General features: G+C 68.3%; 99 protein-coding genes (1 of these 99 cut by a window edge). 41 read left to right on the top strand and 58 right to left on the bottom strand.

What is annotated here, in order from left to right:
* The 3 genes in view from E8A74_RS54125 to E8A74_RS29840 are tightly spaced (at most 3 nt apart) and all read left to right on the top strand, a layout consistent with a single transcriptional unit that may run on beyond the window.
* A protein-coding gene (locus E8A74_RS54125; protein ID WP_211365471.1) for an anti-sigma regulatory factor crosses the window boundary here: on the top strand, nt 1-374 show its 3' portion. 307 nt of this gene lie to the left of the window's left edge; 374 of the gene's 681 nt are visible here — the last part of the coding sequence; its start codon lies beyond the left edge, outside the window; its stop codon occupies nt 372-374.
* Nucleotides 375-377: 3 nt separating this feature from the next.
* Entirely contained in the window at nt 378-947 is a 570-nt protein-coding gene (locus tag E8A74_RS29845) for a SpoIIE family protein phosphatase (RefSeq protein WP_136932501.1), read from the top strand.
* Nucleotides 947-1,456: an ATP-binding protein gene (locus E8A74_RS29840; RefSeq protein WP_170229475.1), complete on the top strand. Its 510-nt coding sequence runs from the start codon at nt 947-949 to the stop codon at nt 1,454-1,456. The genes E8A74_RS29845 and E8A74_RS29840 overlap by 1 nt, the downstream gene beginning before the upstream one ends.
* 5 nt (nt 1,457-1,461) lie before the next feature.
* Here E8A74_RS29840 and E8A74_RS29835 read toward each other — a convergent pair whose 3' ends face one another.
* Nucleotides 1,462-3,159 (bottom strand): SGNH/GDSL hydrolase family protein, encoded by a 1,698-nt coding sequence (locus E8A74_RS29835; RefSeq protein ID WP_136932499.1) that lies wholly within the window; start codon nt 3,157-3,159, stop codon nt 1,462-1,464.
* A gap of 10 nt (nt 3,160-3,169) precedes the next feature.
* Complete coding sequence (locus tag E8A74_RS29830) at nt 3,170-4,681, bottom strand: FHA domain-containing protein (RefSeq protein ID WP_136932498.1); 1,512 nt, start codon at nt 4,679-4,681, stop codon at nt 3,170-3,172.
* 48 nt (nt 4,682-4,729) lie between these two features.
* Between E8A74_RS29830 and E8A74_RS55640 the strand changes: the two genes are divergently transcribed.
* The gene (locus E8A74_RS55640; protein ID WP_269749895.1) at nt 4,730-4,858 is read left to right on the top strand and encodes a hypothetical protein; all 129 of its coding nucleotides are present in this window, start codon (nt 4,730-4,732) and stop codon (nt 4,856-4,858) included.
* Here E8A74_RS55640 and E8A74_RS29825 read toward each other — a convergent pair.
* From E8A74_RS29825 to E8A74_RS29815, 3 genes are read right to left on the bottom strand one after another with little or no spacing between them, the layout of a single operon-like run.
* Complete coding sequence (locus E8A74_RS29825) at nt 4,836-5,528, bottom strand: TIGR00266 family protein (protein WP_136932497.1); 693 nt, start codon at nt 5,526-5,528, stop codon at nt 4,836-4,838. The two genes, E8A74_RS55640 and E8A74_RS29825, sit on opposite strands and share 23 nt — an antisense overlap.
* A gap of 13 nt (nt 5,529-5,541) precedes the next feature.
* On the bottom strand, nt 5,542-6,210 hold the full coding sequence (locus E8A74_RS29820) for a TIGR00266 family protein (RefSeq protein ID WP_136932496.1): 669 nt from the start codon (nt 6,208-6,210) through the stop codon (nt 5,542-5,544).
* A 34-nt stretch (nt 6,211-6,244) separates the two neighbouring features.
* Nucleotides 6,245-6,940 carry a TIGR00266 family protein gene (locus tag E8A74_RS29815; protein WP_136932495.1) on the bottom strand — a complete coding sequence of 232 codons (696 nt, stop codon included), beginning with the start codon at nt 6,938-6,940 and terminating at the stop codon, nt 6,245-6,247.
* A 108-nt stretch (nt 6,941-7,048) separates the two neighbouring features.
* Between E8A74_RS29815 and E8A74_RS29810 the strand changes: the two genes are divergently transcribed.
* Entirely contained in the window at nt 7,049-7,858 is an 810-nt protein-coding gene (locus tag E8A74_RS29810; RefSeq protein WP_136932494.1) for a M48 family metallopeptidase, read from the top strand.
* A gap of 91 nt (nt 7,859-7,949) precedes the next feature.
* Here E8A74_RS29810 and E8A74_RS29805 read toward each other — a convergent pair whose 3' ends face one another.
* From E8A74_RS29805 to E8A74_RS29795, 3 genes are read right to left on the bottom strand one after another with little or no spacing between them, the layout of a single operon-like run.
* Nucleotides 7,950-8,474: a hypothetical protein gene (locus E8A74_RS29805; protein ID WP_136932493.1), complete on the bottom strand. Its 525-nt coding sequence runs from the start codon at nt 8,472-8,474 to the stop codon at nt 7,950-7,952.
* A 56-nt stretch (nt 8,475-8,530) separates the two neighbouring features.
* A complete protein-coding gene (locus tag E8A74_RS29800) occupies nt 8,531-10,297 on the bottom strand; it encodes an ABC1 kinase family protein (protein WP_136932492.1) in 1,767 nt (588 codons plus the stop codon).
* Between the two features lie 9 nt (nt 10,298-10,306).
* Complete coding sequence (locus E8A74_RS29795) at nt 10,307-11,449, bottom strand: serine hydrolase domain-containing protein (RefSeq protein WP_232379802.1); 1,143 nt, start codon at nt 11,447-11,449, stop codon at nt 10,307-10,309.
* Between the two features lie 181 nt (nt 11,450-11,630).
* Between E8A74_RS29795 and E8A74_RS29790 the strand changes: the two genes are divergently transcribed.
* Nucleotides 11,631-12,851, top strand: coding sequence for a type II secretion system F family protein (locus E8A74_RS29790; protein WP_136932491.1), 1,221 nt, complete (start codon nt 11,631-11,633; stop codon nt 12,849-12,851).
* Nucleotides 12,851-14,158: a sensor histidine kinase gene (locus E8A74_RS29785; protein WP_136932490.1), complete on the top strand. Its 1,308-nt coding sequence runs from the start codon at nt 12,851-12,853 to the stop codon at nt 14,156-14,158. Before E8A74_RS29790 ends, E8A74_RS29785 begins: the two co-directional genes overlap by 1 nt.
* 4 nt (nt 14,159-14,162) lie before the next feature.
* Here E8A74_RS29785 and E8A74_RS29780 read toward each other — a convergent pair whose 3' ends face one another.
* Nucleotides 14,163-14,414: a hypothetical protein gene (locus tag E8A74_RS29780; protein WP_136932489.1), complete on the bottom strand. Its 252-nt coding sequence runs from the start codon at nt 14,412-14,414 to the stop codon at nt 14,163-14,165.
* A 198-nt stretch (nt 14,415-14,612) separates the two neighbouring features.
* Between E8A74_RS29780 and E8A74_RS29775 the strand changes: the two genes are divergently transcribed.
* From E8A74_RS29775 to E8A74_RS29765, 3 genes are all read left to right on the top strand, one after another.
* On the top strand, nt 14,613-15,209 hold the full coding sequence (locus E8A74_RS29775) for an MlaC/ttg2D family ABC transporter substrate-binding protein (RefSeq protein ID WP_232379801.1): 597 nt from the start codon (nt 14,613-14,615) through the stop codon (nt 15,207-15,209).
* 133 nt (nt 15,210-15,342) lie between these two features.
* Entirely contained in the window at nt 15,343-17,679 is a 2,337-nt protein-coding gene (locus E8A74_RS29770; protein ID WP_136932487.1) for a tetratricopeptide repeat protein, read from the top strand.
* A gap of 88 nt (nt 17,680-17,767) precedes the next feature.
* Nucleotides 17,768-19,003, top strand: a complete 1,236-nt coding sequence (locus E8A74_RS29765) for an aspartate kinase (protein ID WP_136932486.1) — start codon at nt 17,768-17,770, stop codon at nt 19,001-19,003.
* Nucleotides 19,004-19,012: 9 nt separating this feature from the next.
* Here E8A74_RS29765 and E8A74_RS29760 read toward each other — a convergent pair whose 3' ends face one another.
* The gene (locus tag E8A74_RS29760) at nt 19,013-20,557 is read right to left on the bottom strand and encodes a hypothetical protein (RefSeq protein WP_136932485.1); all 1,545 of its coding nucleotides are present in this window, start codon (nt 20,555-20,557) and stop codon (nt 19,013-19,015) included.
* 290 nt (nt 20,558-20,847) lie between these two features.
* On the opposite strand from E8A74_RS29760, the gene E8A74_RS55030 reads away from it, so the two are divergent.
* Genes E8A74_RS55030 through E8A74_RS29745 form a run of 3 tightly spaced genes read left to right on the top strand, consistent with a single transcriptional unit; the run spans nt 20,848 to nt 22,248 of the window.
* Nucleotides 20,848-21,072: a DUF4911 domain-containing protein gene (locus E8A74_RS55030; protein ID WP_232379800.1), complete on the top strand. Its 225-nt coding sequence runs from the start codon at nt 20,848-20,850 to the stop codon at nt 21,070-21,072.
* Nucleotides 21,069-21,713: a hypothetical protein gene (locus tag E8A74_RS29750; protein WP_136932483.1), complete on the top strand. Its 645-nt coding sequence runs from the start codon at nt 21,069-21,071 to the stop codon at nt 21,711-21,713. Before E8A74_RS55030 ends, E8A74_RS29750 begins: the two co-directional genes overlap by 4 nt.
* Nucleotides 21,700-22,248, top strand: coding sequence for a thioredoxin domain-containing protein (locus E8A74_RS29745; RefSeq protein ID WP_136932482.1), 549 nt, complete (start codon nt 21,700-21,702; stop codon nt 22,246-22,248). Before E8A74_RS29750 ends, E8A74_RS29745 begins: the two co-directional genes overlap by 14 nt.
* On the opposite strand, the gene E8A74_RS29740 is transcribed toward E8A74_RS29745, so the two are convergent.
* From E8A74_RS29740 to E8A74_RS29730, 3 genes are read right to left on the bottom strand one after another with little or no spacing between them, the layout of a single operon-like run.
* Complete coding sequence (locus E8A74_RS29740) at nt 22,245-23,069, bottom strand: phosphate/phosphite/phosphonate ABC transporter substrate-binding protein (RefSeq protein ID WP_136932481.1); 825 nt, start codon at nt 23,067-23,069, stop codon at nt 22,245-22,247. The genes E8A74_RS29745 and E8A74_RS29740 overlap by 4 nt on opposite strands.
* Nucleotides 23,070-23,125: 56 nt before the next feature.
* Nucleotides 23,126-25,048 (bottom strand): 2-hydroxyglutaryl-CoA dehydratase, encoded by a 1,923-nt coding sequence (locus E8A74_RS29735; RefSeq protein ID WP_136932480.1) that lies wholly within the window; start codon nt 25,046-25,048, stop codon nt 23,126-23,128.
* Nucleotides 25,049-25,073: 25 nt separating this feature from the next.
* On the bottom strand, nt 25,074-28,670 hold the full coding sequence (locus E8A74_RS29730) for a BadF/BadG/BcrA/BcrD ATPase family protein (protein ID WP_136932479.1): 3,597 nt from the start codon (nt 28,668-28,670) through the stop codon (nt 25,074-25,076).
* 151 nt (nt 28,671-28,821) lie between these two features.
* Between E8A74_RS29730 and E8A74_RS29725 the strand changes: the two genes are divergently transcribed.
* Nucleotides 28,822-29,463, top strand: a complete 642-nt coding sequence (locus E8A74_RS29725) for a TetR/AcrR family transcriptional regulator (RefSeq protein ID WP_136932478.1) — start codon at nt 28,822-28,824, stop codon at nt 29,461-29,463.
* Nucleotides 29,464-29,577: 114 nt separating this feature from the next.
* Here E8A74_RS29725 and E8A74_RS29720 read toward each other — a convergent pair whose 3' ends face one another.
* On the bottom strand, nt 29,578-30,321 hold the full coding sequence (locus E8A74_RS29720; RefSeq protein WP_136932477.1) for a glutamine amidotransferase: 744 nt from the start codon (nt 30,319-30,321) through the stop codon (nt 29,578-29,580).
* Between the two features lie 68 nt (nt 30,322-30,389).
* Here E8A74_RS29720 and E8A74_RS29715 point away from each other — a divergent pair, with 68 nt between their 5' ends.
* The gene (locus E8A74_RS29715) at nt 30,390-31,076 is read left to right on the top strand and encodes a YkgJ family cysteine cluster protein (protein WP_136932476.1); all 687 of its coding nucleotides are present in this window, start codon (nt 30,390-30,392) and stop codon (nt 31,074-31,076) included.
* Nucleotide 31,077: 1 nt separating this feature from the next.
* On the opposite strand, the gene E8A74_RS29710 is transcribed toward E8A74_RS29715, so the two are convergent.
* The 8 genes from E8A74_RS29710 to E8A74_RS29675 all read right to left on the bottom strand — a co-directional run bounded on the left by E8A74_RS29710 (nt 31,078) and on the right by E8A74_RS29675 (nt 37,491).
* A complete protein-coding gene (locus E8A74_RS29710; RefSeq protein WP_136932475.1) occupies nt 31,078-31,374 on the bottom strand; it encodes a hypothetical protein in 297 nt (98 codons plus the stop codon).
* A gap of 17 nt (nt 31,375-31,391) precedes the next feature.
* Entirely contained in the window at nt 31,392-31,661 is a 270-nt protein-coding gene (locus E8A74_RS29705) for a hypothetical protein (protein ID WP_136932474.1), read from the bottom strand.
* A gap of 15 nt (nt 31,662-31,676) precedes the next feature.
* Entirely contained in the window at nt 31,677-31,967 is a 291-nt protein-coding gene (locus E8A74_RS29700; RefSeq protein WP_136932473.1) for a hypothetical protein, read from the bottom strand.
* Nucleotides 31,968-31,978: 11 nt separating this feature from the next.
* On the bottom strand, nt 31,979-32,200 hold the full coding sequence (locus E8A74_RS29695) for a hypothetical protein (protein WP_136932472.1): 222 nt from the start codon (nt 32,198-32,200) through the stop codon (nt 31,979-31,981).
* Nucleotides 32,201-32,384: 184 nt separating this feature from the next.
* On the bottom strand, nt 32,385-34,775 hold the full coding sequence (locus E8A74_RS29690) for a bifunctional serine/threonine-protein kinase/formylglycine-generating enzyme family protein (RefSeq protein WP_136932471.1): 2,391 nt from the start codon (nt 34,773-34,775) through the stop codon (nt 32,385-32,387).
* Between the two features lie 36 nt (nt 34,776-34,811).
* Nucleotides 34,812-35,480 (bottom strand): TlpA family protein disulfide reductase, encoded by a 669-nt coding sequence (locus E8A74_RS29685; protein ID WP_232379799.1) that lies wholly within the window; start codon nt 35,478-35,480, stop codon nt 34,812-34,814.
* Between the two features lie 53 nt (nt 35,481-35,533).
* Complete coding sequence (locus E8A74_RS29680) at nt 35,534-36,232, bottom strand: OmpA family protein (RefSeq protein WP_136932469.1); 699 nt, start codon at nt 36,230-36,232, stop codon at nt 35,534-35,536.
* The gene (locus E8A74_RS29675; protein WP_136932468.1) at nt 36,229-37,491 is read right to left on the bottom strand and encodes a vitamin K epoxide reductase/DsbA family protein; all 1,263 of its coding nucleotides are present in this window, start codon (nt 37,489-37,491) and stop codon (nt 36,229-36,231) included. Before E8A74_RS29675 ends, E8A74_RS29680 begins: the two co-directional genes overlap by 4 nt.
* Nucleotides 37,492-37,754: 263 nt before the next feature.
* On the opposite strand from E8A74_RS29675, the gene E8A74_RS29670 reads away from it, so the two are divergent.
* The 5 genes from E8A74_RS29670 to E8A74_RS29650 all read left to right on the top strand — a co-directional run bounded on the left by E8A74_RS29670 (nt 37,755) and on the right by E8A74_RS29650 (nt 42,711).
* Nucleotides 37,755-38,177 carry a hypothetical protein gene (locus E8A74_RS29670; RefSeq protein WP_136932467.1) on the top strand — a complete coding sequence of 141 codons (423 nt, stop codon included), beginning with the start codon at nt 37,755-37,757 and terminating at the stop codon, nt 38,175-38,177.
* Between the two features lie 121 nt (nt 38,178-38,298).
* A complete protein-coding gene (locus E8A74_RS29665) occupies nt 38,299-39,090 on the top strand; it encodes an EF-hand domain-containing protein (RefSeq protein ID WP_136932466.1) in 792 nt (263 codons plus the stop codon).
* 31 nt (nt 39,091-39,121) lie between these two features.
* Nucleotides 39,122-39,628, top strand: a complete 507-nt coding sequence (locus tag E8A74_RS29660) for a hypothetical protein (RefSeq protein ID WP_136932465.1) — start codon at nt 39,122-39,124, stop codon at nt 39,626-39,628.
* A gap of 48 nt (nt 39,629-39,676) precedes the next feature.
* Nucleotides 39,677-41,740 (top strand): sensor histidine kinase, encoded by a 2,064-nt coding sequence (locus tag E8A74_RS29655; RefSeq protein ID WP_136932464.1) that lies wholly within the window; start codon nt 39,677-39,679, stop codon nt 41,738-41,740.
* Nucleotides 41,737-42,711, top strand: coding sequence for a Shedu anti-phage system protein SduA domain-containing protein (locus E8A74_RS29650; protein ID WP_170229474.1), 975 nt, complete (start codon nt 41,737-41,739; stop codon nt 42,709-42,711). The genes E8A74_RS29655 and E8A74_RS29650 overlap by 4 nt, the downstream gene beginning before the upstream one ends.
* Nucleotides 42,712-43,301: 590 nt before the next feature.
* On the opposite strand, the gene E8A74_RS29645 is transcribed toward E8A74_RS29650, so the two are convergent.
* The 5 genes from E8A74_RS29645 to E8A74_RS29625 all read right to left on the bottom strand — a co-directional run bounded on the left by E8A74_RS29645 (nt 43,302) and on the right by E8A74_RS29625 (nt 50,106).
* Entirely contained in the window at nt 43,302-43,991 is a 690-nt protein-coding gene (locus E8A74_RS29645; protein ID WP_136932462.1) for an ExbD/TolR family protein, read from the bottom strand.
* Nucleotides 43,992-44,011: 20 nt separating this feature from the next.
* On the bottom strand, nt 44,012-45,535 hold the full coding sequence (locus tag E8A74_RS29640; RefSeq protein WP_136932461.1) for an NHL repeat-containing protein: 1,524 nt from the start codon (nt 45,533-45,535) through the stop codon (nt 44,012-44,014).
* Nucleotides 45,532-46,476 (bottom strand): peptidase associated/transthyretin-like domain-containing protein, encoded by a 945-nt coding sequence (locus E8A74_RS52855; RefSeq protein WP_170229473.1) that lies wholly within the window; start codon nt 46,474-46,476, stop codon nt 45,532-45,534. Before E8A74_RS52855 ends, E8A74_RS29640 begins: the two co-directional genes overlap by 4 nt.
* 160 nt (nt 46,477-46,636) lie before the next feature.
* A complete protein-coding gene (locus tag E8A74_RS52850) occupies nt 46,637-47,974 on the bottom strand; it encodes a serine/threonine protein kinase (protein WP_170229472.1) in 1,338 nt (445 codons plus the stop codon).
* A gap of 143 nt (nt 47,975-48,117) precedes the next feature.
* Nucleotides 48,118-50,106 carry a DUF4215 domain-containing protein gene (locus E8A74_RS29625; RefSeq protein WP_232379798.1) on the bottom strand — a complete coding sequence of 663 codons (1,989 nt, stop codon included), beginning with the start codon at nt 50,104-50,106 and terminating at the stop codon, nt 48,118-48,120.
* Between the two features lie 773 nt (nt 50,107-50,879).
* On the opposite strand from E8A74_RS29625, the gene ygfZ reads away from it, so the two are divergent.
* Nucleotides 50,880-51,803 carry a CAF17-like 4Fe-4S cluster assembly/insertion protein YgfZ gene (gene ygfZ / locus E8A74_RS29620; protein WP_136932460.1) on the top strand — a complete coding sequence of 308 codons (924 nt, stop codon included), beginning with the start codon at nt 50,880-50,882 and terminating at the stop codon, nt 51,801-51,803.
* A gap of 72 nt (nt 51,804-51,875) precedes the next feature.
* Here ygfZ and E8A74_RS29615 read toward each other — a convergent pair whose 3' ends face one another.
* The 3 genes from E8A74_RS29615 to uppS form a co-directional block, all read right to left on the bottom strand.
* Nucleotides 51,876-53,201, bottom strand: coding sequence for a Glu/Leu/Phe/Val family dehydrogenase (locus E8A74_RS29615; protein ID WP_136932459.1), 1,326 nt, complete (start codon nt 53,199-53,201; stop codon nt 51,876-51,878).
* A gap of 183 nt (nt 53,202-53,384) precedes the next feature.
* Entirely contained in the window at nt 53,385-54,215 is an 831-nt protein-coding gene (locus E8A74_RS29610; RefSeq protein ID WP_136932458.1) for a phosphatidate cytidylyltransferase, read from the bottom strand.
* Nucleotides 54,216-54,217: 2 nt separating this feature from the next.
* Complete coding sequence (gene uppS, locus E8A74_RS29605) at nt 54,218-54,994, bottom strand: polyprenyl diphosphate synthase (protein ID WP_136932457.1); 777 nt, start codon at nt 54,992-54,994, stop codon at nt 54,218-54,220.
* A gap of 77 nt (nt 54,995-55,071) precedes the next feature.
* Here uppS and kal/cle point away from each other — a divergent pair, with 77 nt between their 5' ends.
* Entirely contained in the window at nt 55,072-56,409 is a 1,338-nt protein-coding gene (kal/cle, locus tag E8A74_RS29600) for a bifunctional 3-aminobutyryl-CoA ammonia lyase/3-keto-5-aminohexanoate cleavage enzyme (protein ID WP_136932456.1), read from the top strand.
* Between the two features lie 37 nt (nt 56,410-56,446).
* On the top strand, nt 56,447-58,960 hold the full coding sequence (locus E8A74_RS29595) for a hypothetical protein (protein ID WP_136932455.1): 2,514 nt from the start codon (nt 56,447-56,449) through the stop codon (nt 58,958-58,960).
* A gap of 39 nt (nt 58,961-58,999) precedes the next feature.
* Here E8A74_RS29595 and E8A74_RS29590 read toward each other — a convergent pair whose 3' ends face one another.
* Nucleotides 59,000-59,803, bottom strand: coding sequence for a sigma-70 family RNA polymerase sigma factor (locus tag E8A74_RS29590; protein WP_170229471.1), 804 nt, complete (start codon nt 59,801-59,803; stop codon nt 59,000-59,002).
* Nucleotides 59,804-59,997: 194 nt separating this feature from the next.
* On the bottom strand, nt 59,998-61,098 hold the full coding sequence (locus E8A74_RS29585) for a peptidoglycan L,D-endopeptidase MepK (RefSeq protein ID WP_136932453.1): 1,101 nt from the start codon (nt 61,096-61,098) through the stop codon (nt 59,998-60,000).
* Between the two features lie 204 nt (nt 61,099-61,302).
* On the opposite strand from E8A74_RS29585, the gene pilM reads away from it, so the two are divergent.
* The 11 genes from pilM to E8A74_RS29525 all read left to right on the top strand — a co-directional run bounded on the left by pilM (nt 61,303) and on the right by E8A74_RS29525 (nt 74,667).
* Complete coding sequence (pilM, locus tag E8A74_RS29580) at nt 61,303-62,361, top strand: type IV pilus assembly protein PilM (protein WP_136932452.1); 1,059 nt, start codon at nt 61,303-61,305, stop codon at nt 62,359-62,361.
* Nucleotides 62,358-62,996, top strand: coding sequence for a PilN domain-containing protein (locus E8A74_RS29575; protein ID WP_136932451.1), 639 nt, complete (start codon nt 62,358-62,360; stop codon nt 62,994-62,996). The genes pilM and E8A74_RS29575 overlap by 4 nt, the downstream gene beginning before the upstream one ends.
* Complete coding sequence (locus tag E8A74_RS29570) at nt 62,996-63,640, top strand: type IV pilus inner membrane component PilO (protein ID WP_136932450.1); 645 nt, start codon at nt 62,996-62,998, stop codon at nt 63,638-63,640. The genes E8A74_RS29575 and E8A74_RS29570 overlap by 1 nt, the downstream gene beginning before the upstream one ends.
* Nucleotides 63,637-64,266, top strand: coding sequence for a pilus assembly protein PilP (locus E8A74_RS29565; RefSeq protein WP_136932449.1), 630 nt, complete (start codon nt 63,637-63,639; stop codon nt 64,264-64,266). Before E8A74_RS29570 ends, E8A74_RS29565 begins: the two co-directional genes overlap by 4 nt.
* Nucleotides 64,267-64,311: 45 nt before the next feature.
* Complete coding sequence (locus tag E8A74_RS29560) at nt 64,312-66,612, top strand: type IV pilus secretin PilQ (protein WP_136932448.1); 2,301 nt, start codon at nt 64,312-64,314, stop codon at nt 66,610-66,612.
* A gap of 400 nt (nt 66,613-67,012) precedes the next feature.
* Nucleotides 67,013-67,567: a hypothetical protein gene (locus E8A74_RS29555; RefSeq protein ID WP_136932447.1), complete on the top strand. Its 555-nt coding sequence runs from the start codon at nt 67,013-67,015 to the stop codon at nt 67,565-67,567.
* A 476-nt stretch (nt 67,568-68,043) separates the two neighbouring features.
* Nucleotides 68,044-68,964: a tyrosine-protein kinase family protein gene (locus tag E8A74_RS29550; RefSeq protein ID WP_170229470.1), complete on the top strand. Its 921-nt coding sequence runs from the start codon at nt 68,044-68,046 to the stop codon at nt 68,962-68,964.
* An 11-nt stretch (nt 68,965-68,975) separates the two neighbouring features.
* On the top strand, nt 68,976-70,448 hold the full coding sequence (locus tag E8A74_RS29545) for an ATP-binding protein (RefSeq protein WP_170229469.1): 1,473 nt from the start codon (nt 68,976-68,978) through the stop codon (nt 70,446-70,448).
* A 215-nt stretch (nt 70,449-70,663) separates the two neighbouring features.
* Complete coding sequence (locus E8A74_RS52845; RefSeq protein WP_170229468.1) at nt 70,664-71,371, top strand: hypothetical protein; 708 nt, start codon at nt 70,664-70,666, stop codon at nt 71,369-71,371.
* An 18-nt stretch (nt 71,372-71,389) separates the two neighbouring features.
* Nucleotides 71,390-74,230: a hypothetical protein gene (locus E8A74_RS29530; RefSeq protein WP_136932442.1), complete on the top strand. Its 2,841-nt coding sequence runs from the start codon at nt 71,390-71,392 to the stop codon at nt 74,228-74,230.
* Nucleotides 74,227-74,667 carry a hypothetical protein gene (locus tag E8A74_RS29525; RefSeq protein ID WP_136932441.1) on the top strand — a complete coding sequence of 147 codons (441 nt, stop codon included), beginning with the start codon at nt 74,227-74,229 and terminating at the stop codon, nt 74,665-74,667. The genes E8A74_RS29530 and E8A74_RS29525 overlap by 4 nt, the downstream gene beginning before the upstream one ends.
* Before the next feature lie 11 nt (nt 74,668-74,678).
* On the opposite strand, the gene E8A74_RS29520 is transcribed toward E8A74_RS29525, so the two are convergent.
* Nucleotides 74,679-75,665 (bottom strand): RpnC/YadD family protein, encoded by a 987-nt coding sequence (locus E8A74_RS29520; protein WP_136932440.1) that lies wholly within the window; start codon nt 75,663-75,665, stop codon nt 74,679-74,681.
* Nucleotides 75,666-75,859: 194 nt separating this feature from the next.
* On the opposite strand from E8A74_RS29520, the gene E8A74_RS29515 reads away from it, so the two are divergent.
* On the top strand, nt 75,860-77,479 hold the full coding sequence (locus E8A74_RS29515; protein WP_136932439.1) for a peptide chain release factor 3: 1,620 nt from the start codon (nt 75,860-75,862) through the stop codon (nt 77,477-77,479).
* 53 nt (nt 77,480-77,532) lie between these two features.
* A complete protein-coding gene (locus tag E8A74_RS29510; RefSeq protein WP_136932438.1) occupies nt 77,533-78,873 on the top strand; it encodes a polysaccharide deacetylase family protein in 1,341 nt (446 codons plus the stop codon).
* Nucleotide 78,874: 1 nt separating this feature from the next.
* Here E8A74_RS29510 and E8A74_RS29505 read toward each other — a convergent pair whose 3' ends face one another.
* Genes E8A74_RS29505 through E8A74_RS29495 form a run of 3 tightly spaced genes read right to left on the bottom strand, consistent with a single transcriptional unit; the run spans nt 78,875 to nt 83,276 of the window.
* A complete protein-coding gene (locus E8A74_RS29505; RefSeq protein ID WP_170229467.1) occupies nt 78,875-80,257 on the bottom strand; it encodes a S28 family serine protease in 1,383 nt (460 codons plus the stop codon).
* Nucleotides 80,258-80,265: 8 nt separating this feature from the next.
* Nucleotides 80,266-81,993, bottom strand: coding sequence for a prolipoprotein diacylglyceryl transferase (locus E8A74_RS29500; protein WP_136932436.1), 1,728 nt, complete (start codon nt 81,991-81,993; stop codon nt 80,266-80,268).
* Complete coding sequence (locus E8A74_RS29495) at nt 81,990-83,276, bottom strand: SPFH domain-containing protein (protein ID WP_136932435.1); 1,287 nt, start codon at nt 83,274-83,276, stop codon at nt 81,990-81,992. The genes E8A74_RS29500 and E8A74_RS29495 overlap by 4 nt, the downstream gene beginning before the upstream one ends.
* A gap of 297 nt (nt 83,277-83,573) precedes the next feature.
* On the opposite strand from E8A74_RS29495, the gene E8A74_RS29490 reads away from it, so the two are divergent.
* Nucleotides 83,574-87,173, top strand: a complete 3,600-nt coding sequence (locus E8A74_RS29490; protein WP_170229466.1) for a pilus assembly protein — start codon at nt 83,574-83,576, stop codon at nt 87,171-87,173.
* On the opposite strand, the gene E8A74_RS29485 is transcribed toward E8A74_RS29490, so the two are convergent.
* The 6 genes from E8A74_RS29485 to E8A74_RS29455 all read right to left on the bottom strand — a co-directional run bounded on the left by E8A74_RS29485 (nt 87,170) and on the right by E8A74_RS29455 (nt 95,438).
* Nucleotides 87,170-87,853 carry a hypothetical protein gene (locus E8A74_RS29485; RefSeq protein WP_136932433.1) on the bottom strand — a complete coding sequence of 228 codons (684 nt, stop codon included), beginning with the start codon at nt 87,851-87,853 and terminating at the stop codon, nt 87,170-87,172. The genes E8A74_RS29490 and E8A74_RS29485 overlap by 4 nt on opposite strands.
* A gap of 98 nt (nt 87,854-87,951) precedes the next feature.
* On the bottom strand, nt 87,952-89,013 hold the full coding sequence (locus tag E8A74_RS29480; RefSeq protein ID WP_136932432.1) for a hypothetical protein: 1,062 nt from the start codon (nt 89,011-89,013) through the stop codon (nt 87,952-87,954).
* 19 nt (nt 89,014-89,032) lie between these two features.
* Entirely contained in the window at nt 89,033-90,862 is a 1,830-nt protein-coding gene (locus E8A74_RS29475; RefSeq protein WP_170229465.1) for a hypothetical protein, read from the bottom strand.
* Between the two features lie 29 nt (nt 90,863-90,891).
* Nucleotides 90,892-92,337, bottom strand: coding sequence for a hypothetical protein (locus E8A74_RS29465; protein ID WP_136932430.1), 1,446 nt, complete (start codon nt 92,335-92,337; stop codon nt 90,892-90,894).
* Nucleotides 92,334-94,595, bottom strand: coding sequence for a bifunctional metallophosphatase/5'-nucleotidase (locus E8A74_RS29460; protein WP_232379797.1), 2,262 nt, complete (start codon nt 94,593-94,595; stop codon nt 92,334-92,336). The genes E8A74_RS29465 and E8A74_RS29460 overlap by 4 nt, the downstream gene beginning before the upstream one ends.
* A gap of 324 nt (nt 94,596-94,919) precedes the next feature.
* Nucleotides 94,920-95,438, bottom strand: coding sequence for a hypothetical protein (locus E8A74_RS29455; protein ID WP_136932428.1), 519 nt, complete (start codon nt 95,436-95,438; stop codon nt 94,920-94,922).
* 226 nt (nt 95,439-95,664) lie between these two features.
* On the opposite strand from E8A74_RS29455, the gene E8A74_RS29450 reads away from it, so the two are divergent.
* Nucleotides 95,665-96,093, top strand: a complete 429-nt coding sequence (locus E8A74_RS29450; protein ID WP_136932427.1) for a hypothetical protein — start codon at nt 95,665-95,667, stop codon at nt 96,091-96,093.
* Nucleotides 96,094-96,336: 243 nt separating this feature from the next.
* On the opposite strand, the gene E8A74_RS29445 is transcribed toward E8A74_RS29450, so the two are convergent.
* Both E8A74_RS29445 and E8A74_RS29440 read right to left on the bottom strand, forming a co-directional pair.
* Nucleotides 96,337-97,227 carry a GIY-YIG nuclease family protein gene (locus E8A74_RS29445; RefSeq protein WP_136932426.1) on the bottom strand — a complete coding sequence of 297 codons (891 nt, stop codon included), beginning with the start codon at nt 97,225-97,227 and terminating at the stop codon, nt 96,337-96,339.
* 196 nt (nt 97,228-97,423) lie between these two features.
* The gene (locus E8A74_RS29440; protein ID WP_136932425.1) at nt 97,424-98,476 is read right to left on the bottom strand and encodes a PDDEXK-like family protein; all 1,053 of its coding nucleotides are present in this window, start codon (nt 98,474-98,476) and stop codon (nt 97,424-97,426) included.
* Nucleotides 98,477-98,792: 316 nt separating this feature from the next.
* Here E8A74_RS29440 and E8A74_RS29435 point away from each other — a divergent pair, with 316 nt between their 5' ends.
* Nucleotides 98,793-99,065, top strand: coding sequence for a tyrosine-type recombinase/integrase (locus E8A74_RS29435; RefSeq protein ID WP_211365470.1), 273 nt, complete (start codon nt 98,793-98,795; stop codon nt 99,063-99,065).
* Between the two features lie 92 nt (nt 99,066-99,157).
* On the opposite strand, the gene E8A74_RS29430 is transcribed toward E8A74_RS29435, so the two are convergent.
* The 8 genes from E8A74_RS29430 to E8A74_RS29395 all read right to left on the bottom strand — a co-directional run bounded on the left by E8A74_RS29430 (nt 99,158) and on the right by E8A74_RS29395 (nt 104,976).
* On the bottom strand, nt 99,158-99,619 hold the full coding sequence (locus E8A74_RS29430; RefSeq protein WP_136932423.1) for a hypothetical protein: 462 nt from the start codon (nt 99,617-99,619) through the stop codon (nt 99,158-99,160).
* A gap of 200 nt (nt 99,620-99,819) precedes the next feature.
* The gene (locus E8A74_RS29425) at nt 99,820-100,599 is read right to left on the bottom strand and encodes a hypothetical protein (protein ID WP_136932422.1); all 780 of its coding nucleotides are present in this window, start codon (nt 100,597-100,599) and stop codon (nt 99,820-99,822) included.
* 65 nt (nt 100,600-100,664) lie between these two features.
* On the bottom strand, nt 100,665-101,495 hold the full coding sequence (locus E8A74_RS29420) for a hypothetical protein (protein WP_136932421.1): 831 nt from the start codon (nt 101,493-101,495) through the stop codon (nt 100,665-100,667).
* Between the two features lie 610 nt (nt 101,496-102,105).
* A complete protein-coding gene (locus tag E8A74_RS29415) occupies nt 102,106-102,588 on the bottom strand; it encodes a tellurite resistance TerB family protein (RefSeq protein WP_136932420.1) in 483 nt (160 codons plus the stop codon).
* 107 nt (nt 102,589-102,695) lie between these two features.
* Entirely contained in the window at nt 102,696-103,277 is a 582-nt protein-coding gene (locus E8A74_RS29410) for a hypothetical protein (protein ID WP_136932419.1), read from the bottom strand.
* A gap of 21 nt (nt 103,278-103,298) precedes the next feature.
* A complete protein-coding gene (locus tag E8A74_RS29405; RefSeq protein WP_136932418.1) occupies nt 103,299-103,847 on the bottom strand; it encodes a hypothetical protein in 549 nt (182 codons plus the stop codon).
* Between the two features lie 17 nt (nt 103,848-103,864).
* Nucleotides 103,865-104,506 carry a hypothetical protein gene (locus E8A74_RS29400; RefSeq protein ID WP_136932417.1) on the bottom strand — a complete coding sequence of 214 codons (642 nt, stop codon included), beginning with the start codon at nt 104,504-104,506 and terminating at the stop codon, nt 103,865-103,867.
* A 26-nt stretch (nt 104,507-104,532) separates the two neighbouring features.
* Nucleotides 104,533-104,976, bottom strand: a complete 444-nt coding sequence (locus tag E8A74_RS29395; protein ID WP_136932416.1) for a hypothetical protein — start codon at nt 104,974-104,976, stop codon at nt 104,533-104,535.
* Between the two features lie 61 nt (nt 104,977-105,037).
* Here E8A74_RS29395 and E8A74_RS29390 point away from each other — a divergent pair, with 61 nt between their 5' ends.
* On the top strand, nt 105,038-106,435 hold the full coding sequence (locus tag E8A74_RS29390; protein ID WP_136932415.1) for an aminopeptidase P family protein: 1,398 nt from the start codon (nt 105,038-105,040) through the stop codon (nt 106,433-106,435).
* Nucleotides 106,436-106,447: 12 nt separating this feature from the next.
* Here the strand turns inward: E8A74_RS29390 and E8A74_RS29385 are convergent, their stop codons facing one another.
* The 3 genes from E8A74_RS29385 to E8A74_RS29375 all read right to left on the bottom strand — a co-directional run bounded on the left by E8A74_RS29385 (nt 106,448) and on the right by E8A74_RS29375 (nt 109,406).
* Nucleotides 106,448-107,908 carry a vWA domain-containing protein gene (locus E8A74_RS29385; protein ID WP_136932414.1) on the bottom strand — a complete coding sequence of 487 codons (1,461 nt, stop codon included), beginning with the start codon at nt 107,906-107,908 and terminating at the stop codon, nt 106,448-106,450.
* Between the two features lie 108 nt (nt 107,909-108,016).
* Nucleotides 108,017-108,580, bottom strand: a complete 564-nt coding sequence (locus E8A74_RS29380; RefSeq protein ID WP_136932413.1) for a hypothetical protein — start codon at nt 108,578-108,580, stop codon at nt 108,017-108,019.
* A 229-nt stretch (nt 108,581-108,809) separates the two neighbouring features.
* Complete coding sequence (locus tag E8A74_RS29375; protein WP_136932412.1) at nt 108,810-109,406, bottom strand: hypothetical protein; 597 nt, start codon at nt 109,404-109,406, stop codon at nt 108,810-108,812.
* A gap of 356 nt (nt 109,407-109,762) precedes the next feature.
* On the opposite strand from E8A74_RS29375, the gene E8A74_RS29370 reads away from it, so the two are divergent.
* Nucleotides 109,763-110,776, top strand: a complete 1,014-nt coding sequence (locus E8A74_RS29370) for a zinc-dependent alcohol dehydrogenase family protein (protein WP_136932411.1) — start codon at nt 109,763-109,765, stop codon at nt 110,774-110,776.
* A 21-nt stretch (nt 110,777-110,797) separates the two neighbouring features.
* Here E8A74_RS29370 and E8A74_RS29365 read toward each other — a convergent pair whose 3' ends face one another.
* Genes E8A74_RS29365 through E8A74_RS29355 form a run of 3 tightly spaced genes read right to left on the bottom strand, consistent with a single transcriptional unit; the run spans nt 110,798 to nt 113,732 of the window.
* Nucleotides 110,798-111,580, bottom strand: a complete 783-nt coding sequence (locus tag E8A74_RS29365; RefSeq protein WP_136932410.1) for a GNAT family N-acetyltransferase — start codon at nt 111,578-111,580, stop codon at nt 110,798-110,800.
* Between the two features lie 41 nt (nt 111,581-111,621).
* Nucleotides 111,622-112,353 carry a hypothetical protein gene (locus tag E8A74_RS29360; RefSeq protein ID WP_136932409.1) on the bottom strand — a complete coding sequence of 244 codons (732 nt, stop codon included), beginning with the start codon at nt 112,351-112,353 and terminating at the stop codon, nt 111,622-111,624.
* Nucleotides 112,350-113,732: an AAA family ATPase gene (locus E8A74_RS29355; protein ID WP_136932408.1), complete on the bottom strand. Its 1,383-nt coding sequence runs from the start codon at nt 113,730-113,732 to the stop codon at nt 112,350-112,352. Before E8A74_RS29355 ends, E8A74_RS29360 begins: the two co-directional genes overlap by 4 nt.
* Nucleotides 113,733-113,878: the final 146 nt, after the last annotated feature.

Below are 113,878 nucleotides of genomic sequence, written 5' to 3'. Positions count from 1 at the left end.
TCCGCGCCGAGCACGACGTCGTTCGCGCCCGCACGCTCGGCAAGGACATGGCCAAGCAGCTCGGCTTCTCCGAGGTCGTCCAGACGAAGGTCGCGACGGCCGTCTCCGAGCTCGCGCGCAACATCTTCCAGTACGCCGGGACCGGCGAAATTCGGATCCGACGGATTGAAGGAAAACGGCGCGGGATCGAGGTCGTCGCTCGTGATCAAGGCCCGGGCATCTCCGACCCGGCGCTGATCCTGAGCGGCGCTTACCGCTCGAAGTGGGGTATGGGCGCCGGTCTCCGCGGCACCAAGCGGCTCGTCGACGAGTTCGAGCTCGACACGCACCCCGGCCTCGGCACCACGGTTCGCATCCGAAAGTACGCCGAGTAGCCTGTGGACATTGGCACGGCAGAGCGCCCCGCAGATGGGGAAACCGTCTGCGGCGACGCACACCTCATCCTGGAGCGCAAGCCACGCACGCTCATCCTCGTCGCCGACGGCCTCGGCCACGGCCCCCACGCGGCGCTCGCCGCCTCGACGCTCTGCAAGTACGTCGAAGAGCACGTCGAAGAGCCGCTCGAGATGCTCCTGCGCGGCGCCGACAGGGCCGTCGCCAGCACGCGCGGCGCCGCCGTGATGCTCGCGCGCGTCGATGCGCAGACCGCGACGCTCGACGTCGCAGGCGTCGGCAACGTCGCGCTCCGCTCGTGGAGCAAAGAGAAGATCCAGCCGCTGCCCGCGCGCGGCGTGCTCGGCCGCGGCATCCGCCACGTGCGGATCTTCCGCTACGGCCTCGTGCACGGCGACATGTTCGCGCTCTACACGGACGGCATTTCTGGCAGCTTCGACATCGAGCAGGTCAAGCACCAGAGCGCCACGATGATCGCCCGCTCGGTCCTCGAGGGTTATCGAAAGTCGCACGACGACGCGACATGTGTGGTCGTGCGTTACCTGGACCGCTGATGTCGAAGCTGCCCTCGCTCGTGCCCGAGCCGCTCTCGTTCGACATCGGCAACGAGCACGACCGCTTCTGGTGCGCCGCAGAGGGCCGCCGCTACGCCTCCGTGATCGGCTTCGACGCCAAGGCCCAGGGCGAGGTCGCGATCTGCATCGCCGAGCTCGTCTCGAACGTCGCGAAGTTCGCCGGGCGGGGCACGCTCGCGCTCTCGACGGTGACCGAGCCGCGCCTCGGCATGCGCATCGTCGTCGAGGACGCGGGCCCCGGCATCGACAACCCCGCGAGCGTGTTCGAGGACGGTTTTTCCGAGGGGCGAAGGCTCGAGCCGGGCACGCAGCGGCGCAGCGGGCAGGGGCTCGGCGTCGGGCTCGGCGCCGTGGCGCGCATGATGAGCCACGTCGAGATGGAGAACGCGCCGGGCCGCGGCTTGCGCGTCGTCTGCATCAAGTGGCTCGATCCGCCGCGCGGCGGATCCGGCGCGTTCCCGGCGTCCGGACCGAGCAGCGCGCGGTAGCTCGATCAGCGAGGCGCGGCGCGCCCGCCGCCCCGCGCGAGGAAGGCCTCGTAGCCCTCCATCAACGCGAGGTAGATCCAGCCGCCGAGCACCTCGGCGCCGGCGCTCGACGGGTGCGCGAGATCGGCCCCGCCGAGGCCGCGCTGCACCCACACGCCCATCGATCCGAGTCCGCCCATCGCGCTCAGCGTGTCCCAGTACCCGCAGCCGACCTCGGCCGCGACCTTGCGCTGAATCGCCGCGAGCTTCGGCACGACAGGGCGGCTCGTGTAGCCCGTGCCCTTCTTGTCGGCGCGATCCATCGGCCCGATGAGCAAACACGAACCCTGGGGCAGCGCCGCGCGCGCCTGCACGAGCACGGCCTTCATCGTGGACGCGTACTGATCGAGCGGGAAGAGCTCGCCGTCCTCGCTCTCGTTCATGCCGTACTGGAAGACGGTGAGCGCAGGATCTCGCGTCTTGAGCTGCTCGGCGAAATGCGCGTCGTCACTCTTGTCGAGGAAGCGGATGCGGCAGCCCTGGATGCCGATCGCGTCGAGCACGACGCCGGGCACGTCGCGCTCCATGGTCACGCCGAACGCGCGCACGCCCGGGCCCTCGGCGCGCACTTCGAGCTCGTGCGGGCCGTCGGGGACCTCGTAGACGCGCTGCCGTGAGGCCGATGCGTCGGCGCGCGTATCGATGGTCTCCCGCGGGGCGCCGTCGATGCTCACGCTCATCGGAGCTCCGTCGGCATGTTCGAGGTAGCTCACGGCGAAGCGCGAGACGGCGCGGCCGAAGGTGCCGGTCTTCGTGGTCGCGAAGCGCGAGAACGCGCCCTTGCCTTGCGCGCGGAACGAGACGCCGCCAAGGCCGTAGAAGCCGTCCTTCGCGTAGGGGCCGACGACGCGGCTGACCTGCCAGCCCGGCGCCGCGAAGCGCACGACGTCGTTGTGGAAGTAGCCGGGCCAGGCGTTCGCCATGAGCATGAAGCCATGGCCCGCGTCGCCGAAGCGGCGCTGGAGCTTGCGGCGCAGCGTCGCCGTGACGAAGTCGCTCGCCACGATCGAGTCGCCGAAGTAGGTGACGCGCGCGATCGCCTTTGGTTCCTTGCGTTCGACGGCGGCGAGGCGGCCGTAAAACGCGTCGAGCGCGTGACCCGAGGGATCCTCGATCGATCGCGGGGGTTTTCCCGTCTCGGTGGTGCTCGCCGCGGGCACGATCTCGGCTGCGGCGGGCGGGAGCGCGACCTCCTCCGGCTGGCGCAGCTCGGCCTGCTCCGTCGTCTCCATCGCGAGCGCCGTCTCGCCGACGGAGGCCGCGGGCTCGGGCGTGGGCGCTACCGCGACGAGGCCTTCGCCTTCGGGCAGCGGCGTGAGCAGGCGCAGGCGCGCGAGCGACGGGGCGAGGTAGGGCACGGCGACGAGCGCGGCGAGCGTGACGAGCACGATCACGGCTTGCGAGCGCAGTCCGTTCACGCGCGGCGCCTCGGGCTCGTCGGGCGTCGCTGCGGGCCGCGCTGCCGCCTCCGTGGGCGCAGGCGCGACGCGGGGCACGTCCTTGGCCTGCGACGCGTCCTTGGCCTGCGACGCCGTCTGCGGCGCTTCCTGCGGCGCGGGGGCCGCCTTCGGCGCTGCTTCGGGAGCTTGGGCCTTCGTGGGGGATTTTTGGGCTTGTGCGCGCGGGGAGGCGGCCGCCGCGCGGCGCCGACGACGACCGGTCATCGGCGCGCGCTCAGCCGCCCTGCTTTTGCTTGAGCATCGCGACTGCGCGGTCCTTGCAGGCCGTGTCGCGCTGGTGCCTGCAGATCGCGATCAGCATCTTGATGTCTGCCTCGCTCGCCTTGCCGGACCAGACCCTCGGCTCGAGGCCCTTGCGAATCGCGGCCTCGTCGAACTGTCCGGGAGGCGGCGGCGCGGTCGGCGTCGTCGCCGCGGTCGGCTCCGTCGACTTGGCCGGCGTGGCGCCCGTGGCACCGCTCGTGCTCCCGTTGTTGAAGCTCCCGCCGCCCGGGTTTGGCGGGACGTACGTGCCGCCGCCGTTGTTCGGCGTGGGCGCCGTCGGCTCCGGCCCGGCGAGGGCGTGGAGCAGATCGGCGGCCTTCTTGCGCTGGTCTGCGCTCACGCTCGGCGTGGAGGCGATCTGCTGGAAGATGCGCTTCTTCTCGGCCACGTCTTCGAGCTGATCGGCCTTGCTGAACATCCAGTCGGCCCACTTCGACTCGATGTCCTTGAAGGGCTGGCTCTCGCGAACGGGCGAGTTGTCGTTGATGGCCTGGAGCTTCGTGTGCGCGCGATCGAAGTCCTTCGCGTCGACGAGCTCCTGGGCTTCTTTCAAGACCTGCGCCTCGAAGGCGCTCATCTCCGGCGTTTCGACGGTGTTTGTCGTGGTCGTCGTCGGGGTCCGCGTCATCCCGACGATCACGCCGATCACCACGAGGCCCACCACCGCGCCGATGCCGATGAGCTTGCCGAGGCTCGGGCCGCGCGGCGGCGGCGCGGGCGTGCCCACGCTCGTCGCGACGTTGTCGAACGAGCCCATCGGCCGCATGGCCTGGCCGTCGACGCCGAGGCCCATGCCCGCGCGGAAGATCTTGCCTGCGCCGACGAACCGCAGGCGCACGTCACCGAGCTCGAGCGCGTCGCCCGCTTCGAGGATGCCGCGCTTCAGCTCCACGCCGTTGATGCGGATGCCGTTCGCGCTGCCCTTGTCGATGATCTCGTAGCGGCCGTTGCCGAGCGCGATGAGCTCGGCGTGCAGGCGGCTGACGGAGCTGTGGTTGATCGAGATCGTCGCCTCTTCGGCGCGGCCGATCGTGAAGTGCTCACGATCGAGCGGATACTCGGCCCCGGGGTTTGGCCCGACGACCACGACGAGGCGGTTCGGCCTTTGATGGACCGGCACCTGCGCGAGCGCGCCTTGTTGCGCCGTCGCGTCCGGTGCGGGCACCACCTTCGACTCGTCGACCAACTCGATGCGGTAGTCGCCGAGCTGGATGACGTCGCCGCCGTTGATCGCCTGATCCCCGACGACACGGACGCCGTTGACGAAGGTCCCGTTGTAGCTCGACGGATCGGAGATCGACCATCCCTGGCCGTTCCGCTTGAGCTGCGCGTGTTTACGCGAGACGTTGCGGTCGGTCAGGCGAATCGAGTTACCTTCGCCGCGTCCGAGCCCGTACTCGTCGTGGGCGAGAGGGAGTACGGTCTGTTTCCCCTCGTCGTCCTCGATCGTTAGCTTCCACATAGACGGGTTGCCGCGAGGCGTGGCTCGACGGATAGAGGTACTTTACCGATGGATCCCCGCCGAACGCAATGCTCGTTTGTGGACGGGGGTGCGGGGAACTGCTGCGAGGTGCGCGACGAGACCAACGTAACTTCGGGCCTCGTCGCGCTCACGTTCAACCCGAAGATTTGGCTTTGACCGGGCGGAACGGGTGGAGGAAGGACGCGAGCGAACTCGGGTTCCGCGTCTGGAGCCAGAGGCGGCCCTGACCCTGGAAGTTGCACACGAGGCCTTCCCCGCCGAGGAAGAGGCTCTTCAAGCCGCCGACCTTGCTGATGTTGTACTGGAGGCCCTGCGTGAACGCGACCATGTGCGTGTTGTCGCAGATGTAGCCGTGATACTGCTGGCCGATGTCGAGCACGTGCGCGCCGCCGTAGCAGTTGAACCAGAGGTAACCCTGGCCGTACGCGCGGATGAGGAAGAGGCCGCCCGAGAAGAAGCCCTTCGCGCCCTGCCACTTCGTGTCGAGCGTGACGCCCGGCGTGGAAGCGAGGTAGGCGCCGGATTGCAGGAAGAGCTCCATGCCCGGCTGCATCGTGATGCACACGATCGCGCCTTCGGGCGCGGGCGCGAACCACATGCTCTGCCCCGGCGCCGTCGCCGTGAACGTGTTCTGGAAGAGGCTCTCGCCGCCGAGCAGCTTGCGCTTGAGGGCGCCGCCGATGCCGCCCTGCAAGCTCGTCTTCATCTCGATGCCCGTGTCGCGCGCGACCATCGCGCCGCTCTCGGTGATGATCTGCTCGCCGGGTTGGTCGAAGTGGACCTGGACCAGGCCGAAGTCGGGGTTGTGACGGATCTCGTGTCGCACGGTTAAGACCTCTTCACTGCTCGCGCGCTGGCAACAGAGCGCCGATCGTCGAGCCGTACTCGGCGGCGTTGCGGGACTGCAGGTACACGGTGCCCTGCCCCTCGAAGTGGCAAACGAGGCCCTCGCCCGAGAGGAACGAGGCGATCCAGCCGGATCCGCTCTTGCCGACCTTGTACGTGAGCGTCGACTCCCACGCAGCGAGGTGCCCCGTGTCGATCACCATGCTGCCGTCGACCTGCACCTGTTCGAGCGCGCCGAACGTGCCGATGACGACCTGGCCCATCCCCGACGTTTCGAGCAGGAAGAGGCCCGCGCCCGAGAACATGCCCTTGAAGCCGCCGGTCTTCGTCTTCACGTCGACCGAGGGGCTCGAAGCAACGTAGGCGCTGTTCTGGATGCACCACTGCTTGTGGCCGGCTTCGAGCACCGCCATGTCCCCGCAGAGCGGCGTGGCGAAGAGGACCTCGCCCTGGCCGCCTTGCGCGGTGAAGGTGTTGCGGAAGAACGACTCGCCGCCGAAGAGCCGCTTGAGGCCCTTCATGAAGCCGCCGGACTGCGTCTGCATCTGGACGTTGGTCGACATGCCGACCATCGCGCCGCTCTCGGCGACCACGGACTCGCCGTTCTGCAGCCAGCACTGCGCGAGCGACTGCGACGGGCGGTAAAGAAGGTTCACTTGCATCGCTGTTCGTCCTTATCTCCGGAAGCCCCCTGCCTCACGGCGGCAGCATCGGCGTGAGCCAGTCGACGAGCGCGCTCGTGTTGCGCGACTGGATGAGGATTTTGCCCTGGCCCTGGAACTCGCAAACGATGCCCTCGCCCGAGGCCATGAAGCCGAGGAGGCCGCCGCCGCCGCTGCGGATCTTGAAGTTCAACGACGAGTCGAAGCCCACGATGTGGCCGTTGTCGACGATGTAGCTGCCGTTGCAGTCGATCTCGTCGATCGCGCCGTAACTCGTCACGAAGACCTGGCCGTTGCCGGAGGCCTCGATGAAGAACGCGCCCTCCTTCGCGAGCAGCGCGCGCAGGCCGCCCCAGCGCATCTTCAGGTCGATGTCGCCCGCGCTCGCGAGGAACGCGCCCGCGCTGAAGATCATGGAGTTGCCGGCGAGCTGGATCGGCTTGATGCCGCCCGAGAGCGAGGGCGCGAGCCACACCCAGCCGCCTTGCGGGCCGGAGAAGTGGTTCACGAAGAAGGTTTCACCACCAACGATCTTGCGGATGATCGCGATGAAGAACGCCTTCATCTTGCCGAAGAAACCGGCGTTTTTCCCCGCATTGAGCTTGACCTCCATCGTGAGGCTGCTCGAACGGGCGACCATGGACCCAGCCTCCGCGATGATCGTCTCGCCCGGGGCGAGGCTCACCTGGAGCATCGAGAACGTCGGCTCGTACTTGACGATGTGTTGCATCCGAATCCTTCCCCTTCGTTCGGGAGGAGGTCTTTCGGCCGGGACGGCGTGCGTTTCGACGCGCTCCCCCCACGGGCGGCCGAGAGGCGGGCAGGGTATAACGGAGACATGTCGGGAGCGGAAGCGGGAAGTGGGAAAGGTGCGTCCGGTACGGGATTCGGGCACAGCCCCAAGCGCCTGGTCGCCGAGCTCGGGATCCTGCTCCTCGCCATCGTCGGGCTGATCTTCGCCGCGCGTGGGTGCGCCGGATACGCGTCCACGGCCATCGTCGCGGTGATCCCGCCCGACGCCGACGCGGCGATCGGAAAGACGGCCGGCGAAGCGATGCGCGCGCAGCATGGGCTCTCCGGCGCGCCGACCGAGGACCAAAAGGCGCGCGTGGATCGGATCTTCGAGGAGCTGCGATCGAGCCTCACGGACGAGGAAAGACGTGTCCTCGTGGCGCCGCGGATCACGGTGCTGAAGGACGATCAGGTGAACGCATTCGCGCTCCCCGGCGGTGAGGTTTTCGTGCTGACCGGGCTGCTCGATCGGTCGAAGGACGACGACGAGGAGCTGCGCGGCGTGCTCGCGCACGAGATCGGGCACGCGGTGAAGCGACACGGCGTGCGATCGCTCGCGCGAAACGCGCTGTTCGGGCTGACGATCGCGTTCGTCGTGGGCGACCTGAACGACATCACGGCCACGGTGATCGCGGGCGCCTCGCAGCTCGATACGCTGCGCTACAGCCGCTCGATGGAGGAAGAGGCCGACGCGTTCGGGGTGGATCTGCTCGCGCGCAGCAACAAGAGCCCCGAGGGGCTGGCGCGTTTCCTCGAGAGCCTCGAAGCCATGCCCGTGCCGGAGCTGCTCTCGACGCACCCGGACAGCGAGGAACGCGCGAAGGCGATCCGCGAGCGGATGCGCGCCGGCAAGTAAACCAGGAGATCGCAAGGCGATCTCCCTCCAGGGGGTGAATCGTCCGGGCTTTGCCTGGCCGAGAGGGGGACACGAGGCGTTCCCCTCGGGACTAAACGCGGAGGTTGCGCGACGCGCTGCTGACCGCGGGCACGAGCGTGTCGCCCTCGACACGGCCGAAGACGTCGAGCACCGTGCGGCCCTCGGCGTCGCGGCCAGGGCGCTCGCGCGTGTACCGCGAAGGCGCGGCCGCGAGGATGACGCCGAGCTCGGCCGCGACGTCGGCGAGGGATCCCGAGAGCTCGTCGTCGATGGCGCGGCCGCGCGCCTCGTGCGACGTGCCCGGCGGGACGCGGACGGCGACCGAGCCGAAGACCCGCGTCCCCTCCGCGATGATCGCGTGCTCCTTGCCTGTTTTTTCGAACAAACGGAGCGCGGCCTCCGTGTCCTTCAGGGCCTCGCGCGCGTCGACGATCATGGCCCTGCGGCGGCGGAGCTCGGCTCGTCGATCCGGCGAGTCGTCACCGAGGCTCGCGATCTTCTCGGCGAGTTTGTCGTGTTCCGCCTTCAGACGCTCGACCTCGGCCTCCGCTGCCTTCCGGGCGGCCTCGAGCCTGTCTTGCACTTCGCTGCTCATGGGCGAACGTTGACGTTCGTCCCGGGCCACCGTCAACGGGGGAAAGCGCGAGGTCTCTACTTCGTCCGCGTGAGCAGGAGGCTCCCGAGGAGGAGCACGCCCGCGGCCGCGGCACCGTAGAGGCAATACCGGGCGAGGTGCGCCTGGCCGGCGAGGTGGAGCTGCAAGGCGGCGAAGCCCGAGGCGATGCCGATCGCCGCGTAGATGAGCTGGCGGATCCCGGCGTAGACGAGCCGCGCCGCGCTCGGCAGGCCCTTCACGCGAAGCTCGAACTCGCCGCGGTTCGCGCGGTTCAGGTACTTGCGGAGGTCCTCGGGGATCGTGATGGCCTTGAGGGCCATGTCCTTCGCCGCGTCGACTGCGATCTGCGCCCAGTCGCGGTTGCCGAGCACGAAGTCCTGCAGGTAGGGCCGGATGACCTCCATCGGCGAGAGCTCGGGATCGAGCTGCGTGCAGAGCCCCGTGAGCAGGAGGATCGTTCGTTCGAGCAGGACCCAGTCGCGCGGGATGTGGAAGGCGCCCGAGAGCTCCTTCAGGCCGATGTTCATCTTGCGCAGGTCGACGAGGCTCTCGATGCCCTTCTGCGGATCGAGCTTGATGTCCTTGAGGTTGAAGGTGTCGATCTTCACCTCGTCCTGGAAGCGCTGGTGGAAGAACTCGATGACCTTCTCGCTCACATCGGGCGAGTCCGTGCGCGAGAGGAAGCCCATCTTGCGCATGGCCTTGATGAGCTGATCGGTGTCGCGGCGGATCACGCCCTCCAGGAACTCGGGGATGCCCTCGCGCATCTGCGGCGAGAGCTCCGCGACAGCGCCGAAATCGAGCAGGACGAGCGCGCCGTCGTCGCCGACCAGCATGTTCCCGGGGTGCGGATCGGCGTGGTAGATGCCGTCGACGAAGATCTGCTGGCAGAAGACCTGCACGACCTTGCGGGCGAGCGCTTTGCGATCAACGCCGCGCGCGTCGAGCGCGGTAATGTCGCCGATCTTCACGCCGGGCACGAAGTCCGTGGTCATCACACGGCTCGTGCAATAACCGTCGACCGGGCGCGGGAAGCGCACCGTGGGATCACGGAGGAAGTTGTCGGCGATGCGCGTGATGTTCCGCGCCTCGCTCTGGAAATCGAGCTCCTCCAGGATCATCGAGCGGACCTGGTGGTAGTAAGCGTCCAGGCCCTGCACGGGGACGAAGATGCTGACGATCTGCATGATGCGGCGGATCGTGGTGAGATCGAGCCGAACGATCTCGTCGATGTCGCGGTGCTGGACCTTGACCGCGACGTGCACGCCGTTCTTGAGCCACGCCTCGTGCACCTGACCGAGCGAGGCGCTCGCGATCGGCTCCTCGCAGAAGCGATCGAAGATCGCGCCGACGGGCTTGCCGAACTCGCGCTCGATGCGCTCGGCGATCTCACGGTACGGCCGTGGCGGGACCTGATCCTGCAGCGCCTCCAGGCCCGAGCGGAACTGCGCGGGCAGGAAGTTCGCCATGATGCTGAGGAGCTGCCCGACCTTGATGAACAGGCCCTGGAGCTCGACGATCGTGGAGAGCACGCGGCGCGCGTTGCGCCCGTGCACGTCGGCCATGCGCGCATCGAGCCACGCCTGCCCGAACCAGCGCCCGAGGAAGAAGAACCAGAGGTAGCTGCCGAGGACGACGAACGTCGTCGTGTAGGCGCGGATGAAGCGGTAGCTCTGCCGTCCCTTCGGCCGGATGCCGCGCGGCCCAGCGCCTCGCTTGGCCGGTTTCGAAGGCGCCTTCGCCGCGGGCGCGATGAGACGCACGCGCGGCTGTTCCTGGAGGTCCGGGGCGCCTTGCGACACGGGGCGAGCTTATCCCGCGGCTCGTTGCGCCTCCACCATCGCGTCGAACATGGCGTCGTAGGCGGCCGGTCGCGCCTGCCGGATCGCGAGCGCAGTGCGCGTCGGGTGGACCCGGTTCGTGAGCAAAACGCCGACGAAACCAGCGTCCGGATCGATCCAGAGGCTCGTGCCCGTGAAGCCGAGGTGGCCGAAGGTCCGCGGCCCGAGGCGCGCGCCGGAGCTCGGCTCGTTGCCGCTGCGCTGATCGAAGCCCGCGAGCAGCGAGCCGCCCGGGCGAGGTCGGACGAGCGGCGCGAGGTCGTCGGGGTCGAGGAAATCGCGGCGTTCACCCGCGAGCGCTTCGAGCACGGCGATGCCGAGCCGCGCGACCGAGCGCGCGTCCCCGAAGAGGCCCGCGTGCCCCGCGGATGCATGACCCACGAGCGCCCAGGCATTCTCGTCGTGCACGGCGCCCCGCACGAGGCCGTCGCGAAACGGGACGATCTCGGTTGGCGCGACTCGCGCATCAAACGAAGGCTTTTGCGCGCGGAGGGTGCGCGCGGATCCGATGTCGAGATCCAGCGGTCCCGTGACTTCCCGCGTCACGAGCGCGTCGAGCTCGAGCCCGCTCCTCTGCGCGAGCGCCGCGCCGAGGAGGACGTATCCGAGGTCACTGTACACCGGCGGAAACCCTTCCGGCGGCGGATCTCCCGTGCAGCCGTCGCGCCGCGCGTCAGCGGCCATGACGAGCGCGGCCTCGACGTCGACGGCTTCGCCTCGCACGAGCGGCCCGTAAAGGGAGCCATGCGCGTCGAGGCCCGCGCGATGGGCCGCGAGGAGGTCGAGCGAGACGCGCGCCGAGCGTGTCTTCGCGAGCATCGGCACGAGATCGGCGAGCGGCTCCAAGCGGGCGAGCGCCCCTCGGCGAGCGAGCCGGGCCATCACGAGCGCGGTGACGGGCTTCGTGACCGAGGCCAGATCGAAGGGCGTATCGAGGTCCGCGCGTGGCGCGCCTTCCTCGAATGAGAGGACGCCTGCCGCGCCTGCGCCGTGGATCCAGCCTGCGCGCGTTCGCAATGCGGCGGCGACCACGGCGCACGGCGCGGCCTGGTGATCGTCCACGACGACGCGCGCGGCGGCCGTGAGGTCGATGGCGGGGGCGGCGTTCTTCACGGCGGTGAGGATTGAGTCCGAGGGGTTTGGGGGCGTAGCTCAGCTTGTCCGAGCGTAGCCCCAAGAGTTGAGAGCGGGAGGGGGTGTAAACGATCTCCCGATTCGATCAAACGTGCCGCGTCTTTGACCCCGAGCGCGCTCGCCCCTTATCCTGGTAGACCGGGGAGTCGAGCAAGAAACCATGGCCGAGTTTGCATGGGAGGCCCGTGCCAGGACCGGAGAGGTCCGCAAGGGCGTGATGGATGCGGAGAACGAGGCCGCCGTGCAGACCCGCCTGCGCGGCTTGCAGCTCAACCCGACGAAGATCACGCAGAAGCGCAAGGGCCTCGATCTCAAGAACGTCACGATCGGCTCGGGCGTCAGCTCGCAGGACCTCGTCAAGTTCACGCGCCAGTTCGCGACGATGATCGACGCGGGCCTCCCGCTCGTGCAGTGCCTCGACATCCTCTCGAACCAGGAGCCGAACCCGCGCTTCCAGGTCGCGCTGCGCGACATCAAGAACAGCGTCGAGCAGGGCGCGACGTTCAGCGACTCGCTGCGGCGCCACCCGAAGATCTTCGACGAGCTCTTCGTGAACCTCGTCCAGGCCGGCGAGGTCGGCGGCATCCTCGACACGATCATGAACCGCCTCGCGGGCTACATCGAGAAGCGCGCGAAGCTCGCGCGTCAGGTGCGCGGCGCGATGGCGTATCCGACGGCGGTCATCATCATCATGATCGTGGTCATCATCGTGCTGATGACTTTCGTGATCCCGGCCTTCGAAGGCATGTTCGCCGAGTTCGGCGCGAAGGATGCGCTGCCGGGGCTGACGAAAGCGGTCATCGCGACGTCGCGCGCGTTCGTCAGCGCCTTGCCGTTCACGATCGTCGGCAGCATCGGTCTCGTGTACGGCGCGATCAAGTTCTACCAGAACCCGAAGGGCAAACGCATGGCACACAAGCTCATGCTGAAGCTGCCGATCTTCGGGCCGGTGATGCAGAAGATCGCGGTCGCGCGGTTCACGCGGACGCTCGGCACCTTGCTCGGCTCCGGCGTGCCGATCCTCGACGCCCTCGACATCGTGGCGAAGACCGCGGGCAACGTGATCGTCGAGGAGGGCCTCGTCTACGCGCGGGCCAAGATCTCCGAGGGCAAGAACATGGCCGAGCCGCTGGAGGAGATCAAAGTCTTTCCCGGCATGGTCGTGCAGATGGTGGCCGTCGGCGAGCAGACCGGCGCGCTCGACACGATGCTGAACAAGATCGCCGACTTCTACGAGGAGGAGGTCGACGTGGCGGTCTCGGCGTTGACCTCGCTGCTCGAACCTCTGCTCATGGTCGTCGTCGGCGCGGTCGTCGGGGTGGTGCTCATCTCGATGTACCTCCCGATCTTCAGCCTCGCAGGCAACATCAAGGGCGAGTGATGAGGCTCGGCCTCCGCGACGGCGCCGAGAGCTCGTTCGCGGTCCGCTTCGCGTGGCTCACGGGGCTGCGCCTGATCGTCCTCACGATCGTGCTGATCGTCATGACGACGATCTACCTCGGCGGCATCGGCACGCGCGCAGATTCGAGTCGGATCGCGATGCTCACGTTCGCGGTCGCGTTCGCGCTCACGGGCGTCTACGCCGCGGTGCTCCGGCTCGGCAAGGGTCTGCCGCTGCTCGCGTACGGGCAGATGTTCATCGACCAGATCGCGTGGTCGATGATCGTCTACGTCTCCGGCGGCGCGGCGAGCGGCGCGACCTCGCTCTATGGCTTCACGTGTCTCTGCGGCGCGATCTTGCTCGGCCTGCGCGGCGCGCTCATCGGCTTGATCGCAGGGGCCTCGTCGTACGCGTTGCTCTGCACGCTGCTCGTGCAGGGCTTCCTGCTTCCGCCGCCGGATCAGCCGCTCGAAGCGTACGCGACGAGCTGGTCGGAGGCCGCGTTCCCGCTCGTGCTGAACCTGCTGGCGATGAGCGTTGTGGCGCTGCTCGGCAGTTACCTGGCCGAGCGGCTCCGTATCACGGGCGGTCGGCTCGTGGTGGCGACAGCGCGCGCCGAGCAAGCGGAGCGGCTCGCGGCGCTCGGCCGACTCGCGGCGGGGCTCGCGCACGAGATCCGAAACCCGCTCGGATCGATTGTCGCTTCCATCGAGCTCTTGCGGACGGGTGGATCCCTCGGCGCCGAGGATGAAGCGCTCTGCGCGATCATCGAGCGGGAGACGACGCGGCTGAACGAGCTCGTGACCGACATGCTCGACGTCTCGCGCCCACGCGCGCCCTCGAAGGCGCCGATGGATTTCGCTGCGACCGCGCGCGACGTGGTGATGCTCGCCGGGAAATCGGGCCGCGGCCGTGACGTACCCTTGCGCTACGTGGGGCCGGATTCGCTCGAGATCGAGGCCGACACGGCGCAGATGCGGCAGGTCGTGTGGAACCTCCTGCGCAACGCGATTCAGGCGAGCTCCGCGGGCGCGGAGGTGATCGTACGCGTCGAGGCGGACGCGGGCGGCGCGGTCGTGCTCGCGGTGGAGGATCGGGGCGTGGGGATCCCGCCGGAGGCGCGCGAGCGGCTCTTCGACGCGTTTTTCACGACGCGATCGCAGGGCATGGGCATCGGCCTCGCGGTGGTGAAGCGGATCCTCGACGACCACGGGTTCGGGATCGAGGTCGAGAGCGAGCCTGGGAAGGGCACGACGTTCTGCGTGCGGATCCCGCACTCGAAGGAGCTCGCGCTCGCGCCGAGCTGAGGGATCAGGGCTCTTCGAAGGGCGCGACCGGCGGATCGATCCGGAGCGAGGCGTCCGGGAGCAGCACGATGGAGGACGCGTCGAGGAGCAGGATCGGCTCGTGCGGGCCGGCGTCGGGCGTTTCGGAAGCTCCCTGGGCGTGGGGCGCGGGCGGCGCCTCCGGGGGCGAACACCCGCGCGACGCGAGCCAGCCGAGGCCGAAGAAGCCGATCGCGCCGGCGAGCCCCGCTGCGAGGAGGATCGGGCGGCGCTTCATGGCCCGATGGTGCCTTGCGAGCGACAGAGGCGCCACGCGTGTCGTGGCCGCCCGTTCACAGGGCCTGACATCGAGGGCTGGAATCGGCTAGATCCGGCGCGTGGCACGGAAGGTGAATAAACGGGGGGCATGGACGTCTGCCCTCTGTTCCGCGGCGCCCAGGCGGCGAACGGCGGTGGAGGCAGGAGGAGCTGGAACGTGAAACGAACGAACTTTGTCGGCGCGTTGGTCTTGTCGTTCGCCGTGTCGCTCGCGGGCGCCGCGGGCCTCGCACATGCCGGAGCGGCGACGGATGTGGTGAAGGCCAAGCAGACGGCCTTGTTCGATCTCCTCAAGAAGCCCTCGAACGACGCGAAGGTCAGCGCGATGTTCGACGAGCTGCTCGATTACCAGGCGCTCGCGGAGGCCTCGCTCGGCTCGGAGTGGGCGGCCCGCTCCGACGCTGAAAAGGCCGAGTTCAGCGACCTTCTGAAGCAGCTCGTCCGCAAGTCGTACGAGCGAAACCTCAAGAAGACGCTCGATTTCAACATCGAATACACGGCCGAGGAGAAGAAGGGCGACGCGATCGTGGTGAAGACGCGCGCCGTGTCGAAGAAGGACGCGCGGAGCGAGCCTGTCGAGATCGCCTACGTGATGGCCGAGAAAAACGGCGCGTGGCGGGTGAAGGACATCATCACGGACGACGTGAGCCTGGTATCGAGCTACCGCTCCCAGTTCACCAAGATCGTCAAGAAAGACGGCTTCCCGGCGCTCATCAAGAAGATGAAGGACAAGCTCGCGAAGGGCGACGTCTGAAGCGCCTTCCGCCCCCATGACCAGCGGCCCTCGGGCGAACGAGCCCGGGGGCCGTTTGCGTTTCGAACGGTCGTCGTCGCTCTCCGCTCGGGAAATTCGCGGTGGGACGCGCCTCTTTGGTAGGCTACGGCGCGTGGCTTTTGGTGTCGGGCCGGGAGGGCGGGTGCGCCCCTTCGGACGCGCTGAGCCGCTCCGCGTCCCCACGACGACGGGGAGCAGCAGCGCGGAGGCGAAGCCTCGCCCGACGGATCGGCCGATCCTGCTGCTCTCGGTGCAGCGCGGGACACTCTCGATCGAGCTCGATGCGCCGTTCGCCGTAGGGCCGCTCGTCGTCGACGATCTCGCGATCGCGCTGCCGAGCGTGCGTTTTCCGGTGGATCTCACGGGCGGCGTGACGCGGTTCCGGCATCGACGTGGCGTGCTCGGGCGGCTCGCCGTGTCGACGAGGACCGAGGATCTCGCGGCGTTCGTCGCGCCACGCGCGCGGGGCGTGCTCGGGGAAGGGACGCCCGAGATCGGGATCGTCGCGGCGGAGCTGGGGCTGCGCGTCGGGATGCGGCTCGGGCGCGCGGCGCTCGCGTTCGACTTGGTGATCGCGCCGAACGAGCGAGACGTGCGTCTCGTGCCCGAGCGGGCGCGCGGCGTGGGCCTCGGCGCGCCTCCGCATGTGCTCGCTTTGCGCGTGCTCGCCGAGGTTTGTCGGCCCTTCGGGCGCCTCGCAGGCAGCGCGGTGATCCTGCCCGACGCCGTGGCCTCGCTCGTCAGGCACGTGATGCCGGCGGCCGGGGCGCGCGCGCCTTCGGTGCACGGCGCGCGGTGGGAAGCGCCGGCCGTGGAGGAGGGGAGTTTGTCCTTGCGCGCGGATGCCACCGCGTCGCCGCCTGCACTCGCGGCCGCGGCGATCCGCGCGATCGAGCAAGCCGAGCTCACGGCGGACGCGGATGCGATCGCGGCCTCGGGGGACCTCGAAGAGGCGCGGCGGCGGTACCTGCTCGCGCTGGAGCGCGCGCCGCGGCACCCCGAGATTTCCTCGCGGATCGCGTGGATCGACGTCGCTGAAGGAGAGCGGGCCGAGGCCGCGCTCTCGACGCTGGTCGACGCGATCCCGGCGATCGACGCGGGCCTGCTCGGCGGCGCGCTGCTCGCGGCCATCGGCGACGAAGGCGGGGCGGTCGCGGCGTACGCGCGCGCCGCGCACGCCGAGGCGTTCGGGCCGCTCGCGGCGCTCGTGTGGCTCGAGGTCGCGCGGATCTCGTCGGAGCTCGCGACACGGCTCGATGCGCTGGATCAAGCCGTCGTGCGCTCGCCCATGCTGGAGGACGCGCGCTGGGCGCGGATCGAGGCCCGGCTCGACGTGGGAGACGCACAGGGCGCGCGGACCGACGCCGAGCACCTCGAAGCCGCGGCCCGCGGGCCCGAGGCGCGCCATCGCATCTGGAGCCGCGCGGCCGAGGCATTCCTGTCACGCGGATACGTGGCCGAGGCGCGCGTGCTGTTCGAGCGGTCGCTCCGGTACGCGCCCGACAGCCCCGAGGCTGCGCTCGGGCTCGCGCTCTCGCTCCGCGCTGCGGGTGAAGGACGGCGCGCCCTGGATCTGCTCGCGCGTGCGGCCTCGCTCGCGGCGCGCGCGGGGCGCAACTTGCCTTCGGTCGAGATCGAGCTCGCGCGGGCGCTCGTCGAGCACGCGTCCGATCGTCCGGCCGCGATCGCGCGTGTTCGTGCGATCCCACCGGGGCTCGTGCAGACCGCGGAGGCGCGCGCGCTCGAAGGTCGTTGGCGCGCCGAGCTCGGGGATCTCGCGGGCGCTTCGCTCGCGCTCGCTCGCCTGCGTGAGGCGGCGGAGGCGGTTTCTCCGGACGACCCCGATCGTGCCGCGGCCGTGGCCGCGATGCTCGTCGAGGCTGCGGACATCGAAGAGAACGCCCGCGGGGATCTGCGGGCCGCGCAGCGCCACCTCGGCGTCGCGATCCGGCTGCGCCCGCGAGATCGCCAGATCGGAGCCGCCTTCCGTCGCATCTCGACCGAGCTCGGCCGCGTCGCACCTCCGCCCCAGGCCGCGCCTCTGCCCGTCGCCGTCGAAGAGATCGCGCCGTCCGAGCGCGCGCCTTCCTTCACGCCTCCCGCGCCCTCCGTCGAGGCCGCTCGTTCGATGGAGGAAGCGCCCACGAACGAAGAAGACGACGAGGGCGACGAGATCCTCGTCGAGCGCCTCACCGACAAGCTCCGCGCGAACCCGCACGATCACGAGGTCGCGCTCCGCCTCGCCGACGCGCTCGCGCGGCTCGGCCGCGATCTCGAGCTCTTCGCGCTCCTCTCGGCGCGCATCGAGGAGGGCGGCGACGAGGTTCGGCGCGAGCTCTGGCCGCGAAAGCGCGCGGTGCTCGAGCGGCTTGCGGAGACGGCGCGGGCCGAGGGCCGGCCCTCGGAGGCGGAGCTTTACGAAATGATGGCGGCGAGCGAGGAAGACTAGCCTCGCCGCGTGTTTGCCCCTTCCGTTGGACTCGTGCTAGCGGTCGACGAAGGCGCGCTCGCGCGCCCTTTTCTCTCCGAGGTACCGCGTGCAAGGCAGTGAGCCCAACGGAAGGCGGCGTCCGATCATCGTCCAGAAGTACGGCGGCTCCTCGGTGGCCGACGTCGACAAGCTCGGGCGTGTGGCCGATCGGGTCGTCGCCGCGAAGCGCGCGGGAAACGATGTCGTCGTCGTCGTGAGCGCGATGGGCAAGACGACCGACGGCCTGCTCTCGCTCGCGCGGCAGGTCGCGAGCCAGGCCGGAGGCGCCGCCGATCCGCCGCGCCGCGAGCTCGACATGCTCCTCTCCACCGGCGAGCGCGTCTCCATGGCGCTGCTCTCGATCGCGATCCAGGCGCGTGGCGAGGCCGCGATCTCCTTCACCGGCTCGCAGTCCGGCATCCTCACGAACGACCGCCACTTCGACGCGCGTATCATCGAGGTCCGGCCGCACCGCATCGAAGACGAGCTCGCGCGCGGGCAGATCGTGATCATCGCCGGCTACCAGGGCATGAGCTACCGGCGCGAGATCACGACCCTCGGCCGCGGCGGCTCCGACACCACCGCCGTCGCGCTCGCCGCCGCGCTCGAAGCCGAGCGGTGCGAGATCTACAGCGACGTCGACGGCGTCTACTCGGCCGATCCGCGCGTCGTGCCCGACGCGAAGCACCTGCCCGAGCTGGACCACGCCATGCTGCAGGAGATGGCCGAGAGCGGCGCGAAGGTCCTCTGCGCGCAGGCCGTCGAGTGGGCGCGCCGCGCGAACATCGCGATCTATGCGCGCTCGACGTTCGACGCGGAGGACGAGGGGGCGCGGCAAACCGTGGTGCGCAAGTTCGGTCCGCGCGAGGACCTCCGCGCCCGCGCCGTCGTCGGCGAAGGCAACGTCGCGCTCGGAAGCCTGGCCGACGTGGCGCGGCTCGACGATCTCCTGCGTGTCGCCGGCGAAGCGAAGGTGCCTTTGAAGGACCTCGCGGTGAACGAGCGCGGCGCGAGCTTCGTGGTGTCGCTGCTCAACGTGCCCGATTGGCGCGGCGCCAAGCAGCGGCTCACGGGCGCCTTGCCGTCGCTCGCGCTCGTCGAGGACGTGGCCGTGGTCAGCGTCGTGGGGGATGGCCTGGCCGCGACGACCGAGCCCCTCGTGCGTTTCCTCGCCGCGCTCCGCGGTGTCTCCGCGACCCCGAGCGCCCTCACTGCGACGCCGCTCCGGCTCAGCGCCGTCGTCCCTGCGAGCGCCCTCGCCGAGGCGCAGCGCGCGCTGCACCACGCCTTCGTCGAGAGCTGATCCCCGCTGTCAGTGCGGCCGCGCCGGGCCGAGCGCGACGAGCCCGAGGCGGCTCGCGATCCAGACGAGCTCGCGCGCGCCGTCCCAAGCGATCGACGCCTCGCCGAGGCCCGTGCCGTCTTGCCCGCGTAGCTCCGCGACACGCGACACGTCGCCGTCTTCGCCCACGCGCACCACGTATGACGTCGCGGCGCCCCTCGGCGCCACCAGCGCGTAGAGCGGCGCATCCTCCTCGTCGCCCGCGAAGCACGCGCCGAGCACGTCGTGCAGATCGATCGACTCGAACGAATGCCCACCGTCGTTCGACAGGAGCAGCCCGCGCGGCGACACGATCGCCACGCGCTTCCCCGCCGTCGCGACGGCCAGGTCAGGCCTCGGAGCCCGCGCCGCGAGATCGGCCGCCGCGCCTTCGAGCGGCGCCCTTTGCCAGGCCTCGTCATCGCCGCGCAGCCGCTCGATCGCCGCGCCGTCGGGCCGCGTCGCCAACACCACGAGTGTACCGCCCGCGGCCTTGATCGCCCGCACCCCGCCCTCCCGCGCGAGCACCGGCGTCCCTTCGCGACCCGTCATCGACCAGAGCGATCCCTCGTGCAGGGCCCAGATCCGCCCCGGCGTCGCCGCGAGCTCCACGGGGCCCTTCCCCGATCGGAACCCTGCGACCGGCGTCGCCGACGCGCATCCATCGCGGCTCACGAGCAGCCCGCCGCGCGCCGATGCCACCACCGTCACTTCGTCCGTCGCGACGACAGCCGTGCTCGGCGTATCGAGCCCTGTTTGCCGCGCTGCGTGCGCGCCCTCGTCCACCACGAGCACCACGTCCCCTGCGGCGAGCACGCGCCCCCCGCACACCGTCACCGCGGTGCATGGCACGGGCGCGCCGGCGCCTTCGAGCACCACGAACCGGCTCGGCGCCCACGGCGGCAACTTCTCACGCGCCGCTTCTTCGAGCAGCTCGTCGGCGAGCGCGTCGTCGTCGGCCTCGTCGTTCGCGCTCTCGTCGAGCTCCGGCAGCGCCGACTCGTCGATGTCGTTCTCCGCGCTCTCGCCCGTCCCTTCCGCGCCGCCGTCGTCCTGGGTCGCGTCGAACTCCAGATCCGCCGCGTCGTCGTCGCCGTACGCGCCTTCGTCCCGATCATCACCGACCGCGCTCTCCTCGCTGTCGAGCGTCGCCAGGTCCTCGTCGAGCGCGCCGACGTCGACGCCTTCCTCCGCGTCGTCGCCCGCTGCCGCGTCCGCGTCGTCCTCGACGTCGAGCCCCACGTCGAGATCCTGGGCGTTCGCGTCGTCGAGCGGATCTCCCCCGTCGTCGCGTAGATCCGGCAGCGCGTCGTCGAAATCGCCGCCTGTGGCCTCGTCGTCCCCGCCGTCGGGGTCCGTGTCGAGCGGCGGCAGATCCATGTCGTCGTCCTCTTCTTCCTCGGTTTTCCGGGGCACGCGGGCGGGGGCGCCGAACGCGTGCACGCGCCCGGGTTCGTCCTCCCACCCGGGCTTCCCGTCCCGGCTCCGCGGATCGCAAGCGACTTCGGCAACCCGATCGTCTTTCCCGTACGACATGGCGGCACGAATCTAGCGCCTTTGCCTCGACGAGCACGGCGGGAGCGACGCTTCCTCTGCTGGAGAGGCCGCCCCGGCGCATCACGCGCGGTGGGTGGTGCCCGTGCTGGATCCCGGCCTCGGGCGGTGCTTACCTGTTCCGTCCCATGCCCTCGCCCGACACGGCGCCTCCCTCCCATGGCGCCTGCACGCCGCACGCCGACCAAGCGCCTTCCGCAGCGCGAAGCCCTGGCCACGGCGGTCCAGAAAGGCGGCGACGCGCGCTCCCGATTTCCGAGGTCTCGGCGGGCATGCTCGTGCGTCGTGTCGACGTTCGCCCCGCGGATGTCGTTTTTTTGAAGGGCATCCTCGAAGCGAGCGAGGGCCTCGGCACCCTCTTCGCCGAGCGAGGCGGCGAGCTCGTCGTGGCTGTGCCGCCCGATCGCGAAAAGGATCTCGTCGAGCTGCTCGACGATCTCGTGCGGGAGATCGACGCGCGCGTCCATCCCGAGGTCGAAGCGGGGAGGGATCGATGACCGAGCCGCAGGAGCCTGGAAACCCCGAGCCTCGTATCCTCGCAGCTTGGCGCGAGTGGCTCGGCGCCCTCGCCAACGACGCCGACGCGGCCCTCGCCGCGGCTGACGTTTATGCCGGCCTCGCGCCCGAAGCCCGCGATGCTTGGCTCGACGCGCTCGCCGAAGACGCGCCCGGTTTGTCCGTTCCCCTCGTCGCCCTCTATGCCCCGCTCCTCGCCGTCGAGGCCGATCCCGACCGCCGTGCGCGCATGGAGGAGGCCATCGTCCTCGGCGACACCTCCGCGTGGCGCGACAGGCCCATTCGCGCGCTCTCGGGCATGGCGCGCGGTGGCGCGCGTGTCGTCGCGCTCGTCCAGCCTGTCTACCTCCGCTTCGTTCGTGTTCTCTGGTGCCGCTACCTGCCCGACGAAGGCTTTTTCTGGGCCCGGCACGACTGCCTCCTCAGCGAGGGTGACGCGCCTCGCAGCGGCGCCGTCGTCGACGGCATCCTGCTCGAAACCACGCCGCTCACCCCCGTCGTCGAGGAGCTCGCGCACGCGATCCTCGCCCATCGCCGTCGCGGCCGCGAGCTGCCTGCGTCGCTGCGCGAGTTCGCCGACCTCTTCGACGCCGACTTCGAGGCGATCGATGATCCGCGCTAGGTACGCGCTGCTCCTCGCCCTCCTCGCGGCGCCGATCGCGTGCTCGTCCACGCCTTCGCCCGACGCGCCCACGCAGCCTCTCGCGCGCGGCCCGCGCGTCTTCTTCTCCTACGAGACGCTCGACGGCGGCACCTTGTCCACCGACACCGTCGCGGGCCGCTTCTCCGTGATCGCGTTCGTCGCGACCTACGACGACTCGTCCCACGCGCAGGCGCGTTTCCTCTCGACCCTCGTGCGGCGGCACGTCCCGCGCATCAACGCCGGCCTCGTCGTCCTCGAACCGCCGCACCACAAGCTGCTCGTCGAGTCCTTCGCGAAGGTCGTCGATCCGCCGTATCCGGTCGCCATGGCCGACGAGGCCACGATCGAGGGCGCGGGGCCTTTCCAGGGCCTTCATCACGTCCCGAGCCTCGTCATCCTCGATCCCCAGGGCCGCGAGGTCTTCCGCAACTTCGGGCTCGCGTCGGCCGACGCCCTCGACGCGGCCCTGCGTGACCTCGAACGAGGAAAGGCGCCGCAGACGAACGCGCGTTAGCCCTCGGACTCCTGCTTCGCGATGAGCTTCGCGAGCGGATCCAGGTGCTCGCTCAACGCCACGACGAACCCCTCCGCGCCGAACAGCGTTCGCGCGGCCCGACCGAGCTCGTCGTCCCCGCTGCCCACGAGCGCCCGCTGCACCTTGCGCATCGTCGCCACCGGCACGCGCACGCTCGCGGCCATCACGTCCGCCGGGATCGGCCCTGCGCACGTGATCACGTGCACGTCTGCGGCTTCCCATCCAGCGCGCACCACGCGCTCGCCGCGTGGATGGCTCGGATCCGGCTCCACGTGCACGAACGTCGCGCCCACGTCCGCGGAGCCCTGGAGCACCGCGCGCGCCACCTCGCCGTGCGAGCCGAAGAAGAGGTTCTCGCGGAAGGCGCGATCGAGGTCCACCCCGAGCGAGCGAAGGTGCGCCCGGAGCACGATGTACCCGGCGGCGCTCTGCCGATCGACCCACGCCGCGCGGAGCCCCTGGAGATCGCTGATCTCGCGGATCGGCGAGCTCTGCGGCGCGTACAGCGCCGTCCTGTACGACGACGCCCCGTTTCGCACGGGCAGCACGATCGGCATCACGCGCGCGCGGCTCGTCGCGCGCATCGCCACGAGCGGCGGCAACCAGGCGAGATCGACCTCGCCCGTCTCCAGGGCTTCGAGCAGCGTGTTGTAGTTCCAGCCTCCGAGGCCGTTCACCTCGAAGCCCGTCGCGTCCGAGAGCGCTTTGCAGAACGATGCGAGCGACGCGCGTGACCCCTCTGGATCCGACGTGAGCACGACGCCCACGGTCAGGGTCGTCTTCTCTTCTTCCGGAGCCATGCCCCACGGTCGCAGGGGGTCACGCGGTGGTCAAGACAGGAGGAGCGAGGGGTCGATCACTCCGCGGCGATCGGCTCGTAGGTCGTCGTCCGGATCTCGGGGTTGTTCTCGAACACGGCCTTGCCCATGAGCTGCTGCAAGAGTGGACGGAACCGGTCCATCGCCTTGCCACGCACGATGTCCCGGAGGACGAACGCGTCCTCGCGGACCTTCGCGATCGTCTCGGGATCCGTCGCCTTCCGGTAGGCCTCGGCGATCGCCCCGGGCGCGCTCACGGCCGCGTCGCGCAGCGCCTCGGCGGTGTGCTTCGCCTTGTCGATCGCGCGCTCCGCGGCCGACTTCTTGATGAGCGGCGCCACCACGTAGACCAGGTTTGCCGCCGTCCCTGCGACGCGGTGGGGCGGATAGTAGAGCGCGCTCTTGTACTTCGGGTTCGCGTCGAGGAACGCGCGCACCTCGTCGATCGTCACGCCTTGCTCGGCGAGCACGCGCTCGAGCTCCTGCTCGGCCGCGATCCGCGCCTTGAACATGTACATCTGGATGCGCGAGTAGAAGTTCGTCGCGCCGTCGCCGCTCGTCTCGACCGCGCAGAAGATCGTGCCCGGGTACTTGCCGGTGATCAGCGACTGCACGCCGTCGGAGACGCCCGACGACGGCATGCATCCGAACGGCTTCACGCTCACCGTGATGTGCGCCTTTGCGCGCACCGTGTTCACGATCAGCTTGCCGACCTCCATGTGCCCTTCGCCGCCGCGCAGGTCGTTCGAGTAGTAGTCCTCGGCCACCTTCGCGACGAGGTCCATGTCCGGCAGGTGGTAGTCGTGCAGGCCGATCGGCTGCGCGAACGCCTGGAAGCCGAGCTTCAGCGCGCCTTCCGCGAGGCGCATCGTCGCGATCCGCTTCGCCACGTCGAACTCGCCCTGATGATCCTTCAGGCTGTTCGTCCCCTCGTCCACGCCGCGAAGCACCTCGCGATCCTGCGTGTCGTGCCGGACCTCCCACACGTTGTAGAGCAGCCACGCCGTCGTGAGCTGAATGTCGTTCTCGGCGCCTTCGCTCTCCAGAAACTTCTGGAGCTGGTAGTTGCCGTCGCCCTCCGTCGTCATCGCCCAGAACTCGCCGATGATCGACGTCTTCGCGCGCACCCGCAGTCGGTCGACCTCGATCGCCTCGAAGAGCTTGCGGCACTTGTAGAGTGCCACGAACACGTTCGTCTGGTCGTGCAGCGACTTGTAGATGATGCGCTTGGCCTCTTCGAGCGCCTTGTTCGTCGCGCCGGGCACCACCTCGTAGGGCCGGATGCGGTAGCCGAGCGCGTTCAGCACGTCGCCGCACACGATGCCCTTCACGATCCCCACGAAGAACGCGGGGTTCATGTCGATGCCCACGTCGTCGCCCGTCGCCTGCGACAGGCCGCCGGTCTGCTGGAACAGCATCACCCGGAAGCCGTCGAAGCCCGCGTCGCGCAGCGCCTTCCGGTACTCCGTCACGTACATCCCGAAGCGGCAGGGACCACACGCGCCGGCCGTCAGGAACACGTAGTTCTTGATGACCTCCTCGCTGGTCAAACCCTGCTCGTCGCGCAGCTTGATCAGGTAGTTCACCAGGTTGCCCACGGTGAAGTACGTCGGGTTGCACTGCCCGCGGTTGCCGAACTCCTTGCCGACCTGCAGGCCTTCCTGATCCGGACAGCCGATGTTCTTGATCTTGTAGCCGAGGCCGCCGAGCGCGCCTTCCACGAGGAAGTCCTGCGCCGCCGTGAGGCCCGAGATCAGGAGCGTCACGTTCTCGCGCTCATTCCGCTTCACCTGCGGGTTGAGCATCGTGTCGACCCACTGCTTGCGCTCGGCCTTGATGCCGAGGCGCTCGCGCTCCGCCTCCTCGAATGCGCGAAGCTCGGCTTCGAGAGCCTCGTCGACCTTCGACTGCTTGGCGCTGCCCATGATCGGCAGCCGCGTCTTCTGGACCGCAGTTTCCATCGATTCCTCCGTGACTCCTTCGACGTCAAACCGACACGACGCTGCCGTCGGCGCGCTTCTTCTTGAGCTGAACGAGGCCCTTCGGCGGTTCGGGCGGGGCCGGCGGGGGCGCCTCGTACGCCCGCACCTTCGCCGAGAGATCCATGATCTGCTTCTCCAGCTCCGGATCCGACGCCCGTCGCTCCGCGAGCTGCGTTTGTTTGAGCTGCAAGAGCTCCAGCCGCTTCTTGTCGATGTTGTGCGAGAGCTCCGCCTTCTTCTTCGCGAGGTCTTCCAGCGACTCCTGGTAGAGCTTCAGGCTGTGCGCGTACGTCTTCACGCGGATCTTGATCGAGCCGCCGGGCTTGTTCGCGTCGATGTCGTGCAGCGCCGCGTAGGGCGTCGCGCTCGACGACACGATCCCGTCCACGATGCCGTACGTCGGCGCGTCGTGGCCGCACTTGAAGCTCGACAGATCGAGCAAGACGACGTTCGGGTGCCGCGCGGCGAACTTCACGGCCCACACCTTCTGGGCGCTGTTCGCGGAGTAGTTCTCCGGCCACACGTCGTTGATGTCGAGCGGGTGTTGCCCACGCGCGTACTCCTCCCGGAAGTAACGACGCAGGTAGTCGTCGTCCCGCGGGATCGAGCGCACGCTGAGGATCGGGTAGCCGAGCACCTGGAACTCCTCCGGGATCCCGTGGTTCAGCCCCGGATCCGAGTGGTACGGCCGGCCGATCATCAGGATCGCCACGCGGTTCTCCGCCTCGACCGTCTCCAGGATCGCGCGCCCCTTCTCCTGCAGCTCTCGCTCGAAGCCCGCGAGCGCCGCCATCCCCTCGCGATGCGCGTGATCACTCTCGTCCTCCGTGATCCCGAGCCGCGGCCCCCAGCACTCGTACATGCGCCGCGCTGTAAGCATTGGCTCGGCGAACGTGAGCGGCGGATCCAGGTACTCGATCCCGCGCGTCGCGAAGAAGTCGACCTCCTTCGTGAACGCCGCCTTCATCACGTCGGGCACGCCCGCGACGATCGGGCAGCTCGCGTTGTCCATCACGTTCTTCCCGAAGCTCGGCACGTGCGTGAGGATCGGGAAGAAGATGTACTTCAGCGGTTTGTCCGCGGAGTGGTGGTGGAAGAGCAGGTTGTGGATGTGCGCCTGCGTCACCTTCGACGGGAAGCACGGATCGACCGAGCCGTACTTCCCGCCCTCGACCCACATCTCCTCGGTCGTCTCGTCGCTGAAGATCACGTTCTGCTTCGGGATCCCGAGCGCCTCGAAGTAGGCCCGGAAATACGGGCCCGTCGAGTAGAGGTTCAAGACGCGGGGGATGCCGATGCGCGTCCGGCGCAGCCGCTCCTGCACCGCGGTCCCGCTCCGCCGGAAGGGCCGCGTCGTCTCCACGCGACGCACGCTGAACAGGCCCTTCTTCACGACGAAGTCCTTGATCGGCGTCCCGTCCGCGGGCATCGCGTTGCCCTTGTGGAAGCTCCGGAACGCGAGCTTCGACTCGTAGTCGACGCAGTTCGGGAACTGCTTCGCGATCTTCTTCCGATCGGCCACGAGCGCGAGCATCGCGTCCTCGCTCTCGACCGTGCCCTTCTCGCAGGAGAAGCCCGAGATGTACCGCGCCGTTGATCCGTCGGGCCGCTCTGCGTCGATGAACGTCCGCTTGCACTCGTTCGGGCAGAAGTGGCAGACGGTCTCGTCGTCGTTCTTCGTGTGGTACTTGAGGTCGATCGCGGCATCGAGCCCGATGAACGTGCTCGTCCCGCGCCGCTTGATCACGCGCAGCGTCTCGAACGCCGCGCCGATCGCGCCCGCCTCGCCCGTGTGCGGGTGGACGAACACCTCCGCGTCCGGCACGCGCTCCTTGATGTAGTCGACCTGCGCCTTGACCGCGGCGAGGTTGTACTGCGTGCCGCCCTGCAGGACGAACCTCCGCCCGAGCGACGCGAGCCGCGGGATCTGCACGACGTACTGCCAGACGTTCTTCGGGAGGACCTGGGCCAACCCGGCCAAGAGCTCCTCCTTCGAAAACCCTTCCTTCTGGAAGTTCACCCGATCCGTGTCGAGGAAGACCGCGCAGCCGTAGCTGAACTTCGGCGCGAGCTCGGCCTGGAACGCCGTGTCCGCGTACTCCGTCACTTTGAGGCCAAACTGATCCGCCATCGCCTGCAACAGCATCCCGTTGCCGGCCGAGCACGAGTTCGAGAGGCGGAAGTTCGCGATGTCGCCGTTCTTCATGAACAGGACCTTGATGTCCTGCCCGCCGATGTCGCAGATCACGTCGACATCGCCGAAGTACCGCACCGCGCTCATCATGTGCGCCACGGTCTCGACGATGTTCACGTCCGCGCGCATCGTCTCTTGCAGCACGTCCGCCGCGTAACCCGTGGCCCCGAAGCCGAGCACCTCGAGCGTCGCGCCTTGCCCCTGCACGTACGCGCGGAGCTGCGCGAGCAGCTCCTTCGTGTCCTGGATGGGGTTGCCCTTCGAGAGCTGGTAGGCCTTGCAGACGATCTCGCCGTCCTCGTCGACGAGCACCGCCTTCGACGACGTCGACCCGCCGTCCACGCCGATGACGCCGCGCACGACCTTCCCGGCTTCGAGCTGCATCGGCTTGAAGCGCGGGATCGCGTAGAGCTTGCGGAAGTCGTCGATCTCGTCGCTCGTCCGGACGAGCGGCGGCCCCGCGCTCTCGCCGAGCCGCGCCTTGCGCCCGTTCTTCATGTAGTCGACGAGCCCGTCCGTCCCCACGTACAGACCCACCTCGGCCGCCTCACGCAGCCCGTACACGCACGCGCCGTAGGCCGCGTAGTACTGCGCGTTCTCCGGGACGAAGATCGTCTCCTCGATCGGACGGTCCTTCGGCCACGCGTAGCCGCGCTCGTCCCACGTCTCGGGGATGCGCTTGCGCCAGCACTCCTGCAAAAACGGCAGGTACGTGTTCGGCCCGCCGAGCAGGATCACCCTGTGTTTCAAGGTTGACCCGCGCGTCAGTACGGACAGGTTCTGCAGGACGATCGCGTCCGCGAGCGAGCACAGGATCTCCGTCGACGGGATCCCGCTCTTCACGAGGTTCACGATGTCCGTCTCGGCGAACACGCCACATTTCGCCGCGACGTGGTGCAGCTTCGAGTCGTCGAAGTGGATCTCGCGCACGACCTCGGAGGGCAAACCCACCTTGATCATGCACTTGTCGATCGTCGCGCCCGTGCCCGAGGCGCACTTGTCGTTCATCGACGGCGCCGCGGTCTTGTCGCCGGTCTTCTCGTCCTTCTTGAAGATGATGATCTTCGCGTCCTGCCCGCCGAGCTCGATCACGCTTCCCACGTCCGGGTGGAGCTTCTCCACGGCGAGCGTCACGGCGTTGACTTCCTGGACGAACTTCGCGCCGAGCGAGGGGCAAAGCGGCGCCGCGCCCGAGCCCGTCATGAACACGCGCCACGCTGGGCGGGGCGAGTCCGGGAACGCCTGCTCGATCTGCTGGAGCATCTCCAGCACCTTCTCGGGCTGCTTCGTCTGGTGGCGCTGGTAATCGCTCCAGAGAATCTCGAGCGTGCCCGGATCGAGCACGACGGCCTTCACCGTCGTCGAGCCCACGTCGATCCCGACCACCACCGGATCACGACTCTCCATGCGGTCTCTCTCCCGTCCCTTTTGCCCCGACTGACTGTCCAGTCAGTCAGAATGGGGTATCATGGGGTCCGGATCGAGGCAAGGCAGAGGCCGCTCGCCTGGCGCGTATCCGTGGTGCGTATCACGGGGGCGAGGTGGTACAAGGCCCTTCATGGACAAGGCCGAGCGCCGTCTCGAGCTCCTCCGCGCGGCTCGCGACGTCTTCGCGACGAAGGGCTATCACGCGGCGAAGGTCGACGACATCGTGGCCCGGGCGAGCGTCGCCAAGGGCACGTTTTATCTCTACTTCCCCGACAAGCGTTCGGTCTTCGTGGAGCTCGTCGACGGGCTCTTCTCGCGCCTCGGCGCCGCGATCCTCACGGTCGACACGCAGGGCGACATCGAGGCGCAGATCAAGCACAACATCCGCGGCATCGTGGCCGTCCTGCTCGACGACCCCGCGCTCACGCAGCTCCTGCTCTCCTTCGCGCCGGGCCTCGATCCGGCCTTCGCCGCGAAGATCCGCTCCTTCTACGACGGCGTGAAGACGCTCCTCCGCATGAGCCTCGACGAGGGCCAGCGCCTTGGAATCGTGGCCGAAGGCGACACCTCGATGTACGCGACGTTCACCGTCGGCGCGCTCAAAGAAATTTTCACCGAGAGCACCGATCGCGGCCAGGCGTGGCCCCGCGAGCAGCTCGTAGAGCAGATCTTTCGCCTCCTGCAGCGCGGTTACCTGCGCATCGATCGCGCCCTCGATCCGCCCGTCTCGGTCCCCCCGGCGCCCCGCAAGACCCGCAAAAAGAGCGCATAACGCGCCGCAGACCGGCCGGTCATTCCATCCCTCCAGAGGGGTTCGTCCTGACCTGACCCACGAGTCAGTTTTTTACGATGCTGACGTAACGTCGCGCGAGCATCACGCGAAACGTCAGCGCGCGTCGCGCGGGAGGATGTGGCGGATGAAGTTCACGAGCGTGCGCCGCCCGAAGTCGCCCTCTTCGATCGCGGCGTGCAGTGTCTCCACGGAGAATCCCTCGCCGGCGAGGACCTCCCAGCGGTGCTCGATGTAGCCGCGCATCACGTCGGCATCGAGCTCGGGGTGGAACTGCACGCCGTAGCAGGTCTCGGTGAAGCGAATCGCGTGGTGGTCTTCGAGGTCGTTCTTCGCGAGCGCCGTCGCCCCGCGCGGCAGCCGCACGACCGTGTCCACGTGCGTCACGTTCGCCGTGAAGACCTGGGGCAGGCCGTCGAAGATCGGGTCGTCCGTGAGCCTGTGGATCGCCCGCGAGCCGATCTCCCGGCCGCGCGGGTTCCGCTGCACCTCGCCCCCGAGCGCCTGGGCGAGAATTTGGTGCCCAAAGCAAATCCCGAACGTGGGCACGCCGAGGCCCACGACCTCCCGCAAATAGCCCTCGGTGGCGAGCATCCAGGGCTCGCGGGTGGGCACGTTCGCCGCCGAGCCGGTGATCACGAGGGCGGCGGCGTCGCGCAGGTCCGGCGGCCCGCCCTCGCGGGCGTCGAAGGTCTCGTAGCCGCCGCTCCAGGCGTCGCCGATCACGGAGGTGATGAGATCCGCGAACTCGCCGCGGCGCTCGCGCACCTTCGGGACGGGCTCGCCCGTCTTCATGATGAAGATTTTCCGGTGGGATCGATCCGAGCGCTCGGCAGCCATCCCTCCGATCATAATCATGTTGCCGGAAAAGGTCCCCCTCCCGGCGCCGCGCACGTTATAGGGGCGACATGTCCGCGCCGCCCGTGGAGCGCCCCGTCTGGCGCAGGTTCCGGCCGCGCTTTCTCGCGCGCGCCGCGGCCCACGTGCGCGCGGGCGGGCACGCGGCGATCGTGGACGACCGGGATTCGGTGCAGATCCTCCTCGGCCTGACCGAGCAGGGAAAGCTCACCGAGCTCGGCCTCTGCGCCCTGCTCACCCTGGAGCAGCGGCGATTCCAGCGCGTGAAGACCGGCCCGGCGGCCGGCCTCGCCCGCGTGCGGATCCGGCCCCGCTTCCGGCCCGCCGTGCTCGACTGGTGCGCGCGTGATGCGCTGCACGAGGGGCCCACGCGCGAGATGCCGCTCGATTGCACGACCTGCGCGGCCTGCTGCCACGACGCGGACGTGCGGCTCGACGAGCATGACCTCGCGCGGTTCCGCGCCGCGGGCCGCAGGGACCTCACGGGCCGGGCGTACGTGAAGCGGTCGCGGGACGGGCGGGTCACGCTTCGTTTGGCGGAGGGCCGGTGCCAATTGCTCGGCCCAGACAAACGGTGCACGATTTACGAGATTCGCCCCGGGGACTGCCGGGCCTTCGTGGCCGGCAGCGAGGCGTGTCTTTCGGCGAGGCGGGAGACGCTCGGGCTCCGGGACGGAGCGGCGTGGGACGAGATCCTCGAAGCATTCGATCGGGGCCCTCCTTTGCGAGGGCCCTGAATCAACGCTCGGGGAGGTCCTTGTTGAGCATCGCGTTTGCGGTGGTGTCGTCCACGCAGGTGAGCGTGTTGTCGGGGTTCAGCGTGCAGCGCTTGAGCTTCGAGTTCGTGTCCGAGCAGCCCTTGCCGAAGCCGGCGAAGCCGCTGGAGCACGTGCCCTCGAGGAACGTCTGGTAGAGGACGGGCTTGCCGTCCGCCGTCGACATCCAGTGACCGGCCGTGCGGTAACGGACCTGGTTCGAACATCCCACGCCGGTCAGCAGGCAGAGCGCCGCGCAGGCCCAAAGAAGTGTCTTCATGGCAGTCGCTCCTCCTGTCAGTAAATGCTCTCGGGAAGGACGTTGTCGAGCACCTTGGTCTCCTTGCAATTCGCGGAGCCGGTGTCGGTGACGTCACACACGGTGACGGAGAAGTTGAAGAGCTGCTTCTTCGTCGAGGGATCGACCTGGCCCGTGTTCTGGATGCGCTCCTGGTACACCTTCTCGGGGCCCAGGAACGTCTGCGAGGTCAGGATCTTCGGGGGCGGTCCACACGCGACGCCGGCGAGCGCGAGCAGCGCGACGAGCGCGATACGAATCGATTTCATCGTGCGTCTCCTTTCTCAGCGGACGTTCGTCGTCGCGCCAGAATACGTGCCGCCCGCCTGCGGGCAGACGACGTCGTTCTGGCCGTCACACGACAGCTTGCAGATCAGTTTGTCCCCCGTGTCCTGGCACAGGTAGAACTGGTGCGTCTTCTTCGCGAAGAAGAGGTAATTCTCGAACTTGCTGACCTCGAGCGCGGTCACGGGGCTCTTCTGGTTGTCCTCGAAGCGGGTGATCGTGCGCGAGACACAACCCGTCGAGAGCGCCACGAGCGCGAGAGAGGCGAGCGCCATCGGGATGCGGGACATGGTGACTCCTCTCAATCCTCGTCCTGAAGGACGAGCTGCATCGGTTTGCATCCGGAAAGCGCGCCGTCCGCGCCCACCTGGCACTTGACGACCTGCTGCGAGTTGCCCTGGACGACCAGGAATTTCATCTGGTCACGAGCGCTCGTGATCTGTGTGACGACCTTCGGCGGCGTACATCCGAAGGCGCCCGACAGCAGCACGAAGGCGCTCGCGCTGAGTAGCCATTTGCTCATCTGCACCAAGCTCCTGTGATCTCGCGCGGAGCGCTCGTGTGGCCCCCCGCCGCCCGTACAACCTCGCCAAATTTTACGTCTATGTCAACGTTTTACCCCACGCGCGGGCGTGGTACGGAGCACGCGGACGCACCGGGCAAACGAGCTTCTACAGACGGACGAAACGACCCGCGGCGTGGGCGGATCAGGGCGTCGGCGCAGGCTCGTCCGGCGCGTCGAGCGCGCAGCGGAAGCCGATCGTCACGTGGGCCGCGCTCGGGACGATGCCGAGGCGGAAGCTCGCGCGGACGCGGCTCGCCGGGTCGAGGAAGCTCCCGCCGCGGACGACCCGCAAAGGCACGCTCGTCGGGCCCTTGGGATCGGTGCCCGAAGGCGGGGGCGCGGCGTAGCCGTCCGCGACCCACTCGGCCACGTTGCCGCCGAGATCGAAGAGCGCGTCGGGCGTGCGATCGAGGGGCCTGCCGCCCGACGGGCACGTCCCCACGCCCTCGCTGCCCTCGACGCACTTGCCGTTGCGATCGAAGCAGGCGCGGTTGCACGTGGGCGCATTGTCGCCCCAGGGGAAGGCGCGGCCGGCCGTGCCGCGCGCGGCGAGCTCCCACTCGGCCTCCGTGGGCAAACGGCGGCCGCGGAACGCGCAATAGGTCTCCGCGGCCGCGTGCGTGACGCAGTTGATCGGGTGATCCATGGCGTCACGCGTGTCGTTGCACTTCGGCGTCCACGCCTGGGCGAACTCCTCGGGCGAGGCCTTCGCCTCGGGATCTTCTTCCGCGTCGGCCGACGCCATGAGCTTCGCGGCGCTCTCCGCCGGCAGGACGACCTGCTTGGCCGACGGGCATTTCCCGGCCGTGACGCAAGCGCGGTACTGCCCCGTCGTGACCTCCATCGCGTCGAGGTAAAACCCCTTCGAGAGCGTCACCTGCCGCTGATCCGGGCCCTCGCCGAGCTTGGCCGAGCCCGGCGCGACGAGGACCATGTCCCGCGGCGGCACGAACGGCGCGGCCGCGGACGCCGAGGGCATCGCCGACGCGCTCGCGCTCGTGCTGGCGCTCGCGAGGGCCGTCGGCAGCGTGGTGCTGGGTCCGCCCGAGGGCGAGCCCTTCACGGACGCCGTCGCGCTCGCCACGGGCTTTTGCGGGGGTTTGCCCTTGGGCGAGCCCATCGTGAGCAGCGTGTAGCCGAGCGCCCCGCCGCCCACGAGCAACGCGCCGAGCAGCCACGGCCAGACCGGCTTGCCTTTCCCCTCGGCCGTCGCCGTCGATTCGAGCCCGGTCTTCTCGATGCTGTCCTTCGGCTGCGGCAGCGGGGTCGCGTTCGCGGGCGGCTGCTTCGGCCCCGTCTGCGAGGGCTGCGGCAGGCGCTCGCCGAGCGGCGTCTCCGCCATTGGATCCCGATCCCGCGTCGTCACGGGGCCCGCCGGCCTCGCGCCCGGCTGCGCGATCGTCGGCGCCGCCTCGGTCACGCCGAACGCCGCGCTGTCGCGGAGGTTCCCCGTCGCGCGGTTCTGCTCCGTGGCCACGCCGAGCTGCTTCTTCTCGGCGAACTCGGCCGTCGAGAGCAGGCCATCCGCGGCGGACTCCTGGATCGTCGGCGGGATCGACGCCGCGTGTTTGTCCGTCGAGACGCGGGCCCCGCCCTCGGCGGCGGCGGCGGCGGCGACGAGCGCGTCCCAGAACGCGCCTGCGTCGGGGAAGCGGTGCTTCGGCTCCACGCTGAGCGCGCGCTCGATCACGCGCTCGACGGCCTCGCTCACGTTCGCGCCGCGCGCGCGTGGCGTCGGCCGCAGGCTCGGGTCCGCCGCGATGATGTAGAGCTCCGTCGGATCGTCGCCTTCGAGCGCTTTGCGCGCGCTCACGAGCTCCACGAAGATCAGCGCCAGGGCGAACACGTCGGTCCACGGGCCCGTCGCGCCGCGCTGCTTGTTGAACTGCTCGGGCGCGCCGTAGCGCGGCGTGAACGCGGTCGGCCCTTGCCGCGTCGCGGCGAGCGCCTCGGTGAAGCTCGCGTGCTCGGTGAGCACCTTCGCGATGCCGAAGTCGAGCACCTTCACGGTGCGCTTGCCGCCGACGTCCGTGACGAAGAGGTTCGCGGGCTTGACGTCGCGGTGCGCGATCTTCTGCGCGTGCGCCACGGCGAGCGCGCGCGCCGCGGGTTCGAGCAGGGCCACGGCGTCGGCCGTGGTCATGCCGCCACGGCTGCTCTGGTTCTTGATGAGCTCGCCGAGCGTCTCGCCTTCGAGCCACTCGAGCACGAGGTACGGCACCCACGTGCCGTTTTGCGTGACGAACGCGCCGACGTCGAGCGCCTGCACGATCCCCGAGGTGACGCGCGAGAGCCGGTGGAGCAGCCGCCCTTCTTCGCGGAGCTGTTCGAGGAACTGGGCGCGTTGCTTCTCGCCGAGCTCTGCGGGCAGCTTCAAGCACTTGATCGCGATGCTCTCGCCGAAGCCGATGTGCTCGCCGCGGTAGACGACGCCGAAGCCGCCGTCGCCGATCACCTGGGTGACGCGGTACTTGCCCTCGATGGTGATTCCGCAGAGCTGGAAGGGATCGCGGTTCTTTTCGGGCTCCGACATGGGCGGGCTAGCTTCTACCGCGAAGGGCGCCGCGCGTCATCGCTTCGCGCTGACGATGTCGGCGATCGCTTGGTAGTCCGTCTCCTCGACGGCCCCCTGGATGAGGCAGGCGAGCTGCCCGCTGGGCGCGATGAGGGCGTGGACGGGGAGGTTGCCCGCGTCCTTGACCCCGAGGGTCCCGATCCAGGTGTCGCGCCCGCCGCCTTCGGGGAGCCAGTAGGACGCGCGCACCCCGGCCTCGGGTTGGGCTTCGAGGAACCGCGAGAGCTGCCGTTCGTCGTCGTCGAGCGAGACGAACGCGAGGTCGATCATCACCCCGGCGTTGCGCAGGCGGCTCTGGAAGTTCTGGAGCCGGGGCATTTCTTCTTTGCACGGCCCACACCAGGCCGCCCACAGGTTCACCCAGACCCATTTGCCCACGCCGAACGAAATGCTCGCGGGCAGGGCCGTCGCGCCCGGGGCCGCGGCGGTCTTCAGGGCGCCCTTGGGCGCCTGGCGCGCCGTCGTATCGGCGCAGAGCTTGCGGGGTGCGGCGGGCGCGGCGCTCGGCTTCGCGGAGGGCGTCGCCGAGGCCGGGGTCGTCGCAGCCGCGTTGCTCCCGGCCGTGACGGCATTGCTGCGGCCCGTCACCGGCGGCTCCGGCTTGACCGTCCCGCCGTTTTCGCACGCCGCGAGGGCCAGCGAGCATACGCACGCAGCGAGCAAGGCGCGGGGGTTTGGGGGCAGAGGGCGGCCCGCAGGGCCGGCCGGAGCCCCCATCACAGTTGACAGTCGACCCATGATACGAACGCGCTCCGGTTGATCGCCTCCGCGGCGCAGGGCTTGCCTTTCCGCGAGACATTCCATTCGCAGTATTCCTTGCCGAGCTGGGCGAACTCGTTGCCGAGCCAGAGCAGGCCCACCTGCTTGTCGAGATCGGGCTCCTTGAACTTGTCGCCGACGTGGAAAAACGCGCTGTTCGCGCGCTTGTGCGAGAGCGACCGGTTGAAGTCCGGCGTGCCCGTCTTCGAGGCGCGGGCCACGATGAAGAAATATCGCGCGCCCTTCCGCTCGACCCAGAGCTCCTCCAGCATCTTCTTGCCGTCGTCGTCGAGCTTCTCCGAGCCGTCGTCGTACATCACGACGCCCCCGCGATCCTTCAGCGGCGTGAAGAGCGCGTTGAAATCGTCGTCGCTGATCGAGGCCAGCGTCTTCACGTCGGCCGGCTGGCAGCCGCGTCGCGCGGCCCCGCCTTCGAGCCCGCATGCGTGAATCACGCGCGCCAGCACTTCCTTGAATTTCGGCGTGCAGTAGGGGGCCTCCGCGTCGTTCGCGATCGCCACCGCGGGCTTCACCGACTCCGCGATCCCCGTCTTCAGCCGCTCCGCCGAGGACTTCACCTCCGCGTGCACCGCAAAGGCGGACCCCGCGAGCAGCGTGCACCCGGCCACGATTCCGACGATTCCTGCGTATTTCATGGCAACCTCAAGTCCGGCGCGAGCTTGCGGATGCTGTAGGCGAGGCCGATGTCGCTGTCCTCGTCACAGAGCCGCGTATCGCCGAGGAAGAGCTGCGGCGTGCTGACCTGCAACTGGTTGTTCACGATGTGGCGGAGCATTCGATCGAGCCGAAGCTTCGTGTCTTTCGAATCGATGCACGCGTCGAGGTTCGACCATTTTTCCCGGATCGCCGAGCGCACGGTGGCGAGCCCCGCCGGCGACTTCGCGCCTTCGAGCAGCCGCTCCTGGTTGTCGTAGGCCCATTCGAGCACGTCGACCGCGCGGTTCTCCCCACAGAGCACGGCCTTCGAGACCAGGCAGGCGCCCGGGTGCAGCGGGCGGTCGAGCATCCAGTTGCACTCGTTGTCGAGCGGGAACAGCACGAGCGTCGTGTCGAGGCGCTCGAAGATCCCGTCGGCCTCCAGGCGCTTGTGGAACGCCTTGCACGTCGGGCAAAGCGGATCGACGAAGAGCGTCGCCGGCTGCTTCGCGCCGGCCGGCGTGTGCCGGAGCAGCGCGTTGTTTGGCTCGGTGGGCTTTGCGAGCTTGCCGCAGCCCGTGATGTACGACGCGTAGCTCGGCAGCGCGCTCAGGTAGATCAAGGTCGGCGTGATCGTGAAGATCCCGAGCGCGAGGAGCCAGCCGGGCACGAGCCAGAGCGAGCCCACGGGCCGCCCGGCGCCCGCGCCTTCGGCAGCGCCCTCCGGTTTGTCCGCCGCCGGAGCGGGCGCGCCCTTCGACCGCGCGTCGAGCAGGAGGAAGATTCCGCTCACGGCGAGCAGGACGGACGAGATGTAGATCCCGACGCACGTCTTGCAGTACTGCCCGAGCTTGAGCGCCGAGATCGCGAACATCAGCGCCGAGACGAGCAGGGGCGTGAGGCTCACGGCGCCGAAGAACTGGGCGGCGCGGCGCGGGGCCCGGGGCCCGGCGAGCAGGAGGTAGAGCGCGTAGGACGCGAAGAACGCGAAGGCCCCGACGGCGAAGAGCGAGATCGGGATGCCGCCCCAGTACCGATCGCGGAAGAGCGCGGAGTACGGGCTGTACATGGCCGCGCGGCAGGCGTTCTCACCCGCCCCGCCGGCGGCGAGCCCGGGGATGAACGAGCAGTGGATATCGTGGACCTGGCGGTCGAGGTGCCTCGAGTAATCGAGCGTCGAGAGGCCGCCAAAGACGAGCCCGATCAGCGATGCGACGAGCGCGAGGGCCGAGGGCCAGCGACGAGGTGCGCCGGACATGTCGTGGGCTTACGCCGACAACCCCGGCCCGTCAAACGGTCTCTAGGGTGGCGCACCGAACGGGCGGAGGTGGAAAGGAGCGTTCCCAGTCTGCGCAGACGGGCATACCGGAGAAGAAGCGAGCGTCCGCGATCCGTCTCGGTTCCGGACGGCACCACCGTTGCGAGGCGGTGAGGGCGGAGGCCCACCAGGACCTCGGGGGGGAACCAGGCTCGTCATGCCCCGGCTTCCCGAGCATCCATGGGTCGGAGGAGACAAAAGCCATGAAGAAGCTCTTTGGTCTGATGGCCGCGGCCGCGCTCGTGGTGAGCGCCGGCGCCGTGAGGGCCGAGGAAGGCGCGCAGCAACAGCCGCAACAAGGCGCCGCGCCGCAGCCGCAGCAGCAGCAGCCGCAGCAGCAGATGCAGCAGCGCAAGGAGCAAGCCAAGCAGCAGGCCGCCCAGAAGATGGCGCAGGCCGGGATCGGGCGCCATCAGGTGACGGGCCGCATCGTCGACATCGACAAGGAAAAGGGCGACCTCAAGGTGGAGACCGAGCGAGGCCAGCTCGAGTTCAACTTCCCGCCCGCGTCCCTCCAGAACTACAAAGAAGGGGATCAGGTGCGGCTCGATGTCGTGATCCGGCCGGCCCAGCAACAACAACCGGCGCCGCAGCCGAAGCAGGAGCAGCCGCAACAGAAGCAATAGGGCAACGGCCCGTGGCTCCGCAGTGTTTCCGTTCGAACCCGGGGGAGCGGCGCGCCTCGCGTCGGCTCCCCCGCCTGTTTGTCCCGTCGAATCATTCGACGAATCGACCAGAGAGGGAACCATGGCAGCACGGAGGTTCACGCAAGGGATCGTCGCGCTCGCGACGATCACGGCGGCGAGCGTGGCAGGCGCCCAGGGGTCCGGCGAGGAGGGCAGCGTCCTCCTCGATCGCGCCTTTTTCGGGCTCGACGCGGATCAGAATGGGAGGATCGAGCGGCAGGAGGCGACGGCGCAGCTCAACATGCTCGTCGGCGCCGTGTTTTTCCGGGCCGACGCGGACGGCGACGGCGTGGTGTCGGCCGACGAGGCGCGAGAGGCGTCGGCGTCGATGCCCGCGCTGTCGCGGGTGCTCGGCGCGCTGACGGGGCAGATGTCCGGCGAGTCGATCGACGCGCTGGAGGCCCGGATCGGGGTGACCTGGGGCGCGTCGATCTCGGCCGCGCAGGCGCACGAGGCGACCGAGCGCGCGGTCGACGCGCTCTTCGGCGCCGTGGATGCGGACGGCGACGGGACGATCTCGCGCCGCGAGCTCCACGAGGGAGCCGCCGCGTTCGCCGCGCGGATGGCGACGTCCGCGTTCGAGAAGGCCGACGGGAACGGGAACGGCACGCTCGACGTGCGCGAATTCGAGGCCGCCATGCTGGTGCCGGCGCGCGCGGCGTTCGCGGCCGCCGACGCGAACGAGGACGGGGAGCTCTCCCCGGACGAGGCGCAGGCCGCGACGACGCTGCTTGGCAACTGGGTGTCGCTCGTGCCCGCGGCGGCAGGGCGGGCGCAGCCGATGAGCCCCGAGTTCGAGCGGCGGATGCGGGAGCGGATGCGGCCCGAGGGCCCGGGGCGCGAGCCGCGTTGACGCGCGGGGAGGGGCCTTGCTACCACGCGGCATGCCCCTTCAGCCCTTCGACGACGCGTTCCTCGCCGACCTGCCCTACGACCCGGAGGTCCTGCTCTTCGATGCGATCGTCGAGCTCGACCCCGAGGGGAAACGCGTCGTCTGCCAGATGCCCACGGACAAACCGCTGCCGTTCACGACCTCGCAGCGCGCGCACCCGGTGCGCCACCCGCGGCACGTCGCGGGCGCGACGATGGTGCACGCCTCGGGGATGCTGGGGTTCATCCATTCGTATTACCTCCACGGAATGCGCCACGCCGCGGGCTGGATTGGCTACGGGACGCACCTCTACCAGGTGGTCTTCCGCAAGCTCGTGCCGCCGGGCGCGCCGATCCTGGCGACGTGCCGCGAGGTGCGCGCGCGGCGGGGCGCGACGAAGCATTTCGTGCGCTACGCGTTCGAGTTCCGGCACGAAGGTGACGTGTGTTACGAGGGCGAGCAGAGCGCGGTGTGGATGAAGGTGGGGGAGGGGGACACGATCACCGTGGAGGAGGGGTGAGCGAGCAGCTTGCCCGGGAGCATCGTGGCCGGTGAGGATGAGGGGCGTATGGCGAACGAGCCCGAGCAGATCACCCCGGAGCGCGTGGCCCGCGTGTTCAAGGAGGCGGGCTACGACGTGACGCAGGCCGTGGGCGCCGAGCCCGGCGTGGTCGACTGGTTCGCGACGAAACGTACGGGGTTCGACCGAGCCAGGACGTACTTCGAGGTCTGGCCGAGCTGCCCGGGGGCGGAGGGGATCGGGCAGGCGATCGAGGCGCTGGAGGAGCGACGGAAGGCGAGGAAGGCGGAGCGGGCGCTGGCGGTGGTGCCGACGGGGAGCTTGCCGGCGGGGCATCGGACGGACATCACGGGGCGGACGGCGGAGGTCGTCACGTGGAAGAGGCTCGTGCTCGAGCTGTCCGGCTTCGTGGACCTCGTGCGGCGGCAGGTGGCGGAGTACGTGAGCCAGGGGCTCGACAGGTATTACATGCCGCGTCGAATGAAGAGCGAGAGCGGCGAGGTGGTGGATGTCGTCGACGGCATTCTCAAGTGGCTCGACGGCCGTCCCTCGAAGGATCTTTTCCTGAGAGGCAACCCCCGCCGTGATGCTCGTTCATTTTTCCCGAAGGCTTGCTATGAGAGCGCCAAAGCCTGGTTAAGAAGCCCCGAGGACCGGTGGCTGCTTTGTGACACGAATCTGTACGAACATGCGCTGAACGCGCGGATCCCGGGCCGATTCCTGGCGCCGCTCTGGAACGGTATTCATGTATCCGATCCGGTGCTCATCGTGGACGCCTACGTATGGGACCGGCGCGATGAGGCGAGGGAGCAATTCGATCTCGTGCCCTATGATCGGGAAGAGATCGAGGCATGGTTCGTGGGTCGGATCTCGAACGAGTCCGTGCGACAAAAGCTTGTGGATGCACGCACGCAGAACGAAGCATTTCGAAAACTCTCGGACGACATCGTCAACGCGCGTACATTGCTCGCCGTTCTCGACTCCGAGGACCGTGAACTCGGGCGCCTGGAAGGGACCGAGTGGATCTCCATCGTCGTGCATCGTTACATGTGCCTGCTCATCGAACGGCCCATCCCCATCGAGGAGCTTTGGCACCTCGATTTGTGGGAAGAGGCAGCGCTCGAGCAATTCGCCCTCGAAGCTGCCCCGAGGCGATTCTACGACGCCCATGAATACCTCAGCCTCGGGATCGACGAGGAGGCGAGCTGGTTGATGTGGGACCCGGATGTTCCGCAGGCGTCGTTCAGAAATGAGCTCATCCACCATTACTTCCTCGCCCGAAAAATCGCCGCCGACCCGAACATCCTCACCCGCCACCAATTCCCCCGCGAATACGTCCTCCTTTTCCTCGCCCTCATCTCCCCCGAGGCCGCCTCGATCGCCACCGCCGACCGGAGCGATGAGGTCCGCAAGGAGATCGAGGATCAGGTCGAGCGACGTCTCCAGGCCACGCTCGGGCATCAGCTCCGGCGCTCGGCCGGCGCCCTACGCGCTCAATTCAACACCCTCAAGAAGCGGCTGCGCCCCGAGGACCGCGACGCCCTGGAATACGAGCTTCGCCGCATCGATCACGAGATCGAACACCAGCGCGCCCTCGCCGAGCAGACCCGCCGCTGGCACGAGGTCCCCGAAGCCGCCATCACCGGCGTCGTCGTGCGCGACGTCGCGGAGGCCAGCCTGGAGCGGATCGCCGCGCAATACCCGGCCATCGCCCGCACCCTCGATATCGACGCCGCCATCCGTGTCCGGGCCAGCCGCGACGTCCTCCAGGAGATCCTCGACTCCCTGATCGAAAACGCCTTCCAGGCCATCACCTTCGGCCCCGGCACCGTCACGCCCCGCGTCGTCGTCCCCGCCCGCTCCGAAGGCGACACCGTTCGTATCGACGTCATCGACAACGGGCCCGGCGTGAACCCTGCGGATCGGGAGCGCATCTTCGGCCTCTACGTCACGACCAAGAAGGGCGGGGACAAGCCGCTCGGGACGGGCATGGGATTGCCCATCGCCCGCCGTTACGCCGAGCGCGTCGGCGGCATGGTCGACATCGATCCCGACCACGCCGGCGGCGCGTGCTTTTTGGCCCGGTTCGTCGCATGGAAGGAGCCCTCATGAGCGAAGCGAAGCCCAAGGTCCTCGTCATCGAGGACAACGACGCGAGCGCGAGCGACTACGTTCGATGGCTCCGGGCAGACGGCTACGTCGTCGAGCGCGCCTCGGCCCGGAAAGATGGGATCGAGAAGGCCGCGCAGGTCTCCCCGGAGGTGATCCTGCTGGACCTCCAGATCCCCTCCGCGCCGGATCGAGCCGACGAGGACGTCCAGCACGGCATCGCCACCCTCGAAGCCCTCCTCGACGTCGCCCCCTTTCGCCCCGTCGTCGTGATCACGGCGCACAGCCGCGACCGCGAAATCATGCGTCGCGTCCTTCAGCAGAACCGCGGCGGAGCCTTCGTCTTCAAGGACGCCGACGATCTCGAGCGTGAGATGCTGAAGGCCGTCGTCGTGGCGCTCAAGAGCCCCGCCTACCGGATGAGCAAGACCGTGGCCGAATTCCGGGCCCTCGTCGATCGAAATGAGAAGGAGGACGAGTACCGCAAATTCATCCACCGGCACTGGGACGTCATTCTCGGCCCGGAATACAAGAGCTGCGAGTCGCCGTACGAGATCTCCCGCGGCATGAAGGTCGATCTCCTGGCTGTCCGTCAGGACGGCTTTGCGGATCTATGGGAACTCAAGCGGCCGAGCGACTCGATCTTCTCGGATTACAACGGGCTCATGCACCACAGCGTCGAGTGTGCGCGGGCCATTGGCCAGATCATGCAATACCACGACGCCGCCGCGCGCGAGCCGCGGCAAGGGCTCCTTCATCACGACATGCGGAGGGGCGTGAGCATGGAGCTGCACCGGCCCCGCAGCTACGTGGTGATCGGTCGGTACCGCGACGCCAGAGAACGCGAGCGACTCCGCCTGGAAAACAGCTTCCTCGCAGGTCTCGCCATCCTGACCTACGACGACCTCATCGAGCGTGCGGAGCAGCTCCTTGGGTTCCTCTCCCGCTATCGAAACGGGGAGGACCACGGCTAAGCTTGCCGTGACCGAACTCGCCGGAAACACGAGGAAGTGGAAGCCGTCCCGGGATCACGAACGCCCCAGTGCCGTGGCCCGGTACCTACCGCACGAACTTCACCCGGATCGGCGGCGTTTTTGCGGTCTTCGGCCGGCCCTGGTCGTCCCGCGCAGGCGAGTAGGTTTTCGTCATCGCACATCGAAGCATTTCGTGCGGTATGCCTTCGAGTTCCGGCACGAAGGTGACGTGTGTTACGAGGTTGAGCAGAGCGCGGTGTGGATGAAGGTGGGAGAGGGGGACACGATCGGGGTGGATGTCCCGGAATGAGGGCGGAAGGAGGGCCCCGCGCTGGGTCCCCTGCTCCCGGATGTCGATCCCCCCCTCCCGAGACTTGATCCCCGTATCCGTTCGTACAATCCCCCGGTCCGGAGAAGTGATCCCCCCGGTCCGGCAAGGGATCCCCCCGGTCCGGCAAGGGATCCCCCGTATCCGTTCGTACAGTCCCCCGGTCGGGACGGTGATCCCCCGCGGGGGATCGGTTTCCGGAGCAGGGGAGGGACGTGGGGGGAGGCGGGGCGTTCCTTCCGCCCGTGCCGTGCGCGGTTCCCTACCGGACGAACCTGACCCGGATCGGCGGGGTCTTCGCCGCCATCGGCCGGCCCTCTTTGTTGAGCGCGGGTGAATACGTCCTCGCCATCGCGCATTGCGCGGCGACCATGCCGAACCCATGACCCGGATCGCTCACAATCTGCACCCACTCGGGGGATCCGTTGGCGGCCACCGCGACCACCAGGACAACGGTGGCGTCGTCGATCCCCGCCGCATCGGACGCTGCTGGGAATTGGCAGGCCCAAACGTTGTTCCCTGGATTCGTGGGGGGCGGCATGTTGCCGCTCGTATGGTCTTGCTTGGCCACGCCGAACGCGACCTTCTCGATGCCGGCCTGCTTCAGGAGGTCCATCGTGTGCACGACGCTTTTCCAGAGGGTCAGCCCGTCCGCCTGGATGACGGCCCGGACATCCGGGACCTGCTCGTGGGCGCGTTTCGCCAGCGCACGCACCTCCTCGTCGGACGGGACGACTTGCCCATCGATCCTTATGGCGCCGTTCGGGCCAAGCACGACGGTGAAGACATTGGCGTCGTTCGTCGACTCCGCCGCCTGTGGCAGGTCGAAGGGGAGTGCCGGCGTCGCGGGCGCAACCTCGGAGGGAGGCGACGCAGCAGGCGTCGGCACAGCGGCCTGGCACGCGGCGAGCAGCGGGAGCGAAACGAGGGCGAACGGAAGGGAGGGTCGCATGGCGTCGGCGTGAAATCGGATCACGGCGAGAGCTTCAGGACGAAGATATCGTCGGATCCCTTCGAGGTGATGACCTTGTCGGGCAGGTTCATCGACCCGTCGAAAAAGCCCGCGAAGATCGTGTTGCCCTCGCGGTCGATGGCCATCCCCTCGGCGATCTGGTGGGAGGTGTTCCCGAATCGTTTGGCCCAGAGGTATTTGCCGTTCGGATCGAGCTTGAGCGCGAAGAGGTCGTAGTTTCCCGCGCCGAGCTCGCTGTTGCCGAGCGCGTCGTCCCCGGTGAACTGGAGGAATCCTTGATAGCTGCCGGTGACGATCACGTTGTCGTGTTCGTCGACGGCGATGGCCCTCCCCTCCTGCGCGTGCGTGCTGCCGGCGCGGAGGCTCCAGAGGTGCTTGCCCTCCGGATCGAATTTCGCGACGAAGAGGTCGGCGTCGTCGTTCGCCAGGGTCGAGAGCGGCTCGCCTCCGAAGTTGACGGTGCCGGTCATGTCGCCGGTGAGCAGGATGTTGTTCTGGGCATCGATGGCGAGGGCGCGGCTGCGTTGCTCGGCGTTCGCGGCGCCGAAGACATGCTGCCAGAGCGGCGTGCCCTCCGGGTCGAGCTTGGCGAGGAGAATGGCGCGGTTGCCCACGCTCCCCACGTCGGTCAGTGGCATGCCGAGGCTCATCGAGCCCGAGAACGCCGTCGCCAGGACGATGTTGTCCAGGTGATCGACCACGATACGGCAGAGGAGGTGGTTCGGCACGCCCCCCGGGTTTCCATTTCCGAGGCGCTTGCTCCAGACCGGCGTGCCGTCCTTGTCGAGCTTGGCGAGGAAGATGTCCCGGTTCGTCGCGATCACCGGCTGGTTCGGAACGAATTCGAGCGAGCCCTCGAAATACCCGGCGATGAGGGTCTCGCCCTTCGAATTGACGGCGATCGTGGTCCCGAGCTTGGGCTGCGTGGTGCCGTCCCCGTATTTCCGGGTCCAGGCGAACATGCCGTCGGGGTCGAGCTTCGCGACGAACACGTCGCTCTGGCCCCCGTTCTGGAGCTTGTAGGCGCCCGGGAAGAGGTCCCCATTGAAATATCCGGTCAGGTGAACGTGTCGGTCGGCGCCCACCGCGATGCCCGTCACGTATTGATGAGTATAATCGCCCTGGAAATCCACCCGCGATACGTACGTGCCGTCCTCTGGCTTGAATTTGGCGAGGAAGATGTCGGTGGCTCCCCCGTGCGGGATGTCTGTCATGCCCGTGAACGAAAAGCCGTACTCGTAGTTCCCCGTGACGAAGATGGAGTCGTCCATCGGATCGAGGGCCATCGCCACGGCGCGCTGCAAAAAGAGCGCCCCGAACGCCTGCCCCCAGAGGTAATCCCCCTTCGCCGCGCCGCCGGTCCCGCCGGCTCCGCCGGCTCCGCCGCCGCCCGCGCTCGACGTGCCGCCCTGCCCACCCATGCCGCCCGCGCCCGCGTCGCGCTCGGGCGACGGGACGGCGTCGGGCGTGAGGCAAGCCGCGAGGAAGAGGGTCGACGCGCTCAGAACGACGAAAGGTTTCATTGAAATCGACTCCCGATGGCAGCACCTGCGATGTTCGGTCCGATCCACGGGACGACCACGGGGCCTGCCGAAGCTCCCCGCGAGGGTGACTTCTGCCCGAGGACGAACCCCGTCACCGCCGCGCCGAGCGCGAGCACGCCCCCGGCGCCGAGGCCCACGAAGAGCGCGAAATCGCGCTTCTTGCGAGCGTTGTCCTCCGCCGGATTGTATTGCGAGAGCGGCGGACAACCGTTCTCCAGGTCGCCCTCGCAGAGCGCCTCCTGCTTCCCCTCGACGCGCGCCTGATCGATACGGAACCCGGCCGCCGCGACGCCGAGCGCGACGCCCCCGCCCGCGGCGACCCACGCCCAGACCGGGATGCGCCCGCCGCCCTGGGAGGCCCCATCGCTGCGTTCCGGTTCGAGCTTGATGGAGAGCTGCTCCGTCTTGCCCTCGGTCGCGGTGAACGAGGTTCGGATCGCGCGGAAGCCCGGCGCCTGCACGGCGATCGTCTGCGGGCCCGGATCCACGGGGATGACGCTCCCGAGCATGGCCGCGGGCACCTCCTGGCCATTGCGCGTGATGTAAAGGCCGGGGGGCGGGTTCACGACGGTGAGTTTTACGCGGGGCAGCTTCGGCTCGATCTGGGTGATGCCTTCCTTCGCGATCGTCTCGAGCGCGCTTTTCCGCTCGGCGCCCGGCGTCTCCTGGTTGAGCACGAGCGACCGCTTGTAGGCCGACCACGCCTTGGCGAGCTTGCCCTCGTGCTCGTAACACTTCGCGAGGTTGAGCATCGTGCTCGGCGCCGCATACACCATCAAGCTCGCCTCGAACTTGGCGCAGCCGGCGGCCCAGTCGCCCTTCTCCACGAGCTCCCGCGCGCTCTCGAAGAGCGCCAGCGCCGCGGGATCCGGCACGGCGGTCTCGGCCGCGGCCGCGGAAGCCGGCCACGCGGCCGCCACGAAAAGGCCGAGCCAGGCGGCGCGCCGGGTATGCCTAGCAGCCTGTGGACTTATCTGCTGCGCGCCCCGAATCGTCGGTCGACATCGCTCGAAATCCTTCTGGATTCCTCGCTCCGTCGCCCTAGCTTCGGGGCGCTCGCGACGATAAGTCCACAGGCTGCTAGAGGGTCTTGAGCTGATCATAAAGGGATGACTTGCTGGCTGGCTTGGACGGAGCGCTGTGCGACGGAGCTTTTCCGCGAGGCGAAGCCGGCGCGCTGGACGCCGGCGGGGTCGGGAGCGTCGACGCCGTGGCCGTGACCGCGGCCGTGACCGCCTCGGGGGTCGTCAGCGGCGCCTGCGGGGACGGCGGACGCTCGGGGGGCGCCACGTTCGCGCTCGCGGCCGGGGCTGCATTCGCGGTTTTGGTTTCCTCCTGCGCCGGACGCCGCGCGACGAGGACGACGAGCGAGGCGCCGAGGAGCAAGGCCACGAATGCGACCACGATGGCCATCCAAGGGGCCTTCGAGGTCTGCTTGTCCGAGGCGGGCCCGGGCGGGATCCCGGGCGCCGCGGCGAGGGCCGGGGAACGAAGCACCTCGGAGGGCGCGGTCGCCGGCAGCGCCACGCCGAGGGACGCCGCGAGCGCGGCGATCTGCTCCGACGCGCTCTCGAACCTCACCGCGGGCACGATGTCGGTGGCCCGGGCAAACCACGCGTCGAACGCCTCGGGCAAGGTGACGCCATATCGCTTCGCGCGCTGCGTCGGCGGCTCCTTCGCGCCCTGCATCATGGTCATCAGGAACGAATAAACGGTCTCGCAGGTCTTCGCCTCCTCCCCCCAGTAAGGCTGCCCCACGAGGAGCGCATACGCGATGTGCCCGAGCGCATACAGGTCGGAGCGCGGGCCGATCGTCCCGTCCCCCGTGATCTGCTCGGGCGACATATAGGGCGGCGTGCCGAGGTTTCGGGTTTGTCGGTCGGCGGCTTCGCTTTGCGCGACGATCTTCGCGATCCCGAAATCGAGGACCTTCACGCGCGGCGAGCCGTCGTCGCGGTGCGTGACGAAGAGGTTCTCGGGCTTGAGATCGCGGTGGACGATGCCCGCCGCGTGGGTTTTGTCGAGCGCGCGCGCGACCTGAAAGAGCAGCGCCACGATCTCCGCCGGCGCGAACCGGCGGCGCTCCTGGAGGAGCGTGGCGAGGTCGTCGCCCTGGAGCAGCTCCATCGTGAGGAACGGCGCGCCCGTGTCGGGATCCACGCCGGCGTCGAAGGTCTCGACGAGGTGCTCGCTCACGATGTCCGCGGTGATCGTGGCTTCGAGCTTGAACCGCTCGCGCATCTCGGCGTTCTGGATGATGCTCGGCAGCATCACCTTGAGCGCGCGCCGCCGCCGCGTCTTGAGGTCGACGACCTCGTACACCGCGCCCATCGCCCCGGCGTTGACGGAACGCACGATCTGGTAGTGACCGTGGAAGATCGAGCCTTCCGGCAACTCCGCTCGTGAGAGGGTGTTCACGCGAACACCATCGTACCCTGGTCCGGCGCGGCGGTTCAAGAAGGAGGGAGCGGCGGGGACCTGCTGTCAGCGACGAATGCGAGCGGGCGCGGTTCCGTGGGGCACGATCGCGGCCACGATTGCCCGCGCCCGCGAGCCGGGTTTCACTTGGGCGATTCCATGATGCATTTCTGATCGCAGCCGTCACCGGGGGTCTTGTTGCCGTCGTCGCACGACTCGAAGCCCGCCTGCACGATGCCGTCGCCGCAGCGCGGCCCGAGCGTGCAGCCCGCGGCGCATTCGCCGTAGCCGCCGTCGTTCGTGCCGTCGTCACAGAGCTCGCCGAAGAGGCTGTCGATCTGGCCGTCGCCGCAGGACGCGCCCATCTTGCAGCCCGGCGCGCACCCATTGCCGTACGGGGTCAAATTGACGCCGTCATCGCACTCCTCGTTGCCCTCCGGCTGCAAGATGCCGTCGCCACAATACGGGCCCTTCTTGCAGTCGGGCGTACACGAGCCGTAGCTGCCGTCGTTCGTGCCGTCGTCGCAGGCTTCGTTCGGGGTGAGGACGCCGTCGCCGCAGACGCTCTGGCAGGTCGATTTCGTGTTCACGAAATTGGAGAGCGTGAGACGGTAGTTCGATTGCGACGTGTGCCGCTCGGCCTGGAGCACGACGGTCTCGTAGATCTTGCCGAGCTCGAGGCCGAGCTCCGCCGCCTTCGCCGCGTTGAGCAAGACGCCGCCCGTCTGCGCCCCGTGCACGCCGCCGAGGTTCACCGCGAGCCGCTTGTTCACGAAGACCCACACGTCGTCGTCGCCCGTGAAATCGAGCTGCTCGTTGCCCTTGTACTCGAACCAGTACCGGACCTCGCTCGTGAAATGGAAGTTGTTCGCGTTCCCCTCGTTGCCGAAGGCGATGCCGTTCAGCGGGAAGAACGTCGAGTCGTCGAACCGGTACGCGCCCGACGGCAATTGCGTCAGCGTGAGCTTCTGCAGGACCGTGAAGTTGACGCCCGCGACGTCGCGGTACCATTGATCGAAGTTCGCCTTGCCCGAGGTGGTCGGCGTCGTCGGGTTGCCCGCGTAGACGGGCTTGCCGTCCGGGCCGAGCATCGACTGCACGATCCCGAGGTCGTTTCCGCTGAAGTTCTCGAAATCGGGGTGCGCGATCTTGAAGTCGCGCAGGACGATCGGGATCTCCAGCGTGTTGCCCGCGTTCTGCGCGACGTCCTGGCAGGAAAAACCCGGCTCGATCTGGCAGGTCGAGGAGCAGCCGTCGCCGTCCGCGCTATTGCCGTCCTCGCATTGCTCGTTGTCGCCCGGGAGCTTGAGGCCGTCGCCGCAGGTCGACTTGCACGCGCCCATCGCGCAGTCGGGCTCGCGCTGGCAGAACGGCGTGCAGCCGTCGCCCATGTTGTTGTTGCCGTCGTCGCAGGGCTCTTTGCCCTCGACGATGGCGTCGCCGCAGACAGTGGCCTTGCAGGGCATGCCAGGCGGGCAAACCCACCCGATTTCGAGCTGGCAATTCGCGTCGCAGCCGTCGCCGGCCACGGCGTTGCCGTCCTCGCACTCCTCCTGGCCCGCGAGGATGCTGTCGCCGCACGCGGCGGCCTGGCAGGCCGCGCCGATGACGGGGCACTGCCAGCCGAGCTCGACCTGGCAAACCGCGTCGCAGCCGTCGCCCGGCGCCGCGTTCGTGTCGTCGCACGTCTCGGCGCCCGTGACCTTGCCGTCGCCGCAGACGACCGTGCTCACGCAAGCCATGCCCGGCATCGGGCACGCGTAATCCTTCTCGATCGCGGTGCAATCGTTCGAGCAGCCGTCCCCCGCGTTCACGTTGCCGTCGTCGCAGACCTCCCCCGGCTCGATGACCCCATTGCCGCACACCGGGCCACAAGGCCCGCCGTCACAATCGCCCCCGCTGCCCCCCGCGCCGCCCACGCCCCCCGCGCCGCCAGAGCCACCGGAGCCAACGAAAAACCCCCCGTCCCCGCCCTCGCCCCCGCCGCCGGCGTTCCCACCGTCGGGCGCGCCGCCGCTCCCCGTTCCGCCGGGCGTGCCGGGGGACTCGCCGCCTCCGCAGCCGACGGCGATCGCGCCGGCGAGGGAAACGGCCGCGAGGGGGAAGAAGATCAAGGCGTGTTTGCGTCGCATGGGGAAGCTCCTTTGCCAGGGGTGGTGTCCGCAGAGGGCGGGACGATCGTGGAAGATACCGCAAACGGGGAGGCCGGGGGGACCTCCGGCAAGCCCTTGACCGGTTCGCTGGCTCGCTCGAGGGCGGAGCGCGTGGGGGCGACGACACCCTCGTCAGACCGGATTGCTATTCCCTATCCCGACAGCTCGCATGCGCACGAACGTCGAGCCACGGGCTATCCGCAAAAGCAACCCGATCCAGCCGGACGATGTCCCCCAACGAGGCAAAGAGCTCGCCAGGCAATGCGTCGAGCGTGATGGGAGGGCCGGGAGCCGCGACGAGTTCGTACGCATGCATCGACTCTCGTGAAGTACGATGGACATCGCTCCAATCGTAGACAAACAGGCCCCGCTCTGCGAACGCGACAAAGTCATCAGGTCGCACGATTGTGATCAAGAGCCGGGCGCCGGAGACACGGGGCAATTTCCAAACTTGCTCCTCGATGTCCTCCACGGGCATAGGGTCGGTATGGAGCGCCTGCACGGGGATCGGACCCGTCCCTCCCGTAACAAATGCACCGACATGCCCATCACGATCTGTAGCCAGCCAGACGCAGTCAAAGCCATCCGGATACGGTCTCTCCATCGCGCACGCACCTTCCTCACGCCAAGAGCATCACACCCGTGCTCGCCCGTCGCGGGGTCCTTGACGGGTCCGCTAGCTCGCTCTAGCCCGGAGAGCCCCCGAGGCCTTGCCCCGCTCCCGTCCGAACCCCCATGTTCCTCCGAGCCCCATGAGCGAAACCGACATCGACCCCCTGCGCCGCGCCCTCGCCGAAGGCGCGCTCCTCCTCCGCGCCCCCGAGCTCGGGACGCTCTCGATCCGCGGCAAGGACCGGCAAACCTGGCTGAACGGCATGATCACCTGCGACCTCGCGCCGCTGAAGGCGGGCCAAGGCGCCTATGGGTTCGCCGTCGCCAAGACCGGCAAGATCCTCGCGGAGCTGCGGATCCTGATCGACGACGACCGCCTCCTCGTGGGCGCGCCGCGGGATCGGATCGCGCCGCTGATCGAGCACTTCGATCACTACGTGATCATGGAGGACGTCGAACTCGAAGACGTGAGCGCGGAGGTCGCGTGGGCCGTCGCCCATGGCCCCGGGGCGAAGGATCTCGCCTCGCTCGCGCGTGCCTACGGCGCGATCGCCGCGGCCTCCGTGGACTCGTCGGGCAAGGGCGGGGCGCTCTTCGCGTTCGAGCCGGCTGCGGTGGATGTCGCGCTCGAACGCTTGGAGCGCAAAGGATCGGCGCCCGCGCGGCTCGCGGAGGAGGCGGCGTGGGAGGCGCTCCGCGTGGAGATCGGCCTCGGGCGCTGGGGCAAGGACTTTTCCGAGGAGAACTACCCGCAGGAGGCCTCGCTGGAGCCGCTCGCGGTCTCGTTCCAGAAGGGCTGCTACCTCGGGCAGGAGGCCGTGTTCATGCTGCAAATGCGCGGGCACGTGAAGAAGAAGCTCGTGCCGATCTCGATCGAGGGCGACGCTGAGGTGCCCGCGTCGGCGGAGATCACGGACGCCACCGGCAAGGTGATCGGCGCCGTGACGAGCGTGGCGAAGGGGCCCGAGGCGGGTCGTGTCCTCGCGCTCGGGTACGTGAAGTACAAGCACGCGACGAAAGGCACGGCGATCTCGGTGTCGGGGCGGCCGGCCGTCGTTTCCTGAGCGGCCCAAAAAAAGCGGCGCGCGGATCTCGATCCGCGCGCCGCAAAGACGGCCAGCCCTATCGGGATTGGATCAGGGGAAGATGTCGCGCTCGCCGTAGGCCGCGGCGATTCGCTGAAGCGCGACGGCGTAGGCCGCGACGCGCATCGAGCATTTCTTCTGCCGCGCGAGCTCGACGACCTCGCGGTAGGCGCGCTGCATTGCCTTCTCCAGGCGCTCGTCGACCTCTTCGAGCGTCCAGTGCTCCGAGCGCTTGTTTTGCACCCACTCGTAGTAGCTGACGGTCACGCCGCCGGCGTTCGCGAGCACGTCGGGCAGGATGTCGATGCCGCGATCGATCAGGATCCGCTCGCCCTCGGGCGAGCAGGGGCCGTTCGCGCCCTCGGCCACGAGCCGCACCTGGAGCGACTTCGCCTCGTCGATGCCGATCTGGTTCTCCAGCGCGGCCGGGATGAAGATGTCGGCCTTGATCTTGAAGAACTCCTCGCGGCTGATCGTCCTGCCGCCCGGATACCCCGCGATCGAGCGGTTCTTCTTGACGTAGTCCTGGAGCTTGTGGGGGTTGAAGCCCTCGGGGTTGTAAAGGTACCCCGAGTGATCACCGACCGCGATCGTCGAGGCGCCGAGCCGCGACAGGATGAGCGAGGTGAACGAGCCGACGTTGCCGAAGCCCTGCACGATGAGCGTCGCACCGCCGAGCTGGAAGTCGCGCTCCTCGGCCCACTCCTGGATCGTGTAGACGAGGCCCTGGCCCGTGGCCTTCTCGCGGCCGAGCGTGCCACCGACGGCGACCGGCTTGCCCGTCACGACGCCCTTGACCGACTGGCGGAAGAGGCTGCCGACGGTGTTCATGTACGTGTCCATGGCCCACGCCATCGACTTCGCGTCCGTGCCGACGTCCGGCGCCGGGATGTCCGTATCCGGGCCGATGTTCGAGCCGAGCGCGTGGAAGAACCGACGCGTGATCCGCTGGAGTTCGTCGCGCGAGACCTTGTTCGGGTCGAACTTGACGCCGCCCTTGCCGCCGCCGAGCGGCAGGTTCATCAGCGCGCACTTCCAGGTCATCATCGCCGCGAGCGCCTTCACGTCGTCGAGCGAGACGCCCTCGTGATAACGAATGCCGCCCTTGTACGGGCCGAGCAGGTTATTGTGCTGGACCCGGTAGCCTTTGAAGAGCCGGATCGAGCCATCATCCATCTTCACGGGGAAGTTGATGATGATCTCGTTCTTCGGCTGGCTGAGGATCGTCTGGATGTACTCGGGCAAATCGATGACGCGGGCGGCCTCGTCCAGATAGCCCTGTACGACCTTGAAGAACTCGTACTTGTGGTGCTTCTCGACAGAGGCGGGCGGCACGCTCAAGGACCCGGCTGTGCTCACCGTCTGTTGGTTATCCATGGGTGGCCGTTCTAGTCCGTGCCAAAGCCCAAATCCATTTTTTGTTTCGCGGTCCCGCGCGCGCGCCGCGCGTCATTCGCCGATGACGCGCGTCATCGAGTCTTTTGCGAAAAAATTGCCATTTGTGCGCTGCAACATCACGCCCGCGCGACGGCGCGCGTCATTGGGTGGTCACACGATCGATCAAGGTCGAGGCCAGAAGAAGAGGACGTAGATGTATGTAAACGTCCCGGTCACCATCAACGCGTCGACACGATCGAGGATGCCGCCATGGCCGGGGACGATGCCGCCCGAGTCCTTGACCCCGGCCGATCGCTTGATCATCGACTCCGCGAGATCTCCCGCCTGGCCGAGCGCGCCCGCCACGAGGCCGAGCACGATCGCGTGGTTCAAGGGCAAACTCTTCAAGTAGAGATAGTGCCCCGCGAGGGCCCCGACGACGGCTGCCACGAGCCCGCCGACCGCGCCCTCGATCGTCTTCTTGGGGCTGACCGCCTCATAGAGCTTGTGTTTACCCAGGAACCGGCCCGCGAAATACGCGCCGGTGTCGCTGAACCACGAGAGCGCGAGCGCGAGCACGACGAATCCCGGTCCAGAATCGCCGCCGTCGCGCCGGAGCATCGCGAGCGAGCCGAGCCCACCCCCGAGCCAGAGCGGGCCAAACCCCATCGCTGCCGCGCGCAGCGCCGCCGTCTCGATCGAGCCGAGCCGCGCGAGCGTGATGAAGAGCGCGATCGTCGGCAGCAGGAAGACGAGCGTCACGAGCACGCGCGCGTCGGTGCCGAAGAGCCAGAGCACGGCCATCACGCCGAGCGTGACGCCGATGCCGAGGTACCGCGATACGGCGTCCTCGGGATGCGTCATGCCGAAGAACTCGATCGCGCCGACGAGGAGCGCGACCGCGAGGAAGAGCGCCCAGCCCCACGGGGGGCCGAGGTAGAGCAGCGCAAGGATGGCGGGGATGCCGACCAGCGCCGAGAGGAGGCGCGTCGCGAGATTGCTACGGGCAGCCAAGGTCAAACCCTCATCGCCCCGCCGTCGAGGGGCGAAGCCGTGCGCGGAGACGTAGCATGCGAAAGGACGCGACCGAAGCGCCTCTCGCGACGCTGGTAGCTGGCGAGCGCCTCGAAGAGGTCCTCTTCCTTGAAGTCGGGCCAGAGGACGTCGGTGAAGGCGAGCTCGGCGTAGGCTGCGCCGAAGAGGAGGAAGTTCGAGATCCGATGCTCGCCGCCCGTGCGGATGATGAGATCCGGCTCGCCGACGCCGAGGCTCGGCAGGCGCGAGGCGATCGCGCGGGTGTCGATCGACGACGGATCGAGCTTGCCCTCAGACGCCTCGGTCGCGAGGTCCCGCGCCGCCCGCGCGATCTCTTCCTGCCCGCCATACGAGAGCGCCAGCGCGAGCGTCATCTTGCAGTTGTCCCCCGAGGCCACGCGCAGCGGATCGAGCGCCTCCCGCACGAACGGCGGCAGCCGCTCGAGGTCGCCGATCGCGACGAGCCGGATCTCGTTGTCGAGGATCTCGTTTCGCTCCGAGACCAGAAACTCCCGCAAAAGCCCCATCAGCGCGTCCACTTCACCGATCGGCCGCGCCCAGTTCTGCTCGCTGAACGCATAAAGCGTCAGCGCGGTCAGCCCGAGCCGCCGCGCCACCCGGACCACCCTGCGCACCGCCGCGCTGCCGGCCTTGTGGCCAGCCTCACGAGGTTCGCCGCGCAATTCGGCCCAGCGGCCGTTGCCGTCCATGATGATCCCGACGTGGTGTGGCAGGTTGCTCGCGTCTACGTACGTCATCACTGTCTCGAACGCCCGAGAGGCGCCGCGCAGTTTCCCCTGTTGACTACCGACTGTCGACTGTTGAGTCTCCCGCCATGAGCATCGGCCTAGGTTTGACCGTCACGCTTCGCGTCCGTATCGGAGCCCACGACGCCCACTACGCGGGCGAGCTCGTCGATGGGGCCCGCATCCTCGGCCTCTTCGGCGATGTCGCGACGGAGCTGCTCATCCGCCTCGACGGCGACGAGGGCCTCTTCCGCGCCTACGAGGCCGTCGAGTTCCTCGCGCCCGTTCGTGCCGGCGACTACATCGAGGCGACCGGCGTCATCACGAAGGTGGGCAACACGTCGCGCACGATGGCCTTCGAAGCTCGCAAGGTCGTCGCGAACGTGCGCGATCCAGCGCTCTCGCCTTCCGCGGCGGACGCGTTCGCCGAGCCCGTCGTGGTCTGCCGCGCGATCGGCACGTGCGTGGTGCCGAAGGATCTGCAGCGCCGTCCGCGCCTCGTGCTCCCCGCGCTCTCGTCGCCCGGCCCCGAGCTCGTGGCCAAGCTGCCCGAGCCACGCCCGATCATCACGCCGCCCCCGCACGTGATCGTCACGCCGCCCGAGTCGCCGCTCGTGCTCACGGCCGCGATCGTGGGCGCCGAGGTGACGCGCGCGCACACGCCCTACTTGCCGATCACCGCGCAGGAGCTCGCCGACGAGGCCGCTCGTTGCCGCGACGCGGGCGCCGCCGTGATCCACCTGCACGTGCGCAACGCCGACGGCACGCCCTCGCAGTCGACCGAGCTCTTCGGCGAGGCGATCGGCCGCATCCGCGAGAAGACGGACGTCATCATCCAGACCTCGACCGGCGGCGCCGTCGGCATGAGCGTCGAGGAGCGGCTCGGCCCGCTCGCGTGCAAGCCCGAGATGGCCACGCTGAACTGCGGCACGATCAACTTCGGCGACGACATCTTCGTGAACACGCGGCCCGACATCCGCGCGATCGCGCGCCGCATCCGCGAGGCCGGCAGCATCGCGGAGCTCGAGTGTTACGAGGTCGGCCACATCCACGAGGCGCTTTCCTTGCTGAAGGAGGGTCTCCTCGGCGCGCCGCTGCACTTCCAGTTCGTCCTCGGCGTGCCCGGTGCCATCATGCCGAGCGAGGAAGTCGTGCTCTTCATGCGCTCGCAGATCCCCGCCGGCGCGAGCTGGGCCGTCGCCGCGGTCGGTCGTTACCAGCGGCCGATGACCGAGCTCGCGATCAAGCTCGGTGGCCACGCGCGTGTCGGCCTCGAAGACAACATCTACCTGGAGAAGGGCGTGCTCTCCGAGGGCAGCGCGCCGCTCGTCGCGCGCGCCGCCGCCTACGCGCGGAGCCTCGGCCGCGAGATCGTCGACCCCGATCGCGCCCGCGTGCTCCTCGGCATCCCCACGACCGCCGCTTGATCGTGCTGCGATCCCAACACCTCCCCGCCCGGAAACCATGACGTCGCCGCGAGGCACCTTTCTCGATACCCTCGCGGCGCACGCGCGCTCGCGTGGACCGTTCGTCCTCGGGATCGCGCTCGTCGCGCTCCTGATCCGCGTCGCGACGAGCCCAGCGCCTCCCGCGCGCAGCGTCGAAGCCATCGCGGCCATGCTCGGCGCCTCCGTGGGCGGCTCCGTGCGGCCCGAGGATTTCGTGTGGGAAGAGCGCGGCGGTCTGGTGCACGACGCCATGCTCGGCCGCCGCGTGCTCTTCCTGGCGGCGCGACCGAGCGGCGCGGATGCCACGCCGACGAACGATCTTTACCGCGCGGAAGTACGTATCTCGCGCGGCGGTCGGCCGGTCGCCGTGCGCAGGGTCGTCAACCTGACGAACACGCCGCTCGGGCACGAGCACGACCTCGCGGCCCACGGTCGCTGGGCCGCCTACGCCACCAGCGCGGACGGCGTCGTCCAGGGGATCACGATCCTCGATCTCGCGGGCGACGCAGCCTCGCAAGCCGCGCGTACCCGGAGCGAGCGCCTGCGCGCCGCCGTGGAGAACTGGCTCTCCGAGGGCGCGCTGCGTGGCATCGGGGAGATCGCGGTCCTCTTCGGCGCGCCGCCCAAGGAAGCGCGCTTCGAGCTCACGGAGGACATGCTCGTCATGGCCCTCGGCGAGAACGCGCTCCCCGCCGCGGTGACGCTCGCCGACGCCTCCGTGAACCCCGGCACGCGCGACGAGCACCTGCTGTCGGCGCAGCGCCTCCCACACGACGTGACCCCGTGGTCGCGTTTCCTCGAAGAGACCATGCGCGAGGCCGTCGGCGAGGGCGCCGCCGGCCGCGTGAAGCGGATCGTCACGAGCGTCCGGACCACGGCGATCCACCTGCGCGAGGGCACCGCGTCGCCGCCGCCCGAGCTGCCCGCCGCGCCGCCCACCGAAGTGCCCTCGGATGAAGGCTTCCCGCCGCCCCGCGTGGCCACGAAGCGCGAGCGGACCCTGCCCGGCGAGGGCCTGTGGCTCCCGGCGCCCGCGCCCTTGCCGATGAGCAAGCCCGAGGCGCCGCCCGCGATCTTCACGACGCTCGTCCGCCCGGATCCCGATCGCCCGCACGCCGTCGTGCACCTCGTCGCGATGGACGGCCGGCGTCTCGAACTGCGCCCCATGCCCGGCACGCTCGCGCCGCGCACGCCGACGGGTCTGCGCGGCGAGGGCCGCATCCCGGCCGCCGACGTGCCCGCGGCCGTCGCCGTGTTCGCGGGGGGGCCACCGGCAAACGCGCCTCCGCTCGGCCTCGTCGTCGAGCGCCGCGCCTTCCTGCCGCCGCGCCCCGACGCCTCCACGCTCGCCGTGGATCGCTTCGGCCGTCCCTCGATCGGCGCCTGGCCCTTCGGCGCGGACGTACCGCCGGGGATCCGCTCCCTCCGGCAAACCGGCGCGCCGCTGGTCACGTCCGGCCACGTCGGAAAACTCTCCGAAGCCGACGCGGTCCTCGCCGATCGCTCCGCGCTCTGCGTGACCGAGGCGGGCCACCTGATCTACGGCTGGGGCGAGGCTCTGCCCGCCGAGCTGCTCGCGCGCGCGCTCGTGCTCGCCGGCTGCCGCGAGGCCCTCCCGCTCGCCACGAGCCCGGATCCCACGGGCATCGGCTTCTTCCAGCGAACGGGTGACGAGATCGGCGCGCGCACGCACGTGGCCGGCATGTCGCTCCTCCCCGAGCGCGCGCTCTCCGGCTCGCCCACGGAGCTCGTCTACGTCGTCGTGCGCAAGGCGAACCCGGATGCGCCGCTGCCCGAGGGCGTCGCGTGGGAGCCGGATCCCGGCACGCAGCCCACGCCGCTCTGGCAACCAGGCATCTACACGGCGACGGTCTCCAAGCTCGGCGCGCAGGTGCGCCTCGCGTGGTTTGCCCCCGAGCGCTTCACCTTCCACATCCGCGCCGGCGAGAAGGAGCTCTCGCACCGCTTCGGCGGCACCTTCCCGGCCGCGCTCTCCGATGCCGAGCGCCCCCACGTCCTCGCCGCCGCAGGCCTCGGCACGGGCCGCCGCAAGGCCCCGCGGGGCCTCGCGATCGACGGCTCCATCGGCCTCAAGTTCGGCCCCGGCGCGGGCGTGCTCGTCGTCGGCGAGGGGCCCGTGCGCATCGACAAGAGCGAGGCCTTCACGCCCACGCCCGACGCCGACGCGAGCGAGCTACCACTCACCGCGGACGAAGGCCGCCCCCTGCCCGAGGCGCGTGTCGTCGGCTCGATGCGCCCGCGCGCGGCCTTGTGCGCGCTCGGCGACGGCGCGGTCCTCCTCGCATCGACGACCTTCGACACCGACGAGGCCACGACCGAGGCCCTCGTGGACGTGGGTTGCGCGCGCGTCGTGGCGCTCGATCGCGGCGCGCACTTGAACGCCTTCGTCCACCGCGCCGGCGGCGAGACGGGGCCCGAAGCCCGGTACGAGCAGACGACGCTCTACGTGCTCGAGAGTCCCATGCGGGGGCGCGCGTCCGCGCTGGTGGGTCCTCCAAAAGCGAACTAGGTCGCCCCTCTTCCGCGCGGGAGAGGGGAGGGGGCGCGGCTAGGCTGCGGCGCGCTGGATGAGGATCTTCAGCCGCCCGAGGGCGCGCGCGTGGAGCTGCGACACGCGCGGCTCGCTCACGCCGAGGTGCGCGCCGATGTCCTTCAGCTTCACGCCGTCGAAGTAGTGCATCCCGACGATCTGCCGCTCGCGCTCGGGGAGCTGCTCCATCGCTCGGAACAACGCGCGGTACGACTCGCGGGCCTCCAGGGCTGCCGCCGGGTCCTCGTCCTCGGCGACGAGGTGCACCTGCTCCTCGACCGGCGTGAGGTCGTGCAGGCTCACGAGGCATGTCGGCCGCGCGGCGCCCGACTCGCCTTCGCGCGCGGCCGTCACGGCGGCGCGCCGGCGCCGGCTCAGCCAGTCCTGCGCGCGCAGCTCGTCCACCACCGCGCCGCGGATGCGCATGCGCGCGTACCACTCGAACGTGTCGCCCCCGTTGCCGCCGTTCCTGCGGAGCGAGTCGAGCAGCCCGAAGACACCTGCGGCGAGCAGATCGTCTCGCAGCACGTTCGCCGGCAGCCGCCGCGCGATCTGCGCGACGATCTGGTTCACGAGCGGCAGGTAGCTCTTGAGCGTCTGCGGGCACACCGGTGCCAGGCTTCCCTCCGGGACGGTCCGCGCGCGTCGAGGCCGCACGTCGGACATCGGGGCCTCGGGAAGCGAGCGGCGACCGACCATGCTGGCGGGCTCTTGCGGGGCGCAGGGCGACACCATGGCCGTGCACCCGCTCAGGTCCGCCTGGGCGATGACGGTCGCGTCTCGTTCCTGAACATCCTGACGGTGGAAGTAGGACTGCTGCATCTGTTCAGGGACCTCGTGATGTAAGCAACGTTCGTGGCACATCCTTGTGAGGTGGCAAGGAGCGGCTCGTCCCAAACGTACACTGGTCCCGTCCTCCAGAGAAGGACCGCAAACGAATCTACACCACGCATTCTGCACCAGGAAATTCCCTTAGACTATCAGGAAAATCCCTAAGGCTCCCGACGATGGCTGGGTCAGTTCTGACCCGGCTTCGACGGGTTTCGAGGCGTCGGATCCTGCGTGCTGGAGTTTCCAGTTGAAGGATCAACGACTTGCGAAGGGGGGGGATGGGGTTCCCCGGACCCACCTCCCTGCGCGGGGGATGTGGGTTGCGTTTCTTTTCCTACCCCGGCGGGGGTAGGGGTCGCGCTTGAAGGCGCTTGATCCACGTCCGCCGTCGATTCGTCTGCCGATGCCTGGGCCACGGGGGAATCGTAGCGGGGGGCCTCACCGGGTCTGGAGTAGTCGATCCAGAAGGCCTTCGTGGTCCGGACATCGAGGTGAACGAATGTGCTGTTCGGATAGTAACCTACACCAGCATTGCGGAAGGTCCGACAGAAATCGCGCAGCATCGTGTTCGGAACACCCTCGATGCTGAAATCGATGGCCCTGCCCAGGTTGTGGTTCGAGTGCTTGGTGTACTGGGTGGGGGAGTAGGGCCGGAACCCACTCGTGATGTGGATCGTGCGCCCACCAAAATGATCGCTGACCATGCCGAGCAGCGTGGCGAGGCGGGGATCGATCGCGGTCTTCGCGCCTGAAGGCCCGTGCCGCATCATCTTGCCGAGCCCCGTGAGCGCCGACGGCACGAGCCGCCCGTGCTTCGTGAGGAGCTGCGTCTCCAGGCGCTCGCTGCCCCGTACGATCTTCACGAACCCCGGCCGCTTCGGTTTCATCACGAGCGGCTCGGGCTTCGCCGGCTTCGGGTCGCCCTTCTTTTTCCCCTTGCCAGCGGCGGCGCTCTCCTTCGCGTCTGCCTTCTTGCCGTCCTTCGCCGCTCGTTGCGCCGCCGCCTTCTTCGCGGCCTCCGCTTCTTTCCCCTTTTCGGGGATCACGAGCTCCTGCCCCGGCTTGAGGAGCTGCCCGGGACGGAGCCCATTTGCCGCTCGGATCGCGTCCACCGTCGTGCGATACCGCTTGGCGATCTGGACGAGGACCTGACCCTTGGCAACGACGTGAACGACGTCCCCCGCCTCGGCGTATACGGAGAGCAGCGCTGCCGCCGCGCCGGCCATCAAGGCCACGCAGCGGAGCCGGAACGAAGATCGAGCCGGTTTCGAGGCGTTCGCGTCCATGTGTGATGTATTCAACGTTGCTCGGGGGTTCGATACGGCCACGCACCCAAGGCTGTCTTACCTTCGGTACGCGGAACCGATCGATGCGTAAAGCACTATTTTGGCCGTGGATTGGCGGGGGTGCGATGCTGGCTCGGAGCCCCCTCCCGGGGTTTGGCCGGCGGAGCCTCCGCGCGCCGCAGTAACGAGGACCAGGACGGATCGATGGCGGACGGAAACAACCTGGTGGGCGTCGACATCGGCTCGAGCGCCATCAAGGTGTGCCAGCTCAAGGAAGGACGCAAAGGGCTGTCGTTGGTCCGGGCCGGCTACTGCCCGCTGCCGCCGCAGAGCATCGTCGACGGCCATGTGATGAACGCCTCGGCGATCGTCGCGGCCGTGGGCCGGGCGCTCGCGGACGCCAAGATCAAGCAACGCGAGGTCGCGCTGAGCATCAGCGGCCAGGCCGTGATCATCCGCAAGATCACGGTGCCGCTCATGACCCAGACCGAGCTCGACGAGCAGATCCAGTGGGAGGCGGAGCAGCACATCCCCTTCGACATCAAGGACGTGCACGTCGACTACGAGGTCCTGCGTCGCCGCCCCGAAGCAGGGCAGATGGATCTCCTCCTCGTCGCCGCGAAGCGTGAAGAGGTCAGCGACTACCTGGAGGTCGCGCGCCAAGCCAAGCTCAAACCCCTCGTCCTCGACATCGACGCCTTCACCGTCCAGAACCTCTTCGAGTACGGCCGCGGCATCCCCGCCGATCAGACGTTCGCGATCATCAACGTCGGCGCCTCGCTCACCTCCATCAACATCGTCTCGCGCGGCGCGAGCTCCTTCACGCGCGACATCCCGAACGCCGGCAACTACGTCACCGAGCAGATCCAGAAGCAGCTCGGCGTCACGTTCGAACAGGCCGAAGAGCTCAAGTGCCAGAGCGTCGCGCAGCCCTTCGGCCCCACGGCCCAGGTGCCGCCGATCGTCGACGCCGTCTGCGACACGATCGCCGGCGAGATCCAGCGCTCGCTCGACTTCTTCCTCGCCACGAGCGGCGAGCCCGAGATGCACCGGATCTACCTCACGGGCGGCACCTCGAACCTCCCCGCGCTGCCTGCGGCGATCTCGCGACGCTCGCGCGTGCAGGTCGAGATGCTCCAGCCGCTCGAGCGCGTGGCCGTCGAGGGCAAGGACGTGAACGCCGACATGCTCCGCACCCGCGGCTCGCAGCTCTGCGTGGCCCTGGGTCTCGCCATGCGCAAAGACAAGGAGAAGCGCGCGTGATCCGGATCAACCTCCTGCCGCACAAGCGCGGCGCGGCCACGGGGGCCCCGAGCCAGCGCTGGCTGCTCGTCGTGCTCGCCGTGGTGCTGCTCGAGATCGTGGGGCTCTTCCTCTTCTACCAGTCGAAGCGCGAGGAGCTCGACGCGCAGAACCGCACGAACGCGCAGCTCAAGAGCCAGATCGACGACATCAAGCGCATCGTCGCCGACCACGACGAGATCAAGAAGGCCCTCACCGTCCTCCGCGCGCGCGAAGAGGCCATCGCGAAGCTCCAGGCGGGCCGCAGCGGGCCCACCGCGGTCCTGCTCGAGCTCGCGCAGATCATGACGACCGGCAAAGGGCCCTCGGCCGATCCGGACAAACTCGCGAAGCTCCGCAAGGACAACCCCCTCGCCGTCTTCAACCCGGCCTGGGACTCGCGCAGGCTCTGGCTCACGGCCTACCTCGAAGGACAACGCACCGTGCGCATCGAGGGCCTCGCGCGCGACGGCAACGACGTCTACGAGCTCGCGCAGCGGCTCAAGCTCTCGCCTTACTTCTACGAGGTCACGCTCTTGCCCGGGAAGAAGGACGCCGATCAGGTCTCGAAGATCGATCTCGTGAGCTTCGCCCTCCAGCTCAAGGTGAGGTACTGATGGCCGCCAAAGCCCCCGCGGCGGGAAGCTCGTCGCTCGATCGCCTGCCCCTCGCCGGCAAGATCGGCGTTGGCCTGCTCTTCTTGACGCTCGTCGGCGCGCTCTTCTTCGTCTTCGTCTACGAAGACCTCTCGAACGACCTCGCCGCCGCCAAGCAACGCGAGGGCACGCTCCGCGGCGAGCTCCGCGCGGCCGAGGCTGTAAAAGAGGCCTACCAGAAGGACCGCGACGAGAAGATCCGCAGCGAAGCGCGCGCCGAGCAGACGAAGAAGATCCTGCCCGACGATCCCGAGACGCCCGCGTTCCTCGCCTCGCTCCAGCAGACCGCCACCATCGCCGGCGTCAACCTCACGAGCTGGACGCCCGTCGACGAGGTGCCGCAAGAGTTCTTCGCCAAGGTGCCGATGAAGCTCACGCTCACCGGTCGCTACCACCAGATCGCAAAGTTCTTCCACGGCGTGGGACAGATCGACCGCATCATCAACATGGAAGACATCCAGATGAAGCTGTCGCTGAAGAACGGCACGGTGAGGCCTGATCAGCCTGTCGAGCCGGAGGTCACCGTCGAGTGCCTCGGCACCGCCTTCCGCGCGCTCAAGCTCGACGGCAAGGACGGCGCGAAGCGAAGGGGGACCGGGAAATGAAGAGCCCGCGCCCGAAGCTCGCGCTCCTCCTCGTCGCGCTCGTGCCGACCGCGCTCGCCGCCGGCTGCGAAGAGGACGAGTTCTACGTGCCCCCGCCGAGCGCGACGCCTCCGCCCGGCGCCGGGCCCGACGGCGGCGTAGGCACGGACGGCGGCGTGGTGGCCGCGAAGAAAGAGCAGCTCGACCTGCCACAGCGGGAGTTCGGCGAGGCTGACTTCACCGAGACCGAGAAGAACCGCGACCCGTTCCGCGGCTTCGCGAGTGTCTTCGCGCAGCAGGCCAAGGGCCGCACCGTGGTGCAGCGGACCGTGGTGATCGAGCGGTACGCGCTCGACGAGCTCAAGCTCTCGGGCCTCGTCACGCGCTCGCAGCCCCGGGCGCTCTTCATCGACCCCGCCAACGTGGGGTGGGTGATCAAGGTCGGTGACTTCGTGGGCAAGCCCGAGATCGTGCGCACGGGTGGTCCGGCGGGGATCGACGTGGCCATCAACTGGCGCGTCGACCGCATCCGCGACGGGGACGTCGTTTTTGTTCGCGAGGACCCGGCACATCCGGAAATTGCCCCGGTCACGCGGGTCGTCGCGCTCTTCCCCGAGGAAAACGCGGGCAACGAGGGCCGGCGGTAGCGACGAATTAGGCCCCCTTCGCGCGGTTTGGGTAGCATCGGGCGCATGCTGACGAAACCGCGCTCCGCGATGCTCCTCGGGGCGCTCCTCTCCTTCGCCTCCGCAAGGGCATACGCCGACGGGAACACGCGGCTCGAGGTACGGGACGTCAAGCTCGCTTCGACGGGGAAAGGCGAGGCCCGCATCTCCGTCACGACGAGCGCGGAGCCGCGCTTCTTCGCGCGCGTCGACAGCGGCGGCAAGCGCCTCGTGATCGACGTCTCGGGCGCCGAGATCAAGGGCGCGCCCGCCGCCATCACGCAAGGCAACGCGCTCGCCTCCGGCATCCTCACGCAGACCTTCGATCACGACGGCAAGAAGATCACACGTGTCCTCGTGCAGCTCGCGCGCACGGCGGAGTACCGCATCAGCGCCACGCCCACCGGCCTCGTCGTCGACCTCGCGGCTGCGGATGCGACCGCGCCGATGCGCGCGCCCGCGCCTGTCGTCACGTCGTCCGCGACGCCGAAAACCGAGGAGCGCAAGGCCGAGCATGTCGCCTCCGGCGCGGCTGTGACGAACGTCCGGTACGACCATCAACCCGGCAAAGATCGCGTCACGGTCGAGCTCAACGAGAACGTGAAGTTCTCGCACGTCACTTCGGCGAATGGCCGTTCGATCCTCGAGCTCGAAGGCGCGCGCCTTCCCGACGCGCTCGAACGCAAGCTCGACGTCAGCGCCTTCGGCGGCACCATCACCGCGATCTCCACGTACCGGCGCAAGAGCGATGCGTCGCGTGTCGTCGTCGAGGTCGAGCCCAAGGGCGACGTCGTCGGCGTCGTCGCGCGGGAGGGCAGCACGCTCGTCCTCACGTTCGCGGACAACGCCGCGCACCCGATGCTCAGCGGCGTCGGCGCCGACGGCGGGGCCGCGCGCCGCGTGCGCACGGTGGCGCGGGAAGAGGACGTCGCCGCGACGCCGAGCCCGTCGCGCGCGGCCGAGACCACGGTGGACGGTGAAGAGGCCGCGGGCTTCTTGCCGACCACGCTCGCGCAGCAACGCCGCTTCACGGGCCGGCGCATCGACCTCGACCTCAAGGACGCCGACATCCACAACGTCCTGCGCCTCGTCTCCGACGTCGGCCGCGTCAACATCGTCACGTCCGACGACGTGAAGGGCACCGTCACGATCCGGATGCGCAACGTCCCTTGGGATCAGGCGCTCGAGACGGTCCTCCAGGCCAAGGGCCTCGGCATGGTCCGCCAGGGCAACATGATCCGCGTCGCGCCCCAAGCCGAGCTCAACAAGGAGCGCGAGCTCGACCTCGCGCGCCGCAAGAACGAGCTCGCGCTGGCGCCGCTGGAGACACGCCTCATCCCGGTGAACTACGCCGTCGCCAAGGAGCTCCAGGCACGCGGCAAGGATCTGCTCTCGCCGCGTGGCTCGCTCGCCGTCGACGATCGCACCAACGTCCTCGTGGCGCGTGACGTCGCGGGCAACCTCGACCAGCTCGAAGAGCTCGTGCGCGCGCTCGACACGCAGACGCCGCAGGTCCTCATCGAGGCGCGTATCGTCGAGGCGACGAGCCGGTACCTGCGCGACGTCGGCATCCAGTGGGGCGGCGACGGCACCGTCAGCCCTGCGACCGGCAACCCCACCGGCTTGGTCTTCCCCTCGCAGATCGGCATCACGGGCGGCGCGAGTGATCAGGCCACGCCCACGGGGGGCCTCTCGCCCTTCCAGAACACCGTCCAGAACCCGAACTTCGCGGTCAACTTGCCGGCCACCACGGGCACGGGCCTCGGCGGCGCGATCGGCATGACGCTCGGCTCGATCGACAACACGGTCAACCTCGCCGTGCGCCTCTCGGCGGCGGAGGCGAGTGGCCTTTTGCGGATCGTGTCGAGCCCGCGCATCCTCACGCTCGACAACCGCGAGGCGCGCATCAGCCAGGGCACGCTCATCCCGTTCTCGCAGATCAGCGCGCAGGGCGTGCAGACGACCTTCCAGGAGGCGAAGCTCCAGCTCCTCGTCAAGCCGCACGTCACGAGCGACGGCAGCGTCTCGATGCACGTCAAGATCAACCGCGACGAGCCCGACTTCAACCAGACCTCGGCGCGTGGTGATCCCACGATCTTGAAGCGCGAGGCCGAGACCGACCTGCTCATCATGGACGGTCACACGGCGGTCATCGGCGGCATCTTCACGCGCAACACGGGCCGCAACCTCGACCAGGTCCCCGTCCTCGGCGACATCCCGATCCTCGGCGTGCTCTTCCAGCGCCGGAGGTCGAGCGACAGCCGCAGCGAGCTCGTGATTTTCATCACGCCACGCATCGTCAATCGGGCGGAGGCGCTCGGAAAGTAGCCATCGACAGGGCGGGAAGAGGGGTCGGTGGCGGCCGAGGTGTCGTTGGAGCGGGTGCGGAGGCAAGTCGGTGGCGGCCGAGGTGTCGTTGGAGCGGGTGCGGAGGCAAGTCGGTGGCGGCCGAGGTGTCGTTGGAGCGGGTGCGGAGGCAAGTCGGTGGCGGCCGAGGTGTCGTTGGAGCGGGTGCGGAGGCAAGTCGGTGGCGGCCGAGGTGTCATTGGAGCGGGTGCGGAGGCAAGTCGGTGGCGGCCGAGGTGTCGTTGGAGCGGGTGCGGAGGTCGGTCGGCGGATGGTCGTGGCTGGATCCGCCTGCATGAGAGAGTGGCTGGATATCCGTCCGGCCAAACGGGCGGCCTGGAGAGACGTGGCGAGGAAGGGCAAGGTTGTGTAGGCTCGGCGCGTGTCGAACCTGAAGTTCGGGGCGAACGGGGATGACTACCCGGAAGCCGCGGCAAAGCATCTGACGGATGCAAGGACGCTGCTTGATGCAAAGCGATTCGACGGGGCGGCTTACCTTGCAGGGTTCGCCATCGAGTGCTCTCTGCGCACGGTCGTCATGGTCGGACACATGATGAAGCTGCTGAACGAGGAACTCGCGGAGGCGAAGCGTCCGCCCGTGCCGCTCGCCAGGGCGCTCAAGCCGGGATCGCGAGCGCTCGACTTCAAAAGCGTCGCACGGAATGAGGCGCAGACGCACGGACGCGACCACGACCTCGCTGATCTTGCGGCTGCGACGACGGGTTACAAGGACGTGTTGAGCGAGGGGGCCGTGCGATACGTGCCCACCGTCGACATGACGAGATTGCCATTCCGAGATCTCCAGAAGTTTACGAACATTCGGTATAGAGGGAATGGGAGCGTTCTGTCCGAGGACGCCGCGAAGTGGCTCGAGGAAGCTTGCGCGCTTTATGATGCGTCGGTGGGGCTCATGAGGCGTGACGGGTTGGTGAAGTGATGGGGGACGCTTCCATCGACCTTGGCCATGCTCGGCAGCACGCGATCGATGCGCTGCTGAAAATTCTCCACGACGAGCCAAGCATCGAGAAAGCAGTCCTTGGGCAGGACCTCTTCGGGCTGCTGCGAGTCATCCTTTGGTTGGGGAGCGGCGCGGACGAGACGGGCATCCGATCGCGGATCACCCAGGCATTGGGGCCATGTGGCCGCTTCTGGGAGGGCGAGATTTGGGTCTCGAACGAAGAGACCTCGTTCGCGGATAATCGCGTGTATTCGGCAGCGTGGGAGGAAGGGTTCGAAGTTCCTGGCATCCACGAGGATGGGCACGACGTCCCTTTGACCGATAGGCTTCGCATCGACGATCGCACGCGGACGCGGACGGCTTGGCTCCCGCGGTTTCGGGAGCCTGTCTGGACGCCTAGGCACGGATGGAATGAGGGGAAGTCGACCGACGAGGAAGCGACGGTTGGGCCACCCGTGGTCGTATTCTACTCCTTCAAGGGAGGCGTGGGACGCACGACGGCGCTCGCAGCCATGGCCATTCAGCTTGCGAGGATGGGCGAGCGGGTCTTCGTTGTCGACGTCGATCTCGACGCACCTGGGGCTGGAACCTTGCTTTCGCCTGACGAGGGAGGCGTCACGCGGGGGCTCGTGGATTACCTCCTCGATGCGCAGCTCGGTGATGTCGACATCAACGACTACGTGCATCGCATTCGGCGAGAGAAGCTCGTCGGGGACGAAGGCGGCGAGGTCATCGTGATGCCCGCGGGGAGCGTCGATGAGCATTATTTGATGAAGCTCGCTCGGCTCGATCTGGAGATCCGCGGCACTCATCATCCGCTCGAGCACGTGCTTCATGCGGCGCGTGCGAAGCTCGAACCGGATTGGATCCTGATTGATTCTCGCGCCGGCCTGTCCCCAGCGGCGGGGCTCCTGCTGGATGGGATCGCGCACTTGCACGTGCTCTTCGCGACGAGCAGCGCGCAGAGCCAGCTCGGGATCGCGCAGGTGATCAGGAGCCTCGGAGCAGAGCGGATCCGGCGGGACTACGAGCAGGCCAACGTCATCGTGGTGCACGCGATGCTGGTGGATATCGCGGATGTCGAGAAGCTCGCGCGACCACAATTCCACGCATGGCTCGACGAGGTCCTCGAGGCACAGTATTGGGTCACGAAGGAGAGCGACCCCGAGGATTCGTACTGGAATACCGGTGACGATGGCAAGCAGGACGCGCCCGGTGACGCCATCGAAATCCCCTACCGGTATCGTTTCGCGTTCTTCTCCTCGGTGGACGATGTGGTCTTAGATCTGCTGGAAGGGCCATACAAAGCGCTCGGGAGGCGTGTGCTCATGCAGTTCGCGGCGGCCGAGGCTGTCGATGGGAGCGAGCGGGGCTGAGCATGGCGTCATTGACGAACGAGAGTAGGCTCGAGCTCTTGCGGACTTTGCGCTCGAACGCGGGCCAGGCCGAGGCGGGTGGGCGCGTCGAGGCCAACTTCTATCCCATCGCCGAGCACCTCCGTGCGCTCGAGCCGGATGTGGTCCTCATCGTCGGGGACCGAGGCGCCGGCAAGACGGAGCTTGTCCGCGTAGCTGGGGATGCCGACCTACGAGAGGCGGTGCAGCGGCGCATGCCCAAGGTGCGGCTTGCGAAGGGCGACACGAATTGGTTGCGCGGTTATCCCATGGACTACGGTCCTGCGAAGGCGGGCCTGGAGAAATTCATCTTGAGCTCGTCGCGGAGGACGACGGCGCAGGAGGTATGGTTCGCGTATCTCCTGCGCGCGCTCGAGGCAGAGCCGGAAGTGGAGCGCTTTCAGCAGCTCATTCGGGGCTCTGGGGCGGAGGTCGACGCAAGGCACGCAGATTTCTTGGCGGCCGGAAACGCGACGACGGCCGCCATGGACGACCTGGACAAGCGCCTCGTCGCCGAGGAGCGGTGGGTCTTCGTCATGTACGACGAGCTCGACACCCTTTACTACTCGGACTGGTCGGCGATGGGCGAGCTGATTCGCGGATTGATCGCGTTCTGGGTCCACCACAGCCGGCGCTGGTCACGTATTCGGCCGAAGATTTTTCTGCGCACCGACTTCTATCGGCACCATGGCAGCGATGTCGCGGGCGCGGATGTCGCCAAGCTCGCGGCCAACCGGGTGGAGCTTACTTGGAGCGACAAGAACCTGTACGCCGTGCTGATCAAGCACCTCGCCAATTTGAGCGACGAATGGTTCGACTATTGCACGACGGGGCAGGGCGAGAAGGTACATTATGATGATGACCCGGTGCTTGGCCACGTCCCGATTCTCGTCAAGAAGGACGAAGCCAAACCTCTGATCGAGCGTATCGTCGGGAAATACATGGGCCCGACCGGGAGGAAGGGGGAGGCATTCACATGGATTATCGACCACCTCCGGGATGGAAACCAGAAGGTGTCGCCCCGATCACTCATCCTGCTCTTCGAAACTGCCGCGATCCTCGAGGCGGGCACCATGCACGCGAAGCACGCCCAGGTCCTGAGCCATATCTCCCTGAGGAACGCCCTCGACAAGGTCTCGGACGCCTACGTCACGCAAGCGAATGATGAGTTCCGCTGGCTGCCAGAGGTGAAAGAGCGCCTGAAAGCAATCGCCGAAGTGCCCTGGAGGTCACGCAGCATCCTGGAAGGAGCCCTCGGGAAGCGCTGGGAGGCGTGGTTCGAGCAGGGGCCCGAGCAGCGACCCCCAGCGAAGTCTGCCAAAGATCTGGTCGACCTCCTGCTCGAGCTCGGCATCGTGCGAGATCGCGGAGGTGACAAATTCGACGTGCCCGACCTCTACTTGAAGGGGCTCGGCCTCAAGCGAAAAGGCGGCGTCGCCCGGAAGGTCGTGCGCAACAACGGATGACGCAGGGCTCGGGTCACTCCATATTCGAAACAAATTGCAATGCATTGTCGAGGGGCGTTCGGTGGCCATTGCGCCGCAGGCCGAACCTCACCTGAATGGCTATCCCAGCCCTGCGCAGCCGAAATCTTGGGTGACACGTCAGGCCGCCGCACCGGGCCAACAAATCGTCCCCCTTTTCTGGCCCTCTCCCCGCCCGGCCGCTAGGTTCCCTCCCGATGAGCCCGCACTCGAACTGGTTCCGCGCGGCCACCGCGGCCCTCCTCGGCCTCGCCTCGGCGGGCGCTTGTGGCGCGGCCATGCCGGAGGCCGAGCCGGTGGGACGGAGCCACGCCTCCAGGGACACGGAGGCGGACGCGCTCGGCCGCAAGACGGAGGACGATCCGTCGAAATGCCCCCACGGCGCCCTCGAAGATCCGCACCGCGGATTCGTCCGTTGCCTGCGCCCCGACGAGCGTGACGCCGGCTGGCTCCCGCCGCCCCCGCAACCCGAGCCGCCCTCCCCGGACGGCGGCACGGACGCGGCCCCGCCGCCCGAAACGGCCCCGCCGCCGCCGCCGCCGCCGCCGCCGCCTCCGCCGGAAAAACCGAAGCCCGGCCCGCCGCCCCTCGTCACGATCACCACGCCGAAATTCGAGGGTGGCGAGGTCCCGCGCGCCGAGAAGTTCATCACTTCGAATCTCGAAGGCATTGCCAAGTGCATCGCCGACAATGGCGGCCTCGAAGCGGCGAAGGGCTCGCTCAAGGTGACCTTCCTCGTCCGTGTGCGCGGCCGCGCCGAGGGCGTCGAGATCGAGAGCAAGAAGGGCGTGACCGACGAGGCCGCGTCCTGCATCCGCCTGCTCCTCAAGAACAAGGCCGTCGGCGCCCCGACTGCCGATCCCGTCGGCGTCACCGTCACCTTCTCGCTCGAACGACCTCGCTGACGATCGTATCCTGGCCGCATGGCCCGTCCGCGCTTCCTCCCCTTGTCTTGTGGCCTCGGCGCCCTCCTCCTCGCCTTGTTCGGCGCGGGCGCCCGCCTCCCCGACGTCGGCCCGAGCGCGGCCCGTATCGTCACGCCCGGCATCCCGCTCGACGCGCCGGCCTATGGTCCTTCCCAGGGAAAACAGACGACCCCGGCCGTCGCCTACGACGGAACGAACTGGCTCGTCGTGTGGGAAGCGTACGCGGCGGACGGTTTTTCCTCGGGCTTGCGCGGCGTCCTCGTGGGCCCCTCCGGCGCGCCGCTCGATCCGCAGGGCTTCGAGATCGAGCCGTCCGTCGGGTCCAACCTCGCGCCCGCCGCCGCGTGGGATGGCGCAGGCTGGGTCGTCGCGTGGGAGAGTGGTGTCCCAGGCGACGATACGAGCTGGGACATTCGCGCGCGGCGCTTCGGGCCCACGGGCGCGCCGCTCGGCGCCTCGTTCGTCCTCGGCGGCGCCACGAATGCGCAACGCGCCCCGGCCATGGCCGCGGACAGCAGCAGCCGCGTCCTCATCGTCTGGGAGGATCTCCGCAATGGCACCTCGAACGACGTCTACGGCGCGCGCCTCCTCTCGAACGGCGTCCTGCTCGACCCGCTCGGCCTCCCCATCGGCGCCGCCACGAACGAGCAAAGCCGCCCCTCGGTCGCGTGGGACGGCACGAGCTTCGTCGTCGCCTGGCAGGACTATCGCAGCGGCACGAACCAGGACGTGTATGCCGCGCGCGTGACGCCGGCGGGCGTCGTCCTCGACCCTTCGGGCATTGTCGTCTCTGCGGCCTCGGGCAGCCAGATGTACCCGGCGGTCGCGAGCAATGGCACGAACGCGCTCCTCGTCTGGCGTGATTACCGCAGCGGCAGCTCGTACGACATCTATGGGGCGCGCGTCGATCCGAACGGCGCGGTCCTCGACGCCGCGGGCCTGCTCGTCTCGGCGGCCTCGGGCGCGCAGCGCTACCCGTCGGTCGCCTGGGACGGCGTGAACTACGTCGCCGCCTGGGAAGACCTGCGCAATGGCGGCGGCGTGTACGATCTTTATGGCACCCGCATCGATTCGCAGGGCACGGTCCTCGATCCGGCCGGGTTCATCGTGGTCAAGGGCGGCGCGGACGACGTCTCCGTCGCGCTCGCGCCCGGCGCGACACATACCCTCGCCGCGTGGGATGCCGACGCGGACAACCGCGACATTTTCGGCGCGCGTATCCCCCAGGGCGGCACGGCCGTGGACACGCCGGCGAAGCTCCTCTCCACGGCGCCGAACGAGGAGCGCATTGGCGACGCCGCGTTCGACGGGACGAATTGGTTCGTCGTCTGGGCGGACACGCGCAACAAAGGCAGCGTCGTGGCCGGCGTCCGCGTGAGCCCTGCGGGGCAGGTCCTCGACGCCTCGGCGATCCTCGTCGCGACGGGCCAGGGCCCCGTCGCGAACCCGCGCGTCTCGTTCGACGGGAAAAACCATCTCGTCGTCTGGACCGACCGGCGCACGACGCAAAACCAGACCGACGTGTACGCGGCGCGCGTCAATCCTGCCGGCGTCGTCCTCGATCCGGGCGGGTTCCCCGTCGCCACGGGCACCTCGTCCCAGGAGTCGCCCTCCGTCGCGTCCACGGGCAATGCCTGGCTCGTCGCCTGGCTCGACGATCGCCATGGCGCCACGGCGTGGGACATCTACGGCGCGCGTGTCTCGCCTTTCGGCGCGGTGCAAGATCCCCAGGGCTTTCCGATCACGACCGCGCCGGGCTCCCAGTTCCTCTCGGGCCTGGCTTCGAATGGCGCGTTGTTCCTCGCCGTGGCCTCCGATCAGCGCACCGACACGAAGGGCGACATCTATGCTTTCCGGATCGATCCGAACGGCACGGTCCTCGACGCCGCGGGTATCCCCGTGTCGGTCGCGCCAAACGCGCAGACGAGCCCTTCGGTGGGCTTCGACGGGAGCGACTTCCTCGTCGTGTGGTCGGACGAGCGAGCGCCCACGGCCCCCGACATTCACGCCGCGCGCGTGACGGCGGCGGGGGTCGTGCTCGATCCGAACAGCCTCGTGCTCGCGGCGACCCCGAGCGCCGAGCGCGCGCCTTCCGTGGCCTTCGACGGCGCGGGCCACGTCGTCACGTATTCGATCGTCTCGGAGGGCGCAAACGACATCGCGGGGCTCCGGCTGCACGCCGACGGAACGCCCGTGGATGCAATGCCTTTCGTGATCAGCGCGCAGCCGGAGGACGAGACCCCGTCGATTGCTTGCGCGGGGCTGCCCGGGAACGTTCTCGTCGCGTACGGGGCGTTTGACGACGTGACAGCGCGAATTCGCGTCCGGGCGAGGATCGTGTCCGACGACGGAAGCGGCGGGGCCGGCGGGAGCGGCGGCGGAGGCGGAAGCGGCGGCGGAGGCGGGAGCGGAGGCGGAAGCGGCGGCGGAGGCGGGAGCGGAGGCGGAGGCGGGAGCGGAGGCGGAAGCGGCGGCGGAGGCGGGAGCGGCGGCGGAGGCGGGAGCGGCGGCGGAAGCGGGAGCGGCGGCGGAAGCGGCGGTGCGGGTGGGAGCGGCGGTGCAGGCGGAAGCGGCGGAATCGGCGGTGCGGGCGGTGCCGCTGGAAATGGCGGTGCGGGCGGCGAGGCCGGCGCGGGCGGCGGTGGCGGGCTTGGTGGAATGGGGGGCGGCGCTTCGTCGGGCGGCGGGGATCGGCCCACGGGACCGCTCGTCCTCGACGACGGTTGTGGGTGCCGGGTAACGGGAGACGTGTCGGGGACCTCGCCGGCCCTCCTCTCGCTCGCCGCGCTTTTTCTCCTGCGGAGACGCCGGATGGAGCGTAAGCTCCGGTCCGCGTGACGACGGCGGGGGATCCATCGGTGGGCACGGAGCTACGGATCGGCTCGCACACGCTCGCGTTCGAGGCGCCCGACACGGTCCGTATCGAGCTTTGTGGCGAGCTCGGCGAGGAGCTCCAGTCCCTCGCCGAGGCGCTCGAGGTCTGGGGCGAAGGCCGTCCCTACATGCTCACGCTCGCCTCTATCTCTCGCGTGACCACCTGGACCGGGGGGGCGCGGAAGGTCGCGTTGTCGTCGCACCGCATTCGCCTCCCGCCGCGCGCCCTTGCCCTGTATGGGGGAGGCTTCGCGCTACGCATGTCCGTCGAAATGCTCATGCGCGCGACGGCCGCGCTCGGGGTCCGGGATCGCCACGTCTTCCACGGCGACGACGAGGCCGCGGCGCGGGCGTGGCTCGAGGGCATGCGCCCGAAGCTCGCGGCCGTGGCGAAGGCGTAATTCCTCGGCGGTTACCCCTCGGCGCGCGGCGCGAGCCAGCGCACGAGTTCCTCCGGCGACCGATCAAGCACCACGTCCCCGACCCGCCCTGCGCCGAGCTTCGCGAGCCGGGTCTCCAAGGTTTGTCGCTCGGACATGGTCAGCGGGCGCCCGAGGCGCCGTTCGAACTGATGGGCGAGGGTTTCGAGGCGCCCTTCCAGGCGTCCCTGCTTGCGTCCCTCCTTGCGCCCTTCCTTACGTCCTTCTCTGAAGATCCAGTTTTGCACGACCAACCTCCCGGACCCCGCAGAGACTACCACATCCTTCAGCCCTTTCACACGCCGGTTTGTCTCCGCGAGGACGGCCATGGCGGCGCAGAGCTCCTCGAACTCTTCCGGGGAGCTCTGCGCGCGCAAATTCTCCATGACGTGCGCAAGTTTGTCCGCGTCCACATCTTTCGTGAGGGGCGCAAAGATCAACCAGAACGGACTCCCCTGTTCGGTGGCGCGTCGCACGAGCTCGGCCACGGTCCGCTGGTACACGGGCTCCACGCGGAACGAGACGCCGGAGAACGGCCGATCCTCCGGCGAAGTCCGGTACACGCCCTCCTCGGGCCAGGGTTCGTCGCGGCCTGAAAGGAGCACGAGCACGCTCTCGATGCGCGGCGGCCCCTCCTCCGGTTTCGTCCCGCGCCGCGCGCGCGTCTCGCTCCCCAGCGCCAGCGCCGTCAGCGTGTTGTATTCGAACATGCGCCACGACACGTCCCGCGTCATGGCTCTCGCCCATTCCACGTGCAGCAGGCGTTTTCCCTCGGCAGCCTTCACGAGCAGCGCTCGATCGAGCCGCCGCTGGCGGGACGTCACCTGCGTATCGACCCATTCCAGAGGCTCGACGGGACCCTCGCAATCGACCAGCGCCCGCGCGACCGCGTGGGGCAGCTTCCGCGAGACGTGGCGCAGGATCAGATCGATGTCGTCCCCCGCCGGGGCTCGTCCCGCTCTTCGCTCGGCCGCTTCCACGCGGCGGACCCGAGCGAGCCGCGTGCCAGGACAAAACCCCCTTCGATGGCCGCAGTTCTTGGCCTTCGGGGGTGGCGCCCCGTGTTTCCGCCTGGCGGCCGCCAGGGGCGCGCCGAGGCGGCCCTTCGGCCGCGGCCGCGGGCCCTCGCGAGCGTAGCCCGGGGCGGAACCGGTGCTAAGGTGCGCGCGCCGCCGTGTCCGACCCTCAACTCCTCCAGCGCGAGATCGCTCGCCGCAAGACCTTCGCCATCATCTCCCACCCCGACGCGGGCAAGACCACGCTCACCGAGAAGCTCCTGCTCTACGGCGGGGCCATCCAGCTCGCGGGCGCGGTCAAGGCCAAGCGCGCGCGCGCGCACGCCGTCAGCGACTACCTGGAGATGGAGCGCGAGCGCGGCATCTCCATCCAGTCGAGCGTCCTGCAGTTCCCTTACAAGGGCCGCTTGCTCTCGCTCGTCGACACCCCCGGCCACGCCGACTTCAGCGAGGACACCTACCGCGCGCTCATGGCCACCGACGCGGCCATCATGCTCCTCGACTCGGCCAAGGGCGTCGAGGCGCAGACGAAGAAGCTCTTCCGCGTCTGCAAGTTGCGCTCGATGCCCATCTTCAGCTTCGTCAACAAGATGGACCGGCCCGGCCGTGATCCGTTCGAGCTCATCGGCGAAGTCGAGGAGGTCCTCGGCATCGGCGTCTACCCGATCACCTGGCCGATCTCCGTCCGCGGCCAATTCAAGGGCGTGTATCACCGCCTCCTGCGGCAGGTGTTTCTCTTTCAGCAGGTCGCCCACGGCGCCGAGATGGCGCCCATGCAGGCGCACGACCTCTACGCACCCGAGCTCGAACAGGCGGTGGAAGAGGAAGGGGTCAAGCAGCTCCGCGAGGACGTCGAGCTCCTCGACGCGGCGGGGGATGCCCTCGACACGGGCAAGCTCGCGCGCGGCGAGGTCACGCCCATGTTCTTCGGCAGCGCATTGACGAATTTCGGCCTCCCGCAGCTCCTCGACTCCTTCGTGGAGATGATGCCCGCGCCCGCCGCGCGCCCGAGCGACAAGGGCGCGATCACCCCGGACGACGAGCGATTCACCGCGTTCGTCTTCAAGATCCAGGCGAACATGGATCGCGCGCACCGTGACCGTATTGCGTTCGTCCGCGTCTGCTCCGGCCGGTACGAGCGCGGCATGAAGGTCCGCCACGTGCGGCTCGATCGCGACATTCGCCTCACGAACCCCGTGCAATTCCTCGCGCAGGAGCGCACGGTCGTCGACGACGGGTTCGCGGGCGACATCATCGGCGTCTTTGATCCGGGCATCTTCCTCATCGGCGATACCCTCACGGACGGCACGAACGTCAAGTACGCGCCGCTCCCGCAGTTCCCGCCCGAGCATTTCGGCCGCGTGGTGATGGTCGACCCGATGAAACGCAAGCAGCTCAAGAAGGGCCTCGAGCAGCTCGCGCAGGAGGGCAGCGTGCAGCTCTTCCGGCCGCCGGAGGGCCGCGAGGGCGAGGCCATCCTCGGCGCCGTCGGCGAGCTCCAGTTCGACGTCGTCAAGCACCGCCTCCTCAACGAATATGGCGCGGACGTGCGTATCGAGCGCCTCTCGTGGAACATCGCCCGCTGGGTCGAGGGCGAGCCCGTGCCGCTCGCGGAGCTCGAATCGCAGCTCTACGGCTATGGCGCGCTCGACGTGCATGGCCAGCCCGTCGTCCTTTTCAAGGGCGACTGGCAGCTCGAGACCTGCGCGAAGGCCTTTCCGAAGACCCGCTTCGTCGAGCTCGGCGCGGGCGCGCTCAAATTGCCCACAGCGGACTGAGCGCACCTCCATGACGCCCTTCGGGGCGCGACGGGCGCATGATACAAGGGATCATGCGCTTTCGATCTTCCTCCTACCTTCTCCTCACGGCCCTCTCTCTCCTCGTGGCGCCGGCCTGCGGCCCGGATGAAGGGGGCGAACCACCCCTCGTCATCGACCCCGTCCGGCCCAACCCGCCGGCGGGAAACGACCCTGCGTTCACCGTGACCGGCATCCCGCGTTACGTCCTCGCCGGCGACGGCCTCACGAATCCCACGAAGGCGTTCGCCATCCAGGTCGCGGCCCCCAAGGACGTCGTCTTCATTGACGCCTGGATCGACGGCGCCGCCGAGCCGGTCCCGCTCGTCTTCAACGCGGACGACAACGCGTCGCAGGGCGAGATCCCGACGCTCGAGCTCCCGGTTGGGACCCACGGCCTCATGCTCTCCGTGCGCGGCTCGAAGGAGGCCTTTTTTCGCGCCGAATTCGTCAAGGGGCACGCGCTTTACATGGTCATCTCGACGGACTGGGATTTCTCCGACGTCGACGACCGCGTCCTCGACCACCACACCGAGCTCCACACGGCGCACCCCGAGCTCAAGATCACGCACCTCCTTGGCCCGTACACGTTCACCGATCCGGCCGTCTCCCAGCAACGCCGCGACTTTCTCGTGAGCTGGGCCCAGGGCATGCGCGACACGTACGGCGACGAGCTCGGCCTCCACATCCACCCGTATTGCAACTTCGTCGAGGCCGCGGGGGTGGCTTGCAAAACCTCGCCTTCGGTCGCCGATCCGGCCGGGGATCCGACTGGCTACACCGTGCGTCTCGGGGCCTACAGCCGCGAGGAATGGAAGACCCTGTTCGGCAAGGCCAACGAGATCTGGAACCAGGTCGGCTTCGGCAACCCCACCTCCTTCCGCGCCGGCGCCTGGACCCTGGAGACGCACGTCGCGCAGGCCCTCGTCGACACGGGTTTCCTCGTCGATTCTTCCGCGAACAACTGGAAGCTCATGGACGAGTGGTTCGGCTACGACATCTACGAGTTCAACAAGACGCAATGGGCGACGATCGGCGACACGAGCCAGCCTTATCGTCCCACGGAGGACAGCATCGTCGCCGGCGGCAAGGGCCCCGCGCTTGGCCTGCTCGAAGTCCCGGACAACGGCTGCATGGTCGATTACTGGGCCGTCGAGGAGATCAAAAACATCTTCGACGCGAACTGGAGCGGCGGCGCGCTCTCCGCGCCCACGCAGGTCTCGACGGGCTTCCACCCCGCGACCACGGAGTATTACTCCCCGGCCGAGTTCGAGCGCCTCGACGAGCTCTTCACGTACACCGACCAGTTCCTCGCTTCGAAGTTCGAGGGCCCGGTCATCTACATCAACATGACCGACGCCACGAAGATCTGGTGACTCAATCGGGATCGCGCCGCGTCCTGCGCTCCCGGATCGCCGTCTCCGGCGGCAGGACCGGCGTGACACCCGTCCACGCCTCCAGCGCATCGAGCGCTTTCGTGCGGTCCGGCTCGCTCAAATCAACGATCGACGCGGAATGGTTCAGCCCCGGCGCGAGGAACAGGTAGCTGTCCTTCGCATTGCCGAGTTCGAAGGCCGCCGCCGTGTATGGATCGGTCTCCCCGTACACGAACAAAAGCCGCTCTCCCTCCGCCGAGATCCAGGTGGAAATATCCTGCATCACCGTCGCATCGAACACCGGCGTCTTGCCCGGCGTGAGATACGTCTCCGGCACGTCGATCCCGGGGAACTGCAAGAGATCCGCGATGTGCGACTCCTCGACCGCCGGATACCCGAGCTCCGTGGCGGCTTGCCAGTAATAAGGCTCGTACGTGAGGAACTCCTCGTCCGAGAAGAGGCTCGGCGAGACGATCTCGTCGAGGAACGTCCACACATCGTCGTCCGTCGGCGCGACGGTCATGTCGGGACAAATGCTCTCGTCGTAATACTGCCAGAACGTGAAGACGAGCTGAAGCGTGGCCACTTCGAGCGCCTTCTCCCGGCCGAGCAGCTCGTACGTGAGCCCGTCCATCGTGGCCTGCGCGTCGATTCGCTCGAGCATCGCCGTGCGCCGCAGGAGCACCTCGCGCTGGAAATACCGCAGCGCGTCCTTGCAGGTCGAGCTCCCGAGCGACGCCACGAAATCGAGGTATCGAGCATCCTGCGTGCCGAAGCTGTGCGGCGCCACGTACGCGACCGTCCCGTCGACGTCGTCCGGGAAAAACCGCCGGTGGTACACGGACGTCATCCCGCCTTTGCTCGCGCCGGACGAGATCCATTTGCCCGTGTAGATGGGCTTCAGCACGTCCACGATGCGATGGTGATCCGCCGCGGCCTGCTCGATCGTCAAGAGCGACCAGTCGGCCGGCTCCGGCCTCGAGGGCGTGAAGAACCGTTGCTCCACGAAGAGCTGGTTCGCCTGGAGAAAACTCGCCGGCTCCCGCAGCCTTTGCCGCGTGGGATTGACGTTGTACCCCGACGTCCCGAGCACGAACGGCGCGGCCTCGTCCCTGTGGTGCAAGAGCAAGCGCTGCTGGAAGACCGGCCCGCCCTCGGCGCCGTGATCCGCCGGCTGCTCGTACTCCATCACAAAGTACCGATATCCCTCGACCCCCGAGTTCTCCTCCGTCACCACCATCCCCGGGATGGCCTGCAGCCGGTCGAAGATGTCGATCTCCGCCGGCGGCGGCGTGGTCGCGGGCTCGTCCGAGCAAGCGGGCAGGAGCACGAGCGCAAGGGGGGCTGCGAGGCGCGAGGCGCCCCGCGTGAATCGAGACATCATCGTTTTCCTCAGAACGGCGCGACCTTCACCCAGAACCGCGGCTCGTACGTGAACAGCGTATGGACGCTGCCGGACCCCATGATCCCGAAGCCGAGGGGGGTGAATCCGATGGCGAAATGCGAGGTGAGCGGGAAGCCGAAGCCGAGCTGGAACCGCGCGCCGAACCCGTTGGCGGGCTCGAAGTAGGCCGAGTCGAAGACCACGCGCGAGTAGAACGGCATCGTCGTGAAGTCGATCTCCGCGTACCTGCCGAGGCCCGTGACGAACCGGAGCGGTACGCCGATCCCCCATTGCGCCGCGTCGTTCGTCCCCACGAAGCGCCCTTCGAGGCCGATCTCGAAGCGCTGCCGCGACCCCGTGGCGATGCGGTACGTGGCTTCCAGGTCGACGAGCGCGCCGTCCTTCACCGCGAACCTGCCCGGCGCGAAATACCCGCCGCCCGCGAGGCCGATGCCAAAGCGGAGCTTGTTGTACTCCTTCTGCGGATCCGCGGGCTTCTCCTCCGGCGGGAGCTCCTCCGCCGGCACGGATCTCACGCCCGTCGGCGTCCCGCCCGGCGGCGGCGGCGGGTAGGGGTAGGGATACGGGTACGGATACGGCGCGGCCCCCTGCGGCGGCGGCGGATATGGGTAGGGATAGGGGTACGGCGCCGCGCCCTGCGCAGGCGGCGGATACGGATACGCCGTGCCGCCCTGCGGCGGCGGAGGATAAGGCTGCGCCTGCTGCACGGGCGGCGGCGGCGGGACACTCGAAGGCGTCGCCGCGCCGGCTTTGGGCCCGGCCGCGGGAGGGGTTTGTCCCGCTGGCTGCTTGGGCGGTTGCCCGGCCGGCGCCTGCGTGGTTGTTCCCGTCGGTTTCGCCGGTTGCGCCGCAGCCTCCTCCGGCACGACGAGCGCCGCCGCGGCCAGCATCGCCGAGGCCAGCGACAGCCGCGGACCCTTCCGCGCGAGCACCACGGCCGCGCCCACGCCGACGAGCAGCACGATCGACACGAGCTGCGCCGAGCTCAAGGGCCCGTACGTCCCGCGCGACGCGTCGCCGCGAACCATTTCCACGCAAAACCGCCCCGTGGCATACAGCGCGATCCACGTGCCGAACGCCCGCCCGTCGCGCCGCGGACCGAGGAGCCAGAGCGACGCCACCACGCCTGCCACGAGCCCCACCACCGCCTCGTAAAGCTGCGTCGGGTGCACGGGCAGGCTCGGCGCCCCTTGCGGGACCCAGCCGAGCGAAGCGTGATCGAGCGCCGCCGGGCTCCCGGCCGGGAACCGCACCCCGAAGAAACCCGCCGTGGGTTTGCCGTAATCACACCCCGCGAGGAAACAGCCCGTTCGCACGAATCCGTACGAGATCCCGCACAGCGGAACCGCCCGATCCAGAAACGGCAGCGCCGTTGCGCCCCCGCGGCGCAGCACCCAGGCTGCCGCGAGTGCCCCCATCAAGAGCCCACCGTATGCCGCGCGCCCCGCGTGCAGCAGCGGGTCGAGCGACCGCGAAAGGAGCGCCTCCGGCAGCGCCCGCAGCCATTCGAAGACGTATCCCCCCGCGAGCGCCCCGGCATACGCCGCGAGGAGCGCCCGCCCTTCGAGCCCTGCGTCGGCTCCGTCGCGCCGCGACAACCTTTGCGTCGCGATCGCGCCGAGCAGCGCCGCGAGCCCCACCATCACCATGTAATCAGGCGCGAGCCACCCGGGCAACCCGTGGCGCTCGAGCCATGCCACGACGAGGCTCCTCATGGCCGCCTCCTGCGTTGCGACAGGAGATAAAGGTACGCGACCGGGAGCGACAACCAGAACGCCGTTCCGACCGGCGAGGGCAGGGGAGAACGCCCAGGCCGCCGCGCGACGGCGCACTGGCTGCCCTTGCAGTTGCTGTTACAGTCCTTGCAGTTCTGGTTGCAGTCCGCGCAATTGTCATTGCACTTCGAGCAATTGTCGTTGCACTTCGAACAATCGTCGTTGCATCCGCCGCACGAGCTGCCCGAGCAACCCCCGCAGCTCGACGACCCGCTCCCGCTGCCCGACGAATCCCCCGACAGGCTCCCGTCCGCGAGGCATTGCTGGAGCAAGCCCATGCAGCTCTCGCTCGCCAGGAACGCGAGCGCGTCGTCCCGCGTCGTCACCGGCAGCGCCGCGCAGATCGATCCACCCGACTCCACGCACGCCCGCACCCCGTCGATGTTCATCAGCGCGAGCACGCAGAGCGCCGCCGCGTTCGCCGCGGCCTGGTTCACCCACGTGCACTCTGCATTCGCGTCGGAGAACGTCGGATCCGTCACGTCGTGATCACACGTCCCGCTCGCCGCGCAGCCGCACGTCGTCTGCACCTGCAGCGAGCACGCCTCCACGCTGTCGGGCAGCTTGTACGGATTGAAATCGACCGACAAAGGCTTCGAGCCGGGCATCCCCGGCATCGGCACGACCGCGGGGCCGGGCACGATCGGCGCGCCCTCCTCCTCCAGCGCCGCGAGCGCGACGAGCCACGACGCATTCACGTACAGCGTATCGTCGAAGGCCCAGGCGCCCATCGGCAGGCCCGTCGTCCGCACGATCTCCTTGGCGTCCGACCGTTTCGCGAGATCACGCACCCAGCGCCCCGCGCGCCCCTCGAGCGCCGCGGCTTCGAGCGCCGCCGTCGTGTTCCCTGGGCGCCCCCGCATCTTCGGCGGCCCCTCGTTCGTATCGGTCGCCTCCTTGGCTTCACGCGCTTCGAGCAGCAGCTCCGCGCCTTCCCGCTCGATCGCGCCGAGCACGAGCGCGTCCTTTCCTTGCTCCTCGCGCTCCTCGTCCGCGGCGCTCGCGAGCGCGTCGATCGTCGGGATGTCGCGCGGCGGCAGGACGAGCCGCTCCTCGACGGAAGTGATCCCGGCTTCTTCCAGCCGTTGCGCCACCTCACGACGTGTCTCCTTCGGCAGCGACGCCATCACCTCGGGCGCCGCGCGGAGCGCATCTCGCAGCGGAAGCGCATCATAAGGCGGCGCCTCCTCCCCGCACCCTGTCGCCAGCAGCGCGGCGACCACCAGCGCGCCGCGCCTCCCCCAACACCTCCCCGACCGCACCATCACTGCCCCCTTCCTCAATCCCAGGCGATCCACGAATACCAGAGCCCTCCCGGCGCGCCAAGCCCCTCCCGAGCGCGAAAATCCCTGCGCGCTGCCGCCCGGCGTCAAAATGATGCCGGCAGCCAGCCCACGCACGTTTTTGCGGGGCTCCGCAATTCGTATTCACCTCCTCCGGCCCCGCCTGCGAGAATGACGCGTCGCGAAGCTCCGAACGGAGCGGCATGCCCATTGCAATCGCCTCTCGAAGGAGGGCCCATGCGCTCGCTTTCTTCTTTTTGGGGCTCGACGGGTCTCGCGCTCGCTTCTTTTCTCGCCGCCGATCTCGCTCGCGCGCAGGTCGACGTGAATCCGCCCCTGCCCAATGTCCTCCTGCTCCTCGACACCTCCGGATCGATGGAGAACATGGTCGATGGCAGGAGGCCCGAGGAGGCGGGCGCCGCGTGCCTCCCCGGCGCGACGACGCCCATGAATCGCTGGGCCACGCTCGTCTCCGTCCTGACGGGCACGATCCAAAACTTTTCATGCTTCGCACAGGACCGCGGCACCTCCGCGTTCCTCGACGAGTATTCGATCGGCGGCGCCCCGCCCGCGGATGCCGCCTACCACCTCCCGTTCCATCGCATTCTCTCGAACGGATGCACCCACGGCCCCGGCGTCTTGCCCTCGCCCTGGTACGAGGTCTCCGACGACGCCATCCGCACGCACGCCTGGAACCATCTCCCAATGCCCTGCGACGCGCCCGGATTCCGGCAAGACGCGGACGGCCTGCTCGATACCTACCGCGACCGCGTGCGCTTTGGGCTCATGACCTTCGATTCGCTCCCGCACCCCGGCACGGGCGCGGCGGGCGACCACAGCTATTTTCTCGGATGGAACGACGGCGCCGCGCCGGCCCACGGCCATCCCGCCGGGTGCGCGGAGCAGCCGTTCGAGGTCGGCGCGAAAAACCCCGCCGCGCCGCCCTGGGAAGGTGGGCTCGTCGGGTTTGGCGGGTACGACGCGCCGATCGCCGAGGTCCGGGCGCAGAACGCGCGCATCCAGCGCACGCTCCTCGCCCTCCGCCCCTTCGGCGCGACGCCGCTCGCCGGCATGCTGGCCGACGCGCGTGATTTCTTGTTGCACGACACCACGAAACACCCCACGACCGGCGCCCCGCTCGGCCCGGCCGAGGACCCCTATCAAAAAGGAGGCTGCCGACCGCAATTCGTCCTCGTCCTCTCCGACGGCGAGCCCAACCTCGATCTGCGTGACGCCTGCGCCGCGGGCGACGGAAAATGCCCTTACCCCAGGCCCTGGGAAATCGCCCACGACCTCGCCACGGGAACGAGCCCCCTTCCCACGTTTGCCGTGGGCTTTGGCCTCTCCGGGGTCGGCGGCGTCGATTGCGCGTCCCTCGCGCCTGCGGACCTGCTCGATCCGAGCGGCCCTTGCGCGGGCGCGGACGGGAGCCTCGCCGCCTGCTGCACCCTCGCGCGGATCGCGCACGAGGGCGGCACCGAGCGCGCCTATTTCGCCTCGGACCTACCTTCCCTCCGCAAGGCCCTCGACGCCGTCCTCGCGTTCGTCTCGTCGAAATCCACGAGCCGCACGATCCCCGTCTTCGCCTCCGCCGGCGCTGCGTCGGCCCAGGGAGACGCGTCCGCCGCGGGATACCAGTTCGTCACCTCCTTCGACGCCCCGCCCGGCGAGCCCTGGAGCGGCAACCTCGAACGAAAACGATACGTGTGCGAGAACCAAGGCGGCCTCGAAGTGCCCGTCCTCGCCCCCGTCGACCCGCAAAAAGGCGACGACTTCGAGGCCAACCTCGCCACGGGGGTTCCGGCCCGGCGCTTCTTCACGGTCCTCGCCGACCCTGCTGGACAAACCATTCCGTCCCGCGGCAGCATCCGGCCCCACCTCCAGAAGAGCGACGGATTTGCCTCCACCGGCGGCGTCTCCACGGGCCTGCTCGAAGGGGCGCATTTCGCCGAAACCCTCGCCCTCGCGCCCGCTGCGCTCGGCATCGACCCGGGCTCCCTCCCGGAGACCTGCAAAGCCCTCGCGCTCCCTTCCCCCACGGCAAACGCCTGCGCCGAGGCCGTGATGCGCTGGGAAATCGGCGATCCCCTCGTCCCGCATGCGCGCAGCGGCCACGAGCTCGGCAGCATCTACCACGCCGTCCCCGCCGTCATGACGCCGCCGCGCGTTTTCCTCCGCGACGAAGCGTATGCCGCGTTTGCCTCCGATCCCGCCTCGCAAAAACGACCGCCCGTGCTTTTCGTCGCCACCACCGACGGCCAGCTCCACGCCTTCAAGGTCGCCGCGAACGACCCCGCCGATCCCTTGCGCGTCGATACGCTCGCGAACAACGAAGTATGGTCGTTTTTCCCGCCGCACGTCCTCCCCGGCCTCCTCCCGACCTACCGGCAGCAGGCCTTCCTCCTCGACGGCAGCCCCGTCCTTCGTGACGTCGTCCTCTCCCGCACCCGCGCCGATGCCCAAGCCGGCTCAGCGAGCACGAAATGGCGCACCGTGCTCCTCGCCGGCGGCGGCATGGGCGGCGGCTTTTATTATGCGCTCGACGTGACCGACCCGGAAACCCCGCGTTTCCTCTGGCAGCTCTCGACGGACGACGCCGGCGCGCCCCTTTTCGGATCCGAGACGCCACGCCCGGCCATCGCCACGATCGCGATCGACGACGGCAAAGGTGATCTCGAGGAAGTCGCGGTCGCCTTGCTCTCGGGCGGCGCCTCCGGGCCACCCGGCGCCGGCGCCTGCCCGCGCCTCGTGCAGGGCTCGCTCGTCGCGCCGGACGAACCCCAAAAGCCCTCGTCCGGCGCCCTCGCCGTGCGATGCCACAACACTTCGAGCGGCGCAGCCCTGCCCGCACGATCCCTGACGCTTGCTCGCCTCGACACCGGCGAGATCCTCGCGACCTTTCGTGGTTTGCCCTCGGACGGCCCCGCCCTCGCGCCGTCGCGGATTCGCCCCTTTTCCTTCGATGCCCCGGTCACCGGCATCCCGACCCCTTTCCCGGCCCAGCCGGGGCAGGTCGCCGATCGCGTGTACGTCGGGGATGCCGATGGAAACCTCTATCGGATCGACCTCACGAGCCCCGAACCCTCGAAATGGTCTGCGCGCCTCGCCTGGGACGCGTATTCCCTCCCCGGCGACACGGCCTCGGCGCGCCAGCCCGTCGAGACCCCGCCCATCGTCAGCGTCGATCCGCTCGGCCGCCCCGTGATTCTTTTCTCCACGGGTGATCAGGAGACGTTCACGAAAAGCGCGGGCGTCCGGGCGCGTATCACCTCGATCCTGGAAGACGCCTCCAAGGACGGCCTCGTGACCCGCCACAACTGGACGATTCCCTTCGAGAACGGCGTGCGCGTCACCGGACCCATTTCCCTCTTCGACGGCGCCGCCTATTTCGCGACCTTCACACCCGAAGGAAACCCCGGCGCCGCCTGCTCCGATGGACACGGCTCCGTATGGGGCGTCGATTATCTCCGGACAACCGCTTGCAGCCCCAACGGCCCGGCCCCGCCCCCCGGATGGCCTTGCCCCCGGTACGTGAAAGACCCCGCCCTGGCGCCCGGCCAAACCAGCTATTTCGAGGATCAGCCCCCGGGCACCGTCGTCTTCGGCGTCGCCGCCCTGCAAACGCCGAGCTGTTATGCCCCCGTCACCTTCCCCGATCCTTGGCTCGGCTCCGTCACGGCGATGGGCCCCTCCACGGGCGGCGATTTCCAGCTCGTGTTCCAGACCGGGCGCGGCGGCCAGGCGAGCGAGGGCTCGAAGACACGCACGTTCACCAAACCGCTGCCGCGCCTGCGCGGAACCGTGACGGTCGATTCGTGGGGCGTCGTCCTCGATTAACGCCGACGCTGGGCCCGCGCCTGGGCGTCTTCCTCGCCCATCTCCGCCTCGGCGAGCGCCTCCGCCTCGGCCGCTTGCGAAGACCCCGGCGCCCCGCCCATCCCCACACGGACGCGCGGCGCACCAATACGCGCGCTCCCCGTGCCTTTCACGTAATACCGGAGCGTCCCGTCATCGTCGACCTCCAGCGAGACATACCCGTCCGGGCGTTTCGCCATCTCCGTGAGCAGCGCGTCGGCCTCCACCTCGCTCACGTTCAGGGCGCGCGCGAGCTCGGCGGGCGTGACCGACCCGGAGTTCCGCCGCGCCACCGCGAACACCGCCTGCTCGTGCGCCCCCCGCTCGCGCTCCTTGCCCGTCTTCCAGAGCAAACGGCCGCCCAGGATGAACAGCAGGCCAAAAAGCACGCTCATGGCGCCCAAAAACCCGCCGACGATCCACGCGACGGTCGCGCTCGCGAGCGAGATCAGCCCCCCGAGCGCGAGCGACACGAGGACGCCCGTGATCAGGATCACCCAGCCAGCCACGCTCGCCACGCCGCCGCCGATCTTCGACGGCTGGCCCGCGACGTTGACGGGCGTGTCCTCCAGAAGCGAGCGAGGCGCGCCGCAGGCCGTGCAATACGCGCGCGCCCCTCGCACGATGGTGGGCGCCTCCTGACGGCAGTTCTGGCATCTCATCGTTCGGGTTCCAGCTCCTGGCGGCCGAACATAAGGCTCGTCTTTCCCGTTGTCGCGGGGAAAGCAGCCAGGCGACGGGCGAGCCGCGCCGCGACCGCTCAGGGCGTAGGCGGGTGGACGAGGATCCGCTGGGTCTGCTTCCACGACACGAGGTCGGCCGTGCGTACCGTCGCCGAGACCTCCCACCGCAGCTCGTTGTTCGGCGCGCCAAACGAGGGCGGCGCCTGCGGCGGGATCCGAAAGATCTCCTGCACCACGGTCACCCGGCCCGGCGGCAGCCTGAGCCGCGCCCGATCGACGGCGCGCCGCTCGCCGTGCAACGAATGACGATAATGCCGCGGCTCGTCCGGCTCGCTCGACGGACGCACCACGACCTCCTGCGCCGCGAGCGAAAGGATGAGCTCCTTCAGCACCTCCGGCCGGCCCGGCTTGAACGAGACCGCCACCGTGACCACCTCGCCCGCCCGCGCGATCTCCGGATGCACCGAGAGCTCGGGCGGGCCGAGCCGCTCGCGCAGCGTGCGACGTCGAAGATGCGCGAAGAGCGCCGAGAGCCCACCGACGAGCAAGAGCAGCGCGAGGATCCGCGCGAACGCCCCCGCGCGCAGGACGAGCAGCGCCGCGCTCGCCGCCGCGAGCGCCACCCCGACGATGGGATGCTCCAGGGTCTTCGGCTCGTCGCGCTTGTCGAGCGCCGCCTCCGGCAAGGGCCCGGGGTTGTACACGAGCGCATGCCGCGCCGGCGCCGTGCGATAACTCTTCGCCGTCAGCGCGCGCGCCTCCTCGGTCCACGGCAGGAGCAGGATCCGCGCTTCCACGCGCTCGCGCGACGCCCAGCCGAGCTTCGCCTCCACGCGCAAGGTCCAGCTCACCGTGAGGATGTGCCCGTGGTACGTGAGCGGCCCGGACGGCGCGGGGATCTCGAAGGGCACGAACGTGGGCTCGCCGGCCGCGAGCGCGAGGCCCGTGGCGAGGACGATCGGCGCGCCGCGCACGGCGTAGGGCTCGCCGCGGCTCTCGACGTCCCAGTCGAGCGAGGCCACGAGCTCGCCTCCGCGGCGGCTCTCGGGACAGACGATCTCCACGCGCCCGGTGATGAGCTCCCCGGGCCTGTGGACGGCGTCGCGACGGTCGAGGTGGAGGGACAGCCGGGGCGACACGGCGTGGCCCTCGTGTGCCTCAGAAGCGCGCCGAGACGCTGGCGCCGAAGCCGAAGAAGTTCGGGCTGATGAAGCTGCGGAGCGCCACCGTGCCTTCGCTCGGATCCCGCTCGACGAACGTGCCGTTGTTGTCGCGCACGTACTGGAGCCAGAGCATCGCCGACATGATCGTCGAGAGGTCCCATTTCAGGCTCGCGCGCGCCTGGAAGATGGGCACCGAGCCCTGGTTCACCGGCAGAATGGCGATGTTGCCCTGCTCGCGCACGACGACGGTGCGCGAGATGGGGGCGTTCGACTCGTCCACCGAAGACGTGGAGAACGTCGACGGGAACTGGAGACCCGCGCCGACCCCGACGGTGAGCCGCGGCGCCGGGAGGTAATAATCGGAGGCGACGGCGAGGAAGAACTCGTTCGCGGTCGCGGCGTCGTTCGGCAGCGATTGGAAGGGAATGTAGCTCGGCTGGTTGCGCAGGACGTAGGGCAGGTCGCGGTAGATGGCCGTGAAGCTGCCGCGCAAGAAGCCGGACTTCACGTTCGCCTGCAACGCCGCGGCCCGCGCCTGCTGGAACGTCGTCCCGCCGGCCACGTCGAAGTCCTTCACGCGTTGCCAGAGGTTCGTCCCCTCGATCGCGACCGACCACGTCGTCTTGCCGGGGCTATAGACCTCCGGCTTGAAGATGATCATCGGCTTGTTCGGATCGTTCCGGTACAGCGCGAAATCGATCGATTGCGGCACCGGCGTGCTCTTGTCGTGGAGCAGGAGCCGCGCGGAGGCGCCGAGCGTGTAAATGCTCTGCCCCGCCACGTCGGGCAGATCGAACTTGCCCTGCTGGAAGTAACCGCCGCCGAGGTCGAGGTGCACGTAATCGCCCAGGTCGACGCTGCCGCCGCCGAGCAGACCGTAGTTCGTCTGGCCGATGCGGATCTCCTCGACCTCGCTCGTGCCCGGCGTCAGCGTCTGCTCGACCTGGATGATCGTCGCGGTCTTCAGGCCGAAGAACACGCTCCACTTGTCGCCCGTGTATTCGACCTTTCCGCCGGGGGCGCCGCCCTGCACGCGCGGGAAGATCGATTGGTTGATGAACGGGTTCGTGCCGCCCCAGGAGATGTCGTAGAGGTAGCCGAGGCGGAACCGATCGGTGTCGAGCGGCCAGAGCGTCACCGACAGGCCGCGCTTGCCGTTTTTATCGCCGTCCGTGTGATAAAAGGCGCGGATGAACGAGCCGGCGTCATAGAGCGACTGGTTCAGGTTGTTCGTGGCGCGCGCGAGCGAGGCGAGGTCGAAGCGCAGGACCATCGACGCCTCGGTGTCGAGGCCTTTGATGAACCCCGGCATCTTCTTGTAGAGCGCGAGGTGCGTCAGGTTCTCGCGGCCGGCGAAGCGCGAGTTCAGGTTGTCGAAGAAGAGGCGGTACGTCCGCCGATCGCCGATCGAGAAGTCCGGCGAGAGCGGCTGCGCCTGCCCCGTCTGGTGCAGCACGTCGTCGTCGCCCATGACCCACGTCAGGCGCGTATCCATGAAATCGCCGATACGCACGGACGGCGGCTCGTTGTCGACCGTCTTCACCGGCGCGGGCTCGGCGAGGACCGGCACGGCCGGCGGCACCGGCTTCGGCGCCTCGGCCGCGGGCGGCGGTGCCGGCGGCGGCGGCGGCGGTGCTTCGGTCGTCGGCGGGGCGGGGGCCTCGGTCGCCGGAGCGCCGGTCTCCGCGGGCGGCTGCGGGGTCGGCCCTCCAGGCGGCGCGGCCGGATCCGTCGGCGGCACCGGCTGTGCAGATGCGCCGGCGGCCGCGAGGAGGAGAGCAGGGATCAGGGCCAGGGGAGCGCCGGCGGCCTTGCGGAGTCGCATGCGGGAATGCATGGGCAATCGAGGGTCCTTCAGTTCGAGCCTTGATCGTTGTCGTCGATGGTCCGGAGGCGAACGCAGGCTTTCGTGGACGGCACGGTCGCCTTCACGCAGCCCTGCGACTGGCATACGAGATCGTCGGGGCACCGCGTCTCGATCGTCCAGTTCAACGAGCCTCCGGAGAAATTGCGCAGCGTGCCGGTGACGGCGTCGAGCGTCTCGCCCTTGTGCCCCGTCGGGTCGAAGCTCGCCGCGGTCCCGGTCTGGATCTGGATCTGCGTGTTGCCTTTGAAGACCTTGTAATTGCCGCGCGCCGAGTACGACGTCCACTCCGTGCACTCGGGATCCGCGGAGCAGGCGTCCGAACACGCGCCTTCGGCCTGGCTCGCGAAATCGACCTGCCCGTCGCCATTGAGATCGCAGTTCGAGTGATCCGCGTCCGGCACGTTGTCGACGACGGGCTTCGGGCCGAACTTCGTGGCCACGCGGAACCCCTCGATCCGCACGAGGCCGGATTCGAGCTTTTCCATCGCGTCCGCGTTCGGGATCATGCTGTCGTCGAGCACGGGCGGCTCGGGCACCTCGCACGTGTCCTCGCCCTCGACCGGAAAACTCACGACGTACGAGGGGAACGAGAGCTCCGTGAAGCCGAAGAACTCGACCACGGTGCCCGTCAGGAACGTCACGCGGTCGCAGACACGCATGCCCGGCGGCGTGGAGAAGTTGAACGCGAAGATGTGGTTGTACCCCGTCGCCTGCTCCGACAGGTCCGTCACGTAAAAGCCGTCGTTCGACACGCGCGTCACGACGAGCGGCTTCGGCCGATGCGTGTTGATCTCGATGGCCTCGTACGGGAAGGGCGTGGCCGAGCCGAAGCCCTGGACGTCGCTGATGCGCGGCAGCTCGTAATGGACCGGCGGCGAGATGCCGGCCGCGAACGTGCCCGTCTCCTCGTTGTCGTCGTCCGCGAACGCGCACCCCGGATCGGCGGGGAAATCGATGAGCACGTCGCCGTCGTCGTCCTTGCCGTTCGAGCAGGCCGGTTTTTCCGAGAGCGGCACCGGCGTATACCCGAGATCCTCGACCCAGAGGCGCGCCGGGCCATACACGGCCGTCACCGTGGCGAGCCCTTGCGCTTTGCCGTCCACCACCTGGATGTTCCGGCCCGCCGCGCCGTCCCCCGTGACGCTGAGGACGACGCCCGGCTCGATGCTGATCCGCACCATGCCGTTGAAATCGACGTGCTCCCCATAAGGCGAGAGCGTCTCCAGCTCGAACGCCCACGTGTCCTCGCGATCCCCACGGTTCGCGGGCAGCGGCGCGTCGTCCGGCGGGGCGTCCGCGCCGTTCACCTGCGTGATCCGCACGCGGAACGTCGAGGCGCCGCTCGGCGGCGCCACCTGATCGGTGCAGGCCGCGAGGGCGAGGAGCGACACGAGGCCAAGAGATGCCCTGTGCGGAGCGGTGGAAAGCTTCATTGCCCGACCATCCGGATGCGACCATCGGAGAAGTTTCCGATGAAACGATCCACGCAAGCGAGGTACTTGCAGGTCTCGCCTGCGGTCCTGCAGGGCGCGAGCTCTTGCTCGCACTCCCGCTCGATCGCGGCCGTCGGCGCATTCTCGCAGACCGAGCGCTGGAACGCGGCGACGTCGTCGCGGCAGGCCCGGAGCACGCAGGTGCCGGCGCTGCAGGGCCGGGCCGCGTCGGAGGCGCAGACGTCCCCCTCGATGACGGACTCGGGGCAGGCGCAGACGAAGTCCTTGTCGAGCTTCTCGCAATCGGCGTCGACCTTGCAGCCGATGGGCTCGTCGTGGTCACACACGCCGTCGTTCGTGCACGTCGCCGGCAGGCCGAGGAGCTTGCCGCACTCGTCGGATTGGCTCCCGTTATTGTTCGCGTCGGCGGGGCAGGGGGGCCGGATGGTACACGGCTCGCCGGCGCGGATGTAATCGATGAGCGCGTCGCGCTGCTGGATCTGCGTATCGAACTGCGTCGTGTTGCGCTGCAGGACGCGGAAGCCGCTGCCGCCGGCCGCGAGGTAGTTCGAGGTGGCGAGCTCGTAGCTCGCGAGCGAATCGAAGGGCTGCCAGCAGACGCCGGCCTCGACGTCGCAGCTCCCGAGGCCCTTGTCGGGGCATTGCGCGTCGCTCGTGCAGGCGACCTTCGGGTTTCGCGCGCCGATGTAGATGTTCGTCGCGACGCCGGGCGGGCTGTCGGGTGTCTTCTGCTGCGTGCAATTGATCACGACGCGGGCGCCCGCGATCTGCACCTGCGAGACGCAGCCGCGGCCGGCCGACCTGCGCGCCACGAAATCGAAGAGGTCCTGCACCTCGACGCCCGAGAGCTGCATCTTCGAGATCGAGTTGTCGAACGGGAAGATGTTGTACATCTGCTCGACGGTCACCGGCCCGGGGACGAGGTCGGCGCGGATGCCCGTGGTGTTCGTCAACGAGAAATCGGTCTGCACGCCGAGGCGCAGCCACATCGCGGTGGAGATCATGTTGCCGAGCGGCGAATCGCCGCCGCTCGTGGAGAAGCGCCGCGATCCGTCGCGCGCATACCCCACGAGCAGGTCGAGGTTCGCCAGCGCGTCGAGGCTCTGCGCATACGGCTCGAGCGTCGCGAGGACGATCGGATCCTCCGGCACGTCCTCCGTCACCGGGAAGAGGCGGTAGTCCTTCGAGACGACCTCGAATCCGTTCACCGGATCGTACTCCGATTCGCCGCCCGACGCGCCGGGGAAATCGGCCGGGTCGTTCGAGAGGACGAGGTCGAGGCGGCCCACGTACTTCGCGAACGCGCCGGAATGGGAGAGGACGACATCGCGCGGCCGGCAATACCTGCGGATCTTGCCGGTCTCCGCGTTCGGATCGTTCAGCTCGATGTAGTAGCTGTTCACCTCGGCGTCGAAATGGGCCGAGCAATCGCGCACGCGCTTCGGCGGCTGGAGCACGATGTGGTTGTGCCCGCCGAGCACGACGTCGATGCCCGTCGTATTCTGGAGCATGCGCTCGTCGACATCGAGGCCGAGGTGCGTGACGAAGACGACGACGTCGACGATGGGCCGGAGGAGATCGGTGTAGAACTGCGCGACCTCGACGGTGTTCAGCGGCGTGATCCCGAGGCGGTTCGGCGCGTCGAAGATCGAGGTCATGCTCGACAGGTTGCCCATGCCGACGAGGCCGACGCGCAGCCCGTCGAGGTGGAAGACCGTGTAGGGCTGGAGGACGGCGCCGAGGGGCGAGGCGCCGGGCTGCGCCGGGTCTTCGAGCAGGTAATTGGCCGCGAGGACGGGGAAGCTCGCCCAGTTCTGGAGCTGGATGCCGAGGTTCAGGGCGCCGCGATCGAACTCGTGGTTCGCCACGAGCATCGCGTCGGTGCCCATCGCGCTGAGGGCGCGAATCTCGGCCTCGCCGGAGAAGAAGTTGAAGACGGGCGCGCCCTGGAAGCAGTCGCCGCCGTCGACGTGCAGGACGCGCGAGGCGCGGGCCCGTTCCCGTCCGACGATATGCGAGATACGCGCGGCGCCGCCCACGTTGGCGATGCTGAGCGCCTCCCCGAGCCCGAGGCCGGCGTCGACCTGGCCGAGCTGGAGGTTGTACGGATAGAGCCGTGAGTGGATGTCGGACGTGTGGATCAGGGTCAGGTGGGTCTGACCCTTGAGGCGTGGGGTGGGCGCGGACGTCTCACAGCCCGAGCCCAGGGCCAAGGTCGCGACCAGAGGTGCGGCCAAGAGAGGAGCTAAGAAGCGTCGGAAGCGCATCGAGCGGGCGTAACCTAGGCAGGATGCCCCGTGTGGCTCAAGGGAAAAACGTGGTGGGTGAACACACCACGGGAGCCCAGGATCCAGGGTTCGCCCGAACGCCCCCGAAAAACGGCGGGGTTCCCGGGGGCAGCCAGGGGCCGTGCCGCCGTGCGTCGTGACGAGGAGGACGTGTCACGGAATCGTCACCAGGGAGCGCTTGACAAACGGGCGGGTTGGATCGGGCGAACGGGCGAGGAGGCGGGGAGGGGAGCGGAAGCGGGAGCGGGAAGGCGTCAGCAGGCGGGGGAGCGCTCAGGTGTGGGGCGGCGCCTTGGATTCCGTGGCGGGCGCGGGAGTGGTTTCGGTGCGCGCTCGCTTGTTCTTGCGGCGCTGGTCGGCGGCCTTCTTCGCGTACCGGGAGCGGTATTCCAGGGTCTTTTGGAAGGCCGCCAGCACGGACGGGTCGCCGTGCAGGACGGTGGCGTCGACGAATCCGCCGATACGGCTGATGTCGGCCTCGCGCGCGTCCTCGTAGTAGATCTCGCTCTCCTGGAGGACCTCGGCGAGCTTGAGGACATCCTTTTTGAGCGCTCGGATCTCGTCGAGCGTGGCGGTCTTGTCGACGACCCTCTCCCACATGCTGGGGTGAATGCCGAGGGTTTCGCCGTACTGCGGGATGGCCTTCGATAGTTCGTCGAAGACCTCCGGAAAACCATCCTTCTCGCGCTGCGCGCCCGCGAACTTGCCATTGGCAAGGTCCACGAGCTTCGGGCGAACATTCGAAACGTCGAAGATGCTGGGGCCCATATAGGGAGCGATCGTGTCGTTCATGAAAACCTCCATGCTCGCACCTTCATGGCAAGGAGCGAGCGTTGTGGGGTGCCGCAAGCGAAGCAGAGGTTGGACGCTGTCATCGGCGAAAGCTTGGCTCCGTCGACGGCCGCGTGGAGGGCGAGGTCGTGGTGGGGGGAATGCGCGGACGCGGCACCGGAGGTCCAGGACGCCGGTGGGAATCGTGCGGACGCGGTTGGCAAGGGTGAGGACGCGGTTGGCAAGGGTGAGGACGCGGTTGTCGAGGGCGAGAGCACCCGATGGGGATCGCTCGGACAGCGTTGCCAAGGGTGAGGACGCGGTTGCCGAGGGGGTGGAGGCGGTTGCCGAGGGGGTGGAGGCGATGGGGAATCGCTCGGACAACGTTGCCAAGGGTGAGGAGGCGGTCGGGATCCGCGCGGAGGCGGTTGCCGAGGGGGAGGACGCGATGGGGAACCGCGCGGACACGATGGGGAGGAGGCTCGGGCTCGGTTGCCGAGGGCGAGGGCACGGAGAGGGAGGGGCTCTTGCTCGTTACGATGGCTGCTTCCCGGCGAACCCCTTCCCCAAGGGGAGGGCAGCGCTCCTCGGGAACATCGTCAAGGCCGCGCGCTGCGTGAAGGATTCGGTGTCGCCAGCGGTCTTCGTTCGCGCGGACGTTCGTGTAAGTCGTTGACCTCGGGCGCCGTGGTGGTTCTGGAGGGAACGGTGCGGGTTCGGGCGATGCTGGTGCGCGGATCCGTGACCGCTTGGGCCGATGCCGAGAACGCGAAGGGGCAGTTCTGCGCGTGCGGATGTGGGGGTGTAGACGATCACCCAAATCCGCGGAAAACGTGACCACGAGTTCGGTCCGGTCGTCGTCACAGCGCGGTCGGCAGCAGGCGCGTGTTGGCCTGCATTTGGTTCTGGCAGGCGTGCATCAGGTGGAGGAGGCAAGCTGCGCCTCCTCCCACTCGCGGTAGGTCTGCCCAGACGGCTTGACCTTCCAGTGCGCACGGCCGTTCAATCCGGTCCCAGTAACAGCGGCTGCCGCTGCCGAAGGAGAGTCGAATGCAAAATCTTGTGTAAACGTCAGCAGCGTGGCGTCATTCGGTACGGGGGCGAGAACGCCGCTGTCCTTCAGACGTCGCCGTAAGTCTCGGTAGCCCTTATTAAGCGAGTCGACTTCTGTGGTTCGTGCTGTCGAACCCTTTCGTACGACGAACTTCCCTTCCACGACGGCACACTCCGCCCCAGCATTCTCCCAGAAAAGCTCGAGTAATAGGCTGGTCGGCTGGCCGTCGACCGGCCTTGTCGGGGTTGAGTCCGTTGTGGCTAGGATATCTGCGCCTAGCGTCGGTAGTAGTAGGCGCACATAATCGAGGTAGACTTCCATATCGGAGAGATCGGCTTCGGGAAGGCTACCAAATGGGGGATCGTTGGTGTTTTTGAGTTCAGCGGCGCGGGCGCTCCGTAACTCTCGTACCATCTTAGCCTCAAGCCAGCGAACGTGAGCTTTGGTTAGGTTCTCGTCTTTCGATACGAAAATAATGGCCCAAGTCCAGAAATCTTGCTTGTTGTCATGTTGGCTCAGCCGCACCCATACCTCGTCGGCCTCGCCAACGTACACAGCATGGCCGGACGGCGCGCTGTCAGAAACACCGAGCAGGAAGTAGATGCCGGTCCGGTGGCTCGCCTTCCGATCACCAAGCCTGGGAAGGTCGGTCCGAGGGCAGATAAGCGCGAGACCGGTCCAGTTACCAACCTCTGCCGTTCGAAGACCCTGTGGTGTCCCATCAACGAGAAAGAGGCGAATCGATCGACCAGGCATAGTTAGGCATCCTATGCAAGACGTTGGGGTCTGACCAGAGCGAATCGTCCCGTCGGTCCAACGCGCGCTTCAGCCGCGGGCATCCGCGCAGCAAGGGCGGAGCGCAGCGACGCCCGCAGCAAGCAGCCCGTCGGCTGCAAGCGCATGTTAGGCCCCTTCTTCGCGTCTGGTGTGAGAGGGGCTGAGGGACGGTCCATCACCATGATGCCGACTCCATCTGCCGATAATAGTCGTCAAGTAGAGCAGTCCACATATTGATGTCCGGAAGCTCCGTGGACTTGTCGACCAGGGTGTAGCTTCGGAATCCGCGCTTCCTTGAGGCGCTGGGCGTTACCTTGGCGTCGAGGTGGAGAACCTCGTGAATTTGCACAAGCCGGGCAGCAACCCCCTCCTTCTGACTGGCGCTCACCTGTTTGGGATACGGTGAAGGATGGCAGAATGCCTTGAGCGCGAGATTCTCAACCGCCAACCCGACTCGGAATGTGTCAGTGCCACTCCCGACAACGCGAGCGACGTGAAGATGCGCAGCAGCTGACCGAGCACCTGTTCCGGTCTTGGTCGACCAGCCTGGGGCAAGACTTCCAAGACTACGCCCAAGATGTGCACACCACGCACGTTGCAGCACGCGACGGAGACGGAGAGTTCCGACGTACTTGCGGAAAGAAGCCTCCGGAGGACTGGGCTGCTTTGGGGAGTTCGGAAAAACATGGCGCGCGTACTCGGGGTCGGTAGTGACCAGCGAGACAGCCTTGATCAGCCTATGAAGCATCTCACGGGCATCCCAAAGATAGGGGTCGCAGGCTGATTTCTCCTGGGAAACCGCGTCGAGTGCCTCCGCCAAATCCGCGTAGCTGGCTGAAATCCAGCCTGTGCCGCCATGTGGACGTTCACCAAGAAGAGACAAGAATATTTTCGCATGAACGTGGCGGGTGGCCAGACGAAGATCGTATGAACTCAACTGCCCCGGGGACTCCTCGCTCTTGAGCTTGTTTTCGATGGCTACACACCCGCGGGAACCGTCCTCGTGGTGGCAGGTCACGACAAGATCGATATTCCCATCTTCGGTTGTGGCAGTAGTTGAAATGACAGGGGGAAGGTTGTGGCCCGTCAGCCGACCAAGGATCTCTGCTCGCACCGGTGCAGATAGCGGCGAATGGACGCCGAGGAGCCACGCGAGCAATCCAGTTTGCACGTTCTCTCTGTCGGCAACTGCCATGTACTCCAGGGCGCACAGCGATTCAAAGTTCACGAATGCCTCGTAAATGACAGTCGAGCTTCCCGCTGTCTTGTGGGCCAAACAGTGTAATTAGCCCGCCGCCGCATAACCACCCCTCCGCGGTGGCTCGCCCGCTGCGGCGTAACCACGCAACCCAGCACGATACGCAGCGGCCGCATAACCTACCTCTTTCGGGGATTCGGCAGCGCCAGCGTACCACGACCGTCACCGCGTGGAGCTCGCGAAGGGTCGCGGAGAGGTCGACTTGCCGCACGCGCTCCGCGCCAAGATACCCGGCGCTGCCACGAGCCTCGCTTGGCAATACCTGTTTCCAGCGTCGAGACGGTGCATGAACCCCGCGACGGGTCGTCCGGTGCTCCATCACATGCACGAGACCGGCGTGCAGAAGGCCATCCAGCGCGCGGCTTGCCTCGCGAAGATCGATAAGCGCGCTACCTGCCACACCCTGCGCCATAGCTTCGCCACGCACTTGCTGGAAGCTGGAACGGACATTCGCACCATTCAGACTCTGCTCGGGCACAGCGACCTGCGAACCACCATGATCTACACGCACATCGTCGATCGCGGCCCTCTGGGCGTCGCGAGCCCACTTGATCGGTGAGGGGCGAAAACCCCCACGAACGTGGCTCGCTGACCGGAACCTCCCGCCACCATCCAGGCCCACAAGGTACGGATCTCACAACTCGGCCAGCTCTACAACAGGATTCCAGAACCCTCCGCGAACACACCGCGTCCCGCGCCCGCTCGCGGAACGCGAAGGTCCCCGATGGAATCCAGGTCGAGCCCCTCGATCAAGAGCCCAGCCGGCCCTCGGACGACGAGCAGGCCGCGTTGAGGCGCAGATGCGGGCAGAGCAATGACCTCGACGCGCTCGAAGCTGGGCTCCGGGCCGCACCCGAGCGGCGTCATGTCGAGCTGCGCCGCCCAGCGCTGCAATGTTTGAAAACAGATACCGAGTTCGAGACCGATATCCCGCTGCGATGCGCCCTGCTCGCGTCTCGCGCTGTAATACGAAGCCGCCTTCCGGCGAAGCGAAAGGGGGTATGCCTTGCCGCGGCCGCGTCGGCCCTCGGTGCGCGAGACCTCTGCACGAATTGCTGCCGCTTGTTGTTCTGTACGCATGTTGAGGCTCCTTCCGGCGAGGAGCCTGGGCACGCGGGCCACGGGGCGTCAGGACGGGCGGTGGCGAGGTGTTACGATGCAATCACCAGCCGGGCGAAACCCAAAGCCAAGTCTCCGCCCCCGAGCGCTCATCCGTAGCCGCCCCCTGACAGCAGAAGCCCCTCGGCTCGACGCCGGCGAGTTCCCCGCCCTTGGGCTCGGAGAGACGAGTCGCCTCCACCAAGGGTTGGCCGTTATGTCGGCTCCTCGGGGATCTCGGGCGAGCCGGGCCAGGTGATTCCCACCTTCTGAAGTCGCTGTTGAGCGCAAAGGAGTCGCTCCGGGTCGGGCGGTTTGGGAAGGAGCGTCGCAAGCTCGGCCATCGTCAGCTCCGTGGGGCCAGCGAGGGCGCGGGCGGTCACGGCGTCTATGATCGCGTGGATGGGGGCGGCGCTCGGTTCGTCCGCCCGGAACTTGACTCCGTCACTACACGCCAGCGGCAGGCGATCGCCTCGGAGCAAGCCCCACGCGGCCAGCCGGTTGGCGCCGCAAGCCGTCGGATCGTCGAACATCGTGCCTGCGACACGATCGCCGTAAAGCCAGAAGCCTACGCCCGCATCCCTCTGCCCATGCTCGGGTCCCACTCGGAGCATGCCGACGGCCCTCACGAATACGGGCTCCAGCTCCTCGGGAAGGTCCGGCACGGCCCCGCGCACATCGTCCGGGCCACCCGTCACTGCGTCGATCGGGAGGTCGAACTGCTCGATCGGACCGGCCCCTAGCTCGTACGCGAGGCCGACGACGCCCGCTTCGGTCCACGCCACGACCTCGTAATCTCCGCATCCGTTGCCGTTGTAGAAGGCGCCCCGCTGAAGGTCGCCCGTCCAGCCCGGGAAGGCGCAGGCGGTAAAGCTATGGCGCTCTAGCGGGTCCACATGCGCAAGGCTGACTTCGACATAGGCGCGCAGAGCGGCGCGCACGATGGCATCGCGGTTGAAAACGAGGCGTCCGAAACGACTGGTACGCGCGACCATCTGCGTCGCCTACGCCACGTCGGTCTCCGCGTCAAGGCGCTGGGAAAATCAATGCGCCTGCGGCGTCATGGCGTGTACGCCGGCACCTGGTTGATCCGCTTCACCTCGTCCGACGACGGGTCGTTGTTCGTTAGATGCCTGTTGAGCTTGCCCGAGATGACCGCCGCGTTCTTGTTCGAGTTCGTGCCCCACGGGCATAGGCGCTTGTCCTTCCTGCGCACCACGTGGTGCACCTCGGCGCGCTCTGGGTCATATTGATTAGGCGTGCTCTCCGGATTTTTGAGAATGTCCGGTTCGGTGCAGATCTTTGGCTTGCAGTTCTCATCCACACCACAAGGGTACGTGAAACCCGCGAGATCGGAGTGAATCTTGCCGCCATGCGCCTTGCGGTTGACCTGGAGGATCCGCACCCGCTGCTCGATGTTGTCGATTTTCTCGCAGTGGAAGTCTTTCCCAGGTCCGACATTCGACGGCTCGACCAAGTTCTGGTACGGACCGTTGACCTCCGCCGGCATGCCGTTGATCTCGATGAGCGAGGTCTCCAGGGGCGCGTCCCCGAGTTTGATGTAGATCTTGATCGCGGGATCCGGACCGACTTGCAGCGAGTAGTCATCCGTGCCGGAGTCTTTCACGCACTTGTAGTTTTTGCTGTAGGGCGCGGCTCCGAAGATCTCCGCGATCCTCTTGGCATCGGCGCACGCTTTCCCATCCTCCCCGTTCTTCTTCTCCTTCAACTGCTTCTCCTCGTAGAAGCAGTTGAAGGTGGCGTTCGCGTCCGCGGCTACGTAGCAGGCCGAGCCAAACGCGGTCTTGTACTTCCGTTGCAGCTCGATGTCGTCGCTGGGATTTCCCAGAAGCGGGAGATAGTAACGCTTGCACGGCTCTTCAACGGGCATCGCGCAATCGCTCGGTTGCTCAACCGGTGGCTCAGTGCCCGGAGCGGGACATCCTGATTCGCTTGGCTCGCTCGACCCGCACGCGCCCGTCATCCCTGCCCCACCAAAGCCCATCATCCGCACGCACAGCATTGCCCACCGGCGTCTCGTCATTGATGGCATGGAGGAACGAATCGCACGTTGAACGGCCGGGCGACAAGGGAAAACGAGCGAGGGGGCTCACGACGCGCCTGGGATCCCCTCCTGGACGCGCTCGTACCGAATCACGATGCGGCGGAAGCTTTCGAGGGCGCCCTATCCAATGGATTTCATGGGCTGCACGCATGCGCCCTGGCGCTTGAGCGGGGGCTCGCTCGGACGCGATCCCGCCCCGGGTGGTGCGCTCAAGCGGCGCGCCCGGCCGTCGCTCAAGGACGAGCCACACGACCAGCAGCGGCGCGATGCCTAATCCCACATAAGGCCAGCCCAGGAGGAGGTGGTCCATGTGGAGAGCTTACCAAGGACCGTCCTCCGTTGTCCTGTCGAGCGGGGGGTGGTGAGCGGGGGCGCGGGCGCGGTAGGGGGGACCGCGTGGATGGGGTCGGCGCTTTCTCGGCGCTTTCTCGGCGCTTTAGAGGGGCGGCCCCTCGGGATAGACCAGCGTCAGCCGTTTCTCCCGCAATCGCATTTCTTCGCGCCAGTGCGCTTCCACCTCTCGGACCAGCTCTTCCGTGAGCCCGAGCTTCGTCGCCATGCGGATCACCATGGCCCGCTCCCGTTCGCCGAACTCGCCATCGGCGCTGCAAGCTCGAATCGCATCGTACACGAGAAAACGCCGGCAAGCATTCGCCTCCGGCGTCCCCGAGATGACCTGCTCGATGTCCTCGTCCGCCTTGTAGGACTTCATCGCGTCCAGCAAGCCTTCCGGTGCGCCAAACGCAGCAAAGTGACCGATGACCCAGTCCCTCTCCTCGGGCGCCAACGTGCCGTCACCATTGGCACAGATGAGAACCGCCTTCATATAACATACAAAGGTGTCGTCCGATGGAATCGCGCCGAAGCCGGCCTTGTCCTTGAACGCCCACAAAAGCCCGCGCTCTCGATTGGTAGTCATGAATTCACACCTCGGTGCCTCGGCGGCCGTCTCGTTCAGGCCGCCAGGCTGGTTCCTTTTCCCAAGTGTCGCCGAGGATGTCAACACGCGCGCGCCTGCGCGCCCTTTTACTCCGACACGCAGCGCAGGTCGTACCGGACGGGCTCTATCTTTTTCCCGCTCCACGACGGGAGAAAGGCGAACGTGAGGTGCTCGAGCTCCTCGCTCATGCGGATCTCCGCGAGGCCACCCGTCTCGACGCTGCCCGACGTGCTCGCGAAGGAAATGCGGATCTTGCCGACACCCGTGCCGTCGTCGAGGACGCCGGCGATCTCGTAGGTCTGGTCGGGGACGGGCGAGGGCGTCCCGTAATAGAAGGCCACGCATTCGTCGAACAGGCACTTGGCCTCGTATCGGCCGAGCGCGTCGAACGCGATTTCGACGGGATACTCGTCGTACGGAACCCAGCCGGGCGGGGTCGTCGCCATGCCCCGCCACTGGGAGGCGAACCCATACCGGAGGCGCCCGATGGCGTCGTCGGGCGGGGGCGCGGTGAGCGGGTCACGCCCGCACGGGGGCGGCGTGAGATCGGGCGGCTCCTCGGCCGACGGCTCGCGGTCGATGACGACCTTGCCGCCGCAGCCGAGGGAAACCAACGCGGTCGAGAGGGCGATGCAGGCGAAGCGGGCGGACAAGGAAAGCAACGCCATGGCGAATCGTATTCTCGGGCTTCAGCACCCCTGCATGCAGGTGTCGAACGTGCCGCCCGGCGTGGGGCTCGCGATCTCCGCGCACGTCGCATTCACGATGCACGCCGATTCACACGCATATCGACCCGTGCATTTGTCCGGGTCCGGGTCCGAGCAGACGAAGTTGCATTCGTTGCAGAGCTTCCGGGCCGCCGCGCTGCACTGGTTGCCGCCGCCGCACTCCGCGAGCGCGTCCTCTTCGATGTCGCAGCCGTCGAAGGCGAACGTGTCCCCCTCCCGGCACTCGGCCTCGCTCTCGACGCAGACGAGCCACGCGTCGTATTGCGACGTGCAGCCCTTGCTCTCGGCCAGCGTCACCGTGCTCTCGATGTCGGCGATGCAATCGTCGCGCTCCGCCTCGGTGCAACCCTGGCACGCGCACTTGAGCTCGCAGATCTCCGAGGCCCCGGGGCTGCAACCGCCCGCCGATCCGGCGAACGACGCAAACCCCACGCCGAGGGCGAGCCACGCGCCGAGCCTCGCGAGCGGGGAGGGACGACCGCGAACCCCCTGCCGATTCTTCGTTTCCATCGGTTTTCTCCTCCCCTTCACGGACTTCCGCCGCCGTCGCCCGAGCCGCCGATGCCCGAGCCGCCGACGCCCGAGCCACCGACGCCCGCGCCCGCGCCGCCGACGCCCGAGCTTGATCCCGATTCCGAGCAGGCGACCACGCAATTGACGTAAGGTGAATTCGGCTGCGGGTTCGAGAGATCGTCGCAGCTCGCCGAGAGCCCGCAATACGCCGCGCACTCGTCCCCGCCCGCGCACGTCGAGGAGCCACCGCCGCTGAGCCCGCAGGACTCGCGCTTCGCGCGCTCTTCCTGGCAGGGTGTCTTGATGAACGTCGACGAGCGCTGCGAACAAGCCCGGAGCGCGTCGGCCGCGGCCGCGCAGCTCGACGTGATGAAGGCGCCGTTCTCGCAGCTCCCTTCGTCGACGTAACACGTGAGGTACACCGAATACTCGCTCGCGCAGCCATCGTGCTCCGCGAGGCGTTCGGCGTCCTCCACGTCGTCGGTGCAATCTTCGGTCTCGCGCTGGCTGCATCCCTGACAATCGCAGCGCGTCTCGCAATACGACGCCGTTTCGCTCTGGCAGCCCCCGCCAAGCGAGGCGAGCGTCACGCCGAGCCCGGCGAGCGCCGCCGAGAGAACCCTTCGGAAGGAACCGAGTCCCCGTGTTTCACGCATGATGACCCCTCCGCTTCTGCCTGGGTTCAGGGCGCCGTGGGCTTGTTCATGTCCTCGCAGGACATGGGCCAGTAGCCGGTCACCTTCGGCTCGACGCACGCGACGCACGCGTTCGAGAACGTGCGCGGCGTGGTCGAGGGGCAGGGCGCCTTGATGCAGCGGATGCCGTTGTCCATCTCGCCGCAGACGGGCCGCAGCTCCTTGGTACACCCCGCTTGCTTGCGCGACTCCTCCGAGCACGCCTGGAACGCGAGCCGGCCCGCGGGCCTCTCCTCGGGCGGAGGCGCCTCCGTGCCCGTCGGTTTGTCCGTCGGCGCGGGCTCGGCCGTGGGCGCCGGCTCCGGGGGGACCGTGGCGGTGGGGACCGTGGTGGTGGGGGCCGCTCCGTCGGTCGGGGGCTGCGTCGACGCGCAGCCGAGGGCGAGGGTCGACGCGATAAGCGTGAGGGTCAGGGAAGCCAGGATTTTCATGGGACGGCGCGTGTCTAGCCGTTTTCCCTGGCCGCTTCAAGGCGAGGCTATACTCGGATCCATGCTCTCCCCGCGCACCCCGTCCTCCGTCTTCGTCGCCCGTCGCCGCGCCCTCGCCGAGCGCTCGCCGAACCCGGCGCTGCTCGCGGCCGGCCTGCCCCCCGCGCGCCAGTACCGCGCGAACACCTACCCGTTCCGCGCCAAGAGCCACTTCCTGTACCTCGTCGGCGAGCACATCGCGGGCGCGGCCCTGCTCGTCACGCGGGACCGGCAGATCCTGTTCGCGGAGCCGGAAGCCGAAGGCGATGCGCTCTGGCACGGGCCACGCCCGTCGTTCGAGGAGATGCGCAGGGCGCTCGCCGTCGACGAGGTCCGCGCGCTCGCCGACCTGGATGCGGTGCTGCGGGATCTCGGCGCGCCCGTGGCGACGTTGCCGACCGAGGACGCGCGCAGCGCCGCGTGGCTCTCGGCCCGGCTCGGTCGCGTGATCACGGCCTCGGGCGGGGACAAACTCGACGCGGGCAGCCCCGACGAAGCGCTCGCCGAGGCGATGATCGAGCTGCGCCTGCGCCACGACGAGGCCGCGATCATGCAGCTCCGCGCCGCGGGCCAGGCGAGCGCGCGGGCGCACCTCGCGGGGATGCGCGCGACGCGCCCAGGCGGCACGGAGGCGGAGGTCGCAGGCGTGATGATCGGCTCGCTGCGGCGCGAGGGCTTCGAGGACGCTTATGGTCCGATCGTCACGGTCCACGGGGAGGTGCTGCACAACGAGCATCACCACGGCGCGCTCGCCGCGGGCGACCTCTTGCTCGCCGACGTGGGCGGCGAGACGCCCGAGGGGTTCGCCGGCGACATCACGCGGACCTGGCCCGTCTCGGGCACGTTTTCCCCCACGCAGCGCGCGATCTACGACGTCGTGCTCGCGGCCCAGCGCGCCGCCGTGGCCAAGGTTCGGCCCGGCGTCCGGTACCGCGAGGTGCACGAGACGGCCAAGCGCGTCGTCGTCGAAGGCCTCTGCCACCTCGGGATCTTCCGCGGCGATCCGAGCGGCCTGCTCGAGCGCGGCGCGGCCGCGATCTTCTTCCCGCACGGCATCGGCCACCTGCTCGGGCTCGACGTGCACGACATGGAAGACCTCGGCGATCGCGCGGGGTACGCGCCGGGCCGCGTGCGCTCGAAGGCGTTCGGCGACTGCTACCTGCGGCTCGATCGGGACCTCGCGCCCGGCATGGCCGTGACGATCGAGCCCGGGTTTTACCAGGTCCCGGCGATCCTCGGCGACGCGCGGTACGTCGGCGCGGTCGGCGACGATCTGCGCCGCGACGTGCTCGCGCGGTACGCCGACGTGCGCGGCATCCGCATCGAGGACGATGTTCTGTGCACGAACGGGGATCCCGAGGTGCTCACCGCGCTCGTCCCGAAGGACGCGTCCGAGGTCGAAGCTGCGATGCGCGGTTGAGCCCGAGCGCTCTCAGTCGCGGTAGGGGTTCGCCGCTTCCACGTACTTCCGCTGCGCGCGGGCCTTGTCGATCCCCTTCGGCTTCGCCGCGACGTCCTTCTTCGCGCCCGCGATCGTGCTCGTCTGCTCCTCCAGATCCTGGGCGAGCACCTCGCCTTTGGTCCCTCCCCCCGCGCGCCTCGCCCGCTCGGTCACCTCGCGCAGCGACTTCTCCTGCGCCGCGAGCTTGGCCTCGGCCTCCTCGGTGCGACCTTGCTCCAGGAGATCGTTCACCGCGTCGAGCGTGTCGGCCGTTCGGGTCCGCTCGATGCGCGTCGCGATGATCGGATCGAGCTCCGATCCCGCCTCCCCGTCCGCGCCGATACGCACGTCGAGCTTGCCGCTGCACGAGCCTTCCCCGCCCGTCTTCCGATCGTCGAACCGGAGGCGCACGTCGGCCACGGGCGTGATCCCTTCCGCGTCGGCGGGGACCTGAAGTTCGAGCAGCAACGTCTTCGTGTCGCCCGCGGAGAAGTTGCCGAGCGGGACCGTGAGGCGCTGCCCGTTGCGGCTGAACGAGCGATCGAAGACGCGCGCCAGCGTGACGCCTTCGGCGAGATCGACGGTCACGGCGGCGGAGACGGCGACGGTGCTCCGCAGCTTGTCGGCCTCGGCGAGGAAGACGCGCTCGAGCGAGGCGGCGTCCTCGATGAAATGGTGGCGCCCGCCCGAATGCAGCGCGATCGCGCCCATGATCTTCTGGTTGTAGGACGTGCCCACGCCGATCGTGCTCACGCCGATCCCGGCGTCGCGGGCCGACCGGGCGATGGACGCGAAGCCCGGGACGTCACGCACGCCGGCCGTCGCGTCGCCGTCGCTGAGCACGATCATTCGATCCGCCGCGCTTTCGCTCCGGCGCAGCTCGTCGACGCCGGCCTGGATCCCGCACGAGATGCAGGTGTCGCCGCCGAGGGCGATGTTCTGGATCGCGGACCGGATCACCTGGCGGGTCGAGGTGTTCACGGTGGTCATGGAGACGTCGGTCGTGGGGCGCGTGTCGAACGAGATCACGCTGACCCGATCGCCGTCTTCGAGGCGATCGACGGCCGCGTTCGCCGCCGCGAGCGCCCGCGGGAGCCTGTCGCCTTTCATCGAGCCCGAGCGATCGATCACGATCGCCAGGTGGTTCTCGGCGACGCGCTTCCCGTCCTCGGCCCCGTCGGCGTGGACCTCGACCATCACGTACGTCGTCCGCGCCCCGCCTTGTTCGAGCCGCCCGTGCCCGAGCCGGCCCTCCATCCGCAGCGTCGTGCCCGTGCTGAAGGTCGCGGCGACGTCCTGGGCCGCCGTCGCGGGCGCCACGTCGCCCACCCGCGCCTCCGGGGCCGCGCCGAGCGTCGTGGCGCCCGAGGTGGCGGGGGCGAGGAGGTAGCCGGACGAACCCGACACCAGCATGCCGAGGGCGCTCAGGAGGGCGACGCTTTGGACCTTCATCGGGGGACCTCGACCCGGCGCTGGGAGAAGGGCGCGCGCGGGGCCTCTACAGACGTACCACGGCCCGCAAAGATCCACCGAACGGCAGGCCGGGCGGCCGGCCCCGCGTCAGCGGCCTTCGTTCGAGGCGCGCAGGATGCCGAAGCGCTCTTCCGGCGTGCTCACGGCGTGCAGCTTGCCGTGGCGGACGTCGAGCACGGCGAAGACGTGCCCGGGGCAAATGCGCCCGAGGCGGCCTGCGAGAAGGCTCAGCATCACGCTCGTGCGGCGGGGCGTGAGCGGCTCGCCGCGGAAGTACATCTTGATCACGTGGGGCGTCTCGTCGATCGCGAGCCCGAGCTCCGGGGCCACATCGACGTTGTGGGCGCCCATGCGATAGCTGGTCCGGGGCGGATCGAACCATTTCATGGTCCCCGTGGCGAGGAAGCGCCGGTAGCCCTCGATGACGCGCGCGAACACGCGGCGCTTCTTCTCGCTCGGCTCGCGCGTGATCGCCGCGTCGAGCGTCGCGGGCAACAGATCCTCGCGGTGCATCTGCACGATCGCGTCGCGAAGCGGATGATAATAATCGGGGGCCGAATCTCCCTTGCGCTCCTTCAGCGGATCCCCGTCGCCGCCCGCGCCAGCTTCGAGCACGAAGTCCACGAATCCCGTCAGCGAGATTCTATTCATGATCCCTCCGCCACATCTTCAAGACCAAGCTGCCGTATGGGTTACCGGCACAGGCTTCCATACCACGGATCCCCCCGCGCCGACGGGCCATGGCAGATTTCCTCTGACGAAAAATGTCCGTGCGGACCCCAACAACGGAGCCGATTCGTCCAAGTCAACACGATCCAGCGTGGAAATCGACGCGTCCAGGAAAGTGGAGCGACCACCCCTTACGGGTCGCCCTTTCGCGTCACAGGGCTTCGTACATCGTCGAGAACGCGGCTGCTTCGCCGCGCAGGAGCACGTCGAGGCGTGGATTCGGCACGTCCTTCGCGGTGTGGAGCTTCGCGCGCGGCACGTCGAGCATCGTGATCACGTGATTCGGATAGAAGCGTGAGAGCCCGCTCGTGAGGAGCGCGAGGGCCACGGCGCTGCGCTTCGCGGCGAGCGGCTCCTGGCGGAAATAGAGCTTGACGAGGTGGGGCCTCTTGTCGATCACGAAGCCGACCTCGGGGTTCAGGTTGATCTCCAGGTCGCCGAGCTTCATTGCGCCGCGCGGGGGCTCGAACCATCGCTTGTCGCCCGAGGCCAAGAACTTCCGGTATCCGCCGATGACGTGGGGATAGATACGTCGTCGCTTCTCGTCGGTCTGCGCCGCGAGGACCGTGTCGAGGACGGATTCGCACTCGCCGCGCCGGTGCATGGCCACGATGCCTTCCCGGATCGGGCGATAAAAATCCGTGCTCAGCTCGTCCTTGCGTTCCTTGTATTCGCGGACGCCGGTCAGCTTGGGTGTCCCGGATCTCAACACGAAGTCGACGAAGTACGTCAGCGAGACCTTCTCCATGGGGATCCTCCCGTGCGGCTCCGTCTCGGAATGTCGACCCCCCGAGGCCGACGTCACGATTCCACATTTATCACGAACGTGATTCGAATGCTGCCCCTCGATGGAGGTGGATGCGACGAAGAATGTCCCACGTGAACATGGGATGTCCGGGATCGGGTGTGCCGCTTCCGCATCCAAGACGGCCTCTGTGGATCGTGCGCGGACGCAATCTGTCTCATGTGCCGGAAGCGTTGCATCAATGATATGCCACGGAATGTCCGATCTGGCGTCCGACGGTCCCGCGATCGGTCGTTTTCGTTCCGAGGGGTTGACGCCGCCCGGAGGCCGTGGGACGAGCGCGGGTCGAGGAGGTTTTCGTGAAGGCAATCGTCATTCAGGGCTCGTTCGGGCTCGGCTCCCTCGCCGAGGTCACGCTGCCCGATCCCACCCCGGGGCACGGTGAGGTCGTGATTCGGATGCGCGCGGCATCGCTCAACTATCGCGACCTCATGATGATCAGGGGCCAATACAACCCCCGCCAGCCCCTCCCGCTCGTGCCGTTCTCGGACGGCGTGGGCGAGGTGATCGAGGTGGGCCCCTCCGTGACGCGCCTGAAAAAAGGCGACCGCGTCTGCCCCATCTTCACGCAAGCGTGGCAAGACGGCGAGCTCGACGCCGAGAAGCTCAAGACGACGCTCGGCGGGCCCCTGCCCGGCGTGCTCTCCGAGCTCTTCGTGACCGGCGAATCCGGCGTCGTGAAGGTGCCCGCCCACCTCTCCGACGAGGAAGCGGCGACCCTCCCCTGCGCAGCCGTGACGGCGTACAATGCGCTCTTTTGCGCCGGAAGGGTTTCTCCGGGCGATACGGTGCTCGTGCAGGGGACGGGCGGCGTGTCGATCTTCGCGCTGCAATTCGCCCACCTCGCCGGCGCGCGCGTGATCGTGACGTCGAGCAGCGACGCGAAGCTCGAGCGCGCGAAGTCGCTCGGCGCGTGGGCGACGATCAACTACAAAACCACGCCGGACTGGGACAAGAAGGCCCTCGAGCTGACGGGCGGCGTGGGCGTCGACCACTTGGTCGAGGTCGGCGGCGCGGGAACACTCGCGCGTTCGATGCGCGCCACGCGCATCGCGGGCACGGTGAGCGTGATCGGCGTGCTTTCAGGCGGAGCGCAGGAGATGAGCGTGCTCCCGATCCTGATGAAGCACCTCCGGCTCCAGGGCATCATGGTCGGCTCGCGGGCGATGTTCGAGGCGATGAACCGAGCGATCGAGGCGGGCGGGCTCCGGCCGGCGATCGACGACAAGACGTTCTCCTTCGGCGAGGCGCGCGAGGCGCTCACCTACATGGAGAGCGGCGGGCATTTCGGGAAGATCGTGCTGCGATTCTGAGGCGCCTCGGGGGCGCGCGCCTCACGCCCGTTCGAGGTGCACGCGCGTGCAAACGACCCGGAAGCCCACCCGCTGCACGTTGCGCTCGGTGGGCTCGCCGGGCATCGATCCGATCGTCGCCACCGTCGCCCCGCGCGCCCGCGCCTCCGCGAGCCGCGCGCGGATGAGCGCCTGCTGAATGCCGCGTTTCCGCCACGCTGGCAGGACACTCGTCCCGAACAACGCCGCGACCTCGCCCCGCACCTCCGCGCTCCCCGCACCTACGGCCTCGTCTCCGGCCCAGGCCATCACGCTGATCGAGCGCGGCTCCTTCACCATGGCCAGGCTCACTTGCCGATCGGCCTCCGACATGGGCTCGCCCTCGGGCCGAAACCCGCTGCTGGACACGTCGACGAACCGATCCTCCTCGCCCGGCGCGACCTTCCGCACCACGATCCCCTCGGGCAATGCCGCGCCGGCGAGCGAATCCTCGTCCGCGGAGAGATCCCGCGCGAGCAGGTTCTCGAAGCGCGTCAGCACGAACCGCCGCGCGGTGAGCATCGCGAGCAGCCCCGCATCCACGTACGGCGAGAGCTCCATCCGGATCGGCACGCCGCGGCCCGCGTAAAACGCCTCGATTCGATCGAGCTCCTCGGCCGAGACCGGCCCTGCGAGCCCGATTCCGACGACGACGTTGCACCAGGATCCGGGTCCCGCGAAGCAGGCGATCCCGCCGGCGACGCGGATGGATTCGGGCGCGATGGAGGCGAAGCCTTGCACCTGGCGGGCTTCTTCGAGGCGGGCGATTTCCTCGGCGGTTCGCATGGCGCGAACCTTAGCGCGAGGAGGGGCGATCGGCGGTGAAATCAGCGGCGCCTGGTGCGCTCGTCCGGGCGTCGGAGCGCGGCGTCGATGGCGTCGGCGAGGCGTGGGGCAAGGCTACGCAAGCCTTTCAAGGTGATCTCGCTGTCGAGGAATCGACGAAGAGGCGTCTGTTCATCCTCGAAGTGCGCAGGGTTGATGTAGGCAAATCGCTTCTCTACGGCTCGTGCGATCAAGGGCGCGACGTCGAACAATCCTTCGAGCGTGAGAGCTCCGGCTGTAAACCTTTCATACCAGGCGGTTCTGGATCCGATCACGTTGGGGTGGTCTCGGAGGCCCAGCCTCTTGAGCGTGAACCTTGCGCGCTCCTGTTGTGCCGCCGGAATCCTATCTTCCACTGGAACGAGCTCCAGGGACGGGAGCAAGATCTCGAACCAGCCATCCTCGATTTCGAATGGATCGAGAATACGATCGTCGCACGTCCCCTTGCGCTGGTTCATTTCTGCCGCGGCGTACCGATAGTTATCCCACTCATACGCGAGTGTCGGATGCGTGTCACGACTCCGGTAATGATCAACCGTTCCAGGGCGGATCAACATGGCGGAGTACCCGCAGAGATGCCGGAAGCCTTCCGCGAGGTGTCCCCGATAGGGACTCCAACGGTCGCGGATCTGCCTTGCTTTTGCATCGGGGTTCTCTTGCAACCAAGCATTCCCGGGCTTGCGTACGTCGGCGTCGAACGTCGGCGGCTCCTCCGTGCGGTCCACCCTGATCACGCGTCATCCCCTTCGCCGATCGTGAGCCATCGAGGCCAGAAGGGATCCATGTCTGCGAGCGTAGCGCTAAGGGCGAGATCTATCTCCTCACGTGTTTTGAAGTGCTCGGGCTCTTCGCCCCGCAAGAAGGCGTTGGCGTCCTTGATCGCGCGCTCTGCCTCGACGGACCGAGCGAACGAGACATTGAGGGCAGGCGAAGTTAGCCACCGAGAGGCGTCGCCCTGTCGCGCCCAGTCGACGGCACGTAGATTCACTCTCCCTCGTTCGAGGTCGAAGACGAACAGTTTGTCTTCTTCCGGGTCGAAATGTGGTTCGAGTGAAGCCAGTACCATCGGGGCGTGGGTCGTGATGTGCGCCTGGACTTGCATGCCGTCGCCGAGTCCTTCCAGCACCTTGAGCAGTGCCGGCAGGATTCGGCGTTGCCACTCGGGGTGAAGGTGGTTCTCCACCTCGTCCATGAGGAAGACAATGTTTTTTACGGGCTCCTGCTTGAGGAGCCGGCAGGCCTCGACGTGCTCGTGCCACGCCCAGACGATCAGGTAAGCGAGGCTGATCACGCGGATCATGCCAGAAGACGCGTGAATAATCGCCGTGTCGCCATATCCTGTATTGATCGTGGGGAATTCCCGAGCATCATCCACAAATAATCGAACGGGGGCGCCCGGGCGAATCAACTCGCCTTTTTCTGGATTGGGAGAGAGTTTCTCTAGAATGTTTCGTAGGTGGGCGAAGGCTTTTCCTCCAGGAGCTGCTGGAGGTTTCTGCTGCCAGCTGACCCAGTCACTGACAAGCCCGTTGCAAATTCTTTTGCCTCGAAGATCCTGGCCGTAGAGAACCTCGTCATGGCTAAAAATGTAAGCGGGCGGTCGACGCACGAACGAAGGATCCGTCGATGTTTCGTCAGGTGAGACGCCCATGCGAAGTCCTGGGCGTAGTTTATGGTGATTCCTGGCTGGATCCCAAAGTGCAATGGTGCCGTCCACGCGCGCGCAGAGCACCAATACGGGCAGTGGGCCGCGTGTGAACTCGAACGAATAGGGGACCCATTCTTGTCTTCCGACGTCGAACGTACTCGATTGAAAAAAACGCCCATCCTTGACCGTTCTGTCGGAATGCTGGTTTGGATGCTCCGGCTGCCACGCCCCCATAGCAACAGCGGTTGCCTCATCTAGGCCAATCGTTACCTTCGCCTCCCTAGCTTCCGCCCTCGGCCAAGCTGGCCACCCCGCCCACGTCCCGCTCAGCGCCCACCAGATCACATCCAGGACAAAACTCTTCCCGAGCCCGTTGTCCCCGGTCATCACGTTGATCCGTCTCCCGAACTCCATCTCCATCTCAGGAGCCGGCCCGACGCCCACGAGCTTCAGCGAACGCAGCATGACCCGCCTCTCTTACCAGACTCCCCATCCCCCCCCAACCCCCACCTCTTCCGCGCTCTGGTGGTTCCGCCGTGAAACGAGGCGAAGGGGCGGGCCTTCATGCGCGGGGGTGGTGGGTCCTGTTGTCTGAGGGCCCGAAGGGCCCG

The sequence above is a fragment of the Polyangium fumosum genome (assembly GCF_005144585.1).
In the GTDB taxonomy this organism is placed as follows: Bacteria; Myxococcota_A; Polyangia; order Polyangiales; family Polyangiaceae; genus Polyangium; species Polyangium fumosum.
This window is presented reverse-complemented; position numbering and strand designations above follow the sequence as displayed.

Excerpts from the sequence above, each read along its gene's own strand:
- E8A74_RS55030 (WP_232379800.1), top strand. The coding sequence starts at position 20,848 with ATGCTCGTGCGTCGTGTCGACGTTCGCCCCGCGGATGTCGTTTTTTTG.
- E8A74_RS29625 (WP_232379798.1), bottom strand. The coding sequence starts at position 50,106 with ATGCGACGCAAACACGCCTTGATCTTCTTCCCCCTCGCGGCCGTTTCC.
- E8A74_RS29790 (WP_136932491.1), top strand. The coding sequence starts at position 11,631 with ATGGCCGAGTTTGCATGGGAGGCCCGTGCCAGGACCGGAGAGGTCCGC.
- E8A74_RS29390 (WP_136932415.1), top strand. The coding sequence starts at position 105,038 with ATGCTCTCCCCGCGCACCCCGTCCTCCGTCTTCGTCGCCCGTCGCCGC.
- E8A74_RS29700 (WP_136932473.1), bottom strand. The coding sequence starts at position 31,967 with ATGTCCCGCATCCCGATGGCGCTCGCCTCTCTCGCGCTCGTGGCGCTC.
- E8A74_RS29740 (WP_136932481.1), bottom strand. The coding sequence starts at position 23,069 with ATGGCTCCGGAAGAAGAGAAGACGACCCTGACCGTGGGCGTCGTGCTC.
- E8A74_RS29715 (WP_136932476.1), top strand. The coding sequence starts at position 30,390 with ATGTCCGCGCCGCCCGTGGAGCGCCCCGTCTGGCGCAGGTTCCGGCCG.
- E8A74_RS29710 (WP_136932475.1), bottom strand. The coding sequence starts at position 31,374 with ATGAAGACACTTCTTTGGGCCTGCGCGGCGCTCTGCCTGCTGACCGGC.
- E8A74_RS29830 (WP_136932498.1), bottom strand. The coding sequence starts at position 4,681 with ATGTGGAAGCTAACGATCGAGGACGACGAGGGGAAACAGACCGTACTC.
- E8A74_RS29675 (WP_136932468.1), bottom strand. The coding sequence starts at position 37,491 with ATGTCCGGCGCACCTCGTCGCTGGCCCTCGGCCCTCGCGCTCGTCGCA.
- E8A74_RS29815 (WP_136932495.1), bottom strand. The coding sequence starts at position 6,940 with ATGCAACACATCGTCAAGTACGAGCCGACGTTCTCGATGCTCCAGGTG.
- E8A74_RS29780 (WP_136932489.1), bottom strand. The coding sequence starts at position 14,414 with ATGAAGCGCCGCCCGATCCTCCTCGCAGCGGGGCTCGCCGGCGCGATC.
- E8A74_RS29560 (WP_136932448.1), top strand. The coding sequence starts at position 64,312 with ATGCTGACGAAACCGCGCTCCGCGATGCTCCTCGGGGCGCTCCTCTCC.
- E8A74_RS29695 (WP_136932472.1), bottom strand. The coding sequence starts at position 32,200 with ATGAGCAAATGGCTACTCAGCGCGAGCGCCTTCGTGCTGCTGTCGGGC.
- E8A74_RS29505 (WP_170229467.1), bottom strand. The coding sequence starts at position 80,257 with ATGATGTCTCGATTCACGCGGGGCGCCTCGCGCCTCGCAGCCCCCCTT.
- E8A74_RS29410 (WP_136932419.1), bottom strand. The coding sequence starts at position 103,277 with ATGGCGTTGCTTTCCTTGTCCGCCCGCTTCGCCTGCATCGCCCTCTCG.
- E8A74_RS29810 (WP_136932494.1), top strand. The coding sequence starts at position 7,049 with ATGTCGGGAGCGGAAGCGGGAAGTGGGAAAGGTGCGTCCGGTACGGGA.
- E8A74_RS29465 (WP_136932430.1), bottom strand. The coding sequence starts at position 92,337 with ATGAAGCTTTCCACCGCTCCGCACAGGGCATCTCTTGGCCTCGTGTCG.
- E8A74_RS29750 (WP_136932483.1), top strand. The coding sequence starts at position 21,069 with ATGACCGAGCCGCAGGAGCCTGGAAACCCCGAGCCTCGTATCCTCGCA.
- E8A74_RS29805 (WP_136932493.1), bottom strand. The coding sequence starts at position 8,474 with ATGAGCAGCGAAGTGCAAGACAGGCTCGAGGCCGCCCGGAAGGCAGCG.
- E8A74_RS29475 (WP_170229465.1), bottom strand. The coding sequence starts at position 90,862 with ATGCGACTCCGCAAGGCCGCCGGCGCTCCCCTGGCCCTGATCCCTGCT.
- E8A74_RS29380 (WP_136932413.1), bottom strand. The coding sequence starts at position 108,580 with ATGAATAGAATCTCGCTGACGGGATTCGTGGACTTCGTGCTCGAAGCT.
- E8A74_RS29500 (WP_136932436.1), bottom strand. The coding sequence starts at position 81,993 with ATGAGGAGCCTCGTCGTGGCATGGCTCGAGCGCCACGGGTTGCCCGGG.
- E8A74_RS29445 (WP_136932426.1), bottom strand. The coding sequence starts at position 97,227 with ATGCCTGGTCGATCGATTCGCCTCTTTCTCGTTGATGGGACACCACAG.
- E8A74_RS29660 (WP_136932465.1), top strand. The coding sequence starts at position 39,122 with ATGCCCCTTCAGCCCTTCGACGACGCGTTCCTCGCCGACCTGCCCTAC.
- pilM (WP_136932452.1), top strand. The coding sequence starts at position 61,303 with ATGGCGGACGGAAACAACCTGGTGGGCGTCGACATCGGCTCGAGCGCC.
- E8A74_RS29485 (WP_136932433.1), bottom strand. The coding sequence starts at position 87,853 with ATGAGATGCCAGAACTGCCGTCAGGAGGCGCCCACCATCGTGCGAGGG.
- E8A74_RS29595 (WP_136932455.1), top strand. The coding sequence starts at position 56,447 with ATGACGTCGCCGCGAGGCACCTTTCTCGATACCCTCGCGGCGCACGCG.
- E8A74_RS29530 (WP_136932442.1), top strand. The coding sequence starts at position 71,390 with ATGGCCCGTCCGCGCTTCCTCCCCTTGTCTTGTGGCCTCGGCGCCCTC.
- E8A74_RS29640 (WP_136932461.1), bottom strand. The coding sequence starts at position 45,535 with ATGAAACCTTTCGTCGTTCTGAGCGCGTCGACCCTCTTCCTCGCGGCT.
- E8A74_RS29785 (WP_136932490.1), top strand. The coding sequence starts at position 12,851 with ATGAGGCTCGGCCTCCGCGACGGCGCCGAGAGCTCGTTCGCGGTCCGC.
- E8A74_RS29705 (WP_136932474.1), bottom strand. The coding sequence starts at position 31,661 with ATGAAATCGATTCGTATCGCGCTCGTCGCGCTGCTCGCGCTCGCCGGC.
- E8A74_RS29835 (WP_136932499.1), bottom strand. The coding sequence starts at position 3,159 with ATGACCGGTCGTCGTCGGCGCCGCGCGGCGGCCGCCTCCCCGCGCGCA.
- E8A74_RS29680 (WP_136932469.1), bottom strand. The coding sequence starts at position 36,232 with ATGAAATACGCAGGAATCGTCGGAATCGTGGCCGGGTGCACGCTGCTC.
- E8A74_RS29395 (WP_136932416.1), bottom strand. The coding sequence starts at position 104,976 with ATGAAAATCCTGGCTTCCCTGACCCTCACGCTTATCGCGTCGACCCTC.
- E8A74_RS29670 (WP_136932467.1), top strand. The coding sequence starts at position 37,755 with ATGAAGAAGCTCTTTGGTCTGATGGCCGCGGCCGCGCTCGTGGTGAGC.
- E8A74_RS29645 (WP_136932462.1), bottom strand. The coding sequence starts at position 43,991 with ATGCGACCCTCCCTTCCGTTCGCCCTCGTTTCGCTCCCGCTGCTCGCC.
- E8A74_RS29405 (WP_136932418.1), bottom strand. The coding sequence starts at position 103,847 with ATGGAAACGAAGAATCGGCAGGGGGTTCGCGGTCGTCCCTCCCCGCTC.
- E8A74_RS29655 (WP_136932464.1), top strand. The coding sequence starts at position 39,677 with ATGGCGAACGAGCCCGAGCAGATCACCCCGGAGCGCGTGGCCCGCGTG.
- E8A74_RS29665 (WP_136932466.1), top strand. The coding sequence starts at position 38,299 with ATGGCAGCACGGAGGTTCACGCAAGGGATCGTCGCGCTCGCGACGATC.
- E8A74_RS29510 (WP_136932438.1), top strand. The coding sequence starts at position 77,533 with ATGCGCTTTCGATCTTCCTCCTACCTTCTCCTCACGGCCCTCTCTCTC.
- E8A74_RS29400 (WP_136932417.1), bottom strand. The coding sequence starts at position 104,506 with ATGCGTGAAACACGGGGACTCGGTTCCTTCCGAAGGGTTCTCTCGGCG.
- E8A74_RS29355 (WP_136932408.1), bottom strand. The coding sequence starts at position 113,732 with ATGCTGCGTTCGCTGAAGCTCGTGGGCGTCGGGCCGGCTCCTGAGATG.
- E8A74_RS29735 (WP_136932480.1), bottom strand. The coding sequence starts at position 25,048 with ATGGAAACTGCGGTCCAGAAGACGCGGCTGCCGATCATGGGCAGCGCC.
- E8A74_RS29730 (WP_136932479.1), bottom strand. The coding sequence starts at position 28,670 with ATGGAGAGTCGTGATCCGGTGGTGGTCGGGATCGACGTGGGCTCGACG.
- E8A74_RS29565 (WP_136932449.1), top strand. The coding sequence starts at position 63,637 with ATGAAGAGCCCGCGCCCGAAGCTCGCGCTCCTCCTCGTCGCGCTCGTG.
- E8A74_RS29650 (WP_170229474.1), top strand. The coding sequence starts at position 41,737 with ATGAGCGAAGCGAAGCCCAAGGTCCTCGTCATCGAGGACAACGACGCG.
- E8A74_RS29745 (WP_136932482.1), top strand. The coding sequence starts at position 21,700 with ATGATCCGCGCTAGGTACGCGCTGCTCCTCGCCCTCCTCGCGGCGCCG.
- E8A74_RS29570 (WP_136932450.1), top strand. The coding sequence starts at position 62,996 with ATGGCCGCCAAAGCCCCCGCGGCGGGAAGCTCGTCGCTCGATCGCCTG.
- kal/cle (WP_136932456.1), top strand. The coding sequence starts at position 55,072 with ATGAGCATCGGCCTAGGTTTGACCGTCACGCTTCGCGTCCGTATCGGA.
- E8A74_RS29615 (WP_136932459.1), bottom strand. The coding sequence starts at position 53,201 with ATGGATAACCAACAGACGGTGAGCACAGCCGGGTCCTTGAGCGTGCCG.
- E8A74_RS29590 (WP_170229471.1), bottom strand. The coding sequence starts at position 59,803 with ATGCAGCAGTCCTACTTCCACCGTCAGGATGTTCAGGAACGAGACGCG.
- E8A74_RS29725 (WP_136932478.1), top strand. The coding sequence starts at position 28,822 with ATGGACAAGGCCGAGCGCCGTCTCGAGCTCCTCCGCGCGGCTCGCGAC.
- E8A74_RS29375 (WP_136932412.1), bottom strand. The coding sequence starts at position 109,406 with ATGGAGAAGGTCTCGCTGACGTACTTCGTCGACTTCGTGTTGAGATCC.
- E8A74_RS29490 (WP_170229466.1), top strand. The coding sequence starts at position 83,574 with ATGCGCTCGCTTTCTTCTTTTTGGGGCTCGACGGGTCTCGCGCTCGCT.
- E8A74_RS29415 (WP_136932420.1), bottom strand. The coding sequence starts at position 102,588 with ATGACTACCAATCGAGAGCGCGGGCTTTTGTGGGCGTTCAAGGACAAG.
- E8A74_RS29435 (WP_211365470.1), top strand. The coding sequence starts at position 98,793 with ATGAACCCCGCGACGGGTCGTCCGGTGCTCCATCACATGCACGAGACC.
- E8A74_RS29385 (WP_136932414.1), bottom strand. The coding sequence starts at position 107,908 with ATGAAGGTCCAAAGCGTCGCCCTCCTGAGCGCCCTCGGCATGCTGGTG.
- E8A74_RS29425 (WP_136932422.1), bottom strand. The coding sequence starts at position 100,599 with ATGGTCGCGCGTACCAGTCGTTTCGGACGCCTCGTTTTCAACCGCGAT.
- E8A74_RS55640 (WP_269749895.1), top strand. The coding sequence starts at position 4,730 with ATGGATCCCCGCCGAACGCAATGCTCGTTTGTGGACGGGGGTGCGGGG.
- E8A74_RS29720 (WP_136932477.1), bottom strand. The coding sequence starts at position 30,321 with ATGGCTGCCGAGCGCTCGGATCGATCCCACCGGAAAATCTTCATCATG.
- uppS (WP_136932457.1), bottom strand. The coding sequence starts at position 54,994 with ATGACGTACGTAGACGCGAGCAACCTGCCACACCACGTCGGGATCATC.
- E8A74_RS29365 (WP_136932410.1), bottom strand. The coding sequence starts at position 111,580 with ATGCGAACCGCCGAGGAAATCGCCCGCCTCGAAGAAGCCCGCCAGGTG.
- E8A74_RS29420 (WP_136932421.1), bottom strand. The coding sequence starts at position 101,495 with ATGCCCGTTGAAGAGCCGTGCAAGCGTTACTATCTCCCGCTTCTGGGA.
- E8A74_RS52845 (WP_170229468.1), top strand. The coding sequence starts at position 70,664 with ATGAGCCCGCACTCGAACTGGTTCCGCGCGGCCACCGCGGCCCTCCTC.
- E8A74_RS29820 (WP_136932496.1), bottom strand. The coding sequence starts at position 6,210 with ATGCAAGTGAACCTTCTTTACCGCCCGTCGCAGTCGCTCGCGCAGTGC.
- E8A74_RS29760 (WP_136932485.1), bottom strand. The coding sequence starts at position 20,557 with ATGTCGTACGGGAAAGACGATCGGGTTGCCGAAGTCGCTTGCGATCCG.
- E8A74_RS29840 (WP_170229475.1), top strand. The coding sequence starts at position 947 with ATGTCGAAGCTGCCCTCGCTCGTGCCCGAGCCGCTCTCGTTCGACATC.
- ygfZ (WP_136932460.1), top strand. The coding sequence starts at position 50,880 with ATGAGCGAAACCGACATCGACCCCCTGCGCCGCGCCCTCGCCGAAGGC.
- E8A74_RS29455 (WP_136932428.1), bottom strand. The coding sequence starts at position 95,438 with ATGAACGACACGATCGCTCCCTATATGGGCCCCAGCATCTTCGACGTT.
- E8A74_RS29690 (WP_136932471.1), bottom strand. The coding sequence starts at position 34,775 with ATGTCGGAGCCCGAAAAGAACCGCGATCCCTTCCAGCTCTGCGGAATC.
- E8A74_RS29585 (WP_136932453.1), bottom strand. The coding sequence starts at position 61,098 with ATGGACGCGAACGCCTCGAAACCGGCTCGATCTTCGTTCCGGCTCCGC.